Source organism: Fibrobacter sp. UBA4297 (assembly GCF_002394865.1).
Lineage (GTDB): Bacteria > Fibrobacterota > Fibrobacteria > Fibrobacterales > Fibrobacteraceae > Fibrobacter.
On the sequence record NZ_DGUZ01000009.1, the window covers coordinates 57,672 to 139,888 of the forward strand.

Below are 82,217 nucleotides of genomic sequence, written 5' to 3' on the forward strand. Positions count from 1 at the left end.
TTCACCATGTGAGCTGCCGTGCTGCCTGTGCCGAGACCGACAATCATTCCGTCCTTGATCATGTCTGCGGCACGAACGCCTGCAGCCTTCTTGAGTTCATCCATCGATGCCATTAGCGCCATCTCCTTTCGTTTGAGTCAAAATTGTCGTCGCCCATGCGATTGTCGTAACTGTCGTAGTTGTCGTATCCGTCGTAATCGTCTTCATCCGGGAAGCCGGACTCCTGTTCGGTGAAACTTGCTTCGACGATGTCTACAACTTCGACGTTAAAAATCAAGTCCTTGCCTGCAAACGGGTGGTTCCCGTCCACAATCACGGTGTCTTCGAGAATTTCCTTGATGGTGTAAATGCCGTCGCACTGGTCGTCATCGCCATCCAGGTTCAAGTCGTTTACAAATTCCTCGGCGGTGTCCGGCAACTGGAATTCGCGCATGTCGTTATCCTGGTACATTTCAAGTTCCATGCCGAGCCAGAGTTCTCCGACGTCGCGGAGTTCTTCTTTTGGGACCGTGAGGATAAGGTCCTTGCGGTATTCGCCGTAACCGAGATTTGCCGGAATGCTCACCGTAAACTTTTCGCCCAGACGACGCCCCGTCAATGCGTCTTCGAGTCCGGGAATGATGTTGTTGTATCCGTGGATGTACACGAACGGTTGGGAGGCGGGAACTTCTTCAAGAATTCGCTTGCCTTCTCTGAGGGTGTAGGCTATGCTCACCTTCATCTTGTCTTGAATGACTACCATACATGCCCAAATGTAGTAAAAGGTGAGCGCCGCGGCAAAACATTTATGTTTTGACATGGCCGAGCCGTACTAAATGCAGCCCGATAGGGCTGCCAATGTAGTAAAATTGGTCAATTTCACCACTTATATTAAATTGTTTTTCTAAATTACGGGCATGCTTTACGGTATTTGTTCAGATATCCATTCCAATGCCACCGCTTTCGAGGCTGTGCTCCAGTCCATGCGCGAAAATGGCGTGGAACGGAGAGTATGCCTTGGTGATATTGTGGGATATGGCGTCGATACCGATGAGTGCGTCAATTTGGTTAAAGAGAACATGGATGTGTGCCTAATCGGGAACCACGATAGCGTGGCGGTCCGGTACGAATCCAGCGCCGGGTTCAACCCGTACGCGAAGCAGGCGATTGAATGGACCCAGAAGAACCTTTCCAAGGAGTCCGTGTCGTTTATCCGCTCGCTCCCGTACATCCAGGAAGAAAACGATATCTGCTTTGTGCATGCGTCGCCCTTGTCTCCGGCAGATTGGGTCTACGTGACCGATCTCGAGGATGCGCTGAACGCTTTTGACCATTTCTCGGAGCGCTACTGCTTTGTGGGGCATACGCATAGCCCGGTTATCATTGCTAGCCGCCCCTTGGCGATCCCGAAGATTCTGGACGAGTACGAGTACGTGATTGCGAATACCGAACGCTTGCTGGTGAACGTCGGCAGTGTGGGACAACCCCGCGACCGCGACCCGAGAGCCTGCTGGTGTCTGCTCGATACCGAGACCAAGTGCGTGCGGCTCATCCGAGTGGAATACGACATCCGCGAGACGCAGAACCGCATGAAAAAGCAGGGAATGCCCTCGTTCCTGATTGACCGGCTATCGGTTGGGAGATAGGTTAGACGAGAGAGGTGTAAATGGAAAAATGTTTAGCTTTGGATCTTGTTGAAGGCGATAGTTATCGTATTTGTTTGTTTTCTCTTGTCTCTCGTCTCTCGTCTTTCGTCTAACTATGAAATGGATTTTAGCTGTTTTCGGTCGTGCAGGTTCCCCGTTCATTGCGGACGAGGTGGAAAAGTATGTGAAGCGTTTGCGCGGTTCCGCGATGCCACTGGAAGTGGTGGAGCTCAAGGAATCGAAAATTGACGACCACGCCCAGGCGCTTGCCCAGGAAGCCGCCCTTTTCGAAAAAAAATTCCCGCGTAACGAGTACCGCCGAGTGATCCTCTCTGAAGAGGGCAAGCTCATGACGACGGTGAAGCTTGCCGATACGTTACAGGCCCGCTTTACGGGAAATATTGTGTTTTTGATTGGCTCTGCGTACGGCATCGACGAGAACTTGAAAAAGTCCGCCGACTTGCTCTTGAGCCTTTCTCCATTGACTTTTACCCACGACCACGCCAGGATTATTACGGTGGAACAGCTCTACCGCGTCCAGATGGTCATGCAAAACCACCCTTATCATCACCGATGAGACGAGAGAACGGTGCTGCGCACCTACAGACGAGAGACGAAAGATGTTAATTTCTGCAATTGTTGCTGTTTCTGAAAACAATGTCATCGGGCGTGACGGTCACTTGCCGTGGCACCTTTCTGCCGATCTCAAGCGCTTCAAGGCGATTACTACGGGGCATGCCATCATCCTCGGTCGCAAAAATTACGACGATATCGGACGCCCGCTCCCGAACCGCACGAACTACGTGCTCACCCGCAACAAGGATTTCCAGGCCCCGGGCTGCATTGTCTGCTCTTCGCTCGGTGAGGCTATTGAGGCCGCTCGCGCTGCTGGCGAGACGGAATGTTTCATTATCGGTGGTGCTGCCGTGTACCGTGAAGCTATGCCGCTTGTCGAAAAACTCTATTTGACGAGAGTTTTGTCGCACGTGGAAGGCGATGTATTCTTCCCTGAATGGAACGATAAGTTCCAGAAAGAAAGCGAAGAATCTTTCCCGGCAGACGAAAAAAACGACTTCCCGACAACCTTTGAAATTTGGGTACGAAAAAAATAAGGTTCTATTGCCCTTAGAATAACTTATTATATACTAGAGATGTTGTTGAGAAATGGAAAGAAAATACTTAGACTTCTCATTGCAGTGGTTGCCGCTGTAATTGTTGTTCTATTTGTTGTCAGTTTTAACGGCATGTGCCGTCATGGTTCTTGCAACAATGTCATCGCCCTTAACGATGGCTGGTCCATTTCTTTTGGCGGCATTCATCTTCCGCCGATGGAACATGTCTCCGATTTCCGAGTTCCCTCAAATATTCAGCCCGGCGATACGATCATCTACGAGCGCGACATGCGGAACGATTCGATTCCCTTGCCGACAACGCTCCGATTCCATGCGTATCACGTTGCAGTAGCTGTCTATGTTGACAGTGTTTGCTATTACCGTTATGGTTTTGAACGCTTTAAAGAGGGAAAACTGGTCGGTAGCGGCATCCACCTTGTAAATATGCCGGAATTTCTTGACGATCATGTCATCCGCGTGGTGACGATTGTGACCGAAAAAGCGGCCGCAAAATCTGTGGCGCAGATTGAACTTTTGCGTTCAAATAGCATGACAGACTATTTTTCGCAAAATTCTGATTCCATTACCATTGGCATATTCCTAATGTTTTTCGGGATGATTGCCTTTATTACAGGCTGCTGTGCCGTCGGCTTTGACAGGGCTTATTACCGCCTTGTTCTGATTGGCTTGTTTGCTGGTTTGATGGGACTTTGGACGCTGAATTACGCGAAGGGTATCCAGATTGTTTCCACGAACTATGCGCTGGATACGACGTTGGAATACGTTTCGCTTTACCTTGCTGCAATCCCGTTTGGCCTTTTGATTATCAATATGCGTGCGGGCAAGATTCCGACCTGGAAGTTGAACGTGCTGAAAGTCATTGTCGGCTTTGGTGTGCTGTTCTTTGTGGTGACGACGATTTTGCATGTGACCGATATTGCGCATTACCCGACGTTCTTGCTCATTTACCATAGCTATATCTTTATTTCGTTCCTGTTCATGGTGTTCTTCAAGGTCCTTTATGACCGCGGTGCCGGAATGCAAGAGAAAATTCTTGCGTCGGGAACGGTGGTGTTTGTGCTGTTTGGCATTGCCGATTTGTTCCGCTATAATGTGCAGAACTTGTTCGGCTTGGAAAAATCCTTCTTGGATGCGACTTGCCTCCCGGTCGGTACGCTCCTGTTCATTTTGCTCTTGATGGTGGGCTATCTCGTCTATATGTACGAGGAGCTCATGGACAAGACCGAAAAGGAAGTGCTCCGCCAGATTGCTTATCGCGATGCCTTGACTGGCATTTATAACCGCGCAAAGTGCGAACACATTTTTGAAGTGCTCAACCGCGATGATAGCGACTATGCTATCGTGAGTATCGACGTGAATGGCCTCAAGTACGTGAACGACCACTTTGGACATTCGACGGGTGATAAGCTCCTGTGTGCTTTTGCCGATGTGTTCAAGAATGCGTTTAATGGCATTGGGACGACTATTCGCATGGGTGGTGACGAGTTTGTGGCGATTGTTCGTGCAGAACACCTTTCTGATTTGAATACCGCGCTAAAGACGATGGTGCTTTTGGAAAAAGAAGCCAAGTTGCCGATTGAATTGAATGTCGCTTATGGCTATTCTGTGCGCCGTCGCGGTGATGCCGTGACTGCAATGGACGTTTACCGCATGGCGGATGCTAATATGTACGCCATGAAGCTCGCCTCTAAGCAACAGCGAATGGCGTAATTAGAACTTAGATCTTTGAAAATCTGCCAACTAAGTTCTGCCAACTAAGTTCTATAAAACTTTTCTTTCGCACATTTTTTTGATTAGATTTTGAATGATGATTGAGTTCAATATCTTTTATAAACTTGCGGCAGCGCTGGGAATCGGTTTCATTATCGGGATGCAGCGTGAAAACTCGTATTCCCGCAATAATTCTAGGCACCCTGCCGGGCTGTGCTCGTTTTCGATTGTGAGCCTTTGTGGCGCATTGTCCTGCTACCTGGGCGACTTGATGGAATCGATCGTTCCCTTTGTCGTCGGGCTTGTGATTGTCGGGCTTTTGCTTGTGGCAAGCCATATTGCGTACGGACTCTCGAACCAGAATAATGGCGGGCCTGCGGGTGTCACGACGAGTGCGGCGCTTATCATGATTTATTTCTTGGGGGCGCTTTGCTGGTTCAACCGGCTTTTGGAAGCGTGCATCCTCATGATTGTGCTCTTGTGGCTGTTGGCGGTCAAGCGGCAGCTCCACGATTTTGCAAAGAAACTTTCGACAGAAGACATTATGGCGACTGTCAAGTTTGCTGTGATTTCTCTCATGATTTTGCCGTTCCTGCCGAACCGCTCATTTGGTCCGCCGGGGCTCGAGGTCTTGAATCCGCATACGATTTGGCTTTTTGTGGTGTTCATTTGCGGCATTGGCTTTGTGGGCTATGTGCTCATCAAACTTGTTGGGCCGGGCAAGGGCATTTGGCTCACGGGACTTTTGGGCGGGCTTGCGAGCAGTACCGCACTCACGCTGAATTTGGCGGGCCGTAGCGTCGATAACGAACAGTATGCGGCGGACTTCACGCTTGGTATTGTGCTCAGCTGGTCGGTGATGTATGCGCGACTCTACCTCATTTGCATATTCCTGATGCCGTCACTTGCGCTTCCGCTTTTGGCTCCTCTCCTTGTGCCTGTGGTGCCGGGGCTTGGCTATGCGGCGTACTTGAAGCTTCGTGAGTCTAAGGATCATCGCCAGAAGACGACTGATTTTAACAACCCGTTCAAGCTGTTGCCGGCGATTAAGTTTGGCTTGGTCTTTACGGTGGTCATGTTCATTGCGAATGCGGCTCACGCTTATTTGGGCTCGGGCGCGTTGATGATTTGTAGCTTCTTGGGCGGTGCAGCCGAAATGGATGCGGTGGCATTCTCGCTCATCGACATGTGCCGGAAGGCGACTCTTGAACACCACAACCTGATTTTGGCGCTCCTTTTTGCGAGCCTCGCCAATACGCTTACCAAGGGCTGCATGGTGTATTTCCTTGGGGCAAAGTCCATGCGCCGCCCGATTCTCCCGGCGGTGGGACTTATCTGCGGCGTGTCCGTAGTGATGATTGGAATTTATTCGGTGGTATAAAATGTCTGAAAAAATGAAATTTGCATTGACTATCGCAGGCTTCGATGGCTCTGCGGGCGCTGGTATTTTAGCGGATGTCAAGACGATGGCGCACTTTGGCGTGTTCTGTGAATCTGTATGTACCGCACTCACGCAACAGAACGAAGATGAATTTGTGGCGCCTGGCTGGGTAATCTGGGAACGCATCGAAGCGCAACTTGAAACGTTGTTTGCTAAGCGACAGTTCAAGTTCGTGAAAATCGGACTTGTCGAAAAGGCTAAAGTCCTGCAGCGAATTGTAGAATTTGTCCGTGAAAAGTCTCCGGATGCCTACATTATTTGGGATCCGATTGCTAGCGCTTCGGCTGGGTTCCACTTTATGCGCTCGGCAGAACGCGATGAATTTATGCCGGTGATGAAGCAGATTGATTTGGTCACTCCAAATCTGGACGAGTTCGGATTCCTGGGATTTGAACAGGCCGCTTCTCGCGGAAAGTTTGAATTCGGGAAGGATTTCGCCCTGCTTTTGAAGGGCGGCCATTCAACGGATGACGAAGCCGTTGATACATTGTGGGATAGGGACGGTAAACAGTACAAGTTTACAAGTCAGCGAATCCCGGGTAACGGCAAACATGGTACTGGCTGCCACTTGTCATCTGCTGTTTTGGCAAACTTGGCGCTTGGGCATACGCTCCCGGAATCTTGCCAAATTGCAAAGGGCTACCTCACGGAGCTATTGCAAAGTGGGGAAGGGCGCCTCGCGAAAGATATTTAAACTAAAAAAATGGGCGTTGATAATCGTCCATCATAATTATTATGAAGTTTGTTTTTTTTGTAATGGCTGCTTCATGTGTGTTTTTCTCGGCTTGTTCCGAAGATTCTCCTACAGAAGTTTCAAATACCATTGTTGATTTTACTTTGGGCTCTATGACGGATAGTCGTGATGGTCAAACTTATAAGACTGTGACTATTGGTTCCCAGACATGGATGGCCGAAAATTTAAATTTTGCCTATACAGGAGTCGCTTTTTATAATGGTGCGTATGCATCTGATTCCACAAGTTGGTGCTATTATAACGCAAAAAGCAATTGCGATATTTATGGCCGCTTATACACGTGGTCTGCAGCAATGGATAGTGCCGGGATTGTTTCTCAGAAAAATGGCGCTGTAGCTTGTGGAGTTGGATCAATGTGTAAGCCAAACAGTCCTCATCGAGGTATTTGCCCCGAAGGGTGGCATGTTCCAACGCAGTCCGAATTTGATATTTTGTATAAAATGATTGGTGGTAAAAGTACTGCTGGTACAAAGCTTAAGTCACTTAGTGGATGGGATGATGAAAAAAATGGAATAGATGCGTTTGGCTTTGGCCTTTTGCCAGCGGGGTTCCGTTATGATGGTGGACAATATATGGGACTAGGAGAAAATGGTAGTTTATGGTCGGCTTCTGAATATGGAGCTAATGCCGCTATAATCCAGCTTTTTTCTGGTGGAGAATCTTTAGATTCTGGTATGAGTAGTAAATCTGAGGGTTCCAGCCTTCGTTGCGTCAAAGACAACGAATAAGACGAATTTAGCGATGAATCGTTGCTTCAAATGAATTAAAAATCCTGACCTTAAGGTCGGGATTTTTTAGTAACTGCGCCGAGGCGAATGCAAAAAAGCACCCCGCAGGGTGCTTCTTTAAGTTTTGCGCGAAACGCGAATTAATCGTCGTCTTCAGCCGGCTTCTTGGACATCTGCTTACGCTTGATCGGGTCGAGCTCGGTCTTGCGGATGCGGAGCACTTCCGGAGTGACTTCGATGCATTCGTCTTCGTTGATGAAGGTGACGCATTCTTCCAAAGTCATACGGCGGTACGGCGTGAGCTGAATCATGTCGTCAGAACCTGCGGCACGCATGTTGGTGAGGTGCTTGCCCTTCGTGACGTTCACGGTGATATCGACGTCGCGGTTGTGTTCGCCCACAATCATGCCCGGATAAACTTCTGCACCCGGTCCGATGATGAGGTAGCCACGGTCTTCGAGCTTGGAGAGAGCGTAGCTTGCGGCTTCGCCCGGTTCCTTAGCGATGAGCACTCCGTTGATACGTGCCGGGATTTCGCCCTTGTACGGCTGGTATTCCTTGAAGAAGGACTGCGTCACGGCGTAACCCTTCGAGAGAGAGAGGAGCTTCGGACGGATACCGATGAGGCCACGGGACGGGACGATGAATTCGAGCTGTACACGGTCGTTGTCGTCGGTGGTCATGTTGACCATTTCGCCCTTGCGCTGCTGGATTTCCTGGATGCAGGCGCCGCTGAATTCGCTCGGGACTTCAACCTTGAAGTCTTCCACCGGTTCAAGGAGTTTGCCGTTTTCGTCGTTCTGGAAAATCACCTGCGGGCTTCCGATGGTGAATTCGTAAAGTTCACGGCGCATGTTTTCGACGAGAATCGTGAGGTGCAAAATACCACGGCCAGAGACCTTGAACGTCGAGGCGCCTTCGGCCTTTTCGACGAGGAGGGCGGGGTCTGCCATGTGGGCGCGTTCCAAACGTTCCTGGAGCTGGTTACCCGTCATGAACTTTCCACCGTACTTGCCGGCGAGCGGGGAGGTGTTCACCGTGAAGAGCATGGAGATTGTCGGCGGGTCGATGTGGATACGCGGCAAGTGCTTCGGATTGCTTGTTGCGCTGATCGTATCGCCAATGTCAAAGTAATCAAGGCCTGCGATGAGGATGATTTCGCCCGGACCGGCTTCTTCAATCGGCTTCGGGGTGAGGCCTTCGTAGCGGAGGATCTTCTGCGGGCGGATGGTCTTGACTGTTCCATCTGGGAATGCCTGAGCGTAGGTCTGGTTCGGCTTGAACACGCCCTGCTGCACGCGGCCCACAGCCAAACGGCCGAGGAAGCTCGAGTATTCGAGGGATGCAATCTGGAGGAGCGGTTCTGCGTTCGGATCGCCCTTCGGAGCCGGGATGCGTTCAATGATCTTGTCCATCAAGATGCTGAAGTCGCCATCCGGGTCTTCAAGTTCGGCGCGGCAAATGCCCTTACGGCCACTACCAAACACCTTGTCGAAGTCGAGCTGTTCTTCAGATGCATCGAGTTCGCAGAACAGGTCAAAGACCTTGTCCAAAGCGAGGAGCGGGTTGCAACCATCGCGGTCGATTTTGTTCACGACGATGATCGGGGTAAGACCGAGCTGCAATGCCTTCTGAGTCACAAAGCGGGTCTGGGCCATCGGGCCTTCGAATGCGTCAACCACCAGGATAACGCCATCGACTGTACCCAAAACGCGTTCCACCTGGCCACCGAAGTCAGCATGCCCCGGGGTATCGACGATGTTCACGCGGTATCCCTTGTACATCACGCTCGTGTTCTTGGAGAGTATGGTAATGCCGCGTTCGCGTTCGAGGTTGTCGGAGTCCATCACTCGGTCCACGATTTCTTCACCTTCATGGAAGGTTCCGCACTGTTTGAGGAGCTGGTTCACCAGGGTTGTTTTACCGTGGTCAACGTGGGCGATGATGGCAACGTTTCTGATTTTTGATTGATCCATATTTTACCGTTTGGCTTTAATTTTCGGCGCAAAGATAGAAAAATGAGCGGAAAAATGCAATATTTCCAGTTCGTATTCTATATTTAGGGGCGTGAATTACTTGGCTTTGGATTACGGAGAGCATCGTGTCGGGGTCGCTTTTGGCGATTCCGAGCTCAAAATGGCGTTTTCGCGCGAGACGATTGACCAGAAGACGACGAACCTGTTCGAGCGCCTGGATCAGCTCGTGCGCCTCAACAAGATTGACGAATTCGTGGTCGGTATGCCTTACCACCCGGATGGCCGCAAGGACGGTAAAAACGTGGTGGTGGAGGCTTTTATCAAGGACCTCTCGCTCCGCTTCCCGGGGATGAAAATCCATACGCAGGATGAATCGTACTCCAGCGTGCAGGCGCAGGAGTTCACCTCGTACATGAGCAAAAAGAAAAAGCAGAAAAACAAGGCCATTATCGACCGCACTGCCGCCGCCATCATACTCCAGCGCTGGTTCGATGAGAATTTTTAAAGGTTGTAGGTTACAGGTTATAGGTGTTAGAATAAGAATCATGCACTACGTGCATAGAATATAGGGCGGCGAAGCCCTGAATAGACGAAAGAACGGCTCTACGAGCCTACAGGCTAGAGACGAGAGTGGAATAATGGTGCTTCGCACGGATTCTGCGAAAAATCTTTCGTCTCTCGTCTCTCGTCTTTCGTCTAATTACTATATTTACAGCATGGCTAAAGAAATCGATAATTTTGATGATGAAGAAATGGACGAAGCCAACGGTGCGATGCTCGATGCATTGAACGCCGAGGAAAACTTTGTCCCGCAAGTCCGTGACTACAGCGACCGCCGCATCCTGATTTGGGAAGAAGACGATGCACGCCGTGAAGCCTGCCTCGAAGTCCTTTCGGACTTGCTCGTGGGTGCTTATTTCAAGACCGTCAAGACTGAAGCTGAAGCTTTACAGCAGCTTGAAGAAGACGACTGGGACACGTTTGTCGTGGACTTCTACACAGAAGGCGTTTCTGTGAGCGATTTCATCAAGCGCGTGAACAACTATCCGGGTTCAATCTTGGTCGCCATTAACATGGGTCCGCTCACGCTCCCGGAAGAACGCGAACCGGCCAAGGCCGAAAACTTGCGCCGCCTGTTCGATATCGAACGCGCCAGCTCCCAGATCCACGCTTAAACATTGTCATGCCGCACTAAGGTTGGTGAGCCTGCCGAACCATTCCGGCATCGCCATCTTGTAAAAGGCCGCCCCAACGGGACGGCCAGTTTTGTTGTCTTGATCGCTAATTTCCGCAGGCTGAAATCACGCCCGGCGTAGGCGTTGCTGTGCACCAGGAATCGGGTTCGTTGCGCTTGTTCCAAAGCCCGATGTTCAGCTGCGTGCTCTTGCGGACTGCCGCGGAACTTGAACCGATGGGGAGCGGCGTTACATGGAGTGAATCCGCCTTGCCGTAATAGATCGAGTCAAGAACATTCCCGTTGCACTGCAGCACAAGCGAACCGCTTGTTTTGCCGAATGCCGGCATGTTCTCGGCAAATCTATAGGTCCCTGCATTTTCCACTGTCTTCTGGTCGCCTATAACGAGAACGTTGTTCGGCGGAAGTTCTACGGTTGCGATTTCTGCGGCCCCGCTCACGTTCGATGTCTTGCCGAGCGTGCACTTGTCCAAAATCAGGGTGTCCGTGCTGCCGTTGTAGAATTCTACGAAGGTGAGCTGAGTGGAATCCTTGGGCTGTACAAAGAATTCGCTTACGACGAGGTCATTTACCGTGGGCATGCGCTTCATGGCGGGGAGCTTGAGCGATACCTGCAGGTTTACGTCTTTCGCAATATCAATGGCGAGAGCAATCTTGCTGCGGAGCGATTCAATCTGAAAGTTTGGAATTGGCGTGTTTTCGTCGAGTGTAAAGTCATCTTCCAGGCTGAAGATGTTTTTGCCACTTTCGTCTTGCATGGAAAGCGAAATGTGGTAATCTCTATCAAGCTTGAGATCGTCACTGGTGAATGTGACGTTGTCCGAATCGAACACCATGGGGTAGGTGTACGTTTCGTCTTTGCTTGTGAGCTTCATTTCGCCTTTCCTGATACCCGCGGGGTTTCCAAAGCCAATCGGAATCTTCACGTAGACAAAGCCGACAAGCGCATGCATCGGAATTTTCAAGTTTACGGCGGAACCAGCTTCGAGGGCGGTTGTAACTTCGCCCTCTTGCATCAAGGCTCCGTTTGCGTAGAGCTTTGCATTGAAAATCCATTCTTCGCCCGGGAAAAGATCGAGGTTGAACGACTTCTTTTCGATGGAATGCACGAGGTGGAGCGTGTCAGGCCCAAAACAGTCGAGCACAAGGCTGTCGAGCAACGGCGTGTCGGGATAATCCAAGTTCAGTGCCACGTTTGCCGTGGCGCCGATCTCGATGGTGTCAAGCGGGGATTCTGCGCGGGAATCACCGGAACAGTTCCAGAAAGCAAGCGCAGTGAGGGCTGTAGCCGTATAACGGCAGACGTTTTTATTGAATGTAGGACTCATATAACCTCCTGATATTTGGGTGGGTCCTACTTATTTAACACGTGTTTTTTAACGGCCTGTCCTAAAAAAATGTTGTAAATTTTTTGTTTACATGCATTTTGTAGTCCACAATGACGGGCGTGCAAATCTTATAGATGCAACTTGGCTTTTCCGTTTTCGACGCGGTTCCCTTGCAACTTCGCGGCGCATGCCTTGTCTTGCCTTAGAATTTTCACGAGCGCACTCGGGCTAAGCCCGAAAGCCGCTGCGGCGGCTTTTGTATCGCCATTCTTTGTCGCCATGATGTCAAAGACGTGGGCGACAAACAGCGGAAACTGCGGGTTGCTCGGCTGGATATGCCCGTTGCTCCCCGGAAACTTCATTTCGACTTCGGGAGGTTCTTCGCGCACGTTCAGTGCAAGCGCCATTTGCATGCGGTGGAGCGCGTGAATTTTGTTCTCTTTTGCGCTCCTGCTTTCGGAAGACTTAATTTCTAAATTATATTGTTGTAACGTAAGATGAACGCCGGTATTGGTCTTGTTCCTGTGTTGGCCACCCGGGCCACTGCCTTGGTAACCTTTCAGGGAACAGGCTCGTAAAAGTTCATCCAGATTCATTTTCAGGTAGGTATCGCGATGCATGTTCTGAAAAATAAAATAGTTCTTGCGCTTTTGGTGAGCGTATTTGCAATTATGTCGGGTTGCGCCGGGTCTTCACAAGGTTCCGCAGGCGAACCCACCGAGACCGCTGCTGTCCGTGATGCAAAGGTGCAAGCCCAGGAAGCGGATAAGCTTGCGATGCTTGAGGGCATGTATGCGCTCTTCAAGGAATCGGTCAAAAATCACGCTCCGCATGATGTGTTGCTTGATTTCTTGACAGACCCGTCTGAACCCTGGCTTGATGAGCTTGAACGCCATGCCAAGACTTACGATGCCGCCGCGATGGATACGTGCCAGTTCTACGAGGCCTACGCCATTGTGCTTTACAGGCTCTATGAGCGCGAACATCTCTGGACCGTACCGGATTACCGTATGCTTTATCTGCTCCTCTACGATAGCGGATTTTTGGATGTGGTCGATCGCGTAAAAATGGGACCGTTCGAAGTCAAGAACGATCGTGGAAGTGTAGGCCTTGTGTCTAGCCCGAAGGTCCCGATAATGCTCTTTAATTGGGACGATACCAAGTGGAAACTTGACTTGATTGAAACGCTCCCGCTTATTACGAAGGGTGTCGAAGCGACTGCCGCGAAGAAGAACTGGAGCGGAGCCAAACTTGCTCTCTACTGGCTCGACAAAAAGTACCACTTGCAGTATTCACGTCTGGACGAATCGCTGTTTGAGCCGATTGGCTTTTAAGTTTACAGGTTACCGTAATTTTGAATATAGGACTTAGAGTTTATGCGTAATGTTTTTGCTGTATGCGCACTTTTGTCTGTTCTTGTAACGTCGGCGTTCGCGGCTCCCGCATCTTCATCGAAAGCGAAATCGGCTGGTTCCGCTAAAATTTATGGCGCTGTCGAAGCAAAGGACGGCTTTTTAGGCAGTCGCCTCTTTGACGTGCTTGATTCTGTCGGTGGCACAGGAACGTGGATGGAATGGGATGTCAACGGCGTCCGCGATCCGTCGGTGTCAAAAGTTCTGGATCCGCTTTTGAATTCGACGAACAAGCCGAAGATGATTTGGGTGATTACAGAGCGCGAAATGCCTCTGCTTGCGGTACTCTTGCCAAAGGGGGCAGGGGAGGTTGTCGTTTTTTACGAACTGGGTACGCTCGATGCAAAGCCGGTCCCGCTCAAGCTCAACAAGGTCCTCACTCCCGATGTCGTCTTTCGTGATTACAGACAAATTTCTGACAAGGCTTTTGTTCACTTGGACCGCCCGAATCTGAAAATTTCCGTGTTGAACAAGTTGATTCGCTTTACCTATGACAATCCCGATGATACTCCTCTCCGTTACGATCCGGACTTCTCCAAGAAAACGCTCATCGAGAAGCGTAATGAGGTCAACGATTACCGCGGTTTTCTAAAATATGAATATTCCATGATGCTCCGCGCTTTTGTGCAGTCCACCCGTGGTATTTTCAACTGGCAGCCATGGCACTGGTACATGGATAACTGGAATTCGAAATATATGATTTCGTCGAAGGAAATCGAAATGATTCTTTCCAAGGGCGTGCGTCCCGAATATATTACCGTCTTTAAGGCGAAGGCTTCGAGTGGGGAAATCGTAGAAATGCGTACAACCGGCAACGGATTCCTTGAAATGGTCATTACGAGACCCTGATTTTAACACCCAAAAAGATGTTACCATTTGTCATGCCCGCCGCTTGTCATCCCGGACCCCGTTCCGGGAGGGCATCTCCATTTCTGTTTTTTACTATTTTAGAATTTGTGAAGTCTATCATCAAAAAATTTCAGATTCTATTTGTTGCCTGTGCAACAGTTTCTAGCTTGGCCTCTTCTGTTGTGGAGGATTCCAAGAATCGTTTTGTCTTTGACGATGAAGTCTTGGACTCGTCAACGAAATCTTGCGAGGATGGCTCGGGACTGCGTTTCGATCCCGAAAATGCATTCTATGTGAGTTCCGGTGATGTTCCGGTTCGCCATTACCGTGTGGCACTCCCGTCTCAGGCGATGCCTTCTGTTTCTGTGACGAACAACCGTCTCGTTTCTCTTGGCGGTGCCCCCTGCAAGTCGACTCCGGTAAAAATTCAGTCTATCGATGTATCGAGCCCGTTCCTCAAGGATAACTTGTGGATGGTCGATGTGTTTGTTCCGCTTTATGTCAGGGAAGGTTCCTCCATTGCGCTTCGCAAGAATTTCCGCCTGAATGTCGAGTTCGCCTCTGCTTCGGCTAGTGGCCGAAATCCTGGAGCCCGTGCGCTTATGCAGGTCGTGAACGAAAAAGCGGCTGCTCAGTTTGGACTTGCTGCACGTTCCGGTTTGCGTCGTGAAGCGAACTCTGAAATTGATGGTATCGTACAGTTGGCCGAACTAGTTGTTGGTGATGAGAATATGGCCACTTTTAGCGAAGATGGCTTGTATGGGGTCAGTTTTAACGCCGTCCGTGCGGCAGTAGCGAGGATTGGTCGTAGCGAAAGCGATGTGAAAGGAATTCCTGTTGAAAGACTTTGCGTTTACGGAGCTTCGCCGGATACGCTCCCAGATATGGGACCTGGCACAAAGCTGCGCAATCCGAACCAGCTCTTTGAACTGCCAATCAAAGTCGATGACCGCAATTCCAATGGAATCTTTGATGAAGGCGACTCCGTCCTTTTTGTCGGGTACGGCAACGCGTTCTGGAAGCGCATCGATTCTGAACCGACTGAAATTGCTGATGTGCCTACGTCGAATGTTGGTTATTTCCATTCTTATTCGCCGTTTTCCTATTACCAGCATTTTGTCTTCGGATATAAGCAGACGGGGAAGGGCAAGCGTCTAGAAACGCTTGAGTCGCCGAAGTCTACTGCAAAGAGCGTTGAATGGCTGCGCTATGTGCGTGCCGAAAGAGACGAACTGTTACGCGATGCCTACTACGGTCGCGGTCAGGATTGGGAAAAGACGACCGGTAAGGAGTATTTCTGGAAATGGCGTGAGCAGGGAGAAGTTGCTGAACTGTCGGCAAAGGACCTGGAGTTCAAGGCGTCAACGAGTAATCTGCCTGGACGCATTTCCGATGGTAAGGGCTTTGTTTCGCTTTCGTTCTTCCCATTCCGTTCGCAGAGTTCAAGCACGATGTTTTCGGATAGTTCCTATTTAAAGCGCTATAGCTACATCTGCTTTAAGTTGACTGTCAATGGAAAATCTTATTCAAAGGTGAGTGGCGAAGAACTCTATTGGAAAAGTGGGGACTTGCTGCCCGGTGGAAACTTTAGCATGGCGACGGACGCTTTGAAAGATTCCGACAATGAATATGAGCTGACCATTTACGACAACACTTACCAGAACGACCGGTTTGATGGTTACACGGTAGCTTACCAGTGGGATCCGGCCAAGGTCCAAATTGACTCTGCCGAGTGGATGCTGCCTGGTTTTGCGACTGGCGTGATTCGCATTCCGGTAGGAAAGGATTCCGGACTTCGATTGATGAAGTTCAAGGATTTGGCGCCTGTTGGGCTCTTGAAGGTTGTTGATGGCTTTGCTGTCGATAGCATTGGTAAGGATGAAGATGTCCGTTATTTGATTTATCGCGATTCTGACCGCCGCAAGACGTTGACCCTAAAGGGCATCCGTGCCCCGTCAAATAACTCGGTGCAGAAACTGGCTCAGATTTCTTCGAAGACGGAATACCTCATCATCGCTCCCGAGGAATTCCTTGAACCAGCAGAAGCTTTGGCAATGTTCCGCTCTAGCGACAAGGCATCGACTCCCTTTGTCACGGCTGTAGTCCCGGTTGAAAATATTTACAGACACTATACGGGTGGCGCTCTGTCTCCGGTGGCGATTCGAAACTATATCGCTTATGCACGCAGTGTTTGCCCGGACTTGCGTTTTGTCTTGCTTGCGGGGGCCGGCCATTATGACTACCGTGGAACCAAGCTTGGACCAAACTACATGCCTCCATTCGAAAAGGAATCTTCGGTGACCGAAGACTTCTTTAGCGTTCTCGACTCTGGTGAAGTTGTCCGTAGCGGTAAGCCGTATGATACCGATGTTGCTGTTGGTCGCTTGCCGGTTGCTTCTGTCCAGGAGTTCAACAACTACAACGAAAAAGCTCGTGATTACGATGAAATCCAGAGGTTTGATCATAGTGAATGGCGTTCAACGCTGTTACTTACTGCCGATGACCACAAAAATGGCACTTCTGACGATCCGATGGACCATACTATTTACCAGGAAAATTTGGCGAACATGATTGACACAACCGCCGAATCTCTTGGCTACAGGATGAACATGAAGAAGGTTTACCTCCTGGATTACGAAGCCGATGCAGCAGGTCAAAAGCAGGAAGCCGCAAATGACTTTCTGAATATTTTGAACCAGGGCGCCTTGATGACCATATACTATGGGCACGGCTCTAAGGTGGCTTGGGCGTCTGAAGGCTTGCTCAAGCTATCTTACTTCTCTCGCTTTACGAATAAAAAACGCTACACCGTGCTGAATTCGTATTCCTGCACTGTCGGGCGTTTTGATGAGGGCGGTCAAAGATCCATGACCGAGGCGATTGTACTTTTGCCTCAGGCTGGTGCTATTGCGGCCGTTGGCGCTGCACGTGAAACTTACGCTAACCCTAACGAAATCTTTGCCAAGAATTTTGTGAGCCGCGCTTTGCTCAAGAATGGCAATTATCTGGGGATTGCCTATATGCAGGCTAAGGACAACGTATTCACTCACCGTACCAGTAACCCGACTTACTCGACCAACGTATTCAACTCTGAACATTACGTGTTCATGGGCGAGCCCGTAATCCGTATGCCGATTGCCGATATGAAAATCACCCTTGACGCACCTGTGGACTCCATCAAGGCTTTGGATAAGGTAAAACTTTCTGGAAAGGTTTCGGGAATGTCTTCCGGAAATATCGCCTTGACGCTTAGGGAAGGGCGCTATACTAAGCGCCTTGACATGATTTCGACATCGCATTATGCCGATGTCAAGTACGATGGCTCGCTAATTTATTCAGAAGTTGTTCCTGTGGTCGGAGGGCGATTCGAAACGGAATTTGTGACTCCGAAAAAATTGAATATCGGCGATTCGCTCGCTGAATTGCGCGCCTGGGCCTATTCTTCAAATGATGTCGCTGTCGGACGATATTTTGAGAAGAACATCAAGATTACGGGGGTGTCAAATTTCGCAGATTCCTTGAACGACAAGACGCCGCCGACAATCAAAATCCAGTTGTGCAATGCCGGTGAAAAAGTTTCTTTTTCGGACCATCAGCATGTAAAGCTCCAGACTCCGGCGTGTTTGCAGGTGGTTGTCGAAGATGAAACAGCCTTGGATTATCGCGAACAGGCCGATGAAGGCATTTCTTTCGAAATGATTGGTCTTGAAGACCCGTACCACCCGTTTCCTTTCTTGGAACAGTCTTCCAAGCGCGCTGTAGCCCGCAAGTCCTTGACGACGGAACTTTATCCGCCGGGAATATATTTGTTTAAAGTTCGTGCGATGGATGTTCTCGGAAACCTTTCTACAAAGAGCGTCTATCTTGATATTACGGAAAAGCTCGAGACTGGGCTTGCGGACGTGTTCAACGTGCCAAATCCGATGGGTAAGAAGGGAACGACGTTCTACTTTAAGAATCTCTCGTCTGATTTGGACCCCGACGTGAACATCTTTATTTACAACCAGCACGGTAGACTCGTCAAGGTCATCAAGAATGCGGTGTCTGGCGTAACGCACTGGGATGGTCGTGATAATTTCGGTCGTCTGCTTGCTAATGGACTTTATCACTACGTTGTTCGTAGCAAGACGAAGATTTCGAATGATGAAACTTCTTCGGAAACTAGGACGAAGACCAAAACTCAAACTTGGACTAAAAAACAAAAACTGTTGATTTCGAGGTAAATAATGGAATTACGTGAAAAACCGGGCAAAGTGCAAAAGCTTTTGGAACTTTCCCTCCGCTTTCGCCTGATTTTTGTGCTGTTGATGGTCGGCTTTGCGGTGGCGTTCCTTGCGACTGGCTGGCAACAGATGGCGTCGCTGCCGCTGGGGGCTTCTGAAGCGCTTGGCATGTGGATTGTGAAGTTCACAAATGTTATGTCGGCATGGAATTCTGCACAGTACATTTTTGTAGCTGCGCTTTCTATGCTTGTGCTCTACTTTGTATTTGGCGGTGTGCGTGGCGGCTTTGGCGGCTTGCTTGCGCTTGCTGCGTTTGTGGGCGCGCTATTTGCCCTGGGGGGTGACGAGGACATGCTTCTCATATTCTTTGGCGTGTTTGCAGGCTTTGCCCTTTTGCTTGTGCTCTTTGCCAAGTGGAGTGTCGCCTGTGCTTTGTTCCCGTTTGCGCTTTCGTGGCTACTTCTTACGGGATTTGTAAGCTGGTTCCCGCTGATGATAGGCAAGGCTTGGCTCATGTGGGCGGTGCTTAGCGCTATCGCATTTTCGGGCATTGTCGCCTGTGCTTTGGTGGCGGGCAAGGAACTCGGTGAAGGTTCTCCGTCGGCCGGCGCTCTCGTGAAAGCGGGCAAGAGGATGCTTGCTCCGGTCATGATAGCATCGCTCTTGGCACTCTCGGCACTTGTCGTCGATATGAGCGTCGTTGTGGATTGGAGAAGAATAGGCATTGCCGCCATTCTCTGGGTGGCTTTTAACGTTTGGTTCTTCGGTTTCACGTTCGGGACGATGTCCTTTGCCCCGTGGGAACGCATCCGCTCCGGCTCTCGCCGCGTCAAGATGAGCGACAAGAAAAAGAAATCTTCAAAGAAGAAGTAGACAGTAGGAAGTCGGCGGTAGGAAGTGTCATGCCCGCCATTGCGCGGGCATCTCCATATTGTCATCCCGGCCGGAGCCTGTGCTGAGCAAAGTCGAAGCATGCCGGGATCGCCTTTTTTATTGATGTCGTAATCAAAAAGCGTCCCGTGCGATTTGCACGAGACGCTTGTTGTTGGAGTGTGGATGTTTTATTCTTTCTGATTATAAGGTAGATTGTTTTGAAGCAAAAAGCCCTACTTTCGTAGGGCTTTTTATGGATAAAAAATCCATGTTGAGAAATGGTGTTGAGAATTTTTGGCGCGCTCGGCTTTCGCCTTATGCCACGTTCATTGATTGTTCCCTAATGCACTCGATCTCGTTCTTGAGCTCGATGGCAAGTGCTGCGATTTCGGCATTTTGGCACTTGGTGCCAAGCGTATTTGCTTCACGGCCCATTTCCTGGAGGATAAACCCGAGGTTCTTGCCCTGGGCGCCGCCCTTGGCGAGCGCGTCGAGGAACAGCTTGTTGTGGCTCCTGAATCTCGTGATTTCTTCGTGGATGTCGAGCTTGTCTGCCATGATGCAGGCTTCTTGTAAAAGGCGAACGTCGTCGATTTCGGAATCCTTCATGAGCGTGTTGATGCGTTCGCGGAACTTGACCTTCCATGTTTCAATGCGTTGCGGGTCGAGTACTTCGATCTTGTCGATGACTTCGTTCAGGTGGATTACGCGGCGGGTGAGGTCTACGGCGAGGTTTGCTCCTTCCTTTTCGCGCATGGCGATGACGCCATCCAATGCCTTGTCGAGTTCTGCCTTCAAGTGCTTTTCCCAGACTTCGTTGTCGCCGTTGCCGTCCGTGAACTGCAAAACCTCAGGGATGGCAAGCACATGTTCGAGCTTGATGTCGCCTGCAATGCCGTATTTCTTCTGCATCGCTTTCGTGATTTCCACGAACTTTGCCACAGCGGCTTCGTTGTAGCAAACGGGAATGTTCCCGGCGTTGCCTGCGCCAAGCGTAATCGAAAAGTTCACGGAACCGCGAACGAGCTTGTCCTTGATTTGTGCCTTGAAATCGTTTTCGAGGTAGGCGAAGTTCTTTGGAATCTTGCTCGAGATCTCGAGGAAACGGCTGTTCACGCTGCGCACTTCGATAACGCACGTGATTCCTTGCAGTGTGGATTCGCTTTTGCCGAACCCGGTCATGGAAATTATGGACATTTTGATTCTTGCGGCTTTGCCGCATCCTAGTTACTAGTTAAAATTAGTTGGTAGAACTTAGACCGCTACGCTCTTAGAACTTAGTAAGTTATTAGTTGTTAGTCATTGTCCGCAGTCTATATTAGGTGTTTTTTTTTGATTATAAAGCTCTAAAGACCAATGACTATTGACTAAGTTCTAAGTTCCTGATTTTAATTAATTAAATCTTGGATATCGTAGCGATGACGTGTTCGGCGCCGAAGTTCGGGAGCCCAATGGCGGTCAGGAACTTGCTTATCTTGTGTTCATTCTGGAAGTGCAAGTTTTCAATCTTGAACCCTTCCTTGTTGCACAGCGTATAGAAGTCCTTCACCGTCAAAAGGCGGATGTTCGGCGTATCGTACCATTCGTAGGGGAGTTCTTTGGAAATTGGCATGCGTCCGTGGAGCATCAGGCTTCCGCGGGCAGACCAGTGCCCAAAATTCGGGAACGTCACGATGACTTGCTTTGCAACACGCAAAAGCTCGTTCAAAAGCGCCACCGGGTCGCGAATTTCCTGAATCGTGCGATTGATAATGGCGTAGTCGAAACTGCCGTCCTTGAGGTCGGCAATGCCACTTTCGTCCAAGTCGCGTTGGATGACCGGCACATCTTTTTCGAGGCAGTCGAGAATTCCTTTGATGTTTTTTTCGATGCCAAAGCCCGAGACTTTCTTCTTGTGGATAAGGTAATCCAACAGGTCGCCGCTGCCGCAACCGAGGTCGAGTACATGGCTTCCTTCCTTTACGAGTTTGCCGAGGAGGTTAAAGTCGTTCTGGTCGTGGAATACAGGCACTGCCTGCGTTCCGTTTTGCGGGATAATCTTAGAATCGAGGAATCGGCCTACAGCTTTACCGAGCTCGCCCACTTCAATCAAGAATCCGTCATGGCCAAATTGCGTGTCGAGTTCGAGGCTTGTCACAGTCTTGCCGGTGTTGATGAGCGCGCTTGTAATGCGGCGGCTCTCGTGCGGCGGGAAAAGCCAGTCGGTCGAAAGGTTCACGTTCAGGACTTCAGCCTTGATGCCCTTGAATGCGTTTTCGATGCTGCCGTATTCCGTTTCGAGGTCGAACGCGTCGGTCGCATGTGCGATGTGCAAGTAGCTGTTTGCATCAAAGCGGTCGACGAATTTCGTTCCCTGATAACGTAAGTAGCTTTCGATGGGCAAGTTCAAGTCGTACGGCGTCGAGTAAGTGACGGCGTGGCTTCTGTTTTCCTGGTCCTGGGCGCGCTTGAACTTCTTCTCCATGCCAACGGCAGAGAGGTACGTGATGTGCGCGAGTTTGCGGGCGTTCGCAAGGCCAATGTCCGGTCTTGTCTTACCTTCTTCGTAATAGTCACCGCCGTGGAAGTTCGGGTCCTGCGTAATGACATCGCGGGCCACGACTTCAAAGCCGAGTGCCTGGCTAGAAAAGCGCGGAGAGCTTGCAATCACGATGATGCGCTTCACCTGTTCTGGGTAGTAAATCGCCCATTTCATCGCCTGGAATCCACCCATGGATCCACCGATGACGCTGTAGAATTCCTTGATGCCAAGAGCGTCTGCGAGTTCCTTTTGGGCGTGAACCATGTCGCCTATCGTAATGGTAGGGAAGGTACTGCCGTAGGGCTTGCCCGTGCGCGGGTTGATTGTTGCCGGGCCAGTAGAGCCCTTGCATCCTCCAAGGATGTTGCTGCAAACTACAAAGAATCGGTCTGTATCGATAGCCTTGCCTGGTCCGATGAGTTCGTCCCACCAGCCGGGCTTCTTGTCATTTTCTGTGTACCAGCCGGCGGCGTGCGCATCGGCGGTCAACGGCGAACAAACCCACACGGCGTTATCGCCGGCGGCGTTCAATGTGCCGTACGTTTCGTAACGGATGGTCAGGGCCGGGAGCGTCTTGCCGTTTTCCAGTAAAAAGCCCTGTTCACCATAATCCTTGTTGAAATCCTTGGGGATTACGGGACCAAACGATTTATGCAAATATTCACTCATATGCATAAATATAGTAAAAGATTTAGTTGCTGTTCACTTGATGCCGCGCTTGAAAATGAAAAATATGTATGAGTAAAGAGGGGGTGTGCTATAAAATGCAAGGGTATAGTTTTTTTTATGTAATGGGATATACTTGTTAATAATAACGAATAATGTTGTAACCCTAAAAGTAAATGAATTATTTTATCTGTTGTTCTTGGCCGTTGCATTGCAGAATTGAATGTTGTATATAAAATAAAAAGCTCCTGTAAAGACAGGAGATACATAAGAGCTTATGTTGCTTAAAACTAGTCGTGTATGGTATTCTTGAGGCTTTCAATTAAGCGGGCAAAGCTCGGATCGGTTTCCATCTCTTTCTTGACGCTCTTGATGGCGTGCACAACGGTGGAGTGGTCCTTGCCGCCAAAACGGGAACCGATGCTCTGCAAGCTGATGGGGGAGAGTTCGCGCATGAGGAACATGGCGACCTGGCGAGCCTTCGAGATTTCCTTGGTGCCGCGGCCCGGTTCGATGAGCTTAGTCTCGGGAACTTCGTAGTGCTGCGATACGGCATGGAGCACGGAGTCTAGGCTTACGCGGCGACGGAGTGTCGGGGCGATTTCGGTGACGACCTTCTGTGCGATATTCATGTCGATGTCGTGGCTCATGAGGCTCGACTGGAGCGTGAGCTTGATGATGGCGCTCTCGAGGCAACGCACGTTGCTTGCAATATTTTCAGCAAGGTAACGGATGACTTCGTCGCTGATTTCGAGGTGGCGTTCTTCGGCCTTCTTGTGGAGGATGGCTTCGCGCGTTTCGACGTCAGGCGGCTGGATGTCAACGGTTAAGCCCCAGGAAAAGCGGCTCACGAGGCGGTCGGAGAGGTTTTTCACTTCGGCGGCGGGAGCATCGGAGGTAAGCACAATCTGCTTGCCAGCCTGGTGCAGTGCGTTGAAAATCAAGAAAAATTCGTTTTGCGTTTCGTACTTGCCCGTCCAGTTCTGGATGTCGTCAATCAGGAGAATGTCCACTTCGTTGCGGTAGAAATCGGACATTTCAGTGATGCGTTTTTCTTGCAGGCACTTCATGTATTGCTGCGAGAAGTCTTCGGATGTGAGGTAAATCACACGCTTGGTCGGGTCTTCTTCGAGAATGTAGTTACCGATGGATTGGAGCAAGTGCGTCTTGCCAAGACCTGAAGAACCATAAATAAATAGCGGGTTGTACTGCGTTCCATCAGGATTCCTTGCTACGGCGAGAGCGGCGTTGAAGGCGAGCTGAGCCTTGTCGCCCGGGACGAAGTTTTCGAAGCGAAAACTGCCAGAAAGCGGAACGCTCGGCTTGATAAATTCGCGGAAAGAGTTGTCGGAGGAGCTTGTTTGCGGCTGGTAAACGTCTTGCGGCTGGAATTCAAATTCCACCGGAGCTTCGTCGTGGGAAACGTCTTTCCAGGCGAGGCGGATAAGATCTTTGTAAGCGGCGTAGACTTTAACATCAAGTCCGGGGGGCACCGCGATAACGGCGTGTCCTGGGGTTTGGCTTACAAGTTTGGTCTGTGCAAAATATGTCTTGAATACCGTGTCCGACAGCATTCCGTGGAGGTAGTTCAAGCATCTTTCCCATTCAACCTGCATCTTCAATCCTCATCCGATTAATAATCTATCAACAACTTAGGCGTTATAATTTAGCTAATTCTTCGGAATGTTGATAGACTTAACGGGGAAATAAACCTAAAAAAATTCTTACTTAAATGTAAAAGAAAATTAACATTCGTATTTGGGCTTTAGCGTGCGCCTGCAAAGTGTTCATTTTTCGCAAATTTTCTAATTTTTTTTATGATGGAATTATATACTCTTGTGGATTATCTTTTTTGGATTCCCGTTCTTTTCTGGGTGGGGCTCCATTTTTGGTTTAGGAACGTTTCGTACGTCGTTTTTTTGAAAAAGCAATTGGACCGAGGCGAAAAGTGGGCGTATGTTCTGGAAGAATACGTGAAAAATCCAGGGCGTGTGAAGTTTTTGCGCTTTTGCGATTATCTATTTACTGCCGTGGCTTCCATATCGACGGCGACTGTTGTCGTGTGGACTTTGAGAAAATTTGGGTTTGCGGAAATGGCGAACTTCGGCTTTGTGACAGTAATCCTTTTCTTGGTGCTTGCGAATTTTATGAAGCGCAGGACGGAACTCAAGCTCACGGACTTGTTCCAATCGGCTTTTTATCTGGAATATCGCTGGGTGAATTACGGAATTCAGCGCAAGGGTATTACGATGTCGGATGAAAATATTCGGGATCGCGCGGGACTCAGCTATGCGCATAAGCTCCGCAATGCCGAAGACCATGGCCGTTTCTGGAAGTACGTAAAGTCGATGGCTGCGTCTAAAAAGGTGCCGCCGGAAATGTTCGAGGTGTATTAGTTGGCAGAACTTAGAGCTTAGAACTTAGTAGGCAGTAGGAAGTGGATTGTAAACAGGAATGTTATGAGTTTGTTTTTGTTTGTCATGCCCGATACCGATCGGGCATCGCCTTCACCTCTTGTCTGACGGCTATTGACTAATGACCATTGACCAAGTAGAGCAAGTATGATTGATAAATTGGATTCTTTAGATGTGGGCGAGAAGGTGCTCGAAGGCAAGGCGGCGTGGAAGTACGCCGAGGATGTCTTGCAGCTGGTGTCGCGTACGTTTGCACTGAACATCCAGGTTTTGCGTGGCAAGCTGCACCGCAGTATTTTGCTTGCGTACCTTTATTTGCGCATTGCCGATACGGTCGAAGATGACCCGGACATGAAGGCGGGCGAAAAGGATTACGTGCTTGCACTGTTTGCTGACGTGTTCAAGACGGGTGCGCTCGAAACCGAAAAAATCCGTGCGTTTGTGGATGCACTCCCGGAATCGTGGCATGGCTCCGAGGACCCGAACAAGGATCTTTGCACCAAGGCCGAAGTCGTGGTGCCGCTCTTGAAGTCGCTCCCCGAGGTTTATAGAAAACCTGTTTGCGGTGTGGTTGTTGAAATGTGCGGTGGCATGGCTAAGTTTGCGCTCCGCCAGGAGGCGGCGCTTTCGTCGGGCTGGTTCACGCTTGAAAATGTAGGCGAGCTTGATGAATACTGCTACTATGTGGCTGGCATTGTTGGCAAACTCTTGACGAAGCTTTTTTCGGCGGATACGTGCCTGATTGGCGCAAAACGTGAGGCTGAACTTTCGAAACTGGACGTTAGCTTTGGGCTTGCCTTGCAGGTCGTGAACATTGTGAAGGACTGTGTCGAAGATTCTGGACGCCGCGTGTGCTTTATCCCCGAAGAAATTTGCAAGCGTCATGGCTTTGCGCATCCGAGTGAACTCTTCAAGAATGGCGCCGATGTCGAGAAGTGTGGTGCCGTGCTTTCGGAACTTGTCCAAAAGGCTTGGCGTCATTTGGATGATGCTATTGCCTACACGAAGCTTATCCCGAACATCAAGATGCGCACGAGGCTCTTTTGCCTATGGCCACTCTTTATGGCGGCAGAGAACTTGAGCTTGATAGGGGATGGCGTGTCGGTGTTCACTTCGGACAAGAAAGTAAAGATAACGCGCGATACCGTTAAGCGGATAGTGAAGGAAACATCGATGCACTTCTATTCGGACAAGTGGATTGATGAAGCCTACGCGAGGATTAAGAATTTAGAATTTAGAACTTAGAGCTTAGAGCTTAGATAAGTTTCTATTTACTAGGGTCTAAAGCATCGGCATCGTCATTGCGATTCCCGCAGGGGCGAAGCAATCTATAAAAAGGAATTTTATGCAAGGTAATATGAAGTTTTATAATAAGAGGCCGTTCCATGTGGCGGTGATTGTTTTTAGCATTATTTCTGACCAGTTGACTAAACTGTGGGCGGTGTCGCGTTTTACGGACGAAGCAGGGAATTTTACGTACGAGAAAATTCCTGTGATTGGTGAACTTGTGCGTTTCCAACTTGTGTACAACAAGGGTGCTGCGTTCAGCAGCCGTCCGCAAGACTTGATGCCGTTCTTGCCTCCTTGGCTGTTCTTTCTGTTGATTTCGATTGTGGCGGCGATTGCTCTTGTTTGGTTCTATAAGTCCATCGACAAGCGTGATTACTTGAGCCGCTTGGGCGTCGTGATGATTTTCGGCGGTGCTGTCGGAAACTTCATTGACCGTATGCGCATGCAGATGGTTGTGGACTTTATCGACTGCGATTTCCCAGATTTTATCATGACCCGTTTCCCGACGTTTAACGTGGCGGACTCGTTTGTGACTGTCGGCGTTGCCCTCGTGATTTTATCTCCCGTGATTTTACGTAAGTTGCACAAGCAAATTAAAGAAGAAAAAGAATTAGAACTTAGAACTTAGAACTTAGAACTTAGAACTTAGAACTTAGAACATTGCTCTTTTCTCTAAGGTCTAAGAGCGTAGCGGTCTAAGTTCTACCAACTGCGGCGAAGCCGTCCTAACCACTAACCACCAACCACTAACCACTGATTCATGAATTACATCGTAGAAGAAAAGCATAATGGTGAACGTATCGACAAGTTCCTTGTCGGCGTTATGGAAAATGTCTCCCGCACAGACGTGCAGAAGCTGATTGAAGCGGGCGAAGTCAAGGTCGGCGGTGGCAAAGTCGCGAAGAACTTCCGCGTAGAAACGGGGATGGCGGTTGTCGTTGAAAAGATGATCGAGAAGGAATCATCGACGCTTGAACCCGAAGATATTCCGCTGAACATCGTTTACGAAGATGATGATATCGTGGTCATCAACAAGCCACGCAATTTGGTGGTGCACCCGGGCAATGGCGTGAGTAAGGGAACGCTTGCCGCAGCACTTTTGTACCATTTCAAGGAAAATCTTTCGACCGTGAACGGTCCGCTCCGTCCGGGTATTGTCCACCGTCTGGACAAGGATACGCCGGGGCTTATGGTGGTTGCGAAAAACGATGCTGCTCACAGGCATTTGGCGCATCAACTCGAAACGCGTACGCTCCACCGCACGTATAATGCGCTTGTGTGGGGCTGCCCGCGTGACCTTGAAGGAACGATTGACGCTCCGATTGGCCGCAACCCGAAGAACCGTCTCAAGATGGCGGTGGTAAAGGGCGGTAAGGAAAGCCGTACGCATTACGTAGCGAAGCAGTTCTTTGCAATTGCAACACTCTTGGAATTGCAACTGGAATCTGGCCGTACGCACCAGATTCGCGTGCATAGCCGTTACACGGGCCATCCGGTTGTAGGCGATCCGCTTTATGACGGTCGCGATGAAAGTTTGAACCGTGTGCCGCCTTTGATGAAGCCGGTGGCTGAGAAGGTTCTTGAAATTGCTCCGGCGCAGCTTTTGCAGGCTGTAAAGATTGAACTCATTCATCCGCGTACGAACAAGAAGCTTACGTTCAAGGTTCCGATGGAAGAGCCGTTTGCAAATGTGCTCAAGCTCTTGAAAAAGGAATGTCCGGCATCGGCGCCTGTGTATGACGAAGAAGAAGGCTTCCGCGATTTCGATGCGCAGATTCGCTTTGACGAAGATGATGAATTTGACGAATACGCAGAACCGCTGGAAATCTCGCCAGACGAAGCCGCTCCTGTGAAGGAACGCAAGACGCGTGCACAGCGCCTCGCTGAGAAGAAGGCTACTGCCGCCAAGCGCCGTGCCGTTGCAGCCGAACGCAAGCTCATCAAGCAGATGAAGGCTGCTCGCCGCAAGGGAATTGCCCCGGAAGATTTCGTGGAACCAGGTTACGAACCCACAATAGACCCGGAGCTGCTTGAGTAGGTAATAGGTCATAGGTAACAGGTGGTAGGAGTAAAAATCGCGGCTTCGCCGCCTGTTATCGATGCACTTGTGCGTGTGACTTTAACCTAAAACCTAATCCCTAAAACCTATAACCTAACAATGACTAATTCTTACTTCTTTATCGGTGTTGCTGGCGTGGGCATGAGTGCCATCGCGCAGTATTTGGTGGGCAAGGGCGTTGCTGTGAGCGGTAGCGACCGTCAGTTCGGCGAGTTCCTGAATGGAAATGCCGAAAAGCCGCTTGTCATGAGCCAACTCGAAGATTGCGGAATCAAGTGCTTTGCGCAGGACGGTTCCGGCGTTGTCGAAGGGCTTACCGCAGTCGTGGTGAGCACCGCTATCGAAGATTCGAATCCTGATTTGAAGCGCGCCAAGGAACTAGGGATTCCGGTGATGCACCGCAGCGAAATGCTCGCGAAAATTTCGAAGGAAGCGCGCACGATTGCGATTAGCGGTACGAGCGGGAAGTCTACTGTGACCGCGATGGTTTACCACATTTTGGAATACGCAGGTCTCCAGCCGTCTGTGATGACGGGTGCTGGTCTCGTGAATTTGCAAGCACAAGGCAAGATTGGTAACGCCGTGAGTGGCAAGGGAGAATGGCTCGTTGCCGAAGTCGACGAAAGCGATGGAACGCTAGTTCGCTATGAACCGGAAATCGGCGTCATTTTGAACATCGACAAAGACCACAAGGAAATCTCCGAGCTTGAACAAATTTTCTTGAAGTTCAGCCAGAACGTCTTGAGCGCAGGTCACATTTTGATTGTGAACGATGCGCACCCGCTCGCAAAGAAGTTTAGCGCCGGTCGTGAATTTGACTTTGGCTATGAAAGCTATGTGAGCGTCCAGGGAATTGACTTTAAGTCTGTCGGAACGCATATTCAGTTCCGCGTGCGTCATGGCAATGAACTTGTGAAGTTCGAAATTCCGCTGCCGGGCAAGCACAATATGGAAAATGCTTTGGCGGCTACTGCCGCTGCGCTCCGTGCAGGTGTTTCACTCCATACGTGTGCCGATGCGCTTTCGTCTTTCCCGGGCGTGTTCCGCCGTCACCAGATTCTCGGAACGTTCAACGGAGTCACTCTTGTCGATGACTTTGCTCACAATCCGGCAAAAATTGCCGCAAGCATCAAGAGCGTCCAAGACTTTACCGAAGGCCGCGTGATTGCCTGGTTCCAGCCACATGGCTTTGGTCCGACGCGATTCTTGCGCAAGGATTTGGTGGACTTTATCGCCAAGACGCTCCGCCCGATGGATATGGATTTTGACCGCAAGAACGATGTGATGTTCTTCAGTGAAATCTATTACGCTGGCGGAACGGTCACGCGTGACATTAGCGCGGGTGACCTTGCTGATGACTTGATTCTCAAGGGTTGTGAGGCTATTTACATTGCTGACCGCAACGAGTGCGCCAAGAAAATGCTAGAATATGCAGAACCAGGCGACACGATTTTGTTGATGGGAGCACGTGACCCGAGCTTGCAAGAGTTCGCTCGCTCGGTAAAGCAACTTTTGGAAAATCGTTAAGCGCGCATTTGGCTCGTGCGGTTGTATTAGACTCGTGTGGTCCTGTCAAAAATAGGGGAAAATTGCAATGGACAAAAAGACTGTTTTAAAAAACGTTTTCTTTGATGGCGCAAAGCGCGACATCTTGGTTGTCGGTAATCTCTTTGAAAAGGTGACGCGTCCGCTGGAACCTGCTGATTACGAAGGCGCTGAAATAGTTGATTGTTCGCATTTTGCAATTATGCCCGCATTCTATAACGGCCACACGCATGCAGCGATGAGCTTGTTGCGTGGTTTTGCTGACGACATGGAACTTGGCAAATGGCTCAACGAAAACATTTGGCCGACAGAAGCGAAACTCACGCCTGACGACATCGCTGTTGGTAGCCGCCTTGCAGTTCTCGAAATGATCAAGTCGGGAACGGTGTTTTTTACGGACATGTATTGGCATCGCGAAGAGACGATGCGCGTTGTTGAAGAAATGGGAATCCGTGCGGCGATTGGCGTTACGTTTGCAGAACCGTTGATGTCTAAGGATGCTTGGGCGGCGAATATCGATTTTTTGAAGAATCATACGGGCGAATCGGAACGCGTGCAGCTCGTGGTAATGCCGCATGCAATTTACACGGTGGGCGAGAAAAAAACGGCTGAACTGATTGATCTTGCTCATGCTGAGAATTACAAGATTCACACGCATTTGTCCGAAACGATGACTGAAATTAAGAATTGCATGGAACAGTTCGGCTGTACGCCTGTGGAATTCTGGAAGCGTCTGGGCGGTTTGAATTCGAATTTCTCGGCGGCGCACTGCACGCATTTCACGGCTTCTGACCGCAAGATTTTTGCAGAATCAGGTGCAACGGCAATTCTGAATCCGTGTTCCAACATGAAGTTGAATAGCGGCATTCCGCAGGTTGCCGAAATGATCAAAGACGGCATGAAGCTTGGTCTTGGTACGGATGGCGATTCGTCGAACAACAATCTCGACATGCAAGAAGAAATGAAGACGATTGCACTCCTCGCGAAGTATCTTGGAACTGCAGAAACGCTCCCGGCAGAAGAAGCTCTCAAGATGGCTACGTGCAATGTTGCGCAGTTCTATGGAATCAATGCTGGCCGCATTGCGGAAGGCAATCTCGCAGATTGCTTGCTGATTGACTTGAACAACGAACGTATGGTGCCGTGCTACAATATCTATAGCAATTGGGTCTATTCAGCAAATTCTAGTGCAATCGATTCTGTGATGTGCAATGGCAAGTTCGTGATGCGAGGCCGACATGTCGATGGAGAAGATGAAATCCTCCGTGATGCCCGCAAATGTGCTGCACGACTTGCTAAATCTTAAAATGCAAATGCGTTTTTTTTAGAATAAATTTCAATAAAAAGAAGTTGTTCTTATGGCGTGTTTGTACAAGTTTATTTTCTTTCTCCTTGTTGCATTCTTTTTCTTTTCTTGCGAACAGAAACGTGATGAGCAAGTGATTGAAATTTCCTCGAAACCGACCGAGAATTTTGAAGGCTTTGTTCGTGATACGAGCGCGTATGTCATGGTTGTGGATACTAGCGTTCACGATAGCACGTTTAATGAAAAAATAACGCCTGTTAAAAGGGGTGGCTTTGCAGAATATTTTTCTAGAAAAGCCAAATATGAGGGCTCGAACGGTTCAAAGGCTTTTTATGCATATTCCGATTCTATAAGCCCCTTTGTTAAAGGTTCTTCTGAAAGTCCGTCTTTTTTTAATGTCGTTGCGCTTGCTTATGCCAAGCATTATTCCTTGGAAATAAATCCAGATGATATTTGGCTTATGATTTTGGATGGCTTTCGCCTCCATGTCAAGAACAATCGCGAAAAATTAAAAGACCGTTTTGTTGCTCCGGGAACGGATACTTCTATTGCAGTTATGGATAATTCGCTGACTCTTGAATCAACGCACAAGGAATGGTTTTGGACGATTGCGAACTTATTTGATTCTTTGCAGGCGAAGCTACCTCCAGAAACGGGCGAACCCTTGAAAATCAAGTTCTCGACGACAAGTCCGGTGGACTATAACATTTCTCGCACTATGACGATGGCGGTTGCGTCGCAATACTATTCGTATAATGTGTACACGCTTTGCGGAATCCCCAAAATCAGGATAAACGGTACCAAGGATGATTGGATGTTGCTTAAGGATTCCTTTAACAGGCTTGCCGAACAACTGGATATGAAATGGTGGTCGAAAGGGCTGAATCCTATACTGGATGAGTTTGTCAATACTTTTGACGGAAAAATCAATTTAAAACATTGGAAGAACATATATAAGAGTTTTAAACCGGAAGGATGCGGCAATCCTCTTTTTAACGGTTGGATTTCAAGGTTCTTGCCTTATACAAAGGATGATCGCTCGAATGAAGAAAAATATGTAAAGCACACGAATTGGAACGAACAACTGGACTTTTATAATATTCCTAAGGGAATAACTTTTGTTGATGTTCAATGGAATTATTTGGGTGAAAAAATTCCTTTGAAACTTTATACGGGATTTATCGGTATTCAAGTGGATACTACGGCAAATCGATTGAAGGCTTCTAGAGGGTATGCGTTGTTGTCTTTTGGTTTGCAAAACTTGAAGGATGTCGCCCAAAATGTCAAATTTATTCCTGGTAAACCATTGCGATTGCACGAAGCGCTTTCTATTGCAGATTCTATGAATATTTATGGCGAAAAGGGTTTGCTCTATGCAACGCATGACTTTAATGAAATCGAAGAATTTGCAAAGATGTCTTATCTTGATGAGGAATATCCTGAGGCGGAACCGTGGCAAAGAGAAATGGTTGGAATTGGTGAACCGAATTTGTCAATTAATTTATATGCAGATGGCAAATTGATTGACCATTTGCTTTATTACGCTCGCCCGAAAAATGAAAATTTTTGGATGCGCTTGTACGATTATTTTCAATCTGATTATGATGGGGCCTTACTTTCGCTGCAAGGCGTTGGGCGATGGAAAAAGAACGCTAAAATCAAAGAATTTTTCAAGCAACGGAATATTCCTATAAGTGGAATTGTCAATGAGTTTCCGCATGAGGCCTCACTCCCGAAAATAAATGTCGAAATATTTGTCGATACAATTTTTTTGAAAAAAGGGGTGAAGGTTGATGAAAAAATAAACATGAGTGAACTTAAATCAGGGGTTGCGCGAACTTTGAAAAATTCGTTGGGTTGGCGTCTTAAGAGATTGTTCTATCGATATTATAAGGATGTTGATAGTTTATCTATTGTTGCGGGCCTTTGCTATGGGGATGATGGTAGTGTATTTTCTCCTTCTGCTCGAACAAAACCCCATGAAAATAAAGAATTCAGAAAGGAAATAGAATCTATTTTGAAGTATGGATGGATGCCTCCAAAAGTTCACTCGAATATCGGTAATGACGTGACTGCCCAAGAAATAGTTTCTTTCGAAAAGTTTTTGATCTCATTTTCAAGGGATTACCGGATGGTTTGTAAACAAAATGGTCGCACCGCGAAAGACTCTGTCGAAATTGTAAATGCTCCAGATGCAAGGAAAGATGTTTGCAACGAGATTACATTCTCGAAAGACATCGCGACGGGTGAGGTAATCCGCTATGAATGCTTGGAATACGAAAAGAAATTGCCTAGTGGCAGTTTTCAAAAGAACTATATGAATCATTACTTTGATAAAAATAAAGCAATTTATGAAGAATGGGATCGCATGTACATGCCGATATTGCGACGCGCTTCCCTCAAAATTCCGCCTTGTTTTGTGGAAGAAAAAATTGCCGAAAAAGGGATGTATAATGAAGATTGGCGTTTCTAAATTCCTTCTACTCATCCTTGCCGCATTCCTTCTGCTCTCTTGCGAACAGAAACGTGATGATGTTTCTGTAGATTTTATTCCTGGAAAACCGCGACCTATGCAAGAATCTTTGGCGTTAGCAGATTCCATGGTCATTTTCAATGCGCAGGGCTTGGTCTACACAACGAATAGCTTGAAGGAAATCGAGAAATTTGCGAAGGCAACTGTGCTTGATGAAGAATATGTTGAATTTGAAAGAAATCTTAAAGAAGTTTATCTGGATGAAGCGAATTTATCTGTTAGCTTATTTCAAAAAGGGAAACTGATTGATTATTTGTTCTACTATGAAAATCCTTATTCTGGGGATACTTTATTTGAAGGAATTGTATATTCGTTGCAAGGCTACGGCAGAATGAAAAAACTGGCCCCTATTTATACTTTTTTCAAAGATCGAAAATTTTCTACAGAGGGTAAAACTGCGGAATTTAAAACCCTACCAGGTCAACCAGCGTTGAAAGTGGATGTCTATGTCGATACTTTTGAACTTAAAGAAGGGAAAAGCCTTAGCGACACTTTGCGACCGCGTGAATTTGAAACGGGTCTTATTCAAAGTGTAAAGAGACCTTGTGGCTGGCGGCTTGAACGAGCGCTCAAAAGATATTATAAAGAGGGCTTTAATCTTTCTGTTGATGCTACGATTACGTTTGGGGATAGTGGCCGCGTTACGAATGTCTCGATGAACACGGAACATCCCGAGTATAAGGATTTTTTGGAAGAAGTTAAGTCCATTTTATATTATGCCTGGATGCCGCCAAAAGTGCAAACTCGTCTTATGGATCCCCTTCCGTGTATGTATATCTCCGATAATTTGCCACCGGAATTACAATCGCGGAAAATTTGGAGCTATGTCGCTGCACAAGAAATTGTCAAGTCAGAAAAGGTCCATCTTTCGTTTTCTAGAGAATATTTCCAAGAATGTAATGGCGAGGAAAGTGAAAAAGATTCCATTGAGATTGCCGGTTATTCTGGCATTATCAAAGAATATTGTGATGAAATCCGATTTACGAAGGACTTTGCTACGGGCGGAATAAATTATTTAAAATGCATACAAGGGAAGGCTAAAAGAGATCCGCTGTTCCCCCAAAAGCCGGTTAAACCTGCGAAAGCTTCGACCCTTTTTGACAGGTATCATGCGATGTACGCCAAAGAAGACCTTTCTTTAAATCAAGTTGTGACTCTTAAAATTCCGGCTTGCTTCGCCCCATAGCTCAAGCCCCAAAGCTGCCGAAGGTTGCGACCCCATAGCCCAAACCTGTTTGACAAATCGTCAATACTTTTAACGGCGGAATTTAGGCTTTCGCCGTGTATTGATGTATATTTAACTTTGGTGTATGATCTTTCGTTGTTTGGGGATAAAACGCGAATGGCATAGAACCAAAGGATTGACTATGTTGAAACAGCACATTCGCGTTGCTGCTCTTTGCAGCGCGTTCTCTTTTGCATTGGCGTCAAATTCCTTCGCGGCAGATTTGCCGACGGCAAACGAAATGTTTGCCAAGATGGGCTTTGGCATAAACATCGGGAACACGATGGAAGTTCCAGGGAATCCGACGGGGTGGGGCAACAAGTTCCCGACCGAGGCGTATATTGATTCGGTCAAGGCGGCGGGCTTCAGCACGATCCGCATTCCTTGCGCTTGGGATAGCCACGCGAGTAACGGCGTCATCAACAAAAGTTGGATGGATTCGGTGCAGACGGTGGTGGATATGTGCATGCGCGCGGGGCTCGTGACGGTTCTCAATATCCATTGGGATGGCGGCTGGCTCGAAGAAAACTTGAAAGATGCCAAGAAGGATGAGGTGAACGCTAAGCAGAAGGCTTATTGGACGCAAATCGCAACGCACTTCAAAAACTACAACGAAAACTTGCTATTCGCAAGCGCTAACGAGCCTGCCACAACTGACGCAAATTACAAGCACGAAACCGAAATCCTGATGACGTACCACCAGTCGTTTGTGGACGCCGTGCGTGCAACGGGGGGTAATAACGCCAGCCGTACGCTCGTGATTCAAGGGCCATCGACAAGTATCGACCGCACGAGTGAAGTGATGCCGGTAAGCAAGCTCCCGAAAGATGTAATTGCGAACCGCTTGATGGTCGAAGTGCATTTCTACGACCCCTATACGTACACGCTATTGAATGATGTTGTCGATTGGGGCGCTCAGGTCTATCCGCAGTACTATTGGGGTGATGACCTTGCGACAGGTGCAGATATCGTGCATAATTGTGGCTACAACGCCTGGGCGGGAGCCATGGGCGACAAGTGTACGAGCGCTCAGATTCAGGACCAGTTCGGCAAAATGAAGACAAATTTTGTCGATAAGGGCGTGCCTGTGATTATCGGTGAGTTCGGCGCTAATGACCGCGTGGGCGTGTTGACGGGTGACAATTATGCGAAACATCGCAAAGGCCGCCTTGCTTATTACGATGCTGTGATGAAGCTTGCAAAACAAAATAAGGTCGTGCCTATCGCCTGGGATACGGGCCACGAAGGCGAAAATAACATGACGATTATCCGCCGCCAGACAGACCCGGACGGTTCCGTGTTTGACAAGGACGTTCTGAACATCATGCGTCATGCGTACGGCCTTGACGATTACGTGAATAACGGCATTACGCACATAGAAAACTTCAAGACCGATGAAGGAACGATTTCCATTTTCAAGCGCAATCAACCGGCGCAGTTCCGCAGCTTGCGTACCTCCCGCACTTACGATTTGCTTGGCAAGCAGAACCCGCAAGCAAGAGTCGTGAAAGTCAAGAAATAGGTTTTAGGTTGTAGGTCTTAGGTTAAAGAAAAAAGAGAAGAGTCCCGATAGTGTGTCGGGACTCTTTAAAATTTACTGGATCCCGTCGCAATTGTAAAACAAGAAATTATGGTTCCCCTCACTTCGTTCGAGGATGACGGCTCCAGGACGACACATCCTTCCTACTTTCTACTTCCTACTTCCTACCGCGGCTTTGCCGCAACCACTAAAATCCTATGCTGCCTTGCACCATGTAGATACGGTTTTCGTCCTGGCCTGTGTAGTAACCGCGTTCTTCGCCCCAGGTGGCTGCTTCGATCGTAAAGAAGCGGAGTACCTCGAGCCCGACTCCCGCTGACGGGTAACCGCCTCTGAAACCGCCTGCAAGTCTGAGTGTAATAAAGCGAATTTCATTGTTGAGTCCCGGAATTGCGGCGAGCGTCTGTTCCAGTTCAAAACCGAAGTTCAAGTGCGTAAAGAACTTGTAGTTTCTGTCGGCATTGAACATATCGGCAAAATCTACGGCCACGTTAAATTTACGGCCAAAGCCCGTATTGCTGTTCATGAATTTCGGGCTGTAGTTTGCACCGATGGTAAAATTCGGAATCAGAGTCTCGCCGGCAAGCGATTTGAAGTAGATGTCGCGCAGTGATGCACCAAATCGCACTTCGCGGTTGAATTGGTAGAGTACACCGAGATCAATTCCGAAGGAGAATGTCTTGGAATCGAAGAAGTTGTCCGTGGCGTCGCTAGCCTGTTCTTTGAGCGTATCTACAATGGTACTATAGTTTGCAAGGCCGACAGTCACCATGTTTGTCTTGTGGCGCTTGACGATTTTACCGCCTAAACCGACAGATAGTTGATTCGGAATGATTTCGTAGGCGCCACCCATTTGGGCAACGGCATCAATCACAAATGTGTCAACGACTACATAGGGGAGGATAAGACCTGCATCAACGTATGGCGCCACACTTCCGTTCATCCAAAAAGCGGCTCCAAAGTTGTGGAAGGCGAGTTCCGCATCGAACTTGACTCTCGCTTCCATCGCCTTGTGGTCGTAAGAGTTGAGGGTCTTGACGTACTTTGGATTCTTTTGGAGCGAATCGAGGATGGCTCCTGTTTGGCTAGATACCTGAGGATGGTCCTTGGTTATCCTGTTTGCATCGTTCTGTGCGGCTCGGAACAAATCTTGAACGTCTTTCACATCACTATATGTTGAAAGAAACTTGAAAATGTCGCCTGCACCGCCAAAGGTGAGTCGCATGTCGCCAATCCAGTTGCGTGGATAGTAGCCTTGTTCTGGCCGTATATCGTAGTTGCCAAGCCTGTTGATTTGCGTTAAACCAGCGTAGTTGTAATGGATGGCTTCCTTGTCATCAACGACTGCGACGTGGGCGCCACCCATAGATTCTGCACGAAGCGAAAAATGTCTTGGAGACTTTGCCGAAGCGATTCCGAAAGCAAGTGCGAAAACTGCAAGTATTGTTAATTTATTCATTTTGCATTTCTCCCTTCGAACCACTTGAGGAACCTTTCATCGTCATAGTTCGTCCAGCACCCGCCAACCATTTCGGCGCGCTTTCTCCAGTCGAACTTTATGTTGTTGATATCCGTATCCATACGGATAAGTTCTTTATTTGTAATAAGGGAATTTATTTTGTCAGAATTAGTCTCGTTCTTGTCTTCGGAGAACTTGCCGTCATCGGCGAACGTGAAGTTAATCGTCGTTGTAAACTTGAACCTGTGGTTTTTATTTTCGTCGCGTTCGTCCGGGTCGTCGTAAATAAATTTCCATTCATCCGAATCTTGCGGTTGCCAGTATATCTCAAGACGCGTCGGGTCTTCCGGTCCGAATTTTCCGTCCATGTCGATATCGACCGCTTGGTAGCTTCCGATAAACTTTGTGGAATCGACCTGGGCCTTGGTCAAGTCGTATGTTTTGGAATTCTTGCTTGCTTCAACTAGGTCGTTGTAGTTTTGCGGTCTTTTTACGAGAACAACGGTGCGGTAATCGCGGGCGTCTTCGTCAATTTCTCCATCGCCATCGTTATCGAAGTTGTCTACAATTTCTTCGTCTACGCAACCATCGCCGTCATCATCGATGTGGTTACCGAATTTGAAGAATACGTCATTGCGGTCTTTTTCGATGCTTTGAGCTCTGTCGTTTAACTGGATGACTGTGTTTGCAAGACCGACGGAAATGTCGGCATAGTCTTCGTCATTAAAGTCCTGACGTGTGGAGTCCGGCAAATAAGCCTTGATGATTTCGGCGGCACTTTCTGGGGAGGCCTTGATGGCTTCGGCTGCGGCTGCCATGTCGTTCAAGAACGGCTTGAGGCTATCGCCGAGGTCGTTCAGCGTATTGAGGTTGATCATCATGCCGGAATTGTCAGCCGAGACTACGGTCGAAAGCTGCGTGTTCACGTTCCTGATGCGGAGGGCTGCCTTGGATAGCTGGAGAATGGTATAGCTGTCGGCTATTGTGCTGAAGCGGACTTTCTTGTCTGTCCGGTCAGTTGTGTCGCGGGCTACAAACTGGTTCAGGTAGAACATAACGGAATCGATGCCCCTGGCAATGGAATCGGCCTTTTCGTCACTCATGGTAAGGAACCCGTTGGTGGACTTCCCATTGGAGTCTTCGTGTTGCTGAGCGTATGAAGCAAGTTCGAATACGTTAATCCCGTCCTGCATTTTCAGAACCGTCTTGCAGAGTCCGATCCAAGCTTCGGAATAGCTGGAGTCTGCGCGGATAGCCTTGCCGAAAAACTTGCGCGCCGAGTCAAAATTGGATTTCTGGAATTCCAGGTATCCGTCGTGAGTTAGTGCCGCCGCGTCGTCACTGTCGGCATCTCGACTGCCTGTTGGGTGAAACAAGTTGCAACCGACGGTCCCTATAGACAGGGCGATTGCTAAAGGCCACATCCATTTGCCTTGCGAAACTTTTTTCATAGTGCCAGTCCTGAAAAATTTTTCTTTACTCCATGTAATAAAATAACTTCATTCTTGCAAAAATGAATAATTTGCTTTTTTTTATAGCTTGTTTTTACGGTATTCTCGTAAAAAAATATATTTGCGCACAATGAATGCTTATAAAGAGTATTTTCCGACGAAGGCTTACCGAATTGCCGAAATGCGACTGTCGACCCTGCTACGAGTGGAACGGGACCGCCTAGACGGAATTGCGGCCGCCTTGGGGCGTGAGTCCGCCATTGGTCCCGACAACTTGAAAGAACAGTTGCCGGAAATACTCAAGTTTACCGAAGCGTACCACTATGCGTACGACCAATACCTGAAGGCCGTGCTTGTGCAACAGCCGCGCCCAATCCAGTGTCGGCCAGCCTGTGGAAATTGCTGCCATCATTACCCGATGTCGGTCGAGCCATTTGAACTTATTTTCATGTACAGCGAACTGCGCAAGCGGGAAGACCTCCTTACGCTGATGGAAGCTTGCCAGATGCGTTCGGACAAGTTTGAGGCTCTGTTCGAGGCGCGCAAGGGTGAAGGACTTTCTGAAGATGATGCCGAAGACAAGGCTCTGCACGACTACTTCTCCTGGTGGCGGTCCTGCCCGTTCTCGAATGCGGTGGGGGATTGCACTGTTTATCCGCTAAGGACGGTCTCATGCCGCATGTACTTTAGCGAAACCGATCCACAGTACTGCACGCCCGATATGCTCCAGACCGAAAAGAACGATAGCTATATAGTTTATATGCCAGATGTTGTCGAAGATGCCGTGTACGGAATCTCGGAGCATTATGCGGCGCTTGACTTGCCGGAAAGCTTCTTTGGGGGGCTTTTGGCGCTGAATGGCTATGAAGGAGTGTTGGGCGCGTGAACGACGGGCAGTTGGACTTGTTCGGCTTTGTCGCTGAACCGGAAAAAAACGAAACCAGGGGCCCTTCTCCGGACTGCTCCGTCAACGGGCTTGTTCATTTTAAGTACAGTCCCTTAATGAAAAAGAGCATCCGTTGCAAGGGCGGTTTTCTGTTTGGGCACCCGGAAGTATTGCTCCCTGCATACATGAAAGCCCCTGAATTTGCGGCTGCGCGAGAGCTGGCAGCGGAGTGGGCTGAACATGCCATACGCCGTAAAACGCAGAAGAACAAGGCTATTATTAAGGACTTGGTCAATCGCTTTTGGCAGACTGTAGATCAGGTGTTTACAGACAAAGGTGAAAAACCGCTGGCAAGCAAGGGAAGGCTTCCGCCGATTCGTCCGCAAGGGGCGCACCACAATTTGACCGATGTGCTTGCCGCCATCAACAACACTTATTTTAACGGGGAACTCACTTGTCGAATCACCTGGAGCAATCGCGTAGGCGGACTCAGTTTCCATTCCGTGCGCAAGGACCCGGTGACCGGTGAAGATTTCCACCTGATAAGCATTAGTCGCGGGTACGATGCTGCAAATTGTCCTTTGTACGCAATCGCAGGTGTCGTCTATCACGAGTGCTTGCATATCGTGATCCCTGTCGAAGAACGTGAGGGACGCCGCATTGTGCATGGGCGAGAATTTCGTCAACGCGAAAAACGCTATATCTACTATGACGAATGGATCAAGTGGCACAAGGAGGTGCTGCCGCGCAACATCCGCGCCATGCGGCATCACAAGGCTATTTAGAACTTAGCTCGCTTCGCTCTTAGAACTTAGAGCTTAGAACTTAGAGCTTAGAACTTAGAACTTAGAACTTAGAACTTAGAACTTAGAACTTAGAACTTAGAACTTAGAACTTAGAACTTAGAACTTAGAACTTAGAACATTGCTCTTCTCTCTAAGCTCTGCCAACTAAGCTCTGCCAATTAAGTTCTGCCAACTAAGTTCTGCCGACTAAGTTCTGCCGACTTAATCAAATAATTCTTGAATTTTCTGGAATATATGGCTTAAGACACCGGTAGAGTCGCCGATTTTTTCGATGGAATGCTTTGGCGTGTGCACGACAATCACGGATTCGTTCTTGTCGTATGGAATCGAGAAATCTATAGAATTGCTGCGTTCTTCGGTAATGCTGATGGCTGCGATGCAGAGGTCGGTCTTTTCGTTCACGAGAGACGGGATAAGCACGTCAAAGTTCATGTCCGCAAACTTGATGTTCTTGTTCAGCATCTTGCCGATTGTGTACATGATGTCGATATCGATGCCCGAAAGTTCGCCCCACTGGTAAAATTCGTAAGGGGCGTAGAGCGCTTCTGTTCCGACGATAAGCGTGTCGCTGCCGACCCAGTCCTGCTTCATCACCCTGACGGCGGCCTTGTTCTTGGACCACTTGTCCTTAATCTTCTGGATTTCGCCTTTCTTTTGCAGAATGCTAATACAGGAGTCGATGCTTGCTTTGAGCGGGCTGTTCTTGCCCATGGCGATGCCGAATTCGTCCTTGTTCAAGCGGTCTTTGAGAATCGAGAAATCTGAATGGTGTCTGAGAATTGATTCGGCAACGGAATAGTCTACAGCGATTCCGTCGATATCGCGATTGTCCAATGCTTTTGTCATTTCGGGAATGTTTGTGAAGTACTGGATGCGCGGGAGCTTGATGAACTGCTGGACCTGCTCGTCGAGGGTTGTGCCTGTTTGAACCCCGACAAATTTACCGGACAAATCGGACAACTTGTAAATTTCGTCAGGCTTCTTGGGTTCAAGGTAAGTCATTTTTGGAACCTTGCTCAAAGTCGGTTCCTTATTGAAATCGTTGCGAACGACAAAGGTCGACTTAGCAATGTAGTATGGTTTTGAAAAATCTATGTCGTCCTGGAACCGTTCGTTTTTGTTGAATGCCGAGATGATAAGGTCTGCTTCGTTCTTCTTGAGGGCGGTGATTAGCTTGTTCCGGTCCTTTTTGATGATTGATGTCTTGATGTTCAGTTTCTCTCCGAGCAGTTTAGCAATGTCCATGTCGATGCCGACGATTTGATTGTCGCTTGTGAAGGAGAATGGCGGAACATCGGCGGATGTTGCAATCCTTAAAACTTGTTCGGACTCGAATTCCTTTGCGGGAATGAGCGAAATCTTGTTTACGTTGTTGTTCCAGTGCTCGTTGAGTTCGTTGAGCGAGCCGGCGGCGTTCAGGCTGTCGATAAGCCTGTTGATGATGCCTTTCAAGTCCGGGATGGCGCTATGCTTGTTCATGCCGATGACGAACTCTTCGGTGGCGGCGATATCATTTTCGATAACGGTAAGACCGCTCATGCTGTCGTTGAAGGTGTGGTGGAGGACTGTCTCGTTGTAAGCGAGAACGTCGATGTCGCCCACCTGGAGGGCAAAGTAGGCGGTTATCAGGTCCGGGTAGGTCTTGATTCTTGCTTTGGGAACCTTCGTGCTGATGATGTTTTGCAAGTCGGAGATTTCTTCGACCCCGATGGTGTAGTTAGATGTATTGGCTTGGGAAATCGAAGCTAGGGGTTCCTTGGTAAAACCTTTACAACCAGTGCAAATGGCAAAAAATGCGCCGAATAAAATAAATAGTGTTGCGGGTAACCTTGACATATATTTAAAATGTAAGAAAATAAAATGAAAAAGGAGTAATTTGAAACATTTTATTTGCAAAAAAAGCCTTGCATGGCGCAAGGCTGTATGGAACACGCTTTGGGGGCGTTTTCTAGAACTCGGGATACCCGTCCTTGAGCGCATCGTTGTAGTGAGCGCGTTCACCGCCGATGAACTTGGGGCGGGTGCGTGCGGCAATGATAATCGCCTTGCCGATGTGGTTCTGCTTTAGGCGCACGGGGACGGCGACTTCGCGGAGGTGCATGCCGATAAGGGTCCCGCCGATGTCGATACCAGCGTTTGCCTTGATATGCTCGAGCGCAACGGGAGCCTTGAAGCTTGCGTAGCAAGCGGTAGCAAAGGAGCCACCGGCTTTTGGCTGTGGAACGACGTTTACGATTTCAGCATTCGGGACGGCTTCGTGTTCGATGATGATGGCGCGGTTCAGGTGTTCACAGCATTGGGCGGCAATATAGATGCCTTTTGTGCCAAAGACGCTTTGAAGCCCGTCATAAATCGCTTTGCCGACTTCCGGGACGGAATGGCTCCCGACCTGGTTTCCGAGTGTTTCGCTGGTGCTGCAGCCGACAACGACGATATCGCCTTTTTTGAGGTGGGCGACTTCTGTGAGTTCTGCTGCGACATTCATGGCATCAGACTTGATTTGTTCAACAATGTTCTTGTCGTCAATTTCGTAAGTAATACCTGCCATTTTTAAAGCTCCTGTTAAATCGGTTCTAAAGATAGTCTTTTTTGCGTATTTGGGCAAAAATAGGGCAATTTGGAGCATAAAACTGAAGCCTTGCCGCACAAAAGTTCTTACATCAATGTATATTAATAATAAGAAACTTATTGGTTTTTTATGAGTGGAGAAATGGACAATCCTTCGAGCGTTGTTGGGCTCGACAGAAAGAAAATCAAGGAATTCTTTTTGCGCAAACTTCCTGATATGAAGGAAGCGGTTATTGACGCTATTATCGAAATTCTACCGAGCGTTCCACATTATCAAGAAGAAAACGACCATTTCACCTTCAGAATCATCATGGGCAACGGCAACCCGCCGATGGGCTGGAATCGCCGGATTTATGAATTTTCCGGGGATGCGCTTGAGAATTTGTTCAAGGAGCGTGTCAAGGCTTGCCTGAAGGATGTCATTCATTTTTGCAAGAGCGGCTGCGACTTGATTATCCAGCAGATGCCTGCGCGTGAAAAGTCGGAGATGTCCATTCAGGTCGGGGTGTTCCAGTCTGACCTTGGCAATGCGGGCGAGACGGAACGGTCGCTTCTCGAAAAGGGGTTCTTGCTGATTGAATGCGTGAACCGCTCCAAGATTTGTATAAACTCTCATACTCCTGCGGGTGTAAGCGACCATCTGCTTATCCGTTTTGACCTTGACGAAAACGAGTTTTCGGACAATTTGGAAGACAACAATCTGGAGTCATACCCGAAGGGGTTCTGGGCGGGTCTGTTCTCGCAAATCAAGAGGGAAGTCCACGGCACAATCTGCCTGTTTGTAGATCCGTCCTGGGATGGCAATGAAGACGAAAATTTCGATAGCGGAAAGATTGTCTTTGACGATTACAAGGAAATGCAGATCAAGCCGGATTCCATGCTAGATTCGCAGTCGTATCGCGACTTGTACGAGCAAAATTTTATCCGCAAGATGTTCATCTCGATGCTTAATTACGATGGCATTACGGTGATTGATACGAATGGCTGTGTGCGTGCATTCCACTGCTTTGTCTCCATCCACCGAGGTAAGTTTACATCGGGTGGCGCAAGGCACCGCGCTTATAGGGCTCTTGCTAATTTGTTCAAAGATAACGAGCTGTACAAGGCTCTTTACTTCCAGTCGCAAGAAGGAAACATCCGATTCTATCACAAGTTCCGCGTCTCTTCTTCGTTTGATTCAACTGTGATGGAGCCGGAGGAGGCGTTGGATGCCTGCGTAAATGCCTCGCTCAAAGTTTCCGAATGTGTAGACGGCAAGACTGCGGCTCTAGCTTCCGCTATCAATGCGGCTGTTTCGGACAATGTTGTTAATGACAATGCGGTTCTATCGGATTCTCTCAATCGCTTGCGCGACGCCCATTTGGGAATCGACAACTTCTACAACGAACCGAAGCCCGCCGAAGATTTGTTTAATGCGGCCCTCGTCATGACGGACGAGAACTGGAGCCAGGTAAATGTTGGCCGTGTTATTAACGTACCGCTAATTTGCTTGATCGGAAACTCTTACGGATACTCGACGAATGCCGAACCGTTCCTCAAGAATTTCTTGGAAAAGATTCCGCAGTCCGTCTGGAAAGCGTACATGAAAAACAAGTGCTACGAGGATACATCGCTTTCGTCAACGCTTGGTAGCAAGAATCAGGAAAACCAGTGGAGCAAGCTCATGAACGAGGTTGCTTCAGATGACGGTAAAACAGAAAAATACGTGACCGATGAACTGGCCGAGCATGTCAAGGCCGTCTACAAGAAGGTGAGCAAGCTTTTCGCTCAGAAGTTCGAAGAAGAACGAAACCTCTGGGAGAATCTGTTTAAAGGTTATTAGAGCTTAGCTCGCTTCGCTCTTAGAACTTAGATCTTAGATGTTAGAACATTGCTCTTCTTTCTAAGATCTGCCAACTAAGTTCTGCCAACTAAGTTCTGACAACTAAGTTCTGCCAACTAAACTTTTTCAGTTGCTTTCTTCTCTTTATAAAACAGATACACCATCCACGCAAGGCCGGCGAGAATCATCACGGAGCAGAGTGTCTGACCGCGGCTCATTCCAAAAAGGTCTACGCGTCCAAGGTGAGCGTCTGGCTTTCGGAAAAATTCAATGAAGAAACGGAACAGCCCGTAACCCATCAGGTAAAGGCATGGAATCTTGTCGTGGAGCTTTGGAATCTTGCGCAGGTTGTACAAAACGATAAAGAGCACAATGCCTTCAAAGAACATCTCGTAAAGCTGGCTCGGGTGGTGGAGAATCGGGTTTGCAAGTGTGCTGTCGTGGGCGAGCGGAAACCACATGCCAATAGCGCTGGTCGTTGCTTCGCCAAAGAGCTCTCCGTTGATGAAGTTGCCCCAGCGTCCCCAGGTGTAGGCAAGCGGTGCTGCAAGCATGGCGAGGTTCAAAGTCTTCCAAACGTCGAGCTTGTTTCTCTTTGCGCCGATGCAGAAGAAGATAATGCCAAGGATGAGACCGCCGTGGTACGACATTCCCGAAATCCCGACAAAGTGGTAGCCGAGGTCGTCGTGAACCATGGGAAATAAAATTTCGGTTGGGTTTGCAAGGTAGTAGCTAGCCTTGTAGAAAAACACGTAACCGAGGCGCGCGCCAAGTAAAATGCCCGCGATAATCCACGTGAAAATGTTATCGAGTTGTTCCTTGGTGTAGCCGAGCTTTTCTTTTTCGCTGATTTTCCACATGGTGATGTAGGCGGTCACGAACGCAAAAATGTACATGATGCCGTACCAGCGCACAGGGAAGCTCCCTAGCTGAAATGCGGTGCCGTCAAAATAAGTCGGTATTAAGTTCCACCAAGATAATTCCATAATAAACCTTTTTCTTTTGTGCTTAAATCTAAATTATTTTTTTAGACTAAGGTTTTGGTGCGCCCAGTAATTGATAACGGTTGCGGCCACTTGCGTAGCCGGTTGCGAACGAATTTCCTTGTGCATCTGCATCACGATAACGACAATGGATTTGCTCGGGTCTGCCTTGGATTCTGCAAAACCCATAAACCAGTCGTAACGGCCGGCGGGATCTGTCCCATCGAGGGAACCTGTCTTTCCGCCGAGGCGGAGGGCCTCGAAGTTCTTGCGAGCCATGTTCTTTGTGGACATGTGCTTGCGGGCGGTGCCCTGCGTTACTGAGCGGAGCATGGATTCACGGAGGCCGTAGTACGTGTTTTCGCTGAACTTTCCGATGTCGAGGGCAATCGGCTTTTGCGGGGCGAATGGTGCCATGTCGCGAGCCCATGGAATTTCAAGAGGCTTCTTGGTGAGGACTGCCCGGACTTGCGCTGCTGCAAGAAGCGGTGTAAGCGTTGTCGATGTGGTGAATCCGCAGGCGACTTCGGCAAGACCGTAACCTGTGTCCGGGGCGGTATAGCTTGATGCGTTCGGAACGTTCCCTGGGAAGCGCCTGTTGTAGCCAAGCTTTGCCGCGGCTGCGGTTAGGCGCTTTGCACCGATAGTTTTTCCGACGATTGCCATGGGCGGGTTTGCGGAACGGGCGAACGCTTCGGAGAGTTCCATCGTGGGGCCGTTGTATTTTTCGGGGACGCGGAGCTGGTTCAGGTAAAGCGTGTGGTGGCGTCCAATCATCGGAATGGGTGTGTTGAGCGAGTAACGGTTGCTTTCCATGGCGGCGGCAATCGTCACGAGTTTTGCAAGCGATGCGGCGGGGAAGGTGGCGCGCCCAATCCAGTCCGGCCTGTTCTGCACTTTGCCATCGCGGCGTTCGCCCCAGGCGATGATTTCGTTTGTCTTGGTGTTTACGACGAGGATGACGCCCAAATCCGGGTGGTAACGGCGTAAAAGAATGTCGATTTTGTCGGCGAGGGACGGATCCTTTTGCGACTTGATATGGACTGTATCGCGGACGTTGTCTGTGCTTTCGGATGTTGTGCTTATTGCGCTTGCATCATTTCCGACGGCGGTGTTGCCTGCGCTTTCGAAGTCTTCATCTTCGATGCCTTTCAGGGCGGCAAGACCGTTCGGGTTTTCGTTTGCTGGAACTTCGGCGTTGTACGATTCGTCGAAAGGATTTGTATCGCTTGGGGCTACCGCCTGGGCGAGTGTGTCTGCCGCTAATGCTTGTTGCTTGGCTGCTGCTTTGGCGGATTCTTCTGGATCGTCTTTGGAGGAACAGTGAACAATGGCAACAATAATCGTAATGAGGACGGTAATCGCAATGCAGCGGTTGCGCATTCTCTGGGCGTAGGGGAGTCTTTCCATAAAATTACTTGAAGATGGTCTTTCGGTAGTAGGCGAGTTCGGCGATGCTTTCGCGGATATCGTTTAAGGCTTCGTGGCGTTTTTCTTTCTGAAAATCTTCGAGGTTCGGGTACCAGCGGTAAGAGAGTTCCTTGATGGAACTCACGTCGATATTCCTGTAGCAGAGCCATTCCGAAATTTCGGGCATGTACTTGTACAAAAAACGCCTGTCCTGCGTGATGGAATTTCCGCAGAGGATGTTCTTTCCTTTTTCGGTAAACGGCTTGATGAATCGGAGCGTCTCGAGTTCGGCGTCCTTGAGGGAATACTGCGAACGGCGACAGCGGTCCACAAGTCCGCTCTGGTTGTGGTGCCGCGTGTTCCATTCGTCCATGCTTTCGAAAACGTTTTCGGGCTGGTGGATGGCAATGACGGGGCCTTCGGCGAGAATGTTCAAGTTGGCGTCGGTAACAATGGTTGCAATTTCGAGAATGACATCTTTTTCGGGAAAGAGGCCTGACATTTCCAGGTCCATCCAGACTAAATTTCGGGAGCTTTTTGGCATACGCGCGAATAATAGCATTTTTTTGATCCGACGTTCCCGCCGGAACCTGTCCCGACCTATGGCTATTGACCAACGACTAATAACCGGCTGTAAGTCTTGTGTAATGAAAATAAAAGAAAATTCCATATATATGGATTAATTCTCAGAAAGTTAAGAAAAACGCATAAGAATTATAATTTTTTGCTACAAATAGTCTTTTTCTTTCAACACTTACGAAAATGTTACCGTTTTTTTTATTATATTTGGCGCATTATGGAAAATGTTGTTATTACAGGTATGGGCTGCGTTTCCTCTCTCGGAAACTCCCCCGAATTATTGTGGCAGAACTTGCTCCAGGGTAAGTCTGGCATTGCTCCCATTCAGCGTTTCGACGCTTCCGCTTACACTTCTCGCATGGCTAGCGAAATTCGTGAGTTCGACGCTTCAGAAATCTACAGCACCAGAGACCAGTCCAGGTTCTCCCGCTGCATCCAGTATGCCGTTTACTCGGCATTCCAGGCCTTGAAGATGGCCGGCATCGCTCCGGAAAACGAAAATCCGGAACGTTGCGGTGCTATCATTGGTAGCAGTATCGGTGGTTTGCAGTATTGCTATGATGCCGCTGTGGCTCTCAGCAATCGTGGTCCGTCCCGCGTTTCTCCGTTCTATATTCCGATGGCTATCGTGAATATGCCGGCTGGTGAAGTTTGCAACAAGACTGGCTGGATGGGTCCGTCCTACACGGTCACTTCCGCTTGCGCAACTTCCAACCACTCCATCGCCAATGCCTATGACATGATTCGTCTCGGCCGCTGCGATGTGATGCTCGCTGGTGGTGCCGACGAAACGGTGAACCCGCTCAGCCTCGCTGGCTTTACCAGCATGAAGGCCGTCAGCAAGCGCAATGACGCTCCGGAACAGGCTTCCCGCCCGTTCGATAAGGATCGCGATGGCTTCGTAATCGGTGAAGGCGCTGCAGTCCTCGTGCTCGAAAGCGAATCTCACGCTAAGGCTCGTGGTGCAAATATTCTCGCCCGTATCGCTGGTGTCGGTGCAAGCTCTGACGCTCACCACATCTCCGCTCCGCGTCCGGATGGCAAGGGTGTGATGCTCGCAATGGCCAACGCCATGAAGGAAGCTGGCATCGAAGCTAAGGATATTAGCTATATTAATACTCACGGTACATCCACACCGCTCGGTGACATTGCAGAATGCTCTGCCATCGAAACGCTCTTCAAGCAGTCCTCTGCATCGGCTCTCGAAAACCTCAAGGTTAATTCGTCCAAGTCCATGATCGGCCACTGCCTGGGTGCTGCAGGTGCTCTCGAATCCGTCGTGACCATCATGTCTGTTATGAATCAGAAGATCCATGGTACACTCAACGTGTTCGAACAGGATCCGGCAATTCACCTTGATGTCTGCGCAAATGGCGCCGTCAACCAGAAGATTGACTACGCTATGAGCAACGGCTTTGGCTTCGGAGGCCAAAATGGAGTTATCATTTTCGCGAGGAATTAATGCGTAAGGCCAACAGTTCTGCTATTGGCTTACTCGCGTTTGTGCTTATGCTGTCGCTGGTGTTCCCGGCGGCAGCTTTGTCGTCTCCAGGGGATCCGCTCACGTGGCGCGATTCCACTTGGGATTACCGAAGTGAAGATCCTACGGATGTAAAACCCGAAATTGAACCCGCTAAGCTTTTTGGCGTGGCGTCACTCACTTTGATTGCCTATGGGGCGGCTTATGGGTTTGTCTTTGAAAAAGGCTGGTGGGATGATGAACGCACCCATTTCCATTTTGAAAATGACTTTGATTATGCGCTGAATTTGGACAAGTTTGGCCATTTTGCGGCGGGTGTAGTGCTGGCGGAAGGCTTTTACGAAGGTTATCATTGGGCAGGTGCGAGTGAGTTCCAGTCTTATTTGTTTGCTGGGCTTTCTGCCTTGGCGACCCATATCGCGATCGATATCAAGGATGGCTTTGCTCCGTCGTGGGGCTTTAGCGTTTTTGACGTGCTTTCGGGCGGCCTTGGCGGATTCTTGCCGATGGCAGAACGTTATGTGCCCATTTTCAAGTATGTGGACCTCAAATGGAGTTATTGGATTAATTCCAATGCCTATTATGACATGGAACATGCGGCTTCGGGTGGTGTATTTACGGATGACTACGTGAATCAGACGTTCTGGCTTTCGATAAAGCCCTACAGGCTTTTGCCGGAATCGGCTCGCAAGTATTATCCGAGTTGGCTCGCCATTGCAATTGGTTTGAGTATAGATGAAAAAGTGTTTACCGATGAACCGCATCCTCGTCGTGAGGTCTATATCGCTCTCGATTATGATTTGGAGGCTTTCCGTCCGCAGAGTCGCCTGGCCCGTACAATCATTAAGGCGCTGAACTATTTCAAGTTGCCGGCGCCGACGATTCAGGTGTATCCGGAATTCCATTGGTATTTGCTCTATCCGATAAAATTCTAGAATTGGCGTAAGAGGTAATTTATGAACGAAAGAGAGAATTTTAAATCCCGCTTAGGTTTCATTTTGATTGCAGCCGGTTGCGCTATCGGGCTTGGCAACGTTTGGCGTTTCCCGTTTATCACGGGACAGTATGGCGGTGCCGCCTTTGTGCTGATTTACCTCTTTTTCCTCTTGATTTTTGGTTTCCCAATTCTCGTGATGGAATTTGCTGTTGGCCGTTCTGCTAAGCGTGGCGTGGGCCGTTCGTTTGCCATTCTTGAAAAGCCTGGGCAAAAGTGGCATTATGCGGGTATCCCGATGATTGCCGGTAACTACCTCCTGATGATGTTTTACACGACGGTGACAGGGTGGATGCTCTATTACTTCTACCGTATGGTGACGATGGGCGACCTCATGAAGATGACGCCTGCAGAAGTCGGTGCTGAGTTTGGCAAAATGCTCGGGAATGGTCCTTTGCTCTCGTTCTGGATGGTTGTGGCGACTTTTGCTGGGCTTTCGATTGTGGCGCTTGGACTCCAGCGCGGTGTGGAACGCATCACGAAGACGATGATGTCTGCGCTCCTTGTCATTATGCTCATCTTGATGGTCCGCGCGCTCACGCTCCCGGGGGCAGGCGAAGGCCTCAAGTTCTACTTGTTGCCGGACTTTGCAAAGCTCAAGGAAGCAGGGATTGGCGAGGTCGTGTTTGCGGCTCTTGGCCAGTCGTTCTTTACGCTTAGCATTGGCATTGGCTCCATGAGCATTTTCGGTAGCTACATCAAGAAGAAACATTCGCTTTTGACCGAAGCGGCTCATATATGCGTGCTTGATACAGGTGTAGCTTTGATTGCTGGGCTTATCATTATTCCGGCGTGCTTTGCGTTTGGACTCAAGCCGGATGCAGGTCCGGGGCTTATTTTTGCAACGCTCCCGAACGTGTTTGCGCAGATGCCTGCGGGTCGTATTTGCGGTGCGGCGTTCTTTCTCTTCATGTCTTTTGCGGCTCTTTCGACGCTTGTGGCTGTGTTCGAAAACATTATCGCTTACTGGATGGATGTGCGCAATGTGGAACGCAAGAAGGCGGTGAAGTGGAACTTTGTCGCAATTACGATTTTGTCGCTCCCGTGTGCGCTCGGCTTTAACGTGCTTTCGGGCTTTGAACCGTTTGGTCCGGGAAGTTGCGTTCTGGATTTGGAGGACTTCCTCGTTTCGAATACGTTGTTGCCGTTGGGTTCGCTTGTGTTCGTGTTGTTCTGTAATTCCCGCTATGGCTGGGGGCAGTTCAAGTTTATTTCTGAAGCGAATTTGGGTGTGGGCATGAAGTTTCCGAAGTTAAAGATCTTGCACCTTTACTTCAAGTGGGGCTTGCCGATTATCATTTCCGTGATTTTTGTGCTCGGGTACATGCAAAAGTTCGCTCCGAGCTTGTACAACAAGATTTTTGAGTAATTAGTGGTTGCAGCTACGCTGCCAACTCTTGTGGCTTAGAAGTGGGCCTGCAAGCATTCCCGTTTCGTTCGCCTTAGCGAGTTGTGGTGGTTAGGAAAAAAGCTATTCTCGTGTCCATTGTCATGCCGGCCACGGTGCCGGCATCGCCTTTTTACCGCCTGTACGGCCTTATTGCTTTTGGTCGGGATGTTTATAAGAACATCACTTTTTGTACAAAGTTTTGTATAGATTAAAGACGGTTCGTTGTTGAATTGCGTTTATCGAGGGCTGTGATATGTTTCGCGTTTTTGGATTCGTTCTGTTGTTTGCCGCTTTTGTTTTCGCTCAAGACGAAAGCGTTAGTGATTATGAACGTTGGATGCAAGCGAAGACGCACCGCGATAGCGTCAGGAATGCGGAACGGATTCAGAAAAAATCGGTCCCGTTCGATTTCTTAGTCGGAATGACACTGAATGTGGGTTTTAAAGTTATCAATAACGAAAAGCAGTTGAGCCGTTACGAAAAGGTTGAACGGGTTGTCTTTTTTGAGGGTGCTTTTTTTCAGGTGGGAGCGTCTGTTCAATGGCCTTTGCTACAATACAATTTGGCGGTAAGGCTTGGCGTGCTGTTTGAATATGCTCCGTTGTTTTTGTCAGAACCTCTATACATTGAAGACGGTAATGGGGAAGACAAGCGTGTTACCGATGGCGGCTTGTCGCAGGGGCGGATTGCATTCCCGATTCTTTTTGCTGTCAAGCCGCGGTCTAGCTTTGTGTCGTTCGAGTTTGGTCCTCAGATTTCCATACCGCTTTTCGATAATTTGGAGTTAGATGGTGCTCGTGATAGGGAACTGGACTCGTCCATGGAATTTAGCATGCTTTTGGGCGTGGGTTTCCGCGTCAATGGACGAATCTATTTAGACTTGCTTTTGGATGCCAAGTTCTATCACAAGTATAACGAACGCTTTGCTGATGGTTTGGCCGATTGGTCTTCGGTCGCTATCAAGGCTGGTGTGACGTTTAATCCGTTTTAGTTATATATCAGGAAAATGATAAAGCGTAGATGCCGACGGCACTGAGCCAGAGTAGGATTCCAGAATAAACACCGCCGAGCAAGTCATCGGCCATGACTCCCCAAGCACCGGGGAGTTTTTCCATTTTATGGATGCCGAGGGGTTTTAAAATGTCGAAGAATCGGAAAAGTCCGAACGCAATCGCTAAAAACCAAGGGTGGGCAACGATTATATCGGTAGGGAAGAAGGCGAGTGCCATGAAAATCCCGCAGACTTCGTCAATCACAATCCAGCCGGGGTCTTCAGTGCCGGTATCCTTCATCGCTTTTTTCACGAAGGGAATGGCGGCAAAGAATACGAATAGGGCGGCGATAAGAAAAAATAAATTGATTGGAAATTCGCTTTGCGTTTTGCTTATATGCAGAGGTAAAGACAGGCTTTCTTTCCCGTTAAAAAGATGGCTGGCTAGGACCGCCATGGGGTAGGCGACAATCGCTGCGGTGAGGCTTCCCATGGTACCGGGGGCCTTCGGGCTCATTCCCGAGCCGAAAAACGTCACGACGAGGGTGGTGAACCAGTCCGTTTTGCGCCATTCGTGCGGAATGCGCTTCTTGCCATACTTTTCTTTAAGTTCTTCTCGATTCATGGTTGATAGTTATTAGTCAATGGTCATTAGTCGTTGGTTTTTAGGTTTTGGGCTATGGGGTATGGGCTCGGTCGACTTCGTCTCCCTTTGGGGGGTGGTCGTTTGCTCAAAGCGAAGCGTGCTCAATAGCGTGCAAAACGAGTGTCGCAGAAAATGCTTGCATATTCTATGACCGAGTGCAGCCGCGGACGCTGGAAGCGTCAAAGGAGCTTCAGCTCCGTGCTCATACCTCATCCCCCTACCTCCGGCCACGGCATTTCTGCAATTTCCTTTTCTTTTGCTTCGGCGGCGGCGCGTTTTTCGTGCCAGCGTTCGAGCTGTTCCTTGAAGGCGGCGCGTAAGCGCTCCATGCCGATGTTCTCTTTTGCGCTGATTTGGATGGCGTCAGGATAGTTCTGCAAGAGCTCTGTGCGGCGCGCTTCGCTTGCGACTTCGACCTTGTTGAAAACGCGGAGGCGCGGCGTATCCTTGTCGATAATGCTTTCGAGCGTCTTGTGCGTGACTTCCAAATGATCGCGGTAGTCCGGGGCGCTTCCGTCAACGACTTCCAAGATGCAGTCCGCATGGGCGGCCACGCCGAGCGTGCTCTTGAACGTTTCAATCAAGTTGTGGGGGAGCTTGCGGATGAATCCGACCGTATCGGAAAGGATGATGTTTTCGCCATCGAGGAATAGCTTTCGCGTGGTGCTGTCGAGCGTGGCAAAGAGTTTGTCTTCAACATACACATCAGCACCTGTCAAGCGGTTCGTAAGCGTAGACTTGCCTGCGTTCGTGTAACCGACAATGCCAACTTGGAAAATATCATTTCGTTTATCTGCTTGCTGCTCGCGGGCGTCTTCGATTTTCTCCAGCTTTTTCTTGAGTTCCTGGATGCGCTTGCGGATCATGCGGCGGTCCGTTTCGAGCTGCGTCTCGCCCGGCCCCTTGGTGCCGATGCCGCCATTGTGCTGGCGGCAAAGGTGCGTCCACGCACCGGTGAGTCGCGGCATCATGTATTGCAATTGCGCTACTTCGACCATCAGGCGGCTTTCTGCCGTGACGGCGTGCTTTGCGAAAATATCGAGAATAAGTCCTGTGCGGTCGAGAACCTTGATACCGGGCATGCGTTCTTCAAGATTGCGGACTTGAGAACCTGAGAGGTCGTCGTCAAAAACGACCATCTTGGCGTTGTCTTCTTCGAGAGCGCGCTTGACTTCGCCCACCTTGCCTTCGCCAATGAGCGTTGCCGGGCTAAAATTCTGAACGCGTTGCAAAAAACTACGTGTAACGTATGCACCCGCTGTTTCGGCGAGGCGGCCAAGTTCTGCAAGCTGTTCGCCAGCAAGCCACGGACGAATTTTGGGTGTGGCGATGCCCACTAGAATGCATCGTTCCTGTTCTTTCTTGTTTTCGACCGGCTTCGAGCCTTTTTTCTTAGGTTCTTCCATATTTTCTGATTGCTGAAACTGACTAGAAATATATCAAAATATAAAAGTATTTTTTGTCTGCAAAAATGGAATTTTGATGAATCTATTGTAAAAGACTGTAATGGTTTGTTTACTTAATCTGTGGAATCTTGAAGCTTCAAGGAATAAAAAATGTCATTTTTTTAGTTTTTTTCAAAGTTTATTTTGCATATAAATTCCTTATTTGTAATATTTCGTTAATTGTGATATATTGCACATCAAAAAACATATACTAAATTTGAGAATACAAAAGTTAGGGATTTGTATGAGGAAGAAAATCTGCCTTGGAATGGGGGCGACGCTTGCGTTCGCCATGAGCGTTTATGCTCAAAATTATAAAATCAACAAAGTCGGAAACGATGAAGAAAAATCGTTTAACGTCATGCTAAACCAAGCTGTTGTTAGCGAAGCGCCTATGGGATCTTGGCTTGATATAGCTCCAATCATTCCCGAAGGAAAAGTCTTTGTAGGCTTTACTGTTTACGATGAATACGGTGATGCTTACAATCAGCGAAAAGTTTCTACAGCAGAAAAAACGGATTCAAAGTTTTTAATGCCGGCACATGATGTCTTTGTTTCGGCTTCGTTTGAATCTTTACGTTATTATCTTACTGTAAAGAATACGGATAACGGAAATATAACGCTTTCATTTAATGACCGTTATCGCGATCGTACTAAGCCCGGCGTGAAGGTGACGGTGAATCCGAATCCGGCTAATGGCTATAAAGTGGCATCGGTTAGCGTGAGTCGTTCTCTAGACTCCAATGCTGTTGTGCCTTGCGTTGCTGTTGAACCTGGTTCCGCTATAAATCCTGGAATGTGGGGTATGGGTAGCACTGCTGTTGAGGGAAGTTGCTCTTTTGATATGCCTAATTTTGATGTCGAAATAAGCGCTACTTTTGTTGCAGAGTCCGCCGATCTGTCCTCCTCAAGTGTGGAAGTAGTTTCGTCAAGCAGTGAAACGCTTGCCTCGAGTTCTAGCGTTGAGCTTTCTAGTTCTTCTGAAACGCCTTCTTCGTCTAGCGTTGCGCTGTCTAGCTCTAGCGAAATTCTTTCAAGTTCTAGCGAAGTTCAGTCCTCTAGCAGTTCTGTAGTTGCATCGAGCTCAAGCGTTGCTCCTTCCAGCTCATCTGTGACGCCATCGTCATCTAGCGCAACTCGCTCTAGCTCTAGTGTGGCTCCTGTATCTTCTAGCAGTGTCAAGTCTGAACCTTCGAGCAGCTCGAAACCAGCTTCTAGTTCTTCTGTCAAGCCGGCTTCTAGCTCTAGCGCAAAGGCTGTATCGTCTAGCAGCGTTAAGGCTTCTTCGAGCAGTGCCAAGCCTGCGTCTTCAAGTAGTGCGAAGGCTGCATCGAGTTCTTCTGCAAAACCGGCATCTTCTAGCTCAAGCGCAAAGGCTGCTTCGTCTAGCAGCGTTAAGGCTTCTTCAAGCAGCGCTAAACCCGCATCATCGAGCAGCAAAAAAGCGGCCTCTTCTAGTTCGAAGAAGGTTGAATCGAGCTCTAGTGTGATTCCGGATATTGTTGTCGAAGCTGTGGGTACAGAAGAAGATATGCCGAGCTGTACGGTAAAACGTGAAAACATGACTTATTATATTACTGAATTGAAAACTGTATTTGTATGTAAATCTAGAATTTGGACAAAGTTTAATCCCGGCATGGGCTTAGAAAAAAATGCGCCTGTTGCAAAATTCTCTGCACTGGTGAACGGGCGCCAACTCCAAATTGCGGGTGCTAAAATCGGTGCTGAAGTTAATTTACTCGATATGCAAGGTCGTGTGATGTACAATAGTCGTGTGAATACGGCGAACTTCTCGATGTGTGTTCCTCGTAGCGGGTTCTATGTGCTCCGCATCGGTACGCAGCAGAGAATCATAAACGCTCGATAAGAAAATAGATATAAGACTCCCTGAGTAAACAGGACCCTGCGCAAGTAGGGTCTTTTTGCATATTTTCTAACCACTAACCACTTCCTACTTCCAACTGAATCTTTCCTGCTGTATCCTTTTTTTCTATCTTTGCACCCGTCAGGGCCTATCATCCAGGTAGGTTCCTAGTCCGGCCAAAACATGCCTCATGGGCACGGCCGATAAAGGATATATAATGGCAAAGAAAGTTCAGGATGCCCTCAAGGACATCATCTCCCTCTGCAAACGCCGCGGCTTCATTTTCCCCGGCTCCGAAATTTACGATGGCCTCGCCAATACTTGGGACTACGGTCCGTATGGCGTGGAACTCAAGCGCAACATCAAGAATCTCTGGTGGAAGAAGTTCGTGACTTCCCGCCACGATGTGCTTGGTCTCGATAGCTCTATTCTTTTGAATCCCCGCGTTTGGAAGGCTTCTGGCCACGTGGGTAACTTCTCTGACCCGCTCGTGGACTGCCTCGCTTGCCACGAACGTTTCCGCGCTGACCAGCTCCTCGAAGAAAAGCTCGGTGAAGGTTGCTGCGCTGGCAAGAATTTTGACGAAGTTCACCAGATGATGGTGGACAACAAGATCGAATGCCCGACTTGCGGCAAGACCGATTGGACAAAGCCGCGTGCTTTCAACCTCATGTTCCAGACTGAAATCGGCGTGATTGAAGGCGAAGGCAACAAGGTCTATCTCCGTCCGGAAACCGCTCAGGGTATCTTCGTGGACTTCCGCAACATCGTTGACAACGTCCGCCCGCGCATTCCGTTCGGTGTCGGTCAGATCGGTAAGTCTTTCCGTAACGAAATTACTCCGGGTAACTTCATCTTCCGTACTCGCGAATTCGAACAGATGGAACTCGAATACTTCTGCGAACCGGGTACTGAACTCGATTGGTACAACTTCTGGCGCAAGTACTGCTTCGAATGGCTCGTGAACGATCTCGGCGTGAAACGTGAAAAGCTCCGCCTCCGCGAACATGCCAAGGAAGAACTTTCTCACTACTCCAACGGTACCACCGACATCGAATACGAATTCCCGTTCGGTTGGGGCGAACTCTGGGGTATCGCAAGCCGCACGAACTACGACCTCACGCAGCACCAGAATGAATCCAAGGTCAAGCAGGAATACATCGACCCGGTCCAGAACAAGCGCTACATCCCGTACGTTGTCGAACCGTCTCTCGGTGTGGAACGTTTGCTCCTCGTGCTTCTCTGCAACGCTTATGAAGTGGAAAAGCTCGAAAATGACGAACGTACCGTTCTCCACTTCGATCCGAAGGTCGCTCCGGTCAAGGTTGCCGTGCTTCCGCTCGTGAAGAAGGGCAAGGTCAAGGAAAAGGCCGAAGAACTTTATCAGAAGCTCCTCAACCGCTGGAACGTCGAGTACGACGAAACGCAGTCCATCGGTAAGCGCTACCGCCGTCAGGACGAACTCGGCACGCCGTTCTGCGTGACCGTCGACTTCGATACTGTTGGCGAAGGTGAATCCGATCCGGCAAAGCTTGGCTACGTGACTGTTCGCGAACGCGACTCCATGAAGCAAGAACTCGTCGCTATCGACAAACTCGAAGCTTACCTCTTCGAAAAGCTCGGCTGCTAAGGCAACGCAAAGGGAACCTCATGGTTCCCTTTGGAATCTTTCCTAGAAATAAGCTCGGCTGCTAAGGTTAGACGATAGAACGGCCCTTTGGGCCTACAGGCGAGAGACGAATGATTTATAGCGGCGCTTCGCGCGTTCTCTTATAGTTTTCTTCTCTCGTCTCTCGTCTGAAAAGAATCCGTTCATTGCGGGTTCTTTTTTTGTATAAAATTTATTATTTTGTAGTAGAAGGAGATGTAAAATTGTATTATTTGGTACTTTTGCTTGCAATTGTCTGTGAAACAGCTGGAACGACTTTGCTTAAAATGTCGGAACAGTTTACGCGTGTTGTGCCAACGGTTGCATCACTGCTTTGCTATGTGGCGGCCCTCTATTTCTTGAGCGTATGCCTAAAAACTATTCCGATTGCGGTTGCTTATGCAATTTGGTCCGCTCTAGGGGTTGCTTTTATTACGATAATCGGAATTGTGGCTTTTAAGCAGGTTCCTGATATTGGGGCTTGCATTGGGCTACTTTTGATTGTTTCAGGTGTTGTTGTGTTAAACTTGTTCTCGAAAATGGATGTGCATTGACGATCCTTTTGAGGACTTTGTTGAAATTTTCTAAATTTTTCTAAAATTGGTACAAGATAACTCTATGAAAGTACAACATTTTATTCCCTTAATCTGTTCGCTGGTGATCGGTTGTCATACTGATAGCGGCGTCAGTCCCGCGCCTTATCTTTCGAATATATCGCCTTCTTATCAATGCAGTAGAGGCGATATGCCTGATTGCACCAAAGAGAGGGAAGGCATGGCCGTTGCTTTTATTTCGTATTCACCAGGAAAAGTTATGGTCTGCTCCGATGGAATGTGGACATATCTTAAAGATATATCTTACGATGATGCAAGAAAACTTCCTAAGTACGATCGTAAAGCGGAGGACGCTTCCAAAATTCTCGTGGAACGGGGCTCTGTTACTGATTCACGAGATGGACGAACCTATAAGACCGTAAAAATAGGGTCGCAAACTTGGTTTGCCGAAAACCTGGAGTACGGTTATGAAGGTTATGAGGATTACTATAGCTTATGCTTTATCACGTCTGGGTCCAGGGGCTGCCTTTATACTTGGGAAGACTTGAACGATATCGGTTTTTCCCGAAATGGAGTTTGTCCAAGCGGATACCACGTGCCCTCTAAGGAAGACTGGAATTTGCTGATAGAAACTGCTGGTGGCTATCAATACGCAGGCATTGCGCTCCAGGCGGATGATGGTTTTTCAAAAGACTCTTATAGTTTTTCTGTCTATCCGTCGGGTTACTACGATTCCGATGCTTCTTATATTAGGGATCGATATTCATTATCGAATGAAATTGCACCGTTCTGGACGTCGACCAGGGTGGAATATAGCAATAGCAACGCGTTCTCAGTATTGTTCAATAAAGGTTCATCAGACGTCAGTATCCGTAAGGCCGTTGTTTCTGATGGTTATGCCGTTCGTTGCCTGAAGGATTGATTATGAAAATGAAATTATTTCTTTTGCTTTCAAGTGCTTTTATTCTGGTGGCGTGCGGTTCCACACCGCATACTTTGGTCGAATCTTCTGTGAAGTTCCAACCGCTTTCGCAAGATGACTTGGTGCGCATTGTCGATGCCACTGAAATTCCCGTGATTCCCGAAAACAGCAAGTATTTGGGAACGATGCAGACGGAAGGTTCTGCTGATTGTTCTGTAGAAAAAACGGCTCAGTTGATGATTGAAAAAGCTCGCTCTCTGGGGGCTAATATGGTTTATATCAAGAAGGTGCAGACGATTAACTTTGTTTATTCGACCGGTATGTTTACTTCGTCTAGACAGTGCAATGTCGCATTGGTGGATTATTTGAACGTTGAAGAATGGGGTGCAAAATGAAAAGTTTGATTACTGCGATTTCTTTTGTGCTCTCGGCTTCTGCGTTTGCTGCAAATTCTGCATTGAGTGATTTTGAACGCTCTTTGCTGAATGATAACAGCGCTGCAAAGAATGAATCTTCTGCTGTTAGCGATTCGTCAGGTAGTTTTGAACAGTCGCTGATGAATGAGAGCGGCTCTGAAATGGAGCCCATCTATAGAGCGCGCGAAGACTTGCTTGAGGCTGTCCGAGTCAAGGATACGGCTGCGGTCTCGCTTAAAATCGCGCAACTCGATGGCATGCAATCTTATTCGATAATCCCACTTCACGATACTGAAAAGTTTTGCATTTATAAAGACTTGAAAATGCTCCGTGCTTTGCTAAAAATGCTCGTGCAACATTATAAGTCCTCTTATGATTTCAACAGATTCGAAAATGCAAGGTATGCTGAAAATGACGGGCTTATGATTTATATAAAGGAATATCTTGATAAGCACAAGATGACTCCCAGCGAAGTTGATGAATATGAATCAGTCATTGACCGTTCTTACTTGATTACTGCTGAAAAAACTGAACTGAAGCTCTTGATGCATCTTCAGTTTGCTTATAAAGACGAGCGTGAAGAAGGTGTCACAAGAAATTATGCAAGAGAATTTATTGAAAAATTCCCAAATCATCCGGATAAGCAGTGGGTTGAAAATAGTATCCTTGCTCCATTAAATCGTATGGATGTCAGTGACTTGTATTTTTCGGCCCTCACAGAAAATAAAGAATCTGTGATTCAAAATAAACTATATACTGGAGGCTTTGGCTTAAATCTCTATGTTACTCCCGGCGTGGGTTTTGGCTTTGGTGACTATTATCGCGAAGACCTGGTAAATCCAGAAAGCTATCCGTTGAATTTTGAACTTTATCTACAGATTAAGCGAGTGTCTGTTTCGTTTGAAATGATCAATACGGGACACGAAGGTCTTATGAATTTAGGTTTTGCCATTGGCTTTGTTGCCTATGATAGCCGTTATTTCAAGATTCGTCCGTATTTGGGCCTCTTTGGAAATATTTTCAATGGCGATGTTAAGCATGCTTTCTATTACCCGAAAGAGGATGATTATGGAATGTTGGCAGATGAATCTTACGAGTTCCAGGAAATGGGAACTACGATTAAGGTTGGTGCGAATTTTGACTTTAAATTTGGAACCGCATATTTGTTCTTCTCGGATTCCAAGCTTGTTTCGTTCTCGCTTGTTGGCAATGTTGGATTGTCCTATATGGACTTGAGTGATGGGGAACCTCTTGTTCGTGGTTCTGGCTTGGATGCATTTATTGCCGTTGGATTGGGTGTTTATTTTTGGTAGTTTATAATGAAAAAGATTTTATTTGTAATTTCTCTGTTGCTTGTTTTGGGAAATGCTTTTGCGACACCTTCCAAAAAGGAGCTTTTCTCTCGTGCGCGAGATGCTCTTAAGACATCGCTAATTGATAGGGATTATGAGCGAGCAAAAGAGGCTATTGAGTATTTGAAGTCGAATTTGGATGAAGGTGCTCCCTTCTGGGACTTTGAAGAATATCTGTCGCTTATGGAAATGGGCGAGTATGATGCGGGCATCGAAATATATGCAAATGCTCGCCGCATTGTGCTGGATTCCTCTTACCATCCGGAAGTAAAAAAACGCGTTAACCCAGAAGCGGACCCGTTGCATCTTTATTTGTACCGTAATGTAGTCCCATTTACAAAGTCAACTGCGGACTCGCTTTCGAATCTTATTGAAAATTCGAACGCTAAGCAAGAAAATAAGGAACTGTTTACGACACTCCTTTATGCAGAACTTGTCATTGGCATGCGGACTTTTAGCTATGGTGATGGCGTTAGCTTTATGTACAGAGTAATTGCTGATACTACTGCCGCAGAAAGTTTCTTGCAAAGTGCTAAAAAGTATATTGATGATTTTTCCTATACCGTTCACGCCCAGTATTTGAAAGAACAGGTTGTGCCTTTTGTGCAAGGCTACATGGATAAGCAACGCGAATTCCGTAGAGATCCGATTGCACATAAGTTTTATACTGGCGGCTTTGGAATCTATGCTGGCACGTGGCTTGGATTTTTATGCGGTGAAATCTCTGATATTGCGGAAACTGAGATGGGCACGCCGTTACAGTTTGAAGTAGAATTTCGTGTCAAGCGTTTTTCTCTTGCCGCTTTTATGCAATTTGGGATGATTGTAAAGCCAAAGATGATTCGCGAATTTTATACTGAAGATTCTTCATTTGATGGTTTTTACGGTAGTGATGCCATAGATGAATCTGTAGATGAATCGTTCGGTGTCACACTTGGCTTTACTGCTTATGATTCTCACTATTTACGCGTTGAACCGTTTGTTGGCTTGGGTGTTACTTATATGCCCGGCTTATCGACACCGTTGTTTGACGAATTCTCTACAGGTGCACAGTGGATTATGGGGGCTAATGTGGACTTCCGTTTTGCGGCAGGGAATCCTCAACGCATTGGAGCCATGTCTTTTGCCGGCATTTTGCGCTTTAAGTACAAAGTTATGTTTGGTACTGCAGAAAGCAGTACAGGAAGTAATGGTGGCTACAAACCGCCATCATACGGGACGATTCATCATGAATTTGGCCTCTCTTTAGGCTTTAATTTGTGGTAAACGCAAGAGAAAAATTTTAGCCCGGCGAATGCCGGGCTATTTTAATGATATAATTTTTGGAATTTCACGTCGATTACGCGAACTCTTTACTTATCGCATGTTTTGAAGAAGCAGCTGCGAGCGCCCGTGTGGCAAGCGACTTGCGGCCCCTGCATGCGTACCTTGAAAAGGAGCGCGTCGGAATCGCAGTCGGCAGCCCATTCGACGACCGTCATCACGTTTCCGCTGGTGTCGCCCTTGTGCCAATATTCCTTGCGGCTACGGCTCCAGAACACCATCTCGCCACATTCGTGCGTGCGGCGGAGGGCTTCTTCGTTCATCCATGCCATCATCAGCACGTCGCCTTTGTCGGCATCCTGGACGATTGCCGGTGCGAGCTTTACGCCACCGAATTCCACTTCGAATTTAACTTCTTTAATCAAGTCTTCAAACTTCATCTTTCGTCTCTCGTCTGTAGGCGCAATGCGCCGTTCTTTCGTCTAATTATCCACGCACCTGGCCATTGCCGCGGAGAATCCACTTGTAGCTGCAGAGGCTTTCGACGCCCATCGGGCCGCGAGCATGGAGCTTGTCCGTAGAAATGCCCACTTCGGCGCCGAGACCGTATTCGCCACCGTCTGCAAAGCGCGTGCTGGCGTTCACCATGACGCTGCTGCTGTCGACGTTTGCGACAAAGTAGTCCTGAACGCTTGCGTCTTCCGCAACGACAGCTTCCGTGTGGCGGCTGCTGTTCTTTTCGATGTGGTCGCAGGCTTCTTCGACGTTATCGACGAACTTGACGCTAGCCTTGAGGGCAAGGTATTCGTGATGGTAGTTGCTATCGTCGCCAATGTCCTTGATGCGGCTGTCGTGCGATTGGGCATCCTTGTTGCCAAAGAGTTCCACACCGCGGTCAGCGAGGCAATCAATGAGCTTCTTGACGTTTGCATCATCGATGTGGCGGTCGATAATCACGCATTCCATGGCGTTGCACACGCCCGTGCGCTGCGTCTTGGCGTTGATGAGAATGTTTACAGCCTTTTCCATGTCGGCGGACTTGTCCACGTACACATGGCAGATGCCGTTGAAGTGTTTGATGACAGGAATCTTGCTCTGTTCGACGACTGCGCGGATCAAACGTTCGCCACCGCGAGGAATCACGAGGTCAAGGCAATCGTTGCGCTGCAAGAGCATGCCCACGAGGTCATGGCTCGTTTCGGTCACGAGCTGCACGGCGTCCTTGTCGACGCCGTTTTCTTCAAGCGCCTGGTGGAAAATCCCGGCGAGGCACTTTGCGGAGTTTAGCGATTCCTTGCCGCCGCGGAGAATTACGGCATTGCCCGCCTTAAAGCAAAGGCATGCACCGTCAATCGTGACGTTCGGGCGACTTTCAAAAATAAAGAACACAGAACCTATCGGCACAGCGACACGGCTAATCTTGATGCCGTTCTTGAGTTCACGAGATTCAAGAATGCGACCAAGCGGGTCGGTAAATGCAGCGATTTCTTCGGCGCCCTTGGCCATCGATTCAATGCGGGCATCGTTCAAAGTCAGGCGGTCCATCTTGGAATCGTCGAGCTTACCGGCGGCAGCTTCGAGGTCGAGCTTGTTGGCGGCGAGAATTTCCGGCTTCTTTGCACGGAGGATTTCAGCAACACGTGCGAGCACGGCTGCGCGCTTTTCAGCGCTCAATGTACGAATTTTCTTGCTCGCGTTCTTTGCATTGTTGGCGAGCTCGTCAGAGTATTTTTCCAAATTAATGTTATTCTGTGTCATATTGAGTAATATAGAAATTTAATAAGTTCTGCACTGGATCCTTCGGGCTGTCGCCCTCAGGATGACGGATTGCAACGAAAAAGTCCCGCACCAGGGCGGGACTCTTGTAATTACTAATTATACGCTTCGGCCCTTCGGCTGAGCTCAGGGACCTGGACCTTAATAAGGCTGGTGAGCCTGCCGAACCAACTACAGCAAGTTCACGATTGCCGTGAACAGCGCATCCGAAAGGGCGTTTGTTTCCAAACCTTCAATCACGCTGAACTGGTTGAACATGATCTGTCCCTTGCCAAACGGCACGAGCTGCAGGTCCACACCCGTCTTGATTTCGCCATCCTTGAGTGTCACTGAACGTGCATAAACCTTAGCGCCAGCGAGCTCGTTCAACGAAATGCCCGGCATAGCCGATGCAGAGTTGTGGTCGAGAACGCCGTTGCCGCCGAACACAGCGAGGAGCGGAGAATCCTTCGGCAAGTAGTGCAAGCTGAATTCGTTTGCGCCTGTGGTCCAGTGGGCTTCGATCTTGCTTTCAAAGTTGTGGCTCTGGTTCAAAAGGTCGATATCTTCAGTCGTCATATCGGAGAGCAACAGCGTCTTGCCGCCGTTCTTCGTGACTTCGATAATCTTTTCCAAGATTTCATCTGGCCAAGAACTCAAGTTTGCAGTGAAGATAATTTGTTCGGAACCGTCGAGAGCGGCGAGCACATCGCTCGATTCGTCATAGTTATCCAAGAAGCAAACCTTGCTCATCGCTTCCTTCACGTCGGCCTGTTCAATCACGATCAAGTCTTCGTAGCTAGAATGGATTTCCTTGCCGCAATCCTTGAGCGTGAGCTTTATCTTGTACATGCCGGTTGCGCGCGGAGCCATCAATGTGCAAATGCCAAGCTGCGTAAGAGTCTTCTTTTCGGCAGGTTCTTCGGGCATGACCTTCTGCGTGTTGAGTACTTTGTCCTTAGCGTCAAGGAGCGAAACTTCGATTTCCACGTCTTCTAAACGGCTGTTGTTCAAAAGCGTGAGCTGGAAACTGACTTCGCTCTGCGGAGTGACGACGTGTTCCAGTTCGCTGATGAGCACGCGGCTAGGAGTCGTGATTTCGCGAGCGAAATTCTGGATGCCCTTGGACTTTCTGTTTTCGTCGTTAAGGCCGCTGAAGTCGGTGCCGTTGTCGGCCCACTGGTCGAGGAAAAATCCGGAAATCTGCGGGTTGCTCTGGAATGCCGTAATCTGGTCGTACTTGCTCTTGAGGGCAATGCGGTAAACATCGGCGTTGAATGATTCGAAGTTCGGCCAAATGGAGAGCTTGCTATCGTCGACGAACGTTTCCACAGACTTGAATTCGTTTTTGATGGCCTTCTGGCTCTTGACGCTGCGAGGACCGGCGATGGTGGTTGCGCGCTTCGGGAAGAGCGTATTGTTCTTGAGCGTCACCAAAACCTTGTTTTCGATATCGTTCAAAATCGGTTCTTCTTCATCCTGGAAGTGGCTGTCACCAAGACCCGTGTCAGGAACAGCGAGTTCCGGATCTTCCTTGTCGAACATGTGGGCGAGGTAGTGCGTGTAAGCGGCACTCGGGTTTAAACGCGGGTTCACGCGCATCGTGGCGTACTGCGAAATACGGTCGATGGAAACCGGGATAATCTTACCCGTATCTTTGTGGAAGTTTGCTTCGTTGTCGAGGTAAATACTGTTGAAGTTGCTGATAGCCGGGCGGCAGGTGTCGATCGGGCTAATAGCGTTCAAAAGCTTGTTACCGTTCTGGAGCATGAACGTTCCGTTTTCGGAACCGAGAATCCAGGCGGCGATACACGGATGGTTGTGCTGGTCCTTGACCATGTCGTTGATGAGCTTCTTCGTGATTTCGAGACCCTGTGCGGTAGAACGCATCGTGTGGATCGGGAATTCCTGGAACACGAACAAACCAATCTTGTCGCAGATGTCGAGAGCCGTGCTGCTGAGCGGAGCGCCACAAGAACGGATGACGTTGAAACCTGCCGCCTTCACGGCGTTTAAGTCCTTTTCGAGAGCCGGGTTCTGGTCTGTCCAGAGGCCGCCTTCGCTCCACTGCTGGTTGTAGCTCACGCCCATGAGCTTCACGATGGAGTCGTTGATGTAGTAGTCACCCTTGAGGCAGTCGAACTTGCGGAAGCCGAACGTCTTCACGACAGGGAAGGTGTATTCCGGAGCCTTGCCCTTGGCGCCCTTGATTTCGAGCTGCATTTCAATCGCAAACAGGTTCGGACGTTCCGGACTCCAGACGCACTTGTCCTTCTTCCAGTCCTTGATGCCAAGCAAGAACTTCTGCGTGGCGTTTTCCTTTTCGAGCTTGATATCCTTGAAGAATTCGTAAACGTCGCCATTCGGGTTCTTCATGAGGATGCGGAGGCGGGACTGGTAACCGCGCGGGTTGTTGAAGAAAGCTTCAACAGAAACGCGTTCCTGGTCCATGTCCGGTTCGACGTGAATGTCAGAAATGAATGCGGCGTTGCCGAGAATCAAGTCTACGTGACCGCAGATACCGCCATATGGATACTGCGACCAGGGGAGGCCAACCGGCATTTCTCCCGGGTGGGCATAGCGATCATTTGCGCCTTCCTTGCTTTCGCGACCGAAGTCAATGCGGCTATTCGTTGCACCCATGTTTGCAACGCGGATGCAGAGGATGTTTTCTTCGCCGAGCTTGATTGCCTTCTGCGTTTCAATGACAAAGGACGTGTAGGCGCCAAAGTGGTCGCCCAAAAGTTTACCGTTAAGCCAGATGGTGGCGTGCGTTGCAATCTTTTCAAAGCGGAGGAAAATGCGCTTTGTGACCTGCTTTTCGTCGTCAATCGTGAATCTCTTGAAATAGAATGCGCAGTCCTGGGCCATCAAAAGCTTGTCAAAAGCTCTTTCCCAGATGTGGGGAACGCTAACAGTCTGTGTTTTTTCAGGATACGTTGCATACCAACGATTGGAGATGCCGGTGTCTTCCGTGTCCCAGATCATCTGCCAATCGCCATCAAGGCTGATAATTTTGCTCATTAGGGGATCCTTTATAAAATTCCGAAGACAATTTAGCAAAAAGAGATGTGAGACGAGTGACGAGAGACGAGAGAATAGGCTTAAACGAGCTGCTTTTCTTTCTTTTTCCCGCACTATCGTCATCCTGGCAAGCCTTCTCGTCATCCTGAGATGAAGTCGATGTGTCCAGTTATTTCTCGAAAATGCATTTTTTTATCATTTTTCACTCCTGTGCCCCTTTGATTTTCTGTGCACTATTACTAAATTTGTGGTCCCAATAGCAACCTAAAAAGGATTACAAAATGTATTCTATTGTTGAAGCAGGTGGTTTCCAGTATAAAGTCGAGCTCGGCAAGGCCTACAAGCTCCCGTTGATCGACGCCGCTGTTGGTTCTGAACTGGAGCTCAAGTCCGTCCTTCTTTTCTCCGGAAAAGAAGTGCAAGTCGGCACCCCTGTCCTGAATGATGCTTCTGTCAAGGTCGAAATTCTCGCCCATGGCAAGGAAGACACGATTATCGTGTTCAAGAAGAAGCGTCGTACTCGTTACGAACGTCGTAACGGTCATCGTCAGGGCTATACCGAGGTGCTCGTCACGGAACTCCGCTCTGGCGCTGAATCTGCAGTCGTAGACCCTCAAGTTATTACCCGCAACCGCGCTCGCGTGGCTGCCCTTGCTAAGCAGAAGGCTCAGAACAAGCCGCTCACTCGCAAGGAAAAGATCGCTCAGGGACTTCCGAAGCCGGCTAAGGTCAAGAAGAACTCTCTGCGTAAGGCTAAGGAGGCTTAATCCATGGCACATAAGAAAGGTCAAGGTTCAGTACGTAACGGCCGCGACAGTAACGCCAAGTATCTTGGTGTTAAGAAGTATGCGGGCGAATCCGTCAAGGCTGGCAACATTATCGTTCGTCAGCGCGGTTCTCACTTCCACAAGGGCAACAATGTCGGTATGGGCAAGGACTTTACCTTGTTCTCCCTCGTTGATGGCACTGTGAAGTTCGAACGCCTCGATGCAAAGCGCCAGAAGGTCTCTGTCTATCCTGAAGAAGCCTAATAACTTTGGTTAGCTTTTAAAAGCCGGACGCGAAAGCGCCCGGTTTTTTTTTATAAAACAAACTTTATTCTCCGATGATTGTGCTGAAGCCCACAAGGGCGCGCTTGCCAGAATCCATGTATCCCTGAAAATATACGAGATAGCGTTTTTTGTCTATGGCCTTGCATTGTAACGGGGGCAGCGGCAATTTGTATTCGAATTGATATTTGTTCCAGTTTAAGCTTGAAGGACATGCTTTCTTTGCTCCAACCGCAAGAATTTTCGCTTGACAGTTTGCGCGATCCGTTTAGTTTGCCAAAGCAGTTTATGCCAAAACCGAAACCTGCTCCGATCAAGGTCGTAAAGCCCAAGGAACTTCCGCCGCCTAAGGAACATCCGCCCATTACTCTTGACGCCATTTTGCCAGGAAATAATCCTGTTGCCATTCTCAAATTCCATGGGGAATCTGCTGTCGTGAGCGTCGGTCAGAAGATTTGGGAAGTTACAGTTATCGCCATCAAGAACGATTGCGTTATTTTGCGCGATGAAATTGGAAAGTTTGAGTTGAAATATTAATTTTATCATTTGTGTTTTTCTACATTATTAGCGTGAATCCTATGCGCTTTTTAAAACTTTATTTCTTGTCTCTTGTCGCTCTGTTCTTCTTCGCCTGCACCGATGATGATGAAGGCCCTGAATTCATGTTCGACAGGGAAATTTCGGAATATTCTGTTCTTTACGATTGTGAAACAGGTGATTCAGATAGCAATTCCTGTTTTAAAATCCGTTACCGCTATCCGTACCGTCTTGATGATTATGCGGGGTTGTGCCTTTGGTTTGATACGACAATTGTTAACGACACTTCTAAGGCGGTAAGCGATAAGCAGATTCGACTTGCTCACGATACCTCAAATGAGGAAACTTATTTCCACGAGTACAAGAAGTCGGGCCGTTATTACGACACAATCGATGTGTCTAAAATGGTTGCGCCGTTTATCAAAGACGGCTATGATTCTCTTGTGGTTGCGTTGTTCAGCGAATATACGGATGGAGGTGACCCGGGAGCGGTTCAGCATTTGGTTTTGCATTTTAAGGACAATTTTGCCCCGTCGATTGTTGTGCCAGAAGATTCTGTTTGGTCCAATGGAGTGCTTCTTTCATGGGATCGCCCCACAGACCAGACGAGTTTCCATACGCTTGGTACCGGTTCCGGGAAAATTTACGGTTACAATATCGATCTTTATGCTATTGACCGCCCTGATGAGGATATCCGTAATCTCAAGGTGACTGTTCAAACGCCTGCAGGTGTTGACTATACTGGAGATAAACTGTTTAAGCGCAATGCTCAGCTTATCCGTATGGATTCGTTCTATGTTCAGCAACTTCAATCAAATGATAAGGACAAGAACCATCTTCGCCTTGTTATTTTTGATGGTGAAGGGTATGATGCCTCTAATCCGGCAAAAAATCATTTCCGCATGATTATCGAGGGCCTCCGTACTAGGTCCAATACCGATAACTATGAATACAAGATAGGTTTTTCGTCTTGGGATGCCGTAGGTAATCGAAGTGGTTCCCAGGGGGGGGAGGCGAATCCCAAAAACTGGAAAGGGATCATGACTACGGATTCTATCGCGCCTTTGATCGGTAGAAAAATCTTTACGGAAAAAGATTCGCTTTTCCCGCAAATGGCAAAGCTGGATAGCAATAATAGAGTCCGCATTTTCTGGAATCGTAGCGTGGACCCGCTCGTGTTTAAGCATGGGATTACGGTTGATTCTATGGTGAATATTCCGCGCGGCTGTGATTTCTGGGATTGCTACGAGGATGTGTCGAGCTATGTTGTTGAGTATTACAATAAGCTAGATAAGTCTTGGAACAAGTTCTCTGATGCCGATGAAGAAGGTCTCTATAGCGCACGCTACCGCAGGACCGATGATGGTGAATTTGTGTATGACGCCCTGGATACGGCGAGCTTTGTCTCGTACACGATCCGTCGTGTAGCGCCGGGAGACACGTTGCGATTGCGCATTCTTTCGGTCGATAGCTCAGGGTACAAGTCGGTTACTTTGGTGGACTCAGTTTTTGTTTCGCTGGGTAAGCTCGGTGATGAATTGAAATGCCCGGAAGGCTTTGTCGCTGTTTCTACGTCGGACTCGACTTCGCTTTGCATGGAACGCTTTGAACATCGCGATACCGATGGTTCGTTTATGACGAATGTCCTTCATTCTGAGGCGGTCGCGGCCTGTGAGGCGATGTCTGCAAGTGGGTTCGAAATATCCCTTTGCCGAGAACGCGATTGGGAGCTTACTTGTCTTTCGGGTGGCTTGCTTCCGTATGGCGTTATTGAAGAAGATGATTCAAAGTCTTCGGATTACCTCTTCCGCTATTGCAATGTGAGCACTGGAAATGCAGCTATGGCGGCTGACATTGGTAAGCGTGATGCAAGGTGCATGAATCCGATGGGTGTGAGGGACTTGCCTGGCCAGTACCAGGAGTGGGTGTTGGGGCGCTCCGAAGATTCCATTGCCGTTTTGAAGGGCTCTAGCTACAAGATTTTTGAAGGTCTCGATCGCGAATCTATTGCATACTGCACCAACCGAGCCTTCCCGTTCTATACGCGTCCGGCATACACGCAGGATTCCGTGTATCTATACCGCGAAGGCACCAAGGTCGATACCGCTTATGCCGCTGATACGACAAGAACTTTGTTCAAAATTTTGACACAAAAGGATTTCAAGGATACGCTCCAGTTCTATGATGTCGTCGATGCGAATGGCAAGGTGATTGGCAAGGATTTCTCGCTTTATTCCGAGTACAAGAAGGGCGGGGATGCTTGGTTGGATTCTCTTGCAAATGGACTCACGTACAAGCCGGCCAACAAAGAAGCTGTGTTTCTCACGGGCGAGATGCGTTATTATCGTCAGGCGTCTTCGTTCTACAAGTCGCCGACCATTGGTTTCCGCTGCTGCGCGTACAAGAAGTAGGCGAGAGCGGTTTGGCTAGATCACCGACCTTGTGTCATCCTGAGCGAAGTGCAACGGAGTCGAAGGATCCTGTGAATTAGATGAAAGAAATACTTGACATTCATGTCATTCCCGCGTAGGCGGGAATCTCCCTTTTATATAAAGGTTTGAATAAAATGAACACAGATGAATTTTTGAGAGTTGTCGCGGACCTTGCCCGTAAGGCGGGCGACCTTTGTCTTGAACTCCAGAACAACCTTGGCGATGTGCGCTATAAATCAGTCAAAGACGTTGTGACTATCGCCGATGTTTCCAGCGAAAAACTCATTGTCGATGGGTTACGTGCTGCTTTCCCCACGCATTCCATTCGCACTGAAGAAGCGGGCATAATTGAAGGCTCCGACCCGCGCTATCGCTGGATTATCGACCCGGTCGACGGCACGGTGAACTTTAGCCGTGGCATTCCGCTGTGGGGAATTTCTATTGCGCTCCATTTTGAAGGCAAACCGCTAGTGGCTGTTGTTAATTTACCCAAGCTCGGTGAACTCTACACTGCAGCAAAAGGCATGGGCGCGTTCATGAATGGTAAACAAATTCACGTGAGCCGTGAATCGAATCCGACTCATGCGATTGTTTCAAATGGCGATTTCAACGTGGGCGATGCCGCAAAAATCAATGCGCTGAATTCGCACAATTTTGCCCGTGAAGCTGAAACGTTTGAACGCGTGAAGTGCTTGGGCTCTGCTGTGATTGAAGGCTGTTTCACGGCTTGCGGTCGCATTGACTGCTTTGTGATGACCATGAGCTATCCGTGGGACATCGCGGCGATTGCGCTCCTCGTCGAAGAAGCGGGCGGCAAGTCCACGCATATCGATGGCTCTCCCATGCAGTTCGTCGACGCCGAACAGGTCATCTTTAGCAACGGGCTCTTGCACGACACCCTCGTGAAAACTTTGCAATAGGCGCTAGCCGAACCTTTACTGGATTTTAAAAAGTCATCCTGGAGGCACGAAGTGCCGATAAGACAACCTCAAAAGGCGAGCGTTGCAGCTATGCTTGCATAGATATAACCGAGCCTAAGAGGTTGGGGCTTGCCCCATCCGTTATTTCTCGTATAACAAAAAAATCCCGATTCTTACGAACCGGGACATTTCAATTGCTTTATGCATTAGCCAATAGCTATGAACTAACCACTGTCTACTGCCTACTGTCTACTGCCGAAGGCTACAGCGGAATATTTCCGTGCTTCTTCCAAAGCACAGCCTTCTTCTTGTTCTTCAAGTTTTCGAATGCAGAGACAAGGCGGTCGCGAACGCTCTTCGGTTCAATGACTTCGTCAATGAATCCGTTGCCTGCGGCAATGTACGGGTTCAAGTACTTTTCTTCGTACTGAGCGATGTACTGTTCGCGGAGCTTGGCCGGTTCTGCAGATGCGGCAATTTCCTTTCTGCGGAGAATGTCGACAGCGCCTTCAGCACCCATAACGGCGATCTGAGCAATCGGGAGGGCGAACACGCAGTCTGCACCGAGGTTCTTGCTGTTCATGGCGATGTATGCGCCACCGTAAGCCTTGCGGAGGATGAGCGTCACGCGCGGCACTGTTGCTTCGGCGTATGCAAAGAGGAGCTTTGCACCGTGGCGGATAATGCCGTTGTGTTCCTGCTTCGTGCCCGGCATGTAACCCGGAACGTCTTCGAGCGTAAGGATAGGAATGTTGAAGCTATCGCAGAAGCGGACAAAGCGTGCTGCCTTATCGCTAGCGTCCACGTCCAAAGAACCGGCGAGGTACTTCGGCTGGTTAGCGACAACGCCAATCACGTTACCGTCGAGGCGGATAAAGCCGATGACAACGTTCTTTGCAAATTCCGGCTGGATTTCGAGGAAGGAATCCTTGTCGGCAAAGCAGTTGAGCACGTCGCGAACATCGTAAGCGCGCTTAAAGTTGTCCGGAATGATTTCTTCGATATCGGCGGACTTGTCCACGATTGTACCGGCCTGAGCGACAGACTTGTCTGTGTTGCTCTGCGGGAGGTACTTGAGCAAGTTACGCACGCCTTCGAGGCATTCCTTGTCGTCCTTGTACACGAAGTGTGCAACGCCGGACTTGGAAGAATGAACGCCTGCGCCACCGAGCTGGTCCGGGGTCACGACTTCAGCAGTCACAGCCTTCACGACAGCCGGGCCCGTGATGAACATCTGGCTCGTCTTTTCGGTCATGAAGATAAAGTCTGTAATAGCCGGGGAGTAGCAAGCACCACCTGCGCATGGTCCGAGAATCACGGAAATTTGCGGAATCACGCCACTTGCCCAAGTGTTACGGGCAAAAATGCCACTGTAACCGTCGAGGGAGCTAACGCCTTCTTCGATACGGGCGCCACCGCCGTCGTTGATGCTGATGAACGGCACCATGGAATCAAGGGCGAGGTCCATCACGTGGCAAATCTTCTTCGCGTGTGCGGAACCGAGAGAACCGCCGCTCACCGTGAAGTCCTGGGAGCAAGCGTAAACCGGGCGGCCATTGATCTTGCCGTAACCCGTCACGACACCGTCGCCGTAAATGCGCTTGGATTCCGGGAGCTCGATGCTCTGGGAAAGGCGCATGGCACCGATTTCCTTGAACGTGCCCTTGTCAAAAAGGATTTCAAGGCGTTCGCGGGCGGTGAGCTTACCCTGGGAGTGCTGTTTTTCTACACGAGCGGCGCCGCCACCGGCTTGAGCCTTGGCGTTGCGTTCGCTCAACTTTTCTAAATACGATTTATCCCACATAGTATTCCTGTGTGTTTGCGCTTACTTCTGAATGCGCTTGATAAGGTTGGTAAGAACTTCGCCGGGGCCAAGTTCCTTAAATTCTGTGGCACCATCTGCAATCATGTTCTTGACCGTCTGTGTCCAACGGACGGGGGAGGTGAGCTGAGTGAGAAGGTTTGCCTTAATTTCGTTCGGGTCCGTGTGCGGCTTGGCATCTACGTTCTGGTAGACCGGGCAGACCGGAGTCGAAAATTCAGTTTCTTCGATTGCCTTTGCAAGTTCTGCACGGGCGCTTTCCATGAGCGGGGAGTGGAATGCACCACCGACCTGCAGCGGAACGACGCGCTTCACTTTACCGGTGAGGTAGGCGGCGACTTCGTCGATGCCCTTCTTTTCGCCAGAAATCACGACCTGTCCCGGGCTGTTGAAGTTTGCCGGAACAACGGCTGCGTCCTTGACCTGTGCGCAAGCTTCTTCGACGAGTTCATCAGAACCGCCGAGAACAGCGGCCATAGTACCCGGGCGGAGTTCGCAAGCCTTCTGCATGGCTTCGGCACGCTTTGCAACGAGCTTGAGGCCTGCTTCAAAAGTGATGGCGCCCGTGGCCGTGAGTGCGGAGAATTCGCCGAGCGAGTGCCCAGCGGCCATATCCGGCTTGCCACCCTGGACCTTAGCCATAGCAACAGAGAGCAGGAACACTGCCGGCTGCGTGACTTTCGTCTGCTTGAGGTCTTCTGCGGTGCCGTTGAACATTACATCCGTAATGTTGAAGCCGAGAATTTCGTTTGCCTTTAAGAACATCGACTTTACGTCGGCGTTCGATTCGAATAAATCTTTGCCCATTCCTGGGAACTGAGAACCCTGACCGGGAAATACATATGAAATCATGGCTCAAATTTAGTAAATAATATTACTGTAAATGGTATTTATATATTACAGAAAACATACTTTTTAAAAAAGTTTACAATACGCTTTTGTCCCAAAACACACTATTTAATATAGGTGTGATGCCGATTTACCTTTTATCCCTAAAAACTGCATTTTGTACGTTTTTTGTGAAAACTGCAATTTACGAAAGAATATTTTTCTATCTTTGCACTAAAATTTTATCAAAAGAGGATACAAAAATATGGCAAACGAAGAAATCAAGAGCAAACTCAAGGCATTCTTTATGTCCGATCTCGGCGTAGATGGCGATGTCCTGAATTACGATACTCCGCTTTTCGGCGAAGAAATCGGTCTTGACTCCGTGGACTCCCTTGAAATCATCTCCTTCGTCGATGACAACTTCGGCGTTTCTATGACTGGCGTTGCTAAGGAAAACTTCCAGAGTATCGACACCATCGCCGCTTTCATCGAAAAGAACAAGGCTTAATCAAGCCTTTTTATTTGAGTATTGTTTGGAATTTCTATGACTTCTAATAATCGTCGTTGTATTGTTTCTGGCCTTGGCGTTATCTGCGCTGTAGGTAATAATGTTGAAGAAACCTGGAAAAACGCCCTGAATTCCGTCTCCGGTATTCACAAGACTACTTCGCTCGATACCAAGAACTGCTATGCAGACCTCGCTGCCGAAGTGAACTGTGATACGCTGGACGATATCGAATGCCCGGACGAAAAGGACCGCGCCTCCAAGCTTTGCATCAAGGCTATGAAAGAAGCCTTGAACGATGCTGGTCTCGGTGACTTTGCCGATAGCAGCCGCGTAAGCGTCATTATCGGTAGCTGCGTGGGTGGAGTCCTCAGCATTGAACAGTACCACCGCCACGGTAAAAACGTCAACGAAATTCCGAAGATGCCCATTGCCGCAATCGCCTCCCAGGTGGCCGAAGCTTGCCATGCGGGCGGCATTGTCACAAACGTGGGTAACGCTTGCGCGGCCGGTACGATTTCCATTGCTCTTGCTTGCGACCTTATCCGCGCAGGTAAAGCCGATGTCGTGATCGCCGGTGGCTCCGACTCCTTTGCTTCTGTTCCGTATTCCGGCTTCCTTTCTCTCCATGCTTTGGACGAAAACGGTTGCTCTCCGTTCAACCACTGCAACGGCATCACCCTCGGTGAAGGCGCTGGCATCGTGATTGTCGAATCTCTGGAACATGCCGAAAAGCGTAATGCCAAGCGTTATTGCGAAGTTCTCGGCGCAGGCGTCACAAGCGACGCTCACCACATTACGGCTCCTCGCGAAGATGGCGTCTGCCTTCTTGAAGCGATGGACCGCGCTGTCAGGAATTCTGGCATCAAGAAGTCTGACATCGGTTACCTGAACGCTCACGGTACGGGTACGGGCAAGAACGACAATGCAGAAATCAATGCATTCCACAAGTTCTTCGACGAAGAAAATCCGACCTTGAGTGTCAGTTCGACCAAGGTAATGACGGGCCACTGTCTCGGCGCTGCCGGTGCAATCGAAGCCGTGTTCAGCATCAAGGCTCTCACGACGAACACCGTACTCCCGACGCTCCATTACACCGCCGAAGATTCCGAAGCCCTCAAGGCTAAGGTCGGCACAATGGACTATGTGCAGAACACCCCGCGTGCCAAGGAACTCGAATGCGTCATGAGCAACAACGTCGCTTTCGGCGGCACGAACGCAAGTATTGTGTTCAGCAAGAAGCCGGGCGATGTGCAGAGCCAGGTCGCTAAGGATAAGAAGATTGCTGTGACAGGTATTGGCATTGTAAGCCCGATCGGTAACAGCAAGGAAATTTACCTTGACGCCGTCAAGAACGGTAAGCTCCCGGAATCCGCTTCCATTTGCTCTACCGTCACGAACGACGATTACAAGGAACTCGGCATCAAGATGGCCTTCTACCGCAAGCTCGACAATCTGGGCCAGCTCCAGACCGTGTCCGGCATGCGCGCCCTCAAGGATGCAAACTTTACGGTCACTGAAGACAACGCTAAGCAGATCGGTATCATCGTGGGTACTAGCGAAGGCGGCCTCGGTGCCACTTACGATTTCGAGGAACTCATTGCCGAAGCTGGTAATGCTGGCGGTAGCGCCTTTAAGTTCCCTCACACAGTTTATAATGCCGCCGGTGGCTACCTCTCGATTCTCTCTGGAATTAAGGGCTACGGCGTCACCATCACGACGGGTCCGCTCTCCGGTCTCGATAGCATCGGCTACTCCATGAACGTCATCCACGACGGTCAGGAAGAGGCTATGATGGCTACGGGTACGGACGAAAACCTCCCGATTATCACTGAACTTTGCCAGAAGATGAACGTCGCTGCCGACAAGGTGGTGGAACCGTATTCCAACTCCAATGGCTTTGTAGTGGGCGATGGCTCCGTTTCTATCATCATGGAAACCGAAGACTACGCCAAGTCCCGTGGCGCAAAGGTTTACTGCTATGCCCTCGGTTACGGCAATGGCCGCAAGAACGTGAAGTTCGGTCACATCTCCGGTTCTGACGAAGCTCTTGACCTTGCTATCAAGGACGCCCTCAACGATGCTGGTATCGGCATTGACGAAATTGACGCTGTCTGCGGTTTTGCAAACGGCTTCAAGAAGATTGACGATATCGAAAAGGGTGCATACGCACGCGTGTTTGGCGACAAGCTTGCAAGCCTCCCGCTCTTCCAGGTGAAGGAACGTGTGGGCGAAGGCCGTGCCGCTTCTGCTACACTCGCCGCTGCCGAAGCTGCGCTCATGCTCGGTGGTGAACTTGCCGAAGAAAACGCCTACTTTATTGCAAATGGCGAAGTCACAAAGAAGAAGGTCGCAACAGCGGGCTTCAAGAAAATCTTGGTCACTTCCTTTGCAACGGGCGGTTCTTACAGCGCCGTTGTTCTCGGTAAATAATTTTTTGAAGGAGAATTTATAATGAAAGTTGCAATCGTTACTGGTTCTTCTAAGGGGATTGGCAAGGCTTGTGCCCTCCGCCTCGCTCGTGACGGCTACACGGTCGTCGTAAACTATTCTAGCTCTGATGCTGCCGCTCAGCAGACTTTGGACCAAATCAAGTCCGAAGGTGGCGACGGCATGATTTACAAGGCTAACGTTGCCGTGCTTGCCGAAGTCAAGCAGATGGTGCGCGATGTTTTCAAAGCCTACGGCCGCATTGATGTTCTCGTGAACAATGCCGGTATTGTTCGCGATGAATACCTCCTTATGATGAATCCGGACACGCTTGACAAGTGCTTTGACTTGAACGTGAAGGGCTACTTCTACTGCGCACAGCAGGTCGCTGTCAAGATGTACAAGCAGAAGTCTGGCGTTATCATCAACATGTCTTCTGTTTCTTCCAAGTTCGCACTCGCGGGCCAGGCTGTTTACAGTGCTACAAAGGGCGCCGTGAACTCCTTTACGCAGACGCTCGCCAAGGAACTCGGCGGTTACGGCATCCGCGTGAACGCAGTCGCTCCGGGCTTTGTCGCTACTGAAATGATCGAAGCCATCCCGGAAGAAACCCGCAAGGGCTACCTCGAAAAGGTGCCGCTCAAGCGCTTTGCCTCTGCTGACGAAGTCGCAAACGTCGTTTCTGCTCTCGCTTCTGACCAGTTCGCTTATGTGACGGGTCAGGTCATCGTTTTGGATGGAGGTCTTTCCCTGTGATGAACATTTACCAGATCAGCGAAAAGATTGCCCAGCGTCCGCCGTTCCAGATGATCGAAAAGGTCACGGAACTTGTCCCGAACGAATCTGCAACGGGCATCAAGAATGTCTCCGTGAACGAACCGTACTTCATGGGCCACTTCCCGGGCACCCCGATTATGCCGGGCGTCCTCATTTGCGAAGCCTGCGCCCAGCTCTGCTCTCTCGTTATCGAGAAGCCGGCAGAAGACCTCGAAAAGAACTTGTACGTTCTTTTGAAGATTGACGGTTTCAAGTTCGTGAAGCCTGTGATTCCGGGCGACCAGCTCGAAATCTCCGTCAACAAGACGAAGGGCGGTGGAGTCATCGTTGGCTTTGACTGCGTTGTCAAGGTGAACGGCAATGTCCACGCCAAGGGTTCGCTTACGTTTACGAGCATCCCCAAGGAATCTTTGGGCAAATAAATTAATTGTCCTTTGTGTCATTCCGGCCTAGTGTGCTGAGCTATGACGATCTGTCATTCCGGCCTACCTGTCCTCGCGCCTGTCCTCGCTTGACGGGGATGACGGGGACGAGCCGGAATCTCCAAATAGAAAAATACGTTTGCGGATGATTGAGAAAGCGAAAAATATAATTGCTGATTTGTTCTGGAAGTTTGTGCTCATCCTTGTTGTTTACGGGGTGCGCACTTACTTGTTGATTGTCTATCGCCCAAAGATGAAGTTCTTGGGCTCGGTAAAGTCGACGGATTTGAAGCAACCGATGATTATTATTGCAAATCACACGAGCATGCTCGATCCGCTGATGTTGCAGTCCTTGTTCTTCCACAAGCGCAGTATCGTTGTTGCTAAGGATCAGGTCGAAGACCCGCATTTCCATTGGGCTCTTTCGCGTTTCAAAAATGTCATCCCATGCGACCGCTTTAACCTTGATACCGAATGGGCGCTCCTTGCGAAGAAGGAACTTGAAAAGGGCAATTCCGTTATAATCTTCCCGGAAGGCAAATGCCGTTATGATGGACTCATGAACGAGTTCAAGACGGGTTTTGCTTTCCTCGCTCGCAGTACGGGCACTCCGGTCCTTTCTGTGGGCATTGACGGCATTTACAAGATGGGTCACCGCACGCAGATTGTGGTGGACGAACCCGAAAAGATTGAACGCGTGAAGGGTATCCCTTCTTCTAAGCATCTTACAGAACGTAGCGAATACTTCCGTCAGAAGGTCTGGAATTTGAAGCAAATTGCTTTGGGACAGCAAGGGGCTATTCTCCCTGTTGCCGCTGAAACGCCTGAAGAAGTTGTTCTTGAGGAGAGCAAGTAATGAAGATTGGCTTGGCTCTAGAAGGTGGTTCGCGTCAGACGATATTCTCGGCAGGCGTTTTGGACGCTTGGCTCGATGAAGGTATTTATTTCCCGTATATTTCGGGTGTGAGTGCCGGTTGCCATGCGGCCATGAACTTTGTCACGCGCCAGCGCGGCCGTTTCCGCTACATTATCCAGCCGACCAAAATCCAGAAGGGTAGCGACAAGGCTCATCGCATTTTCGATGGAATCCAGAAGGAATGCTATGCGCTCCATTATAACGCGGCGTATGGCGACATGCCGTTCGATTTCCACCTGTTCTTTGGTTCGGGCGTTGAATGTGAATTTGGCATGACGTGCTTGGAAACGGGGCGTTCCGAATTTTTCCAGGAATACATGAGCGAAAAGCGTTTGCTCGATATCGTAAATGCGAGCAGTGCCCTTCCGGTGCTTTTCCCGATTGCCGAAATTGACGGCAAGCATTATGCGGATGGCTGCGTGACATCTCCGATACCGTTCCGGCGTGCCTTTGAAAAGGGCTGTGACAAGGTCGTGGTGGTTTCGACGCATTACCCCGGCGAAATCGTGACGGACTTCCGCAAGTACCGCGTGATTTTGAATCCGATGTTCAAGCGCAAGTATCCGGATTTCTTCCGTGCGCTCATGTTGCGTTACAAGCGTTACGAGAAGATGTTTGCCGAGATGGAAAAGCTCGAAAAATCTGGCAAGCTCTTGATTTTCCGCCCGGAAAAAGAAGTCTGCGACCTCTTTGCGACGGATCGTAACGAACTCGACGAATCCTACAACATGGGGCTTGAATACGCCAAGCGCCGCATGAACGACCTCAAAACGTTCATGGAAATCTAGTTTTACATTGTCACCCCGGCTTTTTTGCAATGTCACCCCGGCCACCGTGCCGGGGTCAGTATCTCGTATAACAAAAAACATCGCCTTGAATGTAAAACTTTCTTTACTAAATTTTGCAAAAATTGAAAACTTACAAAAATGTAAGTGTTTGCACTCTAGACCCTCGATTTTTAGCGAAAAAAAGCAATCAATAAAACTGATAAAAAACTAACTTACAAAAATGTAAGAAATTGAAGATTTTTACTCCTTTTTCACTTTTTCGGAGCACCCTTTACTATCTTTACAGACGTTAAAACATTAACAATCCAAACTCTCAACGGAGATACAAAAAATGGCAATCAAGAATGCTTACCTTCAGAAAGTCTATGACAAGGTCGTCGCCCGTGATCCGGACCAGGCCCTCTTCCACCAGGCTGTCCGCGAATTCCTCGAATCCCTCGACCCGGTCCTCGAACAGGACAAGTCTTGGGAAACCAACGGCGTGATCGACCGCCTCGTCGAACCGGAACGCGTGATCACTTTCCGCGTACCTTGGCTCGATGACAAGGGTAACGTTCAGGTCAACCGTGGCTACCGCGTGCAGTTCAACTCCGCCATTGGCCCGTACAAGGGCGGTATCCGTCTCCGTAACGAAGTGACGCTTTCCATGCTCAAGTTCCTCGGCTTCGAACAGATCTTCAAGAACAGCTTGACCACGCTCCCCATGGGTGGTGGCAAGGGCGGTTCCGACTTCG

70 protein-coding genes (1 of these 70 only partly in view) are annotated in these 82,217 nt (G+C 49.0%); 48 read left to right on the plus strand and 22 right to left on the minus strand.

Features of this window, described 5'->3' with window-relative positions; all coding sequences use genetic code 11:
- Positions 1–113 carry the beginning of a ribose-5-phosphate isomerase RpiA gene (gene rpiA / locus B3A20_RS03495; RefSeq protein WP_012819869.1) on the minus strand. 577 nt of this gene lie to the left of the window's left edge, so 113 of the gene's 690 nt are visible here — the first part of the coding sequence; it begins with the start codon at positions 111–113; the stop codon falls past the left edge of the window.
- Complete coding sequence (locus B3A20_RS03500) at positions 113–742, minus strand: FKBP-type peptidyl-prolyl cis-trans isomerase (protein ID WP_073424488.1); 630 nt, start codon at positions 740–742, stop codon at positions 113–115. The genes rpiA and B3A20_RS03500 overlap by 1 nt, the downstream gene beginning before the upstream one ends.
- Positions 743–896: 154 nt before the next feature.
- Here B3A20_RS03500 and B3A20_RS03505 point away from each other — a divergent pair, with 154 nt between their 5' ends.
- The 7 genes from B3A20_RS03505 to B3A20_RS03535 all read left to right on the plus strand — a co-directional run bounded on the left by B3A20_RS03505 (position 897) and on the right by B3A20_RS03535 (position 7,391).
- A complete protein-coding gene (locus tag B3A20_RS03505; RefSeq protein ID WP_088659047.1) occupies positions 897–1,625 on the plus strand; it encodes a metallophosphoesterase family protein in 729 nt (242 codons plus the stop codon).
- Between the two features lie 115 nt (positions 1,626–1,740).
- Positions 1,741–2,202: a 23S rRNA (pseudouridine(1915)-N(3))-methyltransferase RlmH gene (locus B3A20_RS03510; protein ID WP_290761883.1), complete on the plus strand. Its 462-nt coding sequence runs from the start codon at positions 1,741–1,743 to the stop codon at positions 2,200–2,202.
- Positions 2,203–2,245: 43 nt separating this feature from the next.
- Positions 2,246–2,737, plus strand: a complete 492-nt coding sequence (locus B3A20_RS03515; protein ID WP_290761885.1) for a dihydrofolate reductase — start codon at positions 2,246–2,248, stop codon at positions 2,735–2,737.
- Positions 2,738–2,776: 39 nt separating this feature from the next.
- Positions 2,777–4,468, plus strand: coding sequence for a GGDEF domain-containing protein (locus B3A20_RS03520; protein ID WP_290761887.1), 1,692 nt, complete (start codon positions 2,777–2,779; stop codon positions 4,466–4,468).
- A gap of 94 nt (positions 4,469–4,562) precedes the next feature.
- Positions 4,563–5,849: an MgtC/SapB family protein gene (locus B3A20_RS03525; RefSeq protein ID WP_290761889.1), complete on the plus strand. Its 1,287-nt coding sequence runs from the start codon at positions 4,563–4,565 to the stop codon at positions 5,847–5,849.
- A 1-nt stretch (position 5,850) separates the two neighbouring features.
- A complete protein-coding gene (gene thiD / locus B3A20_RS03530) occupies positions 5,851–6,603 on the plus strand; it encodes a bifunctional hydroxymethylpyrimidine kinase/phosphomethylpyrimidine kinase (protein ID WP_290761891.1) in 753 nt (250 codons plus the stop codon).
- Positions 6,604–6,644: 41 nt separating this feature from the next.
- Positions 6,645–7,391, plus strand: a complete 747-nt coding sequence (locus tag B3A20_RS03535; RefSeq protein WP_290761894.1) for a fibrobacter succinogenes major paralogous domain-containing protein — start codon at positions 6,645–6,647, stop codon at positions 7,389–7,391.
- A gap of 140 nt (positions 7,392–7,531) precedes the next feature.
- Here B3A20_RS03535 and typA read toward each other — a convergent pair whose 3' ends face one another.
- Complete coding sequence (gene typA, locus B3A20_RS03540; protein ID WP_290761896.1) at positions 7,532–9,367, minus strand: translational GTPase TypA; 1,836 nt, start codon at positions 9,365–9,367, stop codon at positions 7,532–7,534.
- Between the two features lie 91 nt (positions 9,368–9,458).
- Between typA and ruvX the strand changes: the two genes are divergently transcribed.
- Entirely contained in the window at positions 9,459–9,872 is a 414-nt protein-coding gene (ruvX, locus tag B3A20_RS03545; protein ID WP_290761899.1) for a Holliday junction resolvase RuvX, read from the plus strand.
- A 133-nt stretch (positions 9,873–10,005) separates the two neighbouring features.
- Positions 10,006–10,542 carry a hypothetical protein gene (locus B3A20_RS03550; protein WP_290761902.1) on the plus strand — a complete coding sequence of 179 codons (537 nt, stop codon included), beginning with the start codon at positions 10,006–10,008 and terminating at the stop codon, positions 10,540–10,542.
- Positions 10,543–10,648: 106 nt separating this feature from the next.
- Here the strand turns inward: B3A20_RS03550 and B3A20_RS03555 are convergent, their stop codons facing one another.
- The gene (locus B3A20_RS03555) at positions 10,649–11,890 is read right to left on the minus strand and encodes a lamin tail domain-containing protein (RefSeq protein WP_290761905.1); all 1,242 of its coding nucleotides are present in this window, start codon (positions 11,888–11,890) and stop codon (positions 10,649–10,651) included.
- A gap of 128 nt (positions 11,891–12,018) precedes the next feature.
- Complete coding sequence (locus B3A20_RS03560; RefSeq protein WP_290761908.1) at positions 12,019–12,510, minus strand: peptide chain release factor family protein; 492 nt, start codon at positions 12,508–12,510, stop codon at positions 12,019–12,021.
- Between B3A20_RS03560 and B3A20_RS03565 the strand changes: the two genes are divergently transcribed.
- The 4 genes from B3A20_RS03565 to B3A20_RS03580 all read left to right on the plus strand — a co-directional run bounded on the left by B3A20_RS03565 (position 12,505) and on the right by B3A20_RS03580 (position 19,247).
- Entirely contained in the window at positions 12,505–13,224 is a 720-nt protein-coding gene (locus B3A20_RS03565; RefSeq protein WP_290761911.1) for a hypothetical protein, read from the plus strand. The genes B3A20_RS03560 and B3A20_RS03565 overlap by 6 nt on opposite strands.
- 42 nt (positions 13,225–13,266) lie before the next feature.
- Positions 13,267–14,151: a hypothetical protein gene (locus B3A20_RS03570; RefSeq protein ID WP_290761913.1), complete on the plus strand. Its 885-nt coding sequence runs from the start codon at positions 13,267–13,269 to the stop codon at positions 14,149–14,151.
- 107 nt (positions 14,152–14,258) lie between these two features.
- Positions 14,259–18,374, plus strand: a complete 4,116-nt coding sequence (locus tag B3A20_RS03575) for a C25 family cysteine peptidase (RefSeq protein WP_290761916.1) — start codon at positions 14,259–14,261, stop codon at positions 18,372–18,374.
- Between the two features lie 3 nt (positions 18,375–18,377).
- Positions 18,378–19,247, plus strand: a complete 870-nt coding sequence (locus B3A20_RS03580; protein ID WP_290761918.1) for a hypothetical protein — start codon at positions 18,378–18,380, stop codon at positions 19,245–19,247.
- A gap of 315 nt (positions 19,248–19,562) precedes the next feature.
- On the opposite strand, the gene B3A20_RS03585 is transcribed toward B3A20_RS03580, so the two are convergent.
- The 3 genes from B3A20_RS03585 to dnaA form a co-directional block, all read right to left on the minus strand.
- Positions 19,563–20,444, minus strand: a complete 882-nt coding sequence (locus B3A20_RS03585; protein ID WP_290761919.1) for a YicC/YloC family endoribonuclease — start codon at positions 20,442–20,444, stop codon at positions 19,563–19,565.
- A 199-nt stretch (positions 20,445–20,643) separates the two neighbouring features.
- Positions 20,644–22,437, minus strand: coding sequence for a homoserine O-acetyltransferase MetX (gene metX / locus B3A20_RS03590; protein ID WP_290761922.1), 1,794 nt, complete (start codon positions 22,435–22,437; stop codon positions 20,644–20,646).
- A gap of 287 nt (positions 22,438–22,724) precedes the next feature.
- Positions 22,725–24,050 (minus strand): chromosomal replication initiator protein DnaA, encoded by a 1,326-nt coding sequence (dnaA, locus tag B3A20_RS03595; protein WP_290761925.1) that lies wholly within the window; start codon positions 24,048–24,050, stop codon positions 22,725–22,727.
- A gap of 303 nt (positions 24,051–24,353) precedes the next feature.
- Here dnaA and B3A20_RS03600 point away from each other — a divergent pair, with 303 nt between their 5' ends.
- From B3A20_RS03600 to B3A20_RS03640, 9 genes are all read left to right on the plus strand, one after another.
- A complete protein-coding gene (locus B3A20_RS03600) occupies positions 24,354–24,830 on the plus strand; it encodes a hypothetical protein (protein WP_290761928.1) in 477 nt (158 codons plus the stop codon).
- 165 nt (positions 24,831–24,995) lie between these two features.
- A complete protein-coding gene (locus B3A20_RS03605) occupies positions 24,996–26,093 on the plus strand; it encodes a squalene/phytoene synthase family protein (protein WP_290761931.1) in 1,098 nt (365 codons plus the stop codon).
- A 112-nt stretch (positions 26,094–26,205) separates the two neighbouring features.
- Positions 26,206–26,766: a signal peptidase II gene (lspA, locus tag B3A20_RS03610; RefSeq protein WP_290761933.1), complete on the plus strand. Its 561-nt coding sequence runs from the start codon at positions 26,206–26,208 to the stop codon at positions 26,764–26,766.
- A 132-nt stretch (positions 26,767–26,898) separates the two neighbouring features.
- Positions 26,899–28,176, plus strand: a complete 1,278-nt coding sequence (locus tag B3A20_RS03615; protein WP_173563171.1) for an RluA family pseudouridine synthase — start codon at positions 26,899–26,901, stop codon at positions 28,174–28,176.
- Positions 28,177–28,296: 120 nt separating this feature from the next.
- A complete protein-coding gene (locus B3A20_RS03620) occupies positions 28,297–29,724 on the plus strand; it encodes a UDP-N-acetylmuramate--L-alanine ligase (protein WP_290761938.1) in 1,428 nt (475 codons plus the stop codon).
- A gap of 67 nt (positions 29,725–29,791) precedes the next feature.
- Positions 29,792–31,048 carry an amidohydrolase gene (locus tag B3A20_RS03625; RefSeq protein WP_290761941.1) on the plus strand — a complete coding sequence of 419 codons (1,257 nt, stop codon included), beginning with the start codon at positions 29,792–29,794 and terminating at the stop codon, positions 31,046–31,048.
- A gap of 52 nt (positions 31,049–31,100) precedes the next feature.
- The gene (locus B3A20_RS03630) at positions 31,101–33,521 is read left to right on the plus strand and encodes a DUF4419 domain-containing protein (protein ID WP_290761944.1); all 2,421 of its coding nucleotides are present in this window, start codon (positions 31,101–31,103) and stop codon (positions 33,519–33,521) included.
- Positions 33,502–34,767, plus strand: a complete 1,266-nt coding sequence (locus B3A20_RS03635; protein WP_290761947.1) for a hypothetical protein — start codon at positions 33,502–33,504, stop codon at positions 34,765–34,767. The genes B3A20_RS03630 and B3A20_RS03635 overlap by 20 nt, the downstream gene beginning before the upstream one ends.
- Before the next feature lie 181 nt (positions 34,768–34,948).
- The gene (locus tag B3A20_RS03640) at positions 34,949–36,328 is read left to right on the plus strand and encodes a glycoside hydrolase family 5 protein (RefSeq protein WP_290761950.1); all 1,380 of its coding nucleotides are present in this window, start codon (positions 34,949–34,951) and stop codon (positions 36,326–36,328) included.
- A 205-nt stretch (positions 36,329–36,533) separates the two neighbouring features.
- On the opposite strand, the gene B3A20_RS03645 is transcribed toward B3A20_RS03640, so the two are convergent.
- Both B3A20_RS03645 and B3A20_RS03650 read right to left on the minus strand, forming a co-directional pair.
- On the minus strand, positions 36,534–37,805 hold the full coding sequence (locus B3A20_RS03645) for a hypothetical protein (protein WP_290761953.1): 1,272 nt from the start codon (positions 37,803–37,805) through the stop codon (positions 36,534–36,536).
- Entirely contained in the window at positions 37,802–39,256 is a 1,455-nt protein-coding gene (locus B3A20_RS03650; protein ID WP_290761956.1) for a hypothetical protein, read from the minus strand. The genes B3A20_RS03645 and B3A20_RS03650 overlap by 4 nt, the downstream gene beginning before the upstream one ends.
- A gap of 130 nt (positions 39,257–39,386) precedes the next feature.
- Between B3A20_RS03650 and B3A20_RS03655 the strand changes: the two genes are divergently transcribed.
- Together B3A20_RS03655 and B3A20_RS03660 are read left to right on the plus strand one after the other, a co-directional pair.
- Positions 39,387–40,142: a YkgJ family cysteine cluster protein gene (locus tag B3A20_RS03655; protein WP_290761957.1), complete on the plus strand. Its 756-nt coding sequence runs from the start codon at positions 39,387–39,389 to the stop codon at positions 40,140–40,142.
- Positions 40,139–40,927: a hypothetical protein gene (locus B3A20_RS03660; RefSeq protein WP_290761959.1), complete on the plus strand. Its 789-nt coding sequence runs from the start codon at positions 40,139–40,141 to the stop codon at positions 40,925–40,927. Before B3A20_RS03655 ends, B3A20_RS03660 begins: the two co-directional genes overlap by 4 nt.
- A 222-nt stretch (positions 40,928–41,149) precedes the next feature.
- Here the strand turns inward: B3A20_RS03660 and B3A20_RS03665 are convergent, their stop codons facing one another.
- The gene (locus B3A20_RS03665; protein ID WP_290761961.1) at positions 41,150–42,784 is read right to left on the minus strand and encodes a transporter substrate-binding domain-containing protein; all 1,635 of its coding nucleotides are present in this window, start codon (positions 42,782–42,784) and stop codon (positions 41,150–41,152) included.
- 112 nt (positions 42,785–42,896) lie between these two features.
- Positions 42,897–43,496: a TIGR01440 family protein gene (locus B3A20_RS03670; RefSeq protein ID WP_290761964.1), complete on the minus strand. Its 600-nt coding sequence runs from the start codon at positions 43,494–43,496 to the stop codon at positions 42,897–42,899.
- A 150-nt stretch (positions 43,497–43,646) separates the two neighbouring features.
- On the opposite strand from B3A20_RS03670, the gene B3A20_RS03675 reads away from it, so the two are divergent.
- Positions 43,647–45,338, plus strand: coding sequence for a hypothetical protein (locus B3A20_RS03675; protein WP_290761968.1), 1,692 nt, complete (start codon positions 43,647–43,649; stop codon positions 45,336–45,338).
- A gap of 116 nt (positions 45,339–45,454) precedes the next feature.
- Here the strand turns inward: B3A20_RS03675 and lgt are convergent, their stop codons facing one another.
- The 3 genes from lgt to orn are packed head-to-tail and all read right to left on the minus strand — an operon-like array spanning position 45,455 to position 48,275.
- Positions 45,455–46,324, minus strand: coding sequence for a prolipoprotein diacylglyceryl transferase (gene lgt, locus B3A20_RS03680; protein ID WP_290761971.1), 870 nt, complete (start codon positions 46,322–46,324; stop codon positions 45,455–45,457).
- Positions 46,325–46,357: 33 nt separating this feature from the next.
- On the minus strand, positions 46,358–47,731 hold the full coding sequence (locus tag B3A20_RS03685; RefSeq protein WP_290761974.1) for a penicillin-binding transpeptidase domain-containing protein: 1,374 nt from the start codon (positions 47,729–47,731) through the stop codon (positions 46,358–46,360).
- Between the two features lie 4 nt (positions 47,732–47,735).
- A complete protein-coding gene (orn, locus tag B3A20_RS03690) occupies positions 47,736–48,275 on the minus strand; it encodes an oligoribonuclease (RefSeq protein WP_349680063.1) in 540 nt (179 codons plus the stop codon).
- 252 nt (positions 48,276–48,527) lie between these two features.
- Here orn and fabF point away from each other — a divergent pair, with 252 nt between their 5' ends.
- From fabF to B3A20_RS03710, 4 genes are all read left to right on the plus strand, one after another.
- The gene (gene fabF / locus B3A20_RS03695) at positions 48,528–49,772 is read left to right on the plus strand and encodes a beta-ketoacyl-ACP synthase II (RefSeq protein ID WP_290761980.1); all 1,245 of its coding nucleotides are present in this window, start codon (positions 48,528–48,530) and stop codon (positions 49,770–49,772) included.
- Complete coding sequence (locus tag B3A20_RS03700) at positions 49,772–50,725, plus strand: hypothetical protein (protein ID WP_290761983.1); 954 nt, start codon at positions 49,772–49,774, stop codon at positions 50,723–50,725. The genes fabF and B3A20_RS03700 overlap by 1 nt, the downstream gene beginning before the upstream one ends.
- A 21-nt stretch (positions 50,726–50,746) precedes the next feature.
- Positions 50,747–52,153, plus strand: a complete 1,407-nt coding sequence (locus tag B3A20_RS03705) for a sodium-dependent transporter (RefSeq protein WP_290761986.1) — start codon at positions 50,747–50,749, stop codon at positions 52,151–52,153.
- Positions 52,154–52,427: 274 nt separating this feature from the next.
- Positions 52,428–53,165: a hypothetical protein gene (locus B3A20_RS03710; protein ID WP_290761990.1), complete on the plus strand. Its 738-nt coding sequence runs from the start codon at positions 52,428–52,430 to the stop codon at positions 53,163–53,165.
- A 7-nt stretch (positions 53,166–53,172) separates the two neighbouring features.
- Here B3A20_RS03710 and B3A20_RS03715 read toward each other — a convergent pair whose 3' ends face one another.
- Together B3A20_RS03715 and hflX are read right to left on the minus strand one after the other, a co-directional pair.
- Positions 53,173–53,790, minus strand: a complete 618-nt coding sequence (locus tag B3A20_RS03715; RefSeq protein WP_290761993.1) for a phosphatidylglycerophosphatase A family protein — start codon at positions 53,788–53,790, stop codon at positions 53,173–53,175.
- A 230-nt stretch (positions 53,791–54,020) separates the two neighbouring features.
- Complete coding sequence (gene hflX / locus B3A20_RS03720) at positions 54,021–55,217, minus strand: GTPase HflX (protein WP_290761996.1); 1,197 nt, start codon at positions 55,215–55,217, stop codon at positions 54,021–54,023.
- 283 nt (positions 55,218–55,500) lie between these two features.
- Between hflX and B3A20_RS03725 the strand changes: the two genes are divergently transcribed.
- From B3A20_RS03725 to B3A20_RS03755, 7 genes are all read left to right on the plus strand, one after another.
- Positions 55,501–57,123, plus strand: coding sequence for an InlB B-repeat-containing protein (locus B3A20_RS03725; RefSeq protein ID WP_290761999.1), 1,623 nt, complete (start codon positions 55,501–55,503; stop codon positions 57,121–57,123).
- 214 nt (positions 57,124–57,337) lie between these two features.
- On the plus strand, positions 57,338–58,750 hold the full coding sequence (locus B3A20_RS03730) for a glycine--tRNA ligase (protein WP_290762002.1): 1,413 nt from the start codon (positions 57,338–57,340) through the stop codon (positions 58,748–58,750).
- Between the two features lie 200 nt (positions 58,751–58,950).
- Positions 58,951–59,322, plus strand: a complete 372-nt coding sequence (locus B3A20_RS03735) for a DMT family transporter (RefSeq protein ID WP_290762005.1) — start codon at positions 58,951–58,953, stop codon at positions 59,320–59,322.
- A 64-nt stretch (positions 59,323–59,386) separates the two neighbouring features.
- On the plus strand, positions 59,387–60,244 hold the full coding sequence (locus B3A20_RS03740; RefSeq protein WP_290762008.1) for an FISUMP domain-containing protein: 858 nt from the start codon (positions 59,387–59,389) through the stop codon (positions 60,242–60,244).
- Positions 60,245–60,246: 2 nt separating this feature from the next.
- Complete coding sequence (locus B3A20_RS03745; RefSeq protein WP_290762011.1) at positions 60,247–60,639, plus strand: hypothetical protein; 393 nt, start codon at positions 60,247–60,249, stop codon at positions 60,637–60,639.
- The gene (locus tag B3A20_RS03750) at positions 60,636–61,973 is read left to right on the plus strand and encodes a hypothetical protein (RefSeq protein ID WP_290762013.1); all 1,338 of its coding nucleotides are present in this window, start codon (positions 60,636–60,638) and stop codon (positions 61,971–61,973) included. Before B3A20_RS03745 ends, B3A20_RS03750 begins: the two co-directional genes overlap by 4 nt.
- Positions 61,974–61,979: 6 nt before the next feature.
- Positions 61,980–63,278 (plus strand): hypothetical protein, encoded by a 1,299-nt coding sequence (locus tag B3A20_RS03755; RefSeq protein ID WP_290762016.1) that lies wholly within the window; start codon positions 61,980–61,982, stop codon positions 63,276–63,278.
- An 86-nt stretch (positions 63,279–63,364) separates the two neighbouring features.
- On the opposite strand, the gene hisI is transcribed toward B3A20_RS03755, so the two are convergent.
- The 3 genes from hisI to B3A20_RS03770 all read right to left on the minus strand — a co-directional run bounded on the left by hisI (position 63,365) and on the right by B3A20_RS03770 (position 68,054).
- Positions 63,365–63,715 carry a phosphoribosyl-AMP cyclohydrolase gene (gene hisI / locus B3A20_RS03760; protein WP_088659320.1) on the minus strand — a complete coding sequence of 117 codons (351 nt, stop codon included), beginning with the start codon at positions 63,713–63,715 and terminating at the stop codon, positions 63,365–63,367.
- A 46-nt stretch (positions 63,716–63,761) separates the two neighbouring features.
- Complete coding sequence (locus B3A20_RS03765) at positions 63,762–65,033, minus strand: glutamate-5-semialdehyde dehydrogenase (protein ID WP_290762022.1); 1,272 nt, start codon at positions 65,031–65,033, stop codon at positions 63,762–63,764.
- Between the two features lie 189 nt (positions 65,034–65,222).
- Positions 65,223–68,054, minus strand: coding sequence for a glycoside hydrolase family 2 protein (locus B3A20_RS03770; protein WP_290762025.1), 2,832 nt, complete (start codon positions 68,052–68,054; stop codon positions 65,223–65,225).
- 281 nt (positions 68,055–68,335) lie between these two features.
- Between B3A20_RS03770 and rplU the strand changes: the two genes are divergently transcribed.
- The 5 genes from rplU to B3A20_RS03795 all read left to right on the plus strand — a co-directional run bounded on the left by rplU (position 68,336) and on the right by B3A20_RS03795 (position 72,992).
- The gene (gene rplU, locus B3A20_RS03775; protein WP_072828036.1) at positions 68,336–68,821 is read left to right on the plus strand and encodes a 50S ribosomal protein L21; all 486 of its coding nucleotides are present in this window, start codon (positions 68,336–68,338) and stop codon (positions 68,819–68,821) included.
- A gap of 3 nt (positions 68,822–68,824) precedes the next feature.
- Positions 68,825–69,085: a 50S ribosomal protein L27 gene (gene rpmA / locus B3A20_RS03780; RefSeq protein ID WP_088641122.1), complete on the plus strand. Its 261-nt coding sequence runs from the start codon at positions 68,825–68,827 to the stop codon at positions 69,083–69,085.
- A 231-nt stretch (positions 69,086–69,316) separates the two neighbouring features.
- Positions 69,317–69,640: a hypothetical protein gene (locus tag B3A20_RS03785; RefSeq protein WP_290762031.1), complete on the plus strand. Its 324-nt coding sequence runs from the start codon at positions 69,317–69,319 to the stop codon at positions 69,638–69,640.
- A gap of 41 nt (positions 69,641–69,681) precedes the next feature.
- Positions 69,682–72,051: a hypothetical protein gene (locus tag B3A20_RS03790; protein ID WP_290762033.1), complete on the plus strand. Its 2,370-nt coding sequence runs from the start codon at positions 69,682–69,684 to the stop codon at positions 72,049–72,051.
- A gap of 155 nt (positions 72,052–72,206) precedes the next feature.
- Positions 72,207–72,992, plus strand: a complete 786-nt coding sequence (locus tag B3A20_RS03795; protein ID WP_290762036.1) for an inositol monophosphatase family protein — start codon at positions 72,207–72,209, stop codon at positions 72,990–72,992.
- A 262-nt stretch (positions 72,993–73,254) separates the two neighbouring features.
- On the opposite strand, the gene B3A20_RS03800 is transcribed toward B3A20_RS03795, so the two are convergent.
- Together B3A20_RS03800 and fabD are read right to left on the minus strand one after the other, a co-directional pair.
- Positions 73,255–74,796 (minus strand): acyl-CoA carboxylase subunit beta, encoded by a 1,542-nt coding sequence (locus B3A20_RS03800; protein ID WP_014544919.1) that lies wholly within the window; start codon positions 74,794–74,796, stop codon positions 73,255–73,257.
- A 21-nt stretch (positions 74,797–74,817) separates the two neighbouring features.
- Complete coding sequence (gene fabD, locus B3A20_RS03805) at positions 74,818–75,666, minus strand: ACP S-malonyltransferase (protein WP_088641118.1); 849 nt, start codon at positions 75,664–75,666, stop codon at positions 74,818–74,820.
- A 241-nt stretch (positions 75,667–75,907) separates the two neighbouring features.
- Between fabD and B3A20_RS03810 the strand changes: the two genes are divergently transcribed.
- The 7 genes from B3A20_RS03810 to B3A20_RS03840 form a co-directional block, all read left to right on the plus strand.
- Positions 75,908–76,153 (plus strand): acyl carrier protein, encoded by a 246-nt coding sequence (locus B3A20_RS03810; RefSeq protein ID WP_014544921.1) that lies wholly within the window; start codon positions 75,908–75,910, stop codon positions 76,151–76,153.
- A 36-nt stretch (positions 76,154–76,189) separates the two neighbouring features.
- Entirely contained in the window at positions 76,190–78,583 is a 2,394-nt protein-coding gene (locus tag B3A20_RS03815) for a beta-ketoacyl-[acyl-carrier-protein] synthase family protein (RefSeq protein WP_290762042.1), read from the plus strand.
- 21 nt (positions 78,584–78,604) lie between these two features.
- Positions 78,605–79,336 carry an SDR family NAD(P)-dependent oxidoreductase gene (locus B3A20_RS03820; protein ID WP_073424025.1) on the plus strand — a complete coding sequence of 244 codons (732 nt, stop codon included), beginning with the start codon at positions 78,605–78,607 and terminating at the stop codon, positions 79,334–79,336.
- Entirely contained in the window at positions 79,336–79,779 is a 444-nt protein-coding gene (gene fabZ, locus B3A20_RS03825) for a 3-hydroxyacyl-ACP dehydratase FabZ (protein ID WP_015732419.1), read from the plus strand. The genes B3A20_RS03820 and fabZ overlap by 1 nt, the downstream gene beginning before the upstream one ends.
- A gap of 145 nt (positions 79,780–79,924) precedes the next feature.
- A complete protein-coding gene (locus B3A20_RS03830; RefSeq protein ID WP_290762045.1) occupies positions 79,925–80,635 on the plus strand; it encodes a lysophospholipid acyltransferase family protein in 711 nt (236 codons plus the stop codon).
- The gene (locus B3A20_RS03835; RefSeq protein WP_290762047.1) at positions 80,635–81,483 is read left to right on the plus strand and encodes a patatin-like phospholipase family protein; all 849 of its coding nucleotides are present in this window, start codon (positions 80,635–80,637) and stop codon (positions 81,481–81,483) included. The genes B3A20_RS03830 and B3A20_RS03835 overlap by 1 nt, the downstream gene beginning before the upstream one ends.
- Before the next feature lie 331 nt (positions 81,484–81,814).
- A partial coding sequence (locus B3A20_RS03840; protein ID WP_290762050.1) for a Glu/Leu/Phe/Val dehydrogenase dimerization domain-containing protein occupies positions 81,815–82,217 on the plus strand: 403 nt, incomplete at its 3' end.

What these genes read in the sequence shown, in the direction of transcription:
- B3A20_RS03500 (WP_073424488.1), bottom strand. Translation starts at nt 742, where the DNA reads ATGGTAGTCATTCAAGACAAGATGAAGGTGAGCATAGCCTACACCCTC.
- B3A20_RS03505 (WP_088659047.1), top strand. Translation starts at nt 897, where the DNA reads ATGCTTTACGGTATTTGTTCAGATATCCATTCCAATGCCACCGCTTTC.
- B3A20_RS03510 (WP_290761883.1), top strand. Translation starts at nt 1,741, where the DNA reads ATGAAATGGATTTTAGCTGTTTTCGGTCGTGCAGGTTCCCCGTTCATT.
- B3A20_RS03515 (WP_290761885.1), top strand. Translation starts at nt 2,246, where the DNA reads ATGTTAATTTCTGCAATTGTTGCTGTTTCTGAAAACAATGTCATCGGG.
- B3A20_RS03520 (WP_290761887.1), top strand. Translation starts at nt 2,777, where the DNA reads ATGTTGTTGAGAAATGGAAAGAAAATACTTAGACTTCTCATTGCAGTG.
- B3A20_RS03525 (WP_290761889.1), top strand. Translation starts at nt 4,563, where the DNA reads ATGATGATTGAGTTCAATATCTTTTATAAACTTGCGGCAGCGCTGGGA.
- thiD (WP_290761891.1), top strand. Translation starts at nt 5,851, where the DNA reads ATGTCTGAAAAAATGAAATTTGCATTGACTATCGCAGGCTTCGATGGC.
- B3A20_RS03535 (WP_290761894.1), top strand. Translation starts at nt 6,645, where the DNA reads ATGAAGTTTGTTTTTTTTGTAATGGCTGCTTCATGTGTGTTTTTCTCG.
- typA (WP_290761896.1), bottom strand. Translation starts at nt 9,367, where the DNA reads ATGGATCAATCAAAAATCAGAAACGTTGCCATCATCGCCCACGTTGAC.
- B3A20_RS03550 (WP_290761902.1), top strand. Translation starts at nt 10,006, where the DNA reads ATGGTGCTTCGCACGGATTCTGCGAAAAATCTTTCGTCTCTCGTCTCT.
- B3A20_RS03555 (WP_290761905.1), bottom strand. Translation starts at nt 11,890, where the DNA reads ATGAGTCCTACATTCAATAAAAACGTCTGCCGTTATACGGCTACAGCC.
- B3A20_RS03565 (WP_290761911.1), top strand. Translation starts at nt 12,505, where the DNA reads ATGCATGTTCTGAAAAATAAAATAGTTCTTGCGCTTTTGGTGAGCGTA.
- B3A20_RS03560 (WP_290761908.1), bottom strand. Translation starts at nt 12,510, where the DNA reads ATGCATCGCGATACCTACCTGAAAATGAATCTGGATGAACTTTTACGA.
- B3A20_RS03570 (WP_290761913.1), top strand. Translation starts at nt 13,267, where the DNA reads ATGCGTAATGTTTTTGCTGTATGCGCACTTTTGTCTGTTCTTGTAACG.
- B3A20_RS03580 (WP_290761918.1), top strand. Translation starts at nt 18,378, where the DNA reads ATGGAATTACGTGAAAAACCGGGCAAAGTGCAAAAGCTTTTGGAACTT.
- B3A20_RS03585 (WP_290761919.1), bottom strand. Translation starts at nt 20,444, where the DNA reads ATGTCCATAATTTCCATGACCGGGTTCGGCAAAAGCGAATCCACACTG.
- metX (WP_290761922.1), bottom strand. Translation starts at nt 22,437, where the DNA reads ATGAGTGAATATTTGCATAAATCGTTTGGTCCCGTAATCCCCAAGGAT.
- dnaA (WP_290761925.1), bottom strand. Translation starts at nt 24,050, where the DNA reads ATGCAGGTTGAATGGGAAAGATGCTTGAACTACCTCCACGGAATGCTG.
- B3A20_RS03605 (WP_290761931.1), top strand. Translation starts at nt 24,996, where the DNA reads ATGATTGATAAATTGGATTCTTTAGATGTGGGCGAGAAGGTGCTCGAA.
- lspA (WP_290761933.1), top strand. Translation starts at nt 26,206, where the DNA reads ATGAAGTTTTATAATAAGAGGCCGTTCCATGTGGCGGTGATTGTTTTT.
- B3A20_RS03615 (WP_173563171.1), top strand. Translation starts at nt 26,899, where the DNA reads ATGAATTACATCGTAGAAGAAAAGCATAATGGTGAACGTATCGACAAG.
- B3A20_RS03620 (WP_290761938.1), top strand. Translation starts at nt 28,297, where the DNA reads ATGACTAATTCTTACTTCTTTATCGGTGTTGCTGGCGTGGGCATGAGT.
- B3A20_RS03625 (WP_290761941.1), top strand. Translation starts at nt 29,792, where the DNA reads ATGGACAAAAAGACTGTTTTAAAAAACGTTTTCTTTGATGGCGCAAAG.
- B3A20_RS03630 (WP_290761944.1), top strand. Translation starts at nt 31,101, where the DNA reads ATGGCGTGTTTGTACAAGTTTATTTTCTTTCTCCTTGTTGCATTCTTT.
- B3A20_RS03635 (WP_290761947.1), top strand. Translation starts at nt 33,502, where the DNA reads ATGAAGATTGGCGTTTCTAAATTCCTTCTACTCATCCTTGCCGCATTC.
- B3A20_RS03640 (WP_290761950.1), top strand. Translation starts at nt 34,949, where the DNA reads ATGTTGAAACAGCACATTCGCGTTGCTGCTCTTTGCAGCGCGTTCTCT.
- B3A20_RS03645 (WP_290761953.1), bottom strand. Translation starts at nt 37,805, where the DNA reads ATGAATAAATTAACAATACTTGCAGTTTTCGCACTTGCTTTCGGAATC.
- B3A20_RS03650 (WP_290761956.1), bottom strand. Translation starts at nt 39,256, where the DNA reads ATGAAAAAAGTTTCGCAAGGCAAATGGATGTGGCCTTTAGCAATCGCC.
- B3A20_RS03655 (WP_290761957.1), top strand. Translation starts at nt 39,387, where the DNA reads ATGAATGCTTATAAAGAGTATTTTCCGACGAAGGCTTACCGAATTGCC.
- B3A20_RS03665 (WP_290761961.1), bottom strand. Translation starts at nt 42,784, where the DNA reads ATGTCAAGGTTACCCGCAACACTATTTATTTTATTCGGCGCATTTTTT.
- B3A20_RS03670 (WP_290761964.1), bottom strand. Translation starts at nt 43,496, where the DNA reads ATGGCAGGTATTACTTACGAAATTGACGACAAGAACATTGTTGAACAA.
- B3A20_RS03675 (WP_290761968.1), top strand. Translation starts at nt 43,647, where the DNA reads ATGAGTGGAGAAATGGACAATCCTTCGAGCGTTGTTGGGCTCGACAGA.
- lgt (WP_290761971.1), bottom strand. Translation starts at nt 46,324, where the DNA reads ATGGAATTATCTTGGTGGAACTTAATACCGACTTATTTTGACGGCACC.
- B3A20_RS03685 (WP_290761974.1), bottom strand. Translation starts at nt 47,731, where the DNA reads ATGGAAAGACTCCCCTACGCCCAGAGAATGCGCAACCGCTGCATTGCG.
- orn (WP_349680063.1), bottom strand. Translation starts at nt 48,275, where the DNA reads ATGCCAAAAAGCTCCCGAAATTTAGTCTGGATGGACCTGGAAATGTCA.
- fabF (WP_290761980.1), top strand. Translation starts at nt 48,528, where the DNA reads ATGGAAAATGTTGTTATTACAGGTATGGGCTGCGTTTCCTCTCTCGGA.
- B3A20_RS03700 (WP_290761983.1), top strand. Translation starts at nt 49,772, where the DNA reads ATGCGTAAGGCCAACAGTTCTGCTATTGGCTTACTCGCGTTTGTGCTT.
- B3A20_RS03705 (WP_290761986.1), top strand. Translation starts at nt 50,747, where the DNA reads ATGAACGAAAGAGAGAATTTTAAATCCCGCTTAGGTTTCATTTTGATT.
- B3A20_RS03710 (WP_290761990.1), top strand. Translation starts at nt 52,428, where the DNA reads ATGTTTCGCGTTTTTGGATTCGTTCTGTTGTTTGCCGCTTTTGTTTTC.
- B3A20_RS03715 (WP_290761993.1), bottom strand. Translation starts at nt 53,790, where the DNA reads ATGAATCGAGAAGAACTTAAAGAAAAGTATGGCAAGAAGCGCATTCCG.
- hflX (WP_290761996.1), bottom strand. Translation starts at nt 55,217, where the DNA reads ATGGAAGAACCTAAGAAAAAAGGCTCGAAGCCGGTCGAAAACAAGAAA.
- B3A20_RS03725 (WP_290761999.1), top strand. Translation starts at nt 55,501, where the DNA reads ATGAGGAAGAAAATCTGCCTTGGAATGGGGGCGACGCTTGCGTTCGCC.
- B3A20_RS03730 (WP_290762002.1), top strand. Translation starts at nt 57,338, where the DNA reads ATGGCAAAGAAAGTTCAGGATGCCCTCAAGGACATCATCTCCCTCTGC.
- B3A20_RS03740 (WP_290762008.1), top strand. Translation starts at nt 59,387, where the DNA reads ATGAAAGTACAACATTTTATTCCCTTAATCTGTTCGCTGGTGATCGGT.
- B3A20_RS03745 (WP_290762011.1), top strand. Translation starts at nt 60,247, where the DNA reads ATGAAAATGAAATTATTTCTTTTGCTTTCAAGTGCTTTTATTCTGGTG.
- B3A20_RS03750 (WP_290762013.1), top strand. Translation starts at nt 60,636, where the DNA reads ATGAAAAGTTTGATTACTGCGATTTCTTTTGTGCTCTCGGCTTCTGCG.
- B3A20_RS03755 (WP_290762016.1), top strand. Translation starts at nt 61,980, where the DNA reads ATGAAAAAGATTTTATTTGTAATTTCTCTGTTGCTTGTTTTGGGAAAT.
- hisI (WP_088659320.1), bottom strand. Translation starts at nt 63,715, where the DNA reads ATGAAGTTTGAAGACTTGATTAAAGAAGTTAAATTCGAAGTGGAATTC.
- B3A20_RS03765 (WP_290762022.1), bottom strand. Translation starts at nt 65,033, where the DNA reads ATGACACAGAATAACATTAATTTGGAAAAATACTCTGACGAGCTCGCC.
- B3A20_RS03770 (WP_290762025.1), bottom strand. Translation starts at nt 68,054, where the DNA reads ATGAGCAAAATTATCAGCCTTGATGGCGATTGGCAGATGATCTGGGAC.
- rplU (WP_072828036.1), top strand. Translation starts at nt 68,336, where the DNA reads ATGTATTCTATTGTTGAAGCAGGTGGTTTCCAGTATAAAGTCGAGCTC.
- rpmA (WP_088641122.1), top strand. Translation starts at nt 68,825, where the DNA reads ATGGCACATAAGAAAGGTCAAGGTTCAGTACGTAACGGCCGCGACAGT.
- B3A20_RS03785 (WP_290762031.1), top strand. Translation starts at nt 69,317, where the DNA reads ATGCTTTCTTTGCTCCAACCGCAAGAATTTTCGCTTGACAGTTTGCGC.
- B3A20_RS03790 (WP_290762033.1), top strand. Translation starts at nt 69,682, where the DNA reads ATGCGCTTTTTAAAACTTTATTTCTTGTCTCTTGTCGCTCTGTTCTTC.
- B3A20_RS03795 (WP_290762036.1), top strand. Translation starts at nt 72,207, where the DNA reads ATGAACACAGATGAATTTTTGAGAGTTGTCGCGGACCTTGCCCGTAAG.
- B3A20_RS03800 (WP_014544919.1), bottom strand. Translation starts at nt 74,796, where the DNA reads ATGTGGGATAAATCGTATTTAGAAAAGTTGAGCGAACGCAACGCCAAG.
- fabD (WP_088641118.1), bottom strand. Translation starts at nt 75,666, where the DNA reads ATGATTTCATATGTATTTCCCGGTCAGGGTTCTCAGTTCCCAGGAATG.
- B3A20_RS03810 (WP_014544921.1), top strand. Translation starts at nt 75,908, where the DNA reads ATGGCAAACGAAGAAATCAAGAGCAAACTCAAGGCATTCTTTATGTCC.
- B3A20_RS03815 (WP_290762042.1), top strand. Translation starts at nt 76,190, where the DNA reads ATGACTTCTAATAATCGTCGTTGTATTGTTTCTGGCCTTGGCGTTATC.
- B3A20_RS03820 (WP_073424025.1), top strand. Translation starts at nt 78,605, where the DNA reads ATGAAAGTTGCAATCGTTACTGGTTCTTCTAAGGGGATTGGCAAGGCT.
- fabZ (WP_015732419.1), top strand. Translation starts at nt 79,336, where the DNA reads ATGAACATTTACCAGATCAGCGAAAAGATTGCCCAGCGTCCGCCGTTC.
- B3A20_RS03830 (WP_290762045.1), top strand. Translation starts at nt 79,925, where the DNA reads ATGATTGAGAAAGCGAAAAATATAATTGCTGATTTGTTCTGGAAGTTT.
- B3A20_RS03835 (WP_290762047.1), top strand. Translation starts at nt 80,635, where the DNA reads ATGAAGATTGGCTTGGCTCTAGAAGGTGGTTCGCGTCAGACGATATTC.